Here is a 115,343-nt window from a genome sequence, read left to right as displayed (position 1 = left end):
AAGACGACGTTCCTCTCGCGCCTGACGGTGCAGCTCCTCGTGAACGGGCTCCACCCGGTGGGTTTGTCGCTGGACGACTACTACGTCGACCGGGAGAAGACCGCGCGGGATGCACGAGGCGAGTACGACTACGAGTCGCTCGATGCGATCGACGTCGGCGCGCTGCGGGATCACCTCGGGCGCATCTTCGCCGGGGAGACGGTGAAGACGGCGCGTTACGACTTCGTGACGGGCAAGAGCCACCCGGACGGCGGGCGCGAGGTGACGCTACGCAGCTCGGACGTGCTCCTGATCGAGGGCATCCACGGGCTGAACCCGAAGCTCATCGACGGGCTCCTCCCGCGGGACAAGGTCTTCTGCATCTTCCTCCAGCCGATGACGGCGCTGCCGTTCGACCGGGTGAACCGCGTCAGCGTGTCCGACGTGCGACTGCTGCGGCGCATCGTGCGCGACCGGCACGGGCGCGGGACGAACGCAGCGGCGAACATCCAGCGCTGGCCTTCGGTGCGCGCGGGCGAACGCGCGAACATCTTCCCGTTCCTCGCGCAGGCCGACGCGATCTTCGACTCGTCGCTCGTCTACGAGCTCGGCGTGATCAAGGTGTTCGCCGATCGCTACCTGCTCGAAGTGCCGCAGGAGCATCCGGCCTTCGTGACGGCGTTCCGGCTGCGGCAGCTCATCGACAAGGTGGTGACGATCTACCCGGATCACGTGCCGCCGACGTCGATCCTGCGGGAGTTCATCGGCGGGAGCGGGTTCGAGTATTAGAGCTTGTCGGGATCGACGCCGAGGGCGCGGAGCTTCTCGGCGAGGCGAGCGGCGCGCGCGTGTTCGGCTTCTGCGCGCTCGTGCTCGGATTCTGCTCGCTCGCGACCGGTCGGGACGAGCGCGCCTTCCTTCGTGAAGAAACGAAGCTTGTCCGCGTGAACGCCGAGGAAGAGGCCGAGCTGCGCGCTCCACAGGCGCCCGGATGCGTCGGGCTCGAGTGGCGTGTACCGGCCTTTCACGAGCTCGAAGCCGGCGAACTCCTTGGTCTCCGGGTCGAACCAGAAGTACTCGGGCGTGCGGAAGACGTCCTGGTAGACCTGCTTCTTGAGGCCTTGATCGAGCTTCCGGGTGCTCGGGGAGAGCACCTCGACGATCACGTTCGGGTAGAGGCCGCCCTCGTGCCAGACGGTCCAGCTCCTGCGCGGCTTGCGCTCGGCACCGAGCACGACGAAGAAGTCGGGGCCGTTGAACTTCTCGTTTTTGAGCTGCTTCGGGCTGAAGTAGATCGTCAGGTCGCCCGCGGCGAAGAAGTCCGTCCGATCCTTCCAGAAGAGCTCGATGCTCTCCAGGAGGAGCGTGATCTGTGCGAGGTGCTCGGTGGACTCCATGGGCGCCTGGTCACTCCAGAGGTCGTCCGGCGGCAGGTCGTCCGGCAGCTCCTCGGCTTTGGGCTCCGTGGAAATGGCCAGGGACGTCATGCCAAGGACCCTGCATGACGATGCACCCCGTGGCAAGCGGACGTATTCAGGGCGTCGTGCTTCCGACCGAGGCGTCTGCGTCGGCTTCGACCGTGTCCTCGGGCTCGGGCATTCCCGCGCGTCGGCGCGCCGTGGGGCGCACGCGCTCGGCCAGGGCGGGGCGGCCAGCGAGGAGGAAAAAGGCAGCGGCTGCGTCGGCCACCCCCGAATACGACGTTCCCCAGGCGGTCATGGCCTCATTCTTGGCGGTCTGCGTGAGCTGCGCCTCGCGCTTTTCACGGTCCACATCGCCCAGGGCCGTCTTCAATGCCGAGGCGCTGGCCTTCAGGTCGTCGGCGGCCGCGATAGGGTCGATCTTCAGGCTCTTGTTTTTCGGCGGCTCGGTGAGCGGGCGATTGCGGAGCAGATTCTCGACGTTGTCGGCGAGCACGAGGACGGTGTGCGGATCCTCGGGAATGGGGGCGCCGAGGCCATAAGCACCGGCGACGACCTGGCCATAGTTGCGCCCGAGGCCGGAGCGAAGCGTGCCGAGGAAGTCCCTCGTTTCCACGGTGCAATCGTCGCGCTTCGCGCGGTAGCCGTCGTCGTCGGCGAGCTCGATCATATGGGTGCGGTCGGCGGTGACGAGCTGGTCGGCGCGCGCGCGAAGGTGGTCGCCGCACGCGGCGAGGACCTTGGCAAGGGTGAGGTGCTGCGGGACGCCGCCGGGGAAAAGGATCATCTCCAGCGTGGGCGCGATTTCGGGGCCATGGATGTCGATTGCAGCGACCACGGTGTTGGTGATCGAGACGCGGTCGGAGACCATGCGGGAGGCTTTGGCTTCGCTCATGGGATATGGATACCCGAAGAACGGAGGAAGCTTGGGAAGGGGGATTGCGGAGGTGGCCGGGGTGGGAGTTTCAAGATGAAGATGGGGCTCCAGGGACGAACGGGACGCGGCGATCGGGGGGGCGGAGGGCGGAGGGGGCGGCGGGAGGCGAGGTTCAGCGGCGGGGAGGGCGGGGGAGGAGGGCGGGGTGGGGGTTCGAGCGGCGAGGGGTGAGGCGAGGGCGTCGAGGTGGGTCTTCGATTCGGGAGAGGCGCGGCGGGGGCGGCGGCGAGCGGGTTCGGGGCTGAAGAGGGGCACGGGAGGCGGGCGGGGTGAGGCGCGAAAGCGAAGATGGGGAAGCGGAGGGCTCGACGGCCTGCGCGACGTGGTAGGTTGCCCACCATGTCAGCGGCTTGGCCGAAGATGTACAGGACGATGGTGCCGGAGGATCCGTCGGTGTCGCCTGCGGTTCCGAAAGTGGGGACGGCGGCGAACATGCTGGGGGCGTGCGTACCTCCGTCTGTGCCCACAGATGTGCATCCGGACGGTGAGGGGAAGGTCGGACCCTGCAGCGAGGGGCTTTCGGTGGCGCCGCGCCTGACGGCCCTGCCTCCGAGTCGAGTCCCCGAGCGACTCGGTCATCTTCGGCACGGCGCGCGAGGAAACAACGCGCACCGCGTGTTTCGCATCGGGGAAGCGAACTTCGAGCGGGCACCCTTGGGCGATTCCCTGGAGCTTATACCAACGTCCAGCAAACACGGAGTGATCCAGCCGCTCCAACGAATGTCGATCGGTAATTACCAACGAGAGCTCGCCGCCACGCAACGGCTGTGGGTTGTGGATGAGGGGGGCTGACATGCGGTCGTCTGCGTGCTCGAGGTACGAAGAGTTGCTCGTCGAGCTGCACCGAGAAATGCGAGCAGGACGCAGCGATGGGGAGCGGGCGGACCGGCTTCGCGACGAGATGGATGCGCCCTACCTCGCTGCGAGCGAGGAGGAGCAAGCGCTCCTCGACGATCTTTCCGAGGACCTTTACATCATCGAAGGGAAGCGTCGAGTCGAGCCGCTCGTCGAGGGGGAGACCCTCGAAAACGTACAGAAGCAGCTTGCGTCTGCATTCAGGGCCGATGAGAACCGCCGAACGCTGGAGCTTTTGAGGAAGTTGCCAACGCTCGAAGCACACCATATCGATGCCATTGGGATGTGCTGGGAACGACAGGGGTTCTACATCGCCGCGAGTTGCTTCTACGATTTTGCGAATGAGATAGAGCCTAACGATACGCATGAGGTGCTCGCGTTTCATGCACTCGCTAGAGCCGGCCTGACCGATGAGACTTCCCGGCGCGCAGCGGAGATCGAACTGCGAGACCATCCATCGGCGAGGCTCATGCTCGAAGCGGCTTGCATCCTCGAACGAGCAGCGGTGGGAGCCGCCGAGGAAGCGGCTCGCAAGCATACCCACGAGCTCGTCGTCCGGCTCGTGGAGCGTGCGTGGAGCGATGATGCCGCGCTTCCCCTATCTCGCGCGGCTGGTCTGGTTGCTGCTGGAATCGCTTACGACCGGCTAGGCGATAAGGAGCGTGCCCTGCAATCCTTTGAGCGCGCCGTGGCGGCTCACCACTACCATGAGACGTTGGTCGCACGCGGACTCGCGCTGTTGCACGTCGACCGAACGCGGGCAATGTGGGACTTTACGGAAGCCGCCAAACAGGGCACGAGACACGAGTGGCCTTACTTGTATGCCGCGCTCTTCGCGCTCGAATCCGGGCGCATTGCGGATGCGGAGCGCTTCTGCGAAGCCGGCCTTTCGATCACGCGGCAGGCACAGCCACGCGGTTTGCTCCTGGAGTGCTGGGCGATCGCCGCGGCCGGGCTCCGGCGGCCAGCAAGACAGGTGAACGCCCTGTTTGATCAGGCGATGGCAGAGCTGCCGCTGGACATGAGAATCCGTCGGAACGCAAGGCGATACAGGGAAGCGCTTCAGGCCGAGCGCGTGCTGCCCGTTAACGAGTACGAGCGTGCCGAAGACATCGACGAAGCGCAGGCGTGGGAATCCCTGCGGCAGCTGGCCGCCTGATCCCCTCTACTTCGGCTGATCGTCGTCCGTCATGATCCGGAACCCCGGATCCTCCTCCGTCGGCCCCTTCGGCTTTTGCCCCGGCGGGTAGCGCGGCGGATCACGATCGTCTTTGCGCTCGTCCCCCGGCTCGGGCTCGCGCTTCTTGTCCTTGTCCTTGTCCTTCGACCCGAACAGGATCTCCGTCCCCAGCCGGCTCACCACGTTGTTCGCGGCGCGGTAGATCTCGCGACCTGCGACCTCGACTTGCTTGCCCACGTCCGACCGATCGAGCTCCTTCTTGATCCCGGTCGCCGCCATCGTGGCTGCGCGGAACAAGTGGCCGAGGCCCTGCACCAGGTGCGTCTTCGCCCGTTCGGACTGCTCGTTGCGGTCGTCCCGATCGTCGTTCGCGCTCATGCCTAGAGTGTATGGGTCGTGTCAGCGCGCTCGCAAGCCACCATCAAGCCGCGTGTTGCGCTTTCGAGCCCGCGGCCCGAGGCAGGGCCGCGTGGGCGGTGACGCGGTTCCGGCCGCCGCGCTTCGAGGCGTAGAGGGCCTCGTCCGCCGCCTTGAAGAGGTCTTCCCAGGTCTCGCCGGCCTCGGGGAAGCTCGCCACGCCGATCGAGCAGGTCACGCGGATCGTCACGGGCTGACCGTCCGGGCCGGGCTTCGGCGCGTGGAAGATCGTCTTGCCGAGCTCCTCGCGCACCCGCTCGGCCAGCAGCATCGCGCCGCGCGCGTCCGTCTCCTCGCAGATCACCACGAACTCCTCGCCGCCGAAGCGCGCCGTGGCGTCGGTCGCGCGCCGTTCGCGACGGAGGATCTCGCCGAGGCCCTTGATGATCACGTCGCCCGCGTCGTGCCCGTAGGTGTCGTTGACCTTCTTGAAGTGGTCGATGTCCGTCACGAGCACGCTGAGCTTGCGGCCGAAGCGCTTGGCCGCCTTGATCTTCTGGTCGGCGATCTCCAGCATCGCGCGCTTGTTGTAGAGGCCCGTCATGCTGTCGAGCGTGGCCATCTCTTCGAGCCTGCGCATCATGCGCGCGTTCGCGAGCGAGACCGCGACGTGGCTCGTGAGCACTTCGAGCGTGCTGCGCGCGGCGTCGCCGAACGCGGCGCGGCGGCGTGAGCCGAGGACGAGCGTGCCGAGGGGCTTGTCGTGCACCAGCATCGGCAGGACGATCATCGAGGGCATGCTCGGCGGCGCGAGCTTCTTCGTGAAGACGATCTGGCGCTTCTCGTCGTACTCGCCGCGGTAGGGCAGCGGGTGCTTGTTTTCGAGCGCCATCGAGACGAGGCCAGCGTTCTGCTTGTAGCGCTGGCCGACGAGGTTCGCCTCGTCGCCGCCGCTGACGGCGCGGATCTCGTGGGCCTTCTGCGACTCGTCGTAGAGCGTGACCGCGGCGAAGTCGACACTCGTGATCTCGCGCGCCGTGCGCAGGCCCGACTCCACGACCTCGGCCTCGGTCGTCGCAGCGTTGAGGCTCTCGACCGCGCGGTAGAGCCGGCCCTGCTCCACCTTGGCGCGCTCGAGCTGCACGAACACACGCTCGTTCTGGATGGCCCGCACCGCGTAGCGGCAGGCCTCCATGGCGAGCTCCTGTTCTTTGAGGCCAAAGGGCTCGTCGGTGAGGCGGTCGAGGACGAGCACGCCGCGGATGGAGCCGTGTTCGAAGACCGGGAGCGCGAGCGCGGCGCGCACGGGGCAGGGGCCCGTGTAGTAGGGGAGCTTGTGGCGCGGCTCGAGGCCCCGGAGCGCGACGGCCTCGCGTTGCGTGATCGCCGCGCCGAAGATGCCGTCACCCGCGAGGAAGGGGCCCTCGGCGACGTTCGGATCGTCGGTCGACAGCTCGCTGATGCGCAGGTGCGTCCCGGCGTCGTTTTGCCAGAGCAGGACGGCCGTGTGCAGGTTCATCGCCTGCCGGAGCAGCCGCAGCGCGAAGAGCACGGACTGGTGGATCTCCTCCACGCCCGAGCGCACGAGCCGCTCTTCATCGTTCGCCCGCGACGCGTTGCGCCCGCCGGCCGGCGCGCCGAGCAGCCGATAGCTCCGCGCGTCGTCGCGAAGTTTTTCCACCTCGGCCTGGATGCGCTCCTTCAGCGCGCTCCTCGCGCGGGCGATCTCGGCGCGCAGGAGCAGCGCGTTGAACGAGGCGAACACGACCATGAACGCGCCCGCGTAGGCGAGCCGGTCGAAGCTCGACGCGAGCATGGCCCAGTGCCGCACGGAGGCGTCGAGCCCGAGCGCGAAGGCGAGGAGGAGGACCGTGGCGATCGGGCGCGCGAACGCGCTCACGAGGCCCACGCACACGTAGACGAGCGGGTAGAGGCGCCCGTCGAGCGCGCCGTCGCTGCGCGTCACGATCGCGTAGACGAGCACGGTGAAGAGCGCGCCGACCTCGAGGTCGAGGCGGAGCGTGCCCTCGATCGCCCGGGAACGTCGCGACGCGCGCGCCGCGAGCATGCCGAGCAGGAGCGCCGAGGCAGGCGCTTCGATCCAGAGCGAGAGCGGGCTCGCCGTGGACGCAACGACGATCGCGCCGAGGCCGATCGCAGAGAGGAGCGGCAAGGCCGCGCGGCCAAGGCGCCGAAGCTTGAGCACGAGGACCACGAGCGGAGCCATTTGGGTGCGACCGGTCCCGTATCAGAGGGCAGAGGAGCGGGCCTAGTTTTGGGACATCGGTCCCCCCCCGGCGGAGGCGGGGGGGGTGGATGGGGGCGCGCAGCGGTCTGGGTGAAGACGAATGCGAGGACGGTGGTCAACGGGCATTGCCACACGCGCTCGAACGTGTTGCCCGGTTGCGAAATGAAAACGCGAAAAGTTTGATCCCGAAAGTTGTTTGATTTTTCCGTCGAGGCGTACCGTTTGCAGAGTCGTCGGTGCTCGCGTGCCGAGAACCACCCCTCCGAGAAAAGAACGGTACATACCTCGATGAGACTCGACCGGCTCCGGTCCGCGCTGCTGCTTCTCGCCCCGCTCGTCGCCGCGTGTATCGGCGCGCCCGACGTATACGAGGACGAGGAGTTCACGGACGAGGCGCAGCTCGCTTTCACGATCACCAAGGACATGCTGACGGTGAACGAGACCCCGTCGGGCGTGAATACGTGGCCGAAGACCGTGACGTGGTGCCTCGGCTCTGGACACGCGACGCATGTCCCCACCACCTCGAATCCTACCTCCGTCCAATGGCAGGTCTCCTGGTCCACGAGCCAAGTGCCGTCCAGCGGTCCCTGCATCAGCCGCACCTTGTCCGAGGAGACCTGCACCCTGAACGCGATGGTCGTCCACGATTCGGACTTCCACACCGGCAATACCGCCGACCCGAAGGCGCACATCGTTTACGATCACCGCGCATCCTTCACGATCAGCCCGTCCTCGCACACGGTCCCGGTGAATCAGGCCGTGTCCCTCGTCGCCCCGGGGCCGCACGGCACGCGGCACTGCGACGGATCCGGGAGCTTCGCCTGGCAGGTCAAGCTCGGGAATGGCAGCTGGCAGAACGTGAGCAGCAATGTGCAAACGTATACCGCGAACAACTCGACGCCCGGCACGGAGACGTATCGAGTCCGCTCGACGCACCAAAACTTCGTGTCCACCAGCAACGAGATCGTGGTGACGTGGGTCCAGCCAGCGGCGACCTGCACGATCGGCGGCGCGACCTACGCGAACGGCGTGGTCAATTTGAGCAACAAGTGCCAGGTGTGCAACACGTCGATCAGCACCACGTCGTGGTCGAACAACGATGGTTTCACCACGACCGGAGTTTGCAAGGCCAAGTGCACCGGCCTCAGTTCGTTATGCGCGGGCTCACCGTGTTTGTCGTCGTACGACTGCACGTCCTCCTGCGTGGATGGCGCGCCGGTGTGCGGGTTGTCGCCCGAGTGAGCGGAGCGCTCGACCCCTCGCGGCCTGCTCCCTGCTGCATCACGCGGGGAGAGACGCGCGCAGGTCCGGCGATTTTCCGGATCGTGAAAGATCGCTCTGGTCGGCCCGACCGGAGCCCCGCACCGTAACGAGGTGCGCCCCGGCATCCGCCTTCAGCTCCTCGTCGCGCTCGGCACGCTGCTCGTCCTCGCCTTCCTGCCGCTCTTCTTCGCCGTCGTCAGCTTGCACCGCGCCAGCATGGCCGGCGTCATCCCCACGGCGCCTCTCGTCCGGCTCCTTGCGCTCTACATGGGCATCTTCGCCCTCGCGCTCCTCGTCTTCATGTACCTCGCGATGACGCGGCTCGTGGTCGATCCGATCGAGCGCCTCTCACGCGCTGCAGGCCGCGTGGCGGAGGGCGCGCGGCGGCTCGAGTTGCCTCGCGCGGGCGCGCGGGAGTTCACCGAGCTTGCCGACAGCGTGGCGCGCATGACCGAGCGCCTGCGCGCCGACGAGGAGAGCCTGCGCGTGAAGATCGACGAGGCCACGCGGTATGCGAAGGAGCTCGAACGCGCGCAGGAGCGGCTCGTGCGTTCGGAGCGCCTCGCCTCCGTGGGACGACTCGCGGCCGGGCTCGCGCACGAGATCGGAAACCCCATCGCCGCGCTGCTCGGCTTCGAAGAGCTGCTCCTCGCCGGCGACCTCGACGAGGGCGATCAGCGCGACTTCCTGCAACGCATGAAGCGCGAGACCGAGCGCATCCACAGCATCCTGCGCGATCTGCTCGACTTCGCGCGTCCCGCGACGAGCGTGCGCGGCGGTCGAGCCCCCGAGATCGGCGGATCACTCGCGCAAGCGCTCGACGCCGCGCTCGCCCTCGTCAAACCGCAGAAGGCGCTCCGCGACGTGGCCATCACGCTCGACGTCGACAAGCATCTCCCGCTCGTCGCGCTCTCCGAGGAGCGCCTCGTGCAGGTCCTCTTGAACCTGCTCCTCAATGCGGCCGATGCCGTTCCGAAGCCCGGAGGACGTATCGATCTCGTCGCCCGCCGCGCGCCCGAGGGCGTGCGCGTCGAGGTCCACGACAACGGCCCCGGCGTCGCGCCGGCCATCCGCGATCACCTCTTCGAACCCTTCACCACGACGAAGGAGGTCGGCAAAGGGACGGGCCTCGGGCTCGCGGTTTGCCGGGGCTTGCTCGAATCCGTGGGCGGATCGATCGGCGTCGAGCACGGCGAGGAGGGCGCGGGCGGGCGCTTCTCCTTCACGGTCCCGCTCGCCGCGAAGGACCTCAGTTGAACGAGCGGTTCGGGGTGGGCCGGGCGAGGATCGCGCGGCTGCCGCCGAGCCGATCGAGCTCGCGGGAGAGCTCCGGCGACGGCGCAATCGCGACGAGGTGTTCGAGCACGTTGCGCAGCCGTTCGTCGTCGTTGCGCGACGCGTGGATGCTGCGGAGGTTCGAGAGCATGCGGGCGAGGATCTGGCGCTTGCTGCAAGGTTCGAGCAGGCGTGGATCGACCCGCGGCCCCGCGCCCGTCACGCGCGCGTGCAGGGCTTCGAGCTCCTGCCCGGCGAGGATCCGCCCGTGGAACGGATCGATCACAAGGTTGACGCTCGGGGCTCCGGGTCGCCTGACGGTGCCCTCCGCTCCGAACCCCGGTCGCGATGCTTCCTTCTGCCGCTCCCCCGCGCCGACCAGAAAATGCCCCGGGAACGAGATCCCCTTCGCGTCGATCCCCGCGCGTGTCGCCACGTCGAGCAGCACGACGGCGAGCGTGATCGGGATGCCCTTCTTCCGATCGAGCACCTCGTTCAGGTAGCTGTTGCGCGGGTCGTAGTACTCCTCGGCGTTGCCGCGGAAGCCTTGCGAGCCGTAGAGCCATTCGAGCACCACGCGCACGCGCTCCTCCGTCGTCCCGTGCGGCGCGGCCTGGGCGATGCGCCGAGCCGCCGCGCGGCCGAGCGCTTCGAGCGTCGCCACGTACCGCGCGACGTCGAGCGACGGGTACTCGCTCTCCGCGAAGACGAGCGAGGCTTGCACGAGATCGATCTCCGACTCGGGGCGCGAGACGAGGTGGGCGAAGAGGGTCAGGCTCGGGCGAGAAGGCACCATGTCGATCTGTCTTCGTTCGTAGCGCTCTTCGGGGCCCTAGGCCGCACCTTCCTCGCGGCTTCCTTCCACGAAATCCGTGACCGCCACGCCCGCGAGGTTCCTCGCCCGCATGCCTTCGAGGATCTTCGGCAACGCGGCGAGGCTCGCCGGCACGTGATCATCGCGCTCGGCCGCGTCGTGCAGGAGCACGATCGCCCCGTCTTCGAGGCCGCGCATGACGCGCGCCGTCACCTGCGTCGCGTCCGCGGAGGCGAGCCCGTCGATCGCCCGAACCGACCAGCCGACCACGGTCAGATCGAGCTCGTCCACGACCTTCGCGATGCGCGGGTTCGTGTGCCCGATCGGCGGCCGGAACAGGGTCGGCCGGTGGCCCGTGATCTTTTCCAGCACCACGAGGGATCGCTCGACGTCCGCACGCACGGCGGACGTGGGCAACATGGCGAACGTCCGCGGGTGCGCGTAGCCGTGCGAGGCGAGCGTGTGCCCTCGCGCCACGATGTCGCGCACGAGCTCCGGGTGCGCCTCGGCCTTCTCGCCGATCACGAAAAACGTCGCCTTGACCTTCGCCTGGTCGAGCAGGTCGAGCACCTTCGGTGTGTGCGTGGGGTTCGGCCCGTCGTCGAAGGTCAGGGCCACGCCGCGCGCGTCGTCGGGCCCGCGGCAAACGGCGTCGACGAACATGCGGAGGCGCAGGATGAACACGCCGGAGAGGACGATCGCCGTGTACGCGGCGAGCGTGGCGAGCGTGATCCACGTGGGCACGGGCCCGATCAAGAGCGAACGCGCGACGAGCGCGAGGGCCCCGAACGTCGCCGCGTAGAACAGGATCCGCGCGGGCGGCACCGCTCTACTTCTTCGCCTTTTTTTCGTCCGCCGACGTGTCGTCGAAATCCTCGTCGAGCTCATCCGCGGCCGGCTGCGCGATGCGTTTCTGTGACCCGGCCTTCGCGGGCGGGGCCTTGGCCTCTTCTTTCGCCTCGCCCTCGGGCTCGGGCGTGTTGTCCGCGTCGTAGAAGCCGCCGAGCACCGCGGCGATCGCGGCGAGCGAGGTGATCGGAAAGTAGCCGAGCTGGATCGTCTCGCTCTTCGCCATCACGCCGACCTGGCTCAGCAGATCGGTTGGGAGGTACATCGTCAGCCACTTGCGCGCGGCGAACATGAGCCCGGCGCCGAGCAGCGCGCCGACGCCGGCCTTCATCCCGGCCTCGATCTTCGCGTCCTTCGCCCAGATGGGTTTGCCTGCGATGAGGCCGATCACGACGCCGGTCACCGCGGCGGCGATGTACGCGAGCCACGCAGGAAGGACGGCAAATCCGAGCTGCAAAAGCCCGAACCCGATGAGCCCGCCTACGACGAGGCCTTTGAGGATCCCTACGATCAGGCGCCCGAGCATCACCGTAATCCTTGGCACGGCAGCCCGCGCCGTTCAACATGCGGCCCGCTCGTGAACTTCATCAGCATCGAGTACGCGGTTTTCTTCGCTGTTGCGTTCGTCGGTTGGTGGGGCCTTTCGGCCCTCCGCCCCTCGTTTGCGACGGACGGCGGGCGCCTCCTCGCCTCGTGGCCGCGCATCATCTTCCTCCTTGTGATGAGTTACGGCTTCTACGCCGCCTGGGACTGGCGGTATCTGCCGCTCATCTTCGGCTCGTCGACCGTCGACTTCTTCCTCGCCCGCATCATCGCGAACGAGCCGAGCGCCTCGCGCCGCAAGGCGCTCCTGACGATCACCGTCGTCCTCAACCTCGGCTTCCTCGGCTTCTTCAAGTACTGGAACTTCGGCGTCGAGAACGTCGAGCTCCTCCGCGCGTGGTTCACGGGCACGACGCCGCAGACGCGCGACGCGATGCGCGTCCTGCTCCCGCCCGTCGGCATCTCGTTCTTCACGTTCGAGTCGATGAGCTATGTCATCGACGTCTACCGCGGCGATCTCCCGGCCCACCGCAGCTACCTCCGGTACCTGCTCTTCGTCTCGTTTTTCCCGCACCTCGTCGCCGGTCCGATCGTTCGCCCGCGGGATCTTTTGCCGCAGCTCGAAGCCGTCCCCTCCCTGCCGAGCCACGTCGGCGCCGAGGCCCTGTTCCTCATCGCGGTCGGGCTCCTGAAGAAGGTCGTCTTCGCCGATCAGCTCGCAATCCACCTCGTCGATCGTGTCTTCGAGCGCCCGGAGAACTACTCCGCGGTCGAGGTGCTCGCGGGCGTCTACGGCTACGCCGTCCAGATCTACTGCGACTTCTCGGGCTACAGCGACATCGCCATCGGCTCGGCCCTCCTGCTCGGCGTGCGCTTCCCGCCGAACTTCGACGCGCCCTACACCTCGTCGAACCTTGCCGAGTTCTGGCGCCGCTGGCACATCTCGCTGTCGAGCTGGCTGCGCGACTACCTCTACATCCCGCTCGGCGGCAACCGCGGTTCGAACCTCGCCACGTACCGCAACCTCATGCTCACGATGCTGCTCGGCGGCCTCTGGCACGGCGCGTCGTGGACGTTCGTCTTCTGGGGTTTCTTGCACGGGCTCGGTCTCGCCGTGACGCGCGCCGTCGAGCGTGCCGGCGGCAAGAGCGCGGGCAAGCCGAAGCGCCTCCTGCCGAAGCCTCTCGGCGTGATCCTTACGTTCCACTACGTCTGCCTCGCGTGGATCTTCTTCCGCGCCCCGACCTTCGACATCGGCACGCGTGTCCTCAAGCAGATCTCGACCGCGACGACCTTCCATCCGAACCTGCCGCCCATCGTCGCAGCCCTGCTCGCGCTCGGGATCGCCGTGCATCACACGCCGCGCGTGATCTACGATCGGCTGCGCGCCGCGTTTGCGGCCCTGCCGGCCCCCGCGCAGGGTGCCATGCTCTTCCTCGTCGCCGTCGTGCTGCACGAGGCGGCGAGCGTGAAGGCCGTTCCGTTCGTGTACTTCCAGTTCTGACCATGCGCCCCCTCGCCCTGCTCCTCCTCGTTGGCCTCGTCGGTTGCGGCAACACGCTCAACGGACGCGGCGCGGCCGCACCGCTCGTGCGCGTGCACGCGGCCAAGGACCTCGATTGTCCCGACGAGGAGGTTCGCGTGATGGAGGAGTACGGCGGGGTCTACAAGGCCGTCGGCTGCGGCAGGAAGGCGTACTATCGCACCCTCTGCGAGGGCCTCACCTGCGACGTGAAGGGCGAGGGCGACGGGCCCGTCGGCTGGCGTGATCGGGCCGATCCGGTCCCCCCCGTCCTCCCGAGATAGACATCGCGCGAGCGCTTTGCGACAGGACCGAACGATGAGCGAGACGAAAGAGGGCGCGGATCCGCAGGGCGAGGCCGAAGAGCCGAGCGAGGCCGCGCGCCCCAAGAAGAAGCGCAAGAAGAAGGCGAAGGCGCCGCGCGAAGGCGTGCCCTCGTTCGCGCAGCGTTTCCCGCGGGACGAGAGCCTCGATGCGCTGCTCGCCGCCTTCGACCGCGGCGACTACGGCCGTGTCCGTGAGGACGGCGCGCGCCTCGTGAAGAGCACCGACGACCCGGCCGTGCGCCGCGCCGCCGAGGAGCTGCTCCGTCGCATCGAGCCCGATCCGCTCGCGAAGTACATGCTCTTCGCCGCGTGTTTGCTCCTCGCCTTTTTTACGGTCTGGTACTTCTCCCACCGGCTCTCGCCCACCCCATGACGCCGAGGCAGAGCGCCCTCGCCCTCGTCCTTTCGGGCCTCGCGCTCGCCGCGTGCGGGCCGGCCACGCCCGAGCCGCGCCCTTCGTTCACCGCGCCCGGCGAGGGCGTCGTCGATGTCTCCTCCGGCACGCCGATCGAGCGGTATTTTCCGATCGTTCACGGAAACCTCTGGCACTACGAGACGACGAGCGACCACGGCGGGCGTGGCCTTTTGCTCGTCCGCGCCCGCCGCACGAGCGCGTTCGAGGGCGAGCTCGTCACGCCCACGGGCGCGCGCCGCGTCGCGTTCACGAGCGAGGGCGTCGCGCTGCTCGGCCGTGCGGTTTACGTGCTCCGGGCGCCGGTCGCCGTTGGCATGAGCTGGACCGGCGAGCACGGCGGCGGGACGAGGATCGTGGCGGTTGGCCAGAGCGTGACCGTGCCGGCGGGCCGCTTCGAGGGATGTGTCGTCACGGTCGAAGAGCGCGGCGGCGATGTACCCGTCCGGTACACGACCACGTTTTGTCCCGATGTCGGCATCACCGTTCTCGACGTCGAGGCGCGCGCGGCCCACGAGCGAGCGGAACTCCGGAGTTACGGGCCACCCGTGAACATCGGACCCGAAGGCACGAGCGTCACCACGACGCCCTGATCACGGGGCAGACGTTACGTTAGCGGCGGCCGCGGGCGCTCTTCGGGCGCGCTGCTCGTGGCTTCCGTTTTCGCCCGTCGGAAGTAGACTCGCCTCGCGACGAGGAGCCGAGGCATGCGCAACTACTGGGACTACATCAAGGTCGAAGAGCTCCTTTCGCTACAGGGAGGCTTCGACAACGACGAGAGCAAGCTCTCGAACGACGAGGTCGTCTTCATCGTCGTCCACCAGGTCTACGAGCTCTGGTTCAAGCTCATCCTGCGCGAGCTCGAGACGGCCCGCGATCTCTTCTGCCAGAACCCCGTGCCCGACATGAAGCTCGCGAACGCGGCGACCTCGCTCCGCCGCGTGGTCGCGCTCTTCGAGCAGGCCGTGCCGCACTTCCGCGTGATGGAGACGCTCACCACGCGCGACTACCTCGACTTCCGGGATCGCCTGATCCCGGCGAGCGGCTTCCAGTCGGCGCAGATGCGCGAGATCGAGATCCTGCTCGGGCTCGATGACAACCTGCGCATCCCGCTCGGCCGCGAGGGCAGCTACATGGCGGCGCTCCGCTCCTCGGACGGCTCTGCTTCGCCGGCGCTCGCCCGCGTCGAGCAGCGCAGGGAGAGCGGACCGAGCTTCAAGGCCGTGCTCTACGAGTGGCTCGCGCGCACGCCGATCGACGGCCCTGCGACGCAGGAGTCGGCCGAGCGTTTCGCGCGGGCGTTCATCGCGGGGCACGAGAAGGAGATCGAGAACCGCATCCGGCTCGCCAAGCAGAACGCGCTCACGCCCGACGACATCGCGCGGCTCGAGCAGCGGTACCGGGCCGAGATCAAGTTCGCCGAGCGGTTCCTCCAGGCCGAGGACGAGGAGGGGCTCGACGACGAGGCGCGCGCCTTCCGCCGCCGCCTGCGCGCGGCGATCGTGTTCCTGGAGAGCTACCGCGAGCTGCCGCGGCTCGCGTGGCCGCGCGAGGTCATCGACCTCGTGATCGCGGTCGAGCAGCAGATGATCATCTGGCGCCAGCGCCACGCGCGTATGGTCGAGCGTGTGATCGGCCGCCGCACGGGCACGGGCGGCTCCGCGGGCGTCGATTACCTCGATCAGACGGCGCTTCGATATCGCATTTTCAACGACCTCTGGGCCGTGCGGACCATCTTGCTCCGCAAGCCGAGCGTCCCCTTGCTCTCGCACGAGGACGAGTACCGATTCCGGGTCGAGGATTGACGTGGGCAAACGAATTCTGTCGAGCTTCCTTACCATCGACGCTCGCTCCCTTGGGCTCTTCCGCATCACGATGGCCCTCGTCCTCTGCGGCGACCTCTTCCGCCGCTGGCCCTGGGTGCGCGCGTTTTATTCGAACGAGGGCGTCCTCTCGAACCACAACCACATCTTCAACCTGCGCGACAAAGGCCAGGTCTGGAGCTTCCTCCACGCCTTTTCGAGCGTCGGCGAGAATCACGTCGCGTTCGCCCTGATCCTCCTCGTCTATCTCGGCTTTCTCCTCGGCTGGAAGACGCGCGTCTTCCACGCGCTCTCCCTCCTTGGCCTCGTCAGCCTCGGCTCGCGGAACATCCTGCTCGAAAACCAGGGCAACTACGCGGCCGTCGCGCTCCTCTTCTTCACGCTCTTCTTGCCGCTCGGCAGCCGCTTCTCCGTCGACGCCCTCGTCCGCTCGTATGCGGATCGCGACGAGAAGACCGACGCTGATCTGAACGATCGCACGCGGCCCACGGAGGCCGATCTCGCGGCCACGCGCGGCCCCGGCTGGTCGCCCCTCTCGTTCGCGGCGCTCGCCGTCACGCTGCAAATCGTGATCATCCTGATCGCGTCCGCGGCCTGGCATTTCGCGGGGCCGTGGCGGGACGGCAGCGGGCTTTATTATGCGCTCCAGGTCGAGCGCTGGGTGAGCGACCTCGGCGTGCGGTTTCAGCATGCGCCGGTGGGCGTGTTGAAGGGCCTCTCGTTCCTGCTCCTCGCCACGGAATGCGCCGTGCCGCTCCTCGTGCTCGTCCCCGTGGCGCGCCGGCCCTTGCGTGGGATCGCGGTCGGGCTCCTCGTCGTGTATTCGCTCGCGCTCGGCGCCCTGTTCTCGCTCGGCCTTTATGCCTGGACGCTCCTCGCCGCCGCGGCGCTGCTCCTGCCCGCGGAGAGCTGGGACGCCTTCGAGCGCCGCTTCTCCCCCGAGCGCGCGCGCAGCGTCGTGTACGACGAGGATTGCGGCGTTTGCTTGTGGCTCGCGCGCCTCGCCAGACGCCTCGATGCACACCACCACCTCACGTTCCAGGGCAATGGCGACCTCTCGGGCCTGCTCCGCGGCAAGGCCGACGGATCGGTCGAGAAGGCCGATCTGCCGGCGGGCATCACCGAAGAGCTCGTGCAGAACACCATCGTCGTCGTGGACGCGAAGGGCACGGTCTTCACGCGGAGCCGCGGCATCGCGGAGATCGTGCGGGCCTTGCCGTTCGGGCAGCCGCTCGCCTTCGTCATGCGCCTGCCGGGCCTCTCGAACCTGCTCGACGTCTTCTACGACGCCTTCGCCAAGCGACGCGCGAACATCAGCGTGCTCGTCGGCATGGACGCGTGTGGCCTCCCCGCGCCGAAAGACGAATCCGATTCCGAGGCCGCCGAGGCCCTCGACGTCCCGTCCGCCGTGCGCGCGAAGCGTCTCTTGACGGGCGGCCTCCGCGACGCGTTTGCGCTCGTGCTTTTCGTCGCGGCGCTCGCCCAGGCGGCCAAGGAAAACCCGCTCCCGTTCTCGATTCCCCAAGGCAAGGTGCTCGCGGCGGCCGTCGCTTGGCCGCGCATGCTGGAGCGCTGGGACGTGCTCGTCGTGAACGTGGACGAGGACGGCGTCTTCGTGATCGACGGCCAGAACCGCAAGGGCGCGAGCATCGACCCGCTCACGGGCGCGCCGCCTGCGATCGACCCTGCGGCGTTCAACACGCGCAAGCTCGGCCAGCTCTGGAACGATTACTTGAACCGCGTCCGCCAGCGCGAGTACGAGCCGTACCAGAAGGCCCTGCGTGATTACCTCGGCAAGGGCGGCCCCGCGCTCGAAGGCCGCAGCCCGGACGAGCAGCTCTCGGGCTACGACGCGTACTGGGTGAAGTATGCGATCGCGAAGCCCGGCGAGAGCCCGGCGCGGGTCGAGAAGGGTCGCGAAAAACTCTTCACGCATTCGCGCGGCGGACGCCTGGCGATCGACAGGCTCCCGATCATCAAGCCCGACGTCCGCCGGCAGGAGTAGGCGCCGTGGCCGATGTAGCCGCCGAGGGCGAGGTCACGGCCGACACGCCGGAGGAGAAGCCGCGGAAGGACAACCCCGCAGCCCCGTGGTTTTCCCCGCTCCGCGCCGCGTTCGTGTGGCTGCGCGACCATTACATGACGATGGATCCGCGCACGCTCGGGTTTTTCCGGCTCGTGATCGGGTTCCTGGTCACGGCCGATTGCATCCGGCACTGGATGGATGCGCGCTTGTTCTACTCGAACGAGGGCATCCTCACGAACCATTACCACCTCTTCCGACCGAGCAGCGGCTTCAATTTCAGCATCTTCCACGCGTTCTCCACGGTCGAAGAGGTCCACGTCGCTTTTGCGATCGCGACGTTCTGCCATTTTTGTTTTTTCCTCGGCTGGCATACTCGCATCTTCTCGGTCCTCTCGTTCTTCTTCGTGACGAGCCTCGACAACCGGCTCGTCATGGTCGAGAACGGCGGGTACGTCGTGGAAAACCTGCTCATCGGCTGGGCGATGTTCATGCCCACCGGCCAGCGATTCTCGGTCGACGCGCTCTTGCGCTCGTTCCGCGAGCGCAAGGAGCGTTCGTCCGCGGAGCTCAACGCCCGCGCGCCGTTCGCGTGGGCCACGAAGCCCTACGTCTCGCTCATCGGGCTCGTCACGACCCTGAACATCGCTGTCATTTATTATTTCAACGTCGTCAACAAATCGGGCCACATCTGGCGCAAGGGCGACACGGTCCATTACGTGCTCCACCTCGATCGCATGATCACGGGGTTCGCCGTGCCGTTTCGCGAGTACATGCCGCTCTGGATGATGCGGCCCGTCGCCTGGAGCGTGCTCGTCGTCGAGGCGCTCCTCGTGCCGCTCATCCTCGCCCCCGCCGGCCGCCGCATCACGCGGCCGCTCGCGATGCTCCTGATGACCGGCCTGCACGGGAGCTTCGGCGTGATGATGCGCCTCGGCCCGTTCTCCTGGTTCATGATCGCCTGGAGCTTCCTGTTCCCGCAGCCCGTGCACTGGGAGATCCTCGGCCGCTGGTACACGAAGAAGGCCCGTGCGTGGGTCGTGGTCTACGATCGGCGCTCCTCGCTCGCGTTTTTCATGTGCCGGCTCCTCGCGCGCTTCGATCCCTGTGAGCGCCTCACGTTCGAGGAGAGCCCCGAGGAAGAAACCACGCCGGCGCTCCTCCGCGTCCGCGATCCTGCGACGAACGAGGTCCACGACGAACACGTGGCGCTCGCTGCCATCGCGCGATCGCTCCCGGCGGGCCGCTTTTTCTGGCCGCTCTTCCGTGTCCTGACGCTCGGCCTGTCCGCGCCGCTCTTCGGCTACGTCGCGCGCCGTCGCGACGCCGTCGCCCGCGCCTTTGGCCTCGGCATGAAGCCCCGCGGCCGTGAGGTGAGTGCTTCCCCGTCCCCGCTTGCCGCGCGCGCAGGACGCGTGCGCGTGGGCTTGCGCGAGGCGCTCGTGGCCTGGGTCTTCGTCTGCGCGGTGAGCCAGACGCTGAACGAGAACAAGTCGGTTCCTTCGCCCTTCAAGCACCAGCAGCCGTGGCTCATGCAGGCGACGCTCGGCTATCCGCGCATGTACCAGGGCTGGGGTATGTTCGCGCCGAACCCGATCAGCGACGACGGCTCGATCTCGGTCGACGCTGTCACGCTCGGCGGTCGTCGCGTCGATCCGTTCACTGGCGAAGAGCCGGACCTCAATCTCTCGGACGCGCGTGGCCTCGGCTTGAACCAGATCTGGCAGGACTACTTCAACCGCATCCGGCTCGATCGGAACAAGGTGTTCCGTCATGGGCTCAAGGAGTACCTCCTGCGCTGGCACGAAGAGACGGGCCGACCCGAGGACGAACTCGTCGCGTTCGATGTGTACTGGCTCCGGGATCAGTGCCCTCTGCCTGGACAAACACAACCCTACAAGCATGAAAAGATTGCGATCCTGACATATCGAAAGCCTGGATACAGGTCTCCGCCGGGCAATCCACCGCTCCCGCCGGAGCCAAAGGTCGAGAGCGCGGGCAACTAACAAGCGTGCCGCGTCACGTCGGCGCAGCGCGTGATTCTGTCGTGCGACAATGTGGGCCGTCCGGAGCGCTCTTTCTTTCCGGTGTGGCCGTGCGGGCTGGCTTGCATCGCAGCGTCGAGCCCCGAACGTGCGATGGGCAAACGGTTCGGGTTCGTTTAGGATTCTCGGGACTGTATGCACGACGTCCTCCCTGCTTCGATCGATCTTCGGCGGGGAACCGAGGGCCACATGTGCCGACGCCCTCGCGGTGGGGAGGTTCGTCGTCGTGAGGCTCGAGGTGCGTCCTCGCCGGGGTGGGCGAGAAACACGCCATGCGGGCTACCTGGTGCGTCGCTTCGCCTCCTCGGGGTATATGCTGCGTCCCGGAGCGCGCCGCGCGGCGCGCTTCGAACGTTCGAGGAAGGTTCGAGGCTTTTCGCGGCACGTGAGGACAATGGACCGCGACGAGGCCGATGGGCGGTCCCCAGGAGACGAGGTCGGGTTACGCGTCGATGACTCCACCCAACGCAGAGAACCTCTCGGCCTGGCTGGTCTCCCGCCTCGCCGAGCTTCGGGGGATCGATCCGCGGACCATCGACCCACGCGAGCGGTTCCATCGCTACGGGCTCGACTCCCTCGGCGCGACGAAGCTCATCGCGGATCTGGGCAAGCACCTCGGCCGTAGCCTCTCGCCAACCCTCGTATGGGAGCACGCGACCCCCGCGTCGCTGGCGAAGTTCTTGACGAGCTCCGCGGGTTCGTCCGTGGCGCCGACGCTGTCCGCGCGCCCGCCGCCGATGCCGTCGCCGCGATCCGGGTCGCCGGAGAACGAGCCCATCGCCATCGTGGGCATGGCGTGTCGGTTCCCCAAGGCGCCGGACCTCGACGCGTTCTGGCGCCTCTTGCACGACGGCATCGACGCGATCACCGAGGTGCCGCGGGATCGCTGGGACGCCGCAGAGCTCTACGATCCGGACACCGCCGTCACGGGCAAGCTCAACACGCGCTGGGGCGGCTTCCTCGACCACGTCGACACCTTCGACCCGCAGTTCTTCGGCATCTCGCCGCGTGAGGCGGTGCAGATGGATCCGCAGCAGAGGCTCGCGCTCGAGCTCGCGCTGGAGGCGCTCGAAGACGCCGGGATCCCGCCGCCCACGCTGAAGGGCAGCCGCACGGGCGTCTTCGTCGGCGCGCTTTTCCTCGACCACGCGCTCCTCCAGGATCGCGCGGGGCGCGAGTCGATCACGGCGCACACGAGCACGGGCGGCGCCTCGTGCATCATCGCGAACCGCATCTCGTACGCGTTTGGCCTCCAGGGGCCGAGCATGACCGTGGACACGGCGTGCTCGTCGTCGATCGTCGCCATCCACCTCGCCTCGCAGAGCTTGCGCAGCGGCGAGACGGGCATCGCGATCGCGGGCGGCGTGAGCTTGATGCTCGTGCCCGAGACGACGATGGGCTTCACGCGGCTCAACGCGATGAGCCCCGACGGCCGCTGCCGCGCCTTCGATGCGCGCAGCAACGGCTACGTGCGCAGCGAGGGCGCCGGGCTCGTGATCCTGAAGCGCCTCTCGGACGCGCTGCGCGACGGCGACCGCATCTACGCGGTCGTGCGCGGCAGCGCCGTGAACAACGACGGCGCGAGCAACGGCCTCACCGCGCCGAACCCGATCGCCCAGCAGTCGATGCTGCGGGACGCGTGCCGCGCGGCCGGCATTGCGCCGGCAGACATCCAGTACGTCGAGGCGCACGGCACCGGCACGCCGCTCGGCGATCCGATCGAGGCGGGCGCGCTCGGGGCGGTGATCGGCGTCGAGCACCCGCCCGATCAGCCGCTCCGCATTGGGTCCGTCAAGACGAACGTCGGGCACCTCGAAGCGGCCGCGGGGATGGCGGGGCTCATGAAGGTGGCGCTCGCGATGCAGCACGACGCGCTGCCCCCGAGCCTGCATTACCAGTCGCCGAACCCGAACATCGACTTCCCTCGGCTGAACTTGCGTGTCGTCACGAAGGTCGAGCCCTGGCCTGCGCCCGAGGGCACGCTGCGCCGCGCGGGCGTGAGCTCGTTCGGGTATGGCGGCACGAACGCGCACGTGATCCTGGAGAGCATGGCCCGCTCGACGGCGAGCGTCGCGCTGATCGAGGCGGGCGCGCCGGAGGCGATGGGCGCCTCGATCGGGCTCGCGCTCGAATCGATCCGAGGCGAGGAGGTGATCGCCGGGCGGGTCTTGCGAGGCCCTCCGGCCGGCCTCGGCCAGAGGCTCGCGGTCGTGGCGAGCACGAAGAGCGGCCTCGAAGCGCGGCTCGTCGAGGCGCGCGGCGGCGCCGAAGGACGCGGGATCTTCCGCGGCGCGGCCCGCGGATCACGCCGCGTCGTGTGGGTGTTCTCGGGGCAGGGATCGCAGTGGGCGGGGATGGGCCGATCGCTCGTGCTCTCGGAGCCGAGCTTCCGCGCGGCGCTCACGCGGTGTGATCGCGTCCTCGGCCCGCTGCTCGGCTGGTCGGTGCTCGACGAGATCATGGCCGGCTCGACGCGCGTCGCTGCCGATCGCCTCGACATCATGTGGCCCGTGCTCTTCGCGTTCCAGGTCGCGCTCGCGGAGCTCTTGCACGACCTCGGCCTCGAACCGGGCGCGGTGATCGGCCACAGCATCGGCGAGGTCGCGGCGGCCCACGTTGCGGGCGTGCTCTCGCTCGAGGACGCGGCGCGGGTCATCGCGCATCAGGCGACGCTGGTGCAGCGCTCGGCCGGTCAGGGGATGATGCTCCTCGCGGGCGTCGGCTGGGACGAGGCGCAGTCGATCGCCGCGTCTTCGGGAGGCCGCATTCACAGGGCCATCGCCGCGAGCCCGACCTCCACGGTTTTTTCCGGGGATGGCGGCGCGCTCGCCGGCATCGCGGCGTCGTTCGCTTCACGCGGCGTCTTCGCCCGCCCGGTCAGCACCGGCGCCGCCGTGCATGGGCCGCAGATGGCCTACCTGATGGACGAGCTGCCGCCTTTGCTCACCGGCCTGCACCCGATGAGCGCGCGGGTCCCTGTCGTCTCAAGCCTCACGGGCGAGCGCATCCGCGGCGAGGACCTCGACGTCGCGTACTGGTCGCGGCAGCTCGGCGAGCCGGTTCTGTTCGCGAACGGCATTCAGCGCCTCCTCGACGACGGGCTCGCGGTCTTCCTCGAAATTGCGCCGCACCCCATCGTCAAGCACTCAATCGACGAGTGCATTCGCCACGTGGACAAGCAAGCCACGGCTGCTGCGGTGGCGGCGCTCTGGCGCAACGAGGACGAGGGCCGCTCGATCCGCGAGGCTGTCGGTCAGCTCTTCGTGCACGGCGCGAGCGTGCTGGATCGTCGCGCGGAGACCGAGGCGACCGAGACGGGCCACGTGCATCTCGTGCCGGTCTCGGGCCAGACCGAGACGGCGATGCGCGACGCTGCGCGGCGCCTCTTCCAGCACATCGACAAGGCGAACGGGATCGTGCTGCGGGACGTCTGCTACACGATGAGCGTTCGCCGCGCGCACCACCGCACGCGCGGCGTCGTCGCGGCGCGTACGCGGGCGGAGGTCCTCGACGGGCTGCGCGCGGTCGCCGAGGGGCGTGATCATCCCCTCGCGCGCGCGGGCTCGGTGCCGATCGGCGGCCGGCGCGGCCTGGTCTTCGTGTTTCCTGGGCAGGGCTCGCAGTGGGTCGGCATGGGCCGCTCGCTCTTCGTGCAGAAGCCCGTCTTCCGCGAGGCGATCGAGGATTGCGACGCGGTGATCCGGCGCGAGGCGGGTTTCTCCGTCATTGAGGAGCTCCTCGCGGACGAGACGCGCTCGCAGCTCGGGCGCATTGATGTCGTGCAGCCCATGCTCTTCGCGATCGAGGTCGCGCTCGCCGCGCTCTGGCGCGCGTGGGGCGTCGAGCCCGACGCCGTGATTGGCCACAGCATGGGCGAGATCGCGGCGGCGCACGTCGCGGGCGTGCTTTCCCTCGAGGACGCGGCGAAGGTCATTTGCCGGCGGAGCAAGCTCCTTCGCCGTGTCGCGGGGCTCGGCGCGATGGCGCTCGTCGAGCTCGCGATGGACGAGGCCGAGCGCGCGCTCGTGGGGTACGAGGACCGGCTCAGCGTCGCGGTGAGCAATGGCCCGCGCTCCACCGTGATTTCGGGCGAGCCGGCGGCGCTCGAAGAGATCGTCGCGAAGCTCGAGGGGAGCGGCGTGTTTTGCCGCCGGGTGAAGGTCGACGTCGCCTCGCACAGCCCGCAGATGGACGTGCTGAAGCAGGACCTCTCGGCCGCGCTCGCCGAGCTCCGGCCGCGAATGGCGAGCGTCGCCATGCGCTCGACCGTCACGGGCGAGCTCGTCTCGGGCGTGGAGCTCGATGGGTCATACTGGGTGAAAAACCTCCGCGCGCCCGTCCTCTTCGGCAGGGCCGTCGCGAAATCCGCCGAGGAGGGACAAACTCTCTTCGTGGAGCTCAGCCCGCACCCGATCCTCTTGCATTCGATCGAGGAGACGCTGCGTATGCTCTCGAAAGAGGGGGCGGCCATTGCGTCGCTCCGGCGCAACGAGGACGAGCGCCATTGCCTCGTCGACGCGCTCGGCGCGCTCCACGTGAAGGGCCACGAGCTCGCGTGGGGCAGGCTCTTTCCGCGCGGCGGCCGGTGCATCTCGCTGCCCGCTTATCCTTGGCAGCGTGACCGGTACTGGCTCGCGGACGAGGTGAAATCGCGGATGCCGTCGTCGCGGCCGTGGCTCGTACATGCCGCTTCGCCCGATCCCGCGGCGCACCCGCTGCTTGGCGCGCCGGTGCACCTCTCGGTCGAGCCCACGCTGCATTTTTGGGAGCAATCGCTGAGCATCGCGGCGCTGCCCTACCTCGCGCATCACCGCGTGCAGAACGAGCCGATTTTCCCAGGCGCGGGCTACGTGGAGATGGCCCTCTCCGCCGTTGTCGAGGTGCACGGCAAGGTCTCCGTCGCGCTCGAAGAGGTCGCCTTCGAGCGCATGCTCCCGGTCGGCAAAGACCCGGATCGCCGCGTCCAGCTCGTCCTCGTGGACGAGGAGCCGGGACGCGCGTCGTTTCAGGTTTCGAGCCGCGAGGCGGGGGCAAAAACGTGGACGCGGCACGCGTCGGGCAAGGTGCGCACGGGCGTGGGCGCGCCGGGCGCGCGCATCTCGCGCGAGCGTCCTCGCGTGCTCCAGGCGCGTTGTCCGACGGTGGTCGACGCGGAGGCGTTCTATCGCCGCATGGAGGAAGGCGGGCTCTTTTATGGCCGGAGCTTCCGCGGCCTCGAGCAGATGTGGCTCGGCTCCGAGGAGGGGCTCGCCCGCGTGTTCTTGCCGGCCGACGTGGCGGTGAACGCGGATCAATATCAGGTTCACCCGGCGCTGCTCGACGCGTGTTTCCAGACCCTCGTGGGCGTCCACGTCGCCGCGGAGACGGAGCCGCTCGGCACGTACGTGCTGTCGGGCATCGATCGAATCCGCCTGCACCGCTCGCTCGGGCAGGAGGCGTGGGTCCACGCGCAACTCCACGCGAGCGACGACAAGGCGAACCCCGTGGGCGACGTCTACGTGATCGACGCGGATGGTCGGGTGCAGGCCGAGGTGCAGGGGCTGCGCATCAAGCGCCTGGAGAGCGGGAAATCGGCGTCCGCGAATGCGCTCGACGACGCCATTTACACGATCGAGTGGCGCAAGAAGGACCTCGACGGCGAATCCGTGCGGATCAAGCACACGGGCAACCCGGGCGCGTGGCTCTGCTTCGTGGACGAGGGCGGGACGGCCGCGTCGATGGCGTTTCTCCTGCTCGCGCGCGGCGAGACATGCGTGCGCGTGCGCTCCGGGTCGAGGTTTTCCCGCCTCGAAGCCGGGCTCTTCGAGATCGACCCGGCGAACCCGGAGCATTACCAGCGCGTCCTGCGTGAGGCGTTTGGCCGCGAGGTCCATTGCCGTGGGATCCTGCATCTCTTCGCGCTCGACGCGACCCCGTGGGAGCGGACCACGACCGACACGATCGAGCGCGACGTCGCGCACGGCTGTCTGAGCGCGCTTTACCTCGTCCAGGCCGTGCTTCGGCAGGGGTGGCGCGACATGCCGCGCCTCTGGCTGGTCACGCGCGGCGCCCAGGCCGTGCTTTCGAACGGCACGCCGCTCTCCGTCGCGCAATCGACGTTATGGGGGCTCGGCCGTACGATCGCGCTGGAGCACCCCGAGCTCGAATGCACACGCATCGACGTCGATCCGTGCCGCAGCGCGGATGAGGCCTCGCTCCTGATCCGCGAGATCTCGGTGCGGGATCGCGAGGATCAGATCGCGTATCGCAAGGAGGGCCGGTTCGTCGCGCGGCTCGTGCACAGCTCGTTCGACGCGGCCGAGGCGGCTGGCGGCAATGCGCCGCCCGAGCCCGCGAATGGCCGGGCCTTCCAGCTCGAGAGCCAGGAGCTCGGCGTCCTCGACCGGCTCGTCCTGCGCGAAATTGCGCGTCGTCCTCCGGGCCCTGGCGAGGTGGAAATCGAGGTCGAGGCGGCGGGCCTCAATTTCATCGACGTCATGAAGGCCATGGGCGTCTACCCCGGCATGTCGCCTGGGCCTTTGCAGCTCGGCCTCGAATGCGCCGGCCGCGTGGTCGCCGTCGGCAGCGGCGTCGAGCAGTTCAAGGTCGGGCAGGAGGTCGTCGCCTTTGCTGCGGGCTCGTTCAGCTCGCACGTCACGACGCTCGCGGAGTTCGTCGCGCCAAAACCCTCGAAGCTCAGCTTCGCCGAGGCCGCCTCCGTGCCCGTCGTCTTCATGACCGTGTATTACGCGCTGAACAAGCTCGCGCGCCTCGGCCATGACGAGCGGGTCTTGATCCACACCGCGACGGGCGGCACCGGGCTCGCGGCCATTCAGCTCGCGCGTTTCCTCGGCGCGCAGATTTTCGCGACGGCGGGCAGCGAGGACAAACGCGCGTACCTGCGCTCGCTCGGCGTCGAGCACGCCATGGATTCCCGATCGCTCGATTTCGCGGGGCAGGTCCTGGAGCAGACCAGCGGCCAGGGCGTCGACGTCGTCCTCAATACCCTCACCGGGGATGGACGCACGCGCAGCCTGGAGATCCTCGCGCCTTATGGCCGATTCGTCGAGCTCAGCAAGCGCGACATCTACGACAACGGCCAGCTCGCGATGACGCCGTTCCGCAAGAGCCTCTCCTATGCGGCCGTGGACCTCGCCGGCATGTCGGTCGAGCGACCGGCCTTGCTCGGCGCGCTACTCCAGGAGGTGATGCAGCTCTTCGACATGGGCGTCTTCCAGCCGCTCCCGGTGAAGGAGTTCCGCGTGGACGAGGCCCGCGACGCCTACCGCCTCATGGCCCAGGCCAAGCACGTCGGGAAGATCGTCGTTTTGATGAACGATCCCGCCGTCCCCATCCTGCCCGTGGAGGACCCGAAGCCGACCATTCTCGCGAATGCGACATATTTGATCACGGGCGGCCTCGGGGGCCTGGGTTTGTCCCTCGCCCGGTGGATGGTCGAGCGCGGCGCGCGGCATGTCGCGCTCGTCTCGCGCGGCGACCCCTCCGAGGCGGCGCGCGAGGCCATTGCGGCCATGGGAAAGGCCGGGGCCGAGGTGAACGTCGTCGCGGCGGACGTGACGCGCGAGGACCAGGTCGATGCCATGCTCGCGGACATCAAGAAGCACATGCCGCCGCTCCGCGGCATCGTCCACGCCGCGGGTCTCCTCGACGATCGGACGCTCCTCGAAATGGACGAGGAGCGCTTCACGCGGGTGATGGCGCCGAAGGTCCGCGGGGCGTTCCATTTGCACGCGCGCACGCTCGATCAGAAGCTCGATTTCTTCGTCCTGTATTCCTCCTCGGCCTCGCTCCTCGGCGCGCCAGGGCAGGGCAACTATGCGGCGGCCAACGCGTTCCTCGACGCGCTCTCCCACGCGCGGAGGCGCACGGGCCGCCCGGCCACGAGCATCCATTGGGGCCCATTCGCCGAGGTCGGCCTCGCGGCGGTCCAGGACAACCGCGGCAAACGCCTCTCGCACCGCGGGATCGAGAGCCTCTCGCCCGCGCAGGGGCTGCTCGCGTTCAGCAAGCTCCTCGAACATCCGCGCGCCGAGATTGGCGTCTTGCGCCTCTCCGTGCGCCAATGGGTCGAGTATTACCCGCAGGTCGGCGACATCCCCTTCTGGTCGGAGCTCCAGCGGGATCAAAAGGCGACGGATCGGCCGCCTTCGAGCCGGGTCTCGTTCCGCAGCCTGCTCGAACGCAGGCCGGCGCAGGAGCGCCTCCCCATGCTGGAGAAGCACATCCTGGAGCACGTGGGCCAGGTGCTCCGGCTCGACATCACGCGGATCGACCGGCTGGCCTCGTTCACGAGCCTCGGCATGGATTCTCTCTTGAGCTTGGAGCTTCGAAACCGACTCGAATCGAGCCTTGGCGTGCGCCTCTCGGCGACGCTCCTCTTCACTTATCCGAACCCCGCGTCGCTTGCCGATCACCTGCTCGATCGAATGAGCCTCGCGCCTGGCCGGCGCCCGGACACGTCGCCCCCGTCCATGGCGGTGCCGCGGGCGGAGCGCTCGTCGGCCCTGCCCGCGAGGCCGAGTGAACCGATAAGGGTGCAGTCGCCCAGGCACATTACGCAGTCGGAGGCCGAGATCCTGCTCGAGCTCGAGGAGGAGCTGGCCCGCTCGGAGGACTACCTGTCGTGAGCACGAGACGTCCCGATCCTGCCGCGAGCATGACCACGCAGCACGACGACGATGCCCCGCCTGCATCAGGGCTCTCGTCGATGCAGCGCGCGATCATGACGATCCAGAAGATGCGCGCGAAGATCGAGAACCTCGAGCGCGCGCGCGTCGAGCCCATTGCCATCATCGGCATGGGTTGTCGGTTTCCGGGCGGTGCGAATACACCGGAGGCGTTTTTCCGGCTGATCGAGAATGGCGTCGACACGATTCGCGAGGTCCCGCCCGAACGCTGGCGCCTGGAGCAGGAGGGCCCCGACACGGACGGCGAGGCGCGCGCGCTCCGATGGGGTTCGTTTCTCGACGACGTCGATCGGTTCGACGCGGCGTTTTTTGGCATCTCACCGCGCGAAGCGGAGAGCCTCGACCCGCAGCAGCGCCTCCTGCTCGAAGTCTCGTGGGAGGCCCTCGAACGCGCAGGGCAGATGCCCGAGCGGCTCGCCGGCAGCCGGACGGGCGTGTTCGTCGGCATCTGGGCGCTCGATTACCAGCAGCGTGTCCTCGCCTTGAGCCCCGACAAACTGGACGCATACAGCTTCACCGGCAACGTTCTCAGCACGGCGGCCGGCCGGCTCTCGTACGTCCTCGGCCTCCAGGGGCCGGCCATGTCCGTGGAGACGGCGTGCTCCTCGTCGCTCACCGCGATTCACCTCGCCTGCCAGAGCTTGCGGAGCGGCGAGAGCAACCTGGCGCTCGCGGGCGGCGTCAATTTGATGCTCTCGCCGGCGACGACGAAGCTCCTCAGCAAGACGCAGGCGCTCTCGCCGGACGGCCGTTGCAAGACGTTCGACGCCCGTGCGAATGGGTTTGTCCGGGGCGAGGGGTGCGGCGTCGTCGTGCTGAAGCGCCTCTCGGACGCCGAGCGCGACGGCGACCCGATCATCGCGGTGATCCGCGGCTCCGCCGTGAACCAGGACGGCCGATCGACGGGCCTCACGGCGCCGAACGTGCTCTCGCAGCAGGCCTTGCTCCGGCAGGCCCTGGAGAATGCGCGTGTCGCGCCCTCCGACGTCGGGTATGTCGAGGCACACGGGACGGGGACCTCGCTCGGCGATCCGATCGAGGTCGAGGCGCTGAAGGCCGTCCTCGGCGGGCCTCGTGAGCGGGGGTCGAGTTGCCTGCTCGGCGCGGTCAAGACGAACATCGGGCACCTCGAGGCCGCGGCGGGCGTCGCGGGGCTCATGAAGGTCGCCCTCTCGATGCAGAATGAGCGTATCCCGGGCAATCTGCATTTTCGTTCCCTGAACCCGCGAATCGACCTCCGCGGGACGACGCTTGAAATCGTGCAGAATGCAGTGCCGTGGAAGCCGGGCGTGCGCCCGCGCATCGGCGGCGTGAGCTCGTTCGGCATCAGCGGGACGAACGCGCACGTCGTGCTGGAGGAGGCGCCGCGGAACCTCGAAGAGCCGATTGCGGCCGGAAAGGAGCCGAGCGCGTATCTCTTGCCGCTCTCGGCGAAGACCCCCGAGGCGCTCCACGACCTCGCCCGTTCGTACCAGCGCCTCCTCGACGGCCCGGACGCGCCGCGCCTGCTCGACATGGCGTATACAGCCAGCGCGCGGCGCAGCCATTTCGAGCATCGTGTCTCCGTCGTGAGCGACACGAAAACGAACCTCTCCCGGGCGCTCGACGCGTTCCTGCGCGGCGAGGCGCCTGCCGGCGTGGTGCGAGGCAAAGCGACGCCCGCGCGGGCGAAGGTCGTCTTCGTGTTTTCGGGGCAGGGATCGCAGTGGCTCGGGATGGGGCGCAAACTCTACGACGAGGAATCGGCGTTTCGATCGGTGATCGACTCGTGTGATGCGCTGCTCACCGGCAGGCTTGGGTGGAGCCTGCTCGACGAGTTCGACGCGACTGAGTCGATGTCGCGCCTCGCGGAGACGCAGGTGGCGCAGCCGATGCTGTTCGCCATTCAGATCGCGCTCGTGGAGCTGCTCCGGTCGTGGGGGATCGCGCCGGACGCCGTGATCGGACACAGCGTCGGCGAGATTGCGGCTGCGCACGTCGCCGGCATTCTCTCGCTGGACGAGGCTGTTCGTCTGGTCGCGATTCGAGGGCGGATCATGAACAAGGCGACCGGGGCCGGCAAGATGGTGTCGGTCGCGGCGTCGCCGGAGGAGGCGCGGAAGTTCATCGAGGGATACGAGGACCGTGTCTCCATCGCCGCGGTGAACGACCCTGAGACCATCGTTTTGGCCGGTCAAACCCAGGCCCTCGACGAGATCACGGGGCGGCTCGAGCGGAGCGGGATCGCTTGCCGGCCGTTGCGGGTCAACTACGCGTTTCACAGCCCGCAAATGGACCCGCTCGCGGCGGAGCTCGTGGAGCGGCTGGTGCGCATCGACGCGCGGCGCGCCACCCTGGCGATGTACAGCACGGTGCTGTCGGAGTGCGTCGAGGGCAAAGAGCTCGACGCCCGTTACTGGGGGCGGAACGTGCGGGAGACCGTGAATCTCTCGGGCGCCGTGGGTGCGGCCATTCACGACGGATATCAGCTCTTCCTGGAGGTCGGCCCGCACCCGGTCTTGGCGACCAACGTGGAGCAATGTCTTTCGTCCCGGAAGGCCGACGGGCTCGTGGCTTATTGCATGCGGCGGAGCCAGGATGAACGGCGCACGTTGCTCGAGGCGATCGGCGGGCTGTACACGCGAGGTTGCTTTCCGGAGTGGACGCGGCTCGCGCCGAGCGGGGGACGGTGCGTGCCTCTGCCGACGTATCCGTGGCAGAAGAAGCCTTATTGGATCCCGGAGCCGGGCCGCCGCGCTCCGGCCCCTGCGCGAGCGGAGACCCGTCCGAGCTGCGCATACGAGGTGCAATGGCAGAACAAGGCGCGAGCCCGGGCGCTTGGCGGCGATTCGCGGCAGCGCGCTGCGGGCGCGTGGCTCGTGTTCTCGGACCAGCTCGGCGTCGGCGCTGCCCTCTATGAGGCGCTCCGCGCGCGTGGAGAGGCGTGCGTCCGCGTCGTCGCGGGGGACCGTTACGAGCGCGTGAGTCCCGAACTTCATCGGATCGATCCAGCCCTGCGTAGCCATTACACCGAGGTCCTGGCCACGGCGTGCCCCTCGGGGATGGAGTGGGCCGGGATCGTGCATCTGCATTGCGTGGACGATCCCGCATGGGGTGGGGAGCTCGATGCATCCGCCTTGTCGCGACGGACCGGGGCCGAGTGCCTCCTCCACCTCACGGAGGCGCTCGCCAAGCAGGCGTTCCGGACGAACCCTCGCGTATGGGTGGTGACGCGTGGCGCGCAGGCCGTCGGCGCGCAGCAGGCGGCCATTGCGCCCGTGCAGGCGGCTGCCTGGGGGTTGTCTCGTACACTGGTGTTGGAGTATCCCGAAGTCGAGGTCTTCAATGTGGATCTTGAGCCCGGCTCCGCCGTGGAGGACGTCGAGGAGCTGATCGAGGAGCTCGGCGCGGGAGAGGAGGAGGATCGGGTCGCGTTGCGGAAGGAGGGGCGATTCGTCGCGCGCCTCGTCGGGAGCGTATTCGAGAAGGCACCGAGCCGCGGGGAGCAGGTGCGCGCGGACGCGAGTTATCTCGTGACCGGCGGACTCGACGGGTTGGGTCTTTTGACCGCGCAATCGCTGGTCGGCTGGGGCGCGCGTCACCTCGTCCTCATCGGACGCCGCGAGCCCTCGGAGGGGACGAGAGCGGCCCTCCAGGCCATGCAGGACGCCGGGGTCGACGTCCTGGTGTCAGTCGCCGACCTCCGGCAGCGCGCGGGCCTGGAGAGGGTCGCGGCCCAGGTGAAGGAGCGGAAGGCCCCGCCGATTCGAGGGGTCTTTCATGCGGCGATGGTGGCCGAGGAGGCCACGCGCGCCGCGGATGCCGAGGGCGATCGGTTCGGTGTCGAGTTGTCGTCGGCGCTCGTCGAGGCCCGGCATGTCCTCGAACTCTCGCAGGGCGCGACGCTCGATATGCTGGCGCTTTACTCCTCGGTATCGTCGATCCTCGGGTACGTAGGCAGGGCCAGCTACTCCGCGACGAGCGCCATTCTCGATTCGCTCGCGTGCCTGCTACGGGCCCAGGACCTGCCGGCGATTGCGGTCGAGTGGGGAGCGATCGCCGGGATCGGGCTCGCCGCGGGGGCGAGAAAGAGCGCTGCTGCTGGGCTCGACGGGCTGCCGCCCGAGGAGGGGATGGCAGCGCTCGCGGCATTGCTCGGCGAACCTCGCGGGGTGGCTGCTCTCATGCGGCTCGACGTTCGGCAATGGCTTTCCATCTTCCCCCAGCTCGCGTCGAGCCCGTTCTGGGGTGCCTTGCGTCAAGCCCGGGCGGCGTCGAAGAGCGCTGGGACCGAGAGCGGGGAGCTTCGGCAGACGCTCGTGGGCGTGCCCGTCGCCAGGCGTCTCGGGATGCTCGAAGCGCACGTCGCGGAGCGCGTGGCGCGGGCGCTGCGCATGGAGCCCGCCCAGATCGGCCGCGCGGAGCCGTTCCGTTCGCTCGGCGTGGATTCGCTCATGAGCATCGAGGTGCGGAACGCGCTCGAGCGCGATATCGGCAAGAGATTGCCGGCGACGCTGCTCTTCACGTATGCCCACGTCGCGGCGCTCGCGGAGTATCTCCTTCGCGAGTTCGACTTCCCGACCGCGCCCGAGCGATCGATCGAGCCGGCGCCGCCGACGCCGCGCACGGGGGAGCTTCCCCCGAGCCTCGCCGCCGTCGAGGGCGACGAGCTGCTCGCGATGCTCGATGAAGAGCTGGCCCAGGCGCGGAAGGGATCTGGATGAGCGGCGGAGCACCTGATTATCTCGCGAAGCTCCGGGAAACCCTCGTCGTTCTGAAGACGGTGCGCGCCGAGCGCGACGCGCTGCTTCGCGAAAAGACCGAACCGATCGCCATCGTCGGCGTCGGCTGCCGGTTCCCGTCAGGCGGCCAGGGACCGGACGCGTTTTTCGAGGGATTGCGTGCAGGTGTCGACGCCGTCCAGGAGATCCCGTCGTCGCGCTGGCCGAAGGACGCGATTCCGGGGAATCGTCCCGACGTGCGCTGGGCCGCGCTCCTGTCCGACGTTCATGGGTTCGACGCGGGCTTCTTCAGGATCTCGCCGCGCGAGGCCATGAGCCTCGATCCGCAGCAGCGGATGTTGCTGGAGGTCACGTGGGAGGCGCTGGAGGACGGCGGCCAGGACGCCGATCGGCTCGTCGGTACGCGGACGGGCGTCTTCGTCGGGATCGCAATCATCGATTACGAGCACCAGCTTGTCTCGTGTGGCATCGACGCGGTGGACGCATATTCGGCGACGGGGAACGTCGGCAGCACCGCGGCGGGCCGGCTTTCCTACGTGTTCGGGTTCCAAGGCCCGGCCGTCACGGTCGACACGGCGTGCTCGTCCTCGCTCGTTTCGATTCACCTCGCGTGCCAGAGCCTGCGCAGCGGAGAGAGCGATCTCGCTGTCGCCGGCGGCGCGAGCGCGATCGTCTCGCCGTTCACCATGCAGATGATGGCCCAGACAAACGCTCTTTCGCCGGATGGTCGATGCAAGACGTTCGACGCGCGGGCCAACGGATACGTTCGCGGCGAGGGTTGTGGCATCCTGATACTCAAGCGACTCTCCGATGCCGAGCGCGATGGGGACCGAATTCGGGGGCTGATCCGCGGCTCCGCGGTGAACCAGGATGGCCGATCCACGGGTCTGACGACGCCGAACGTGCTTTCGCAAAAAGCGGTGTTGCGGCAGGCTTTGGCGAGCGCGCGCGTCAGGCCGGAGCAGATCGGATACATCGAGGCGCACGGGACGGGCACCCCGCTCGGGGATCCGATCGAAATGGACGCGCTGAAGGCGGTCCTGGGTGCGCCGCGCGAGGATGGGGCTCCGTGCGTCGTCGGCGCCGTCAAGACGAACATCGGGCACCTCGAAGGGGCCGCCGGCGTCTCGGGTGTGATCAAGTCCCTGCTCGCGCTGGAGCGCGAGGAGATCCCGCGGACCCTCCATTTTCGAGCGCTGAACCCGCGCATCGAGATCGAGGGGACGCCCTTCGTGATCCCCCGACAGAACATGCCCTGGCCGCGAGGAGCGACGCCTCGCTTCGCGGGCGTGAGCTCATTTGGTATTAGCGGAACAAACGCGCACGTAATTCTGGAGGAGGCGCCACCCGGAGGGACGAAGGCACAGGGGAAGCCGGTTTCGAGTTATCTGCTTCCGCTCTCGGCGCGGAGCACGGGGGCGCTCGGCGCGCTTGCGCGCTCTTATGCGGAATGGTTGTCGGCGAAGAAGGACGTGTCGCTGGGCGATGTCGTGTACACGGCGAGCGCGCGCCGGACGCACCTCGATCGACGGCTGATGGCCGTGGCCGGGACGCGGGAGGAGCTCGCGGAGCTCCTGGCGTCGTACGGACGAGGTGAGCAGCCTTCGGGGGTGGTCGAGGGAAAGGCCTCGGGTCGTCCGAGGGTCGTCTTCGTTTTTCCTGGGCAAGGATCGCAATGGCGCGGGATGGGGCGGCAGCTCCTGGCGGAGGAGGCGGTCTTCAGGGCTGCGATCACCACGACCAGCGAGGCGATCGCCCGCGAGGCCGGCTTTTCGGTGCTCGACGAGCTCGGCGCGGAGGAGGGGCGCTCGCGGCTCGCGGAGATCGACGTCGTGCAGCCCGTTTTGTTTGCTATCGAGGTCGCGCTCGCGGCCTTGTGGCGGTCGTGGGGCGTCGAGCCCGATTGTGTGGTCGGGCATAGCATGGGCGAGGTCGCCGCGGCGTACGTGGCGGGGATGCTCGGCCTTGAGGACGCGGTCAGGATCATCTGCCATCGGAGTCGGCTTCTGCGGCGCATCAGCGGCAAGGGAGCGATGGGGCTCGTCGAGCTGCCGATGGCGGAGGCGGAGCAGTTCATCGCGGGTCGCGAGGATCGCCTGAGCGTTGCCGTGAGCAATGGTCCGCGGTCGACGGTGCTGTCGGGGGATCCTGCGGCGGTCGAGGAGGTGCTCGCGGCGCTGGAGACGAAGGGCGTGTTTTGTCGTCGCGTCAAGGTGGACGTGGCGTCGCACAGCCCGCAGGTCGATGGGCTCCAGGGCGATTTGCTAGCCCTGCTGGACGACGTCCGTCCCTCGTCGGGCGCGCTTCCCATGCGCTCGACGGTGACCGGGCAATTGCTCCGAGGCGACGAACTCGGATCATTGTATTGGTGGGACAACCTTCGGCAGTCCGTACGGTTTTCGGAGGTGACGCAGGCGCTCATGAAGGAGGGGCACGGCCTGTTCGTGGAGATGAGCCCTCACCCGATCTTGTTGCCTGCCATCGAGGAGAACCTCGAAGCGGCGAAGATCGAGGGGGCCGCGATTGCGTCGATGCGGCGGCACGCGGACGAGCGTCGCTCGATGCTGGAGGCGCTCGGGAGCTTGTACGTGCACGGGGCTTTCGTCGCTTGGGACAAACTGTACCCCGAGCCGAGGCCCCTCGTCACGTTGCCCGCGTATCCGTGGCAGCGGGAGCGATATTGGCTCCAGGCCGGCACGCGCAAGCCTCGGGCGACCCAGGCGGAAGGCGGCCATCCGCTGCTCGGCGCCGGGTTTGTACCAGCGGCCGAGCCAAAGCTGCACGTGTGGGAGCGATGGGTGAGCGTGGAGGCATTCCCTTACCTCGCAGACCATCGCGTGCAGGGGGAGGTCGTATTTCCGGGCGCGGGATACGTGGAGCTCGGGCTCGCGGCGGCGGTCGAGGTCCACGGTGCGGGCGCGGCGCGCCTCGACGAGATGTCGTTCGATCGAATGCTCGCCTTGCCTGAGGGCGGAGAACGGCTCGTGCAGGTCTCGCTCCGGGAGGAGTCCGGCGGAGGCGCGTCGGTGGTGATCGCCAGCCGCGAGGCGAGCGCAAAAGAATGGGTGACGCACGCGCAGGGCAGGTTGCGCTTGGTCGCGACCCCCGCCGCGGCGCGTGCGGGCGACGCCCTCGGAGCGGTGGAGGCGCGTTGCCCCGAGGTCGTCGAGGCCCGCGCGCAGTATGCGCGAATGGAGGCGCGAGGCCTGTCGTACGGCGCGCATTTTCAGGGCATCCAGAGCCTTCGGCTCGGCGAGGGTGAGGCCCTGGCGCGCGTCCATTTGCCCGACGAGCTCCAAAGCGAGGCGTCGGCGCATCACGTGCATCCGGTCTTGATGGATGCCTGTTTTCAGGTGGGCGGCGCGTCGTTGCAATCGTTGATTGGGGAAGGCACGTACGTCCCCGTCGAGGTGAAAGGCTTGCGCGTCTTCGGTCGGCCTGGTCCGACCGCGTGGGTTCACGCGCGGGTCGTGAGGACGGAGGCACGCGTCGAGCCCGCCGTTTCGCTGAGGATTCTCGACGATGCGGGTCATGCATGGGTCGAGATCGACGAGCTTCGTGTGCAGAGGCTCGCGGAGGCCGAGCGGCCGGCCGCCGGTGATCCGTTCGGCGATTGCGTGTTCGAGGTCGCGTGGCAGCGCAAGGAGCTCGTGCCGCTGCCCGAGACCGCGGGCGACGCGGGAGCGTGGCTCGTGCTTGTGGACGAGCGAGGGCTCGGCGCCGCGCTCGCCGATCGAATCCGCGCCCATGGTGGGACGTGCATCGAGGTCATGGCAGGCGAGGGGCATGCGCGCCTCGGCGAGGGGCGATTCCGGGTGGACGTGATGAACCCGGCGCACTGGGACGCGGTCCTGCGCGAAGCATTCGGCAAGCTCGGCTGCCGCGGCGTGATTCATTGCGGGGCGCTCGACGGCGCGGGATTCCGAGAGACGACGGACCTGACGCTCGCCGCGGATTTGCGGCGAGGCATTGCGAGCGTGATGCGCCTGTCCCAAGCATTGCTGCGCCAGGGTTGGCGGGACGTACCGCGGTTGTACATCCTGACCCGCGGAGCGCAGGCGACGGGCATGGACGCGGGGCCGCTCGCGGTCGCGCAAACGACCCTGTGGGGCTTCGGACGAGCGGTCGCGACCGAGCAACCCGACCTCGGCTGCGTCCGGATCGACCTTGCGTCGGAGGCAAGCCCGGACGAACCGGATCGGCTGCTCGGCGAGATCCTCTCCGGGGACGACGAGGATCAGGTCGCTCTGCGGTCGGAAGGCAGGTACGTGGCGCGCCTCGTGCGAGGGCATCTCGGGGGTGCGGCGGAGCGGTTCGAGGCTGCGTCGGGACGTCCCTTCCGGCTGGAGAATCGCGCGCCCGGGGTGCTCGAAAAGCTCGCGTTGCGACCGATGGCCCGCAGGGCCCCGGGGCCCGGCGAGGTCGAGATCGAGGTCGAGGCGGCAGGATTGAATTTCCTCGACGTGCTCCTGGCGCTCGGCGTGATGCCGGACGACGTGGAAGGAGCCGATCAGAAGGGTCCTCGATTGGGGGGCGAATGCGCCGGTCGTATCGTCGCCCTGGGACCCGGGGTCGAGGATCTGACGATTGGGCAAGAGGTCCTCGCGCTGACGCCGATGGCAATGGCCTCGCACGTGACAGCGCCCCGCGCGCTGGTCGTTGCAAAGCCGGCCGAGCTCGAATGGCACGAGGCCGCCGCGACGCCGGTCGTGTTCCTGACCGCGTATTATGCGTTGGCGCACGTCGCGAAGCTGCAAAAGGGCGAGCGCGTCCTCGTTCATGCGGGCACCGGGGGTGTCGGCATGGCGGCGATCCAGTGGGCTCAGCACGTGGGCGCAGAGATTTTCGCCACGGCGGGGAGCGAAGAGAAGCGGCAACTTCTCCGCTCCATGGGCGTCGCGCACGTGATGGACTCGCGGTCCCTCTCGTTTGTCGGAGACGTCGAGCGGATCACGAACGGCGAGGGCGTCGATGTCGTCTTGAACTCGCTCTCCGGGGAGTTGCTCGAAGCGAGCTTCGGATTGCTGCGCGACCACGGCAGGTTCGTGGAAATAGGCAAGCGCGATTATTACGAGAATCGCCGGCTCGGGCTAAAGCCCTTCCTGAAGAATCTGTCGTTCTCGCTCGTGGATCTGCGCGGCATGATGCTGCACCGTCCGGCGTACGTGAGGTCGCTGCTCGAAGAGGTCATTGGCTGGCTGCGCGCGGGGGTGCTGCGGCCGCTTCCGTGCCAGGTGTTTCCGGTGTCGAGCGCGCTGGATGCATTCGTGCGGATGGCGCAGGGCAAGCACACGGGAAAGCTCGTCTTGTCCATGCGGGATCCGGCGGCGCGCGTGGCAATCGCGGGGCAGGGGGCGGGCGCCGAGGTGCGGCCGGACGGGACGTATCTCATGACGGGTGGGCTCGGCGGCCTCGGTTTGTCCCTGGCGCGGTGGCTCGTCGGGCAGGGGGCGCGGCACCTCGCGCTCATGGGTCGAAGCGCGCCCAGCGAGGTGGCCCAGGCTGCGATCCAGGCCATGGAGGCCGAGGGTGCGAGCGTGCGGGTTTTGTCAGGTGACGTCGCCAGGCGTGACGATGTCGATCGGGTGATTCAAGAGATCGACCGCGCGATGCCGGCGCTCCGCGGGGTCGTGCACGCGGCGGGCCTCCTCGACGACGGGACGCTGGAGAACATGAGCGAAGCGCAGCTCCTGCGACCGATGCAGCCCAAGGTGCTCGGGGGATGGAACTTGCACGCGGCGACGCGAGGACACGTCCTCGATTTCTTCGTGGCGTACTCCTCGGCTGCGGGGTTGCTCGGTTCGCCGGGACAATCGAATTATGCGGCCGCGAATACGTTCCTCGACGGTCTTTGTCAGTCTCGCGCGGCGGAGGGCCTGCCCGGGGTGAGCATTCAATGGGGGGCCTTTGCGGATGTGGGGCTCGCGGCGGCCTCGGATCTGCGGGGCACGCGGGTCGCGTCGCGCGGCGCCGAGACGTTCGTGTCCGAGGAGGGGAATGTTCTCTTCGACAGGGTCCTCCAGCGCCCGCAGGCGGTGGTGGGGCTCGTGCGTTTCGATGCGCGGCAATGGGTGGAGTTCTATCCCCACCTCGCAGGCGCGCCGTTCTTCGCTGCGCTGATCGACGAGAAGTCTCGCACGGTCGAGGCCGGCGCCGGCGCGGGCGGGATCCGAGAAACGCTGGAGCGGGCAGCGCCCTCGGAGCGGGCGAAGATGATCGAGGCCCACCTGACGGAGCAGCTTGGGCGTGTGTTGCGGCAGGACCCTGGGAGGATCGACACGTCCGCGCCATTTTCGAGCATCGGGATCGATTCCTTGATGAGCTTGGAGCTCCGGAACAGGCTGGAGGCAAGCCTCGGGATCAAGCTCTCGGCGGCGCTCCTTTTCACGTATGCCACGACGCGGGCGCTCGCGACCCATCTCTACGAGCGGATGTTTCCCGCGCAGGCGCAGGGCGACGAGCCGCGGGGCGAGGCCCCTGGGGCCCTCGTCGATGATATGAGCATCGTCGCATTCGATGCCGGTGACGTCAGCGCAGTCGCCGAGGACGAGGCCGGGCTCGTGGACAAACTCGAAGCCTTCGAGGAGTATCTCGGATGAGCAATGCCGGTGGCCCCGGAAACCCGGCCCGGCGCGAGCCGGCGGCGAGCGAGGCAACGCCGCTGCAACGCGCCATCGCCGCGCTGGAGAAAATGAAGGCACGCCTCGACGCCGTGGAACGCGCGTCGAACGAGCCGATCGCCATCATCGGGATGGGCTGCCGGTTCCCTGTCGGCGACGATGGGTACGAAGCATTCTGGCAGGCGCTCGACCGTGGCGTCGATGCCGTGCGCGAGATTCCGGAGGAGAGGTGGCCCGCGAACGCGATTCCCGGCCAGAGGCCGGAGGCACGTTGGGCCGCGCTCCTCGATGACGTGGCCGGGTTCGACGCGGCGTTCTTCGGCATTTCGCCCCGAGAGGCGGCGACGCTCGATCCGCAGCAACGAATGCTGCTCGAAGTGGCCTCCTGGGCGCTCGAGGACGCCGGACTGCCGCCGGATACGCTGATCGGGAGCCGAACGGGCACGTTCGTGGGCTCGTGCAGCTACGACTATCAGCATATCGTGGCGCAGGCGCGGGCCGGGCGTTATGACGTCTATTGCGCGACGGGGACCGCGCCAAACGCCGCGGCAGGGCGGATCGCCTTCGTGCTCGGGCTCCAAGGGCCCGCCATTGCGCTGGACACGGCCTGCTCCTCGTCGCTCGTCGCGGTGGCGACGGCGTGCCAAAGCCTGCGCGCGGGCGAGAGCGATCTCGCGCTCGCGGGCGGCGTGAACGCCATTCTGTCGCCGATCCAGATGTCGCTGCTGCTCGAGACGCAGGCCATGTCGCCGGACGGGCGGAGCAAGGCGCTCGACGCGCGCGCCAACGGCTTCGTTCGAGGCGAGGGGTGCGGCGTCGTGGTGCTGAAGCGGCTGTCGGACGCCCTGCGCGACGGCGATCGAGTTCACGCCCTCGTGCGCGGCTGGGCCGTCAATCAGGATGGTCGGTCCACAGGCTTGACGACGCCGAACGTGCTCTCTCAGCAGGCAATGCTCCGGCAAGCCCTGGAGCGTGCACGCCTCACGCCGTCTGATATCGGGTATGTCGAGTTGCACGGGACAGGGACGTCGCTCGGGGATCCCATCGAGGCGGAGGCGCTGCGAGAGGTGCTCGGGCAGCCGCGCGCGGATGGCTCGTCGTGTGTTCTCGGCGCGGTGAAGACGAACATCGGGCACCTCGAGGGCGCCGCCGGAATCGCGGGGCTCATCAAGGCGGTCCTCGCGATGAAGCGCGAGAGGATCCCGAAGAACCTGCATTTCCGTCGGCTGAACCCTCGTATCGTGCTGGAAGGTACGCCGTTCGTCGTTCCAGTGGAGGCCGTGCCGTGGCCGCGCGGGAGCAAGCCCCGCCGGGCGGGGGTGAGCTCGTTCGGGATCAGCGGCACGAATGCGCACGTCATTCTGGAGGAGGCGCCGGCCAGCGAGGAGCCGCGGTCGCCGACGAAGCAGCCGTCGACGTACTTGCTGCCGCTCTCGGCGAAGGGGGCCGATGCGCTCGTGATGCTCGCGCGTTCGTACGCCGCGTGGTTGGCCCAGGCGAGCGACGTCTCGCTGCGCGACGTCGTGCACACGGCGAGCCTGCGGCGGACGCACTACGATCACCGCCTCGTGGTGGTGGGTGAGACGCGAGAAGAGATGCAGCGACTCTTGTCGTCGTATGGCGCGGGGGATTCGAGCGAGGTGATTCATGGCCGTGCATCCGGCCAGGCGCGTCCCAAGGTCGTGTTCGTCTTCGCTGGGCAAGGTTCGCAATGGGCGGGGATGGGGAGCCAGCTCTACGCGGAAGAGCCGGTTTTTCGTGCCAAGCTCGACGAGATCGATCGCGCCCTGCGCCGCCACGTGAGCTTTTCCCTGATCGAAGAGCTCTCGGCCGCGGACGAGCGATCGCGCCTCGGAGAGACCGAGATCGCGCAGCCCGCGCTTTTCGCGTTGGAAGTGGCGCTAGCGGAGCTGTTGCGGTCGTGGGGGGTGATTCCGGACGCTGTGATTGGGCATAGCGTCGGGGAGATCGCGGCCGCGCACGTGGCGGGGGCGATTGAGCTCGACGAGGCCGCGCGGCTCGTCGCGCTGCGCAGTCGCGCCATGCAAAAGGCGTCGGGGCACGGACGAATGGTTTGGGCGTCGCTTCCGGCGGAGGAAGCGCGAAAGGCGTTGGCCGGCCGGGAGCACGAGGTCGCCATTGCCGCCGTCAACGACCCAGGCTCCGTGGTCCTGTCGGGAGAGGCGAACGCCCTGGAGGCGGTGCTGCGGGAGATCGGCGCGCGGGGCGTGGTGACGCGCCCGCTCCGCGTGAATTACGCTTTCCACAGTCCGCAGATGGAGCCTTTTGCGCGGGAACTCGTGTCCGAGCTTGGCTCGATTGGTCGGAGAGCGGCCGTTCTGACGATGTACAGCACCGTGACCGGCGCGAGGGTGGACGGGGACGCTCTCGACGCGGGGTACTGGGGCCGAAACGTGCGCGAAGCCGTGGATTTCGCGGGCGCGGTGGGCACGGCGCTCGCCGATGGGCACGGCGCGTTCGTGGAGGTGGGGCCGCACCCGGTGCTCTCGTCGAACCTGGAGCAATGCTTCGAGGCGCAACGCGCGAATGCCCGAGCGATCGCGACGCTCCGGCGAAGCGGAGAGGAGCGGCGCGCGCTTTTAGGGGCGCTGGGCGCGCTTCACGTGGCCGGCGTGGAGATTGGCTGGAAAAACCTTTGCCCTGAGGCATATCGTGTTGTGGCTTTGCCCGCGTATCCCTGGCAGCGGTCGCGCTACTGGGTCGAGAACGTACGGCATGGTCGACCGACCGCGGGAGACGAAGAGGGCACGCCGCTCGACGAGGTCGTTTACGAGGTGCAATGGCGGCGCCTGGAGCCAGCGTCGGCCGCAGAGCACCGACGGCGGCGCGGGCGATGGCTGATCTTCGTCGATCGGCAGGGGCTCGGCAGCGCGCTGGCGAGGCTCCTTCGGGAGTGTGGGGACGATTGTGTGACGGTCGAGGCGGCCGCGTCGTACGCGCGTGCGAGCGACGGGAGCTTCCGGATCGATCCGGCCAGCCGCGACGACCATGAGCGGCTGGCCGCCGAGCTCCTGCGGACGGGAGAGCCATGGACCGGCGTGATTCACCTCCTCAGCCTAGATTCCGCGCCGCTCGGGGCGACGACCTCGGCCACGCTGGAGCACGACCTCGGGCACGGGATGCTCTCGGCGCTTTACCTGGCGCAAGCGCTCCTTCTGGCGAAGCGCAGCGGCGCGCCGACGCGCGCGGTATGGGTCACGCGGGGCGCGCACGTGGTCGATGCGTCGGAAACAGAGGGGTCCCCCGTGCAGGCGCCGCTATGGGGGTTCGCGCGTACGCTCGCGCTGGAGCACGCCGAGCTGGAGAACGTGTGCATTGATCTCGATCCGGCGGGCGGCGTGGACGAGGTGCGCGCGCTCTTGCACGAGATGCACGGAGGGGAAGGGGAGGATCGGATCGCGCTGCGTGGACAGGGACGTTATGGCGCGCGGCTCTGCAAGGGCACGCTGACGGCGCCTTCGAAGGCCACGAACCCCTTGCCGGCCGACGCGAGCTTCTTAATTACGGGCGGGCTCGGAGGGCTCGGTCTCGCGGCTGCGCGGCGGCTCGTGGAGCGAGGTGCCCGGCATATCGCGCTCGTCGGACGGCGAGCACCCACGAGCGAAGCCATGGAGGCGATTGCTGCCATGGGGGCAATGGGGGCTCGGCTGCAGGTGGTCTCGGCGGACGTGTCCCGGCCCAAGCAGGTGGACACAATGCTGGCGGAGGTCGGTGGTTCCATGCCCCCGCTGCGCGGCATCTTGCACGTAGCCGGCGTCACGGGTGAACTCACGCCGACCGTTCACGTCGGGCGAGACGCATTCCTGGAGGTCATGGCCCCCAAGGTCGTGGGCACCTGGAACCTGTACACGAAGACCCGATCGCTGAACCTCGATTTCTTCTTCATGTATTCGTCCGTGTCCGTCGTGCTCGGGCTCGCCGGGGCCGCCGCCTACACGGCGGCGAACGCCTTCCTCGACGCGATGGCGCAGCGAATGTCGGCCCTGAAGCTGCCGGGGACGAGCGTGCAATGGGGGCCGATCGCGGGCGTGGGCATGGCGGCGCGCCACGACACGAGCGGCAAAGGCAACCCATTCCTGCGCGCTCTTTCTCCACGTGTCGCCGCTCAGGCGCTTGAAGGGCTGCTCGCGATGCCCCGCCCGGGGGTCGTCGTGGCCGACCTCTCGATCGACAACTTCGTGCAATACTTTCCCGAGCAGGGAAAATCGGCTTTCTGGGCAGAGCTATCTGGTGGAGGCGGAGGAAAAGGAGCCGGCGAGCCTGCGGGTTTGGCGGAGGGCATCCGAGGGATGCTCGAATCGGCACCCTCCGCGGAGCGGGCGCGGCTGTTGGAGGAGCGTGTCCTTGAGCAGCTCGGGAAGGTGTTGCACATGGACGGGGCGCGAATCGACCGTCAGGCGACGTTCTCCAGCCTCGGAATGGACTCCTTGACGGGCGTGGAGCTGCGAAAATCGCTGGAGCCCATCTTTGGATTGAAGTTGCCCGCGACGTTGATCTTTTCCCATCCGACCCCCGCGGCGCTCGCGGAGCATCTCCTCGAGCGGCTCGGGATAACCGAAGGCAAGGCCGCCACGCAGGCGCCGACCCCGCCGGCGACGCCCGAGCCCACACCCGCCCCGGAATCGCCGGAACTGCCGGAGGACGACATCGAGGCTCGTCTCGCGGCCAAGCTCGCGGCCCTCGACAAACTGCTGGATTGACCGGAAAGGCCCGTTTCACCGGGCGAGAGGGTGTGGTTCAGCCGACTTCGGGACCGTCGAGCACCTGGCGGAGCTGACGGGCGGTCTCTACGACGCACGGCGTGAGGAACATCGTGTAATGGTCGCCAGGGACGTCGAGGACACGCACCGGCTGTCGGCAGAGGGATTGCCAGCCATACGACGCCTCGTCCGCCGGGAGATCGGCGCGCGTCAGGTTGCGGATGCTTTGCTCGGCGCGCAGCAGCGTGACGGGTCCGTCGTACGGCGTGGGCGCGAACGTCGCGATCGCGCTCAAATGGGCGCGGTAGAGGCGCCGATGCCGCTCGGATTCCGCCACGTTCGAGGGCAAGATGATCCGCTCCCCCACGGCCGCGGCCATATGCGTGAGGAACTCGTCGCGCGAGAGGGAGCCTGCCTCGTTGGCGTCGAGCGACAGGTCAAAGAGCCGCGCCAGCTCGAAGAGCGAAGCAAGCCCGTCGTCCCGGCGGCGCGGCGCAGGCATATCCCCGAGCACGAGGATGTCGACGCGTTCGCCCGCGCGTGTCAGCACATGCGCCATCTCGAATGCAGCGAACGCGCCGAACGAATACCCGCCGAGCCGGTATGGGCCGCGAGGCTGGACCTTGCGTAGATCTTCGAGGTACCGGGCGGCGAGCACCTCGATCCGATCGCACGGAGGCTCGGCCGTATCGACGCCGGGTGCATTGAAGCCATAAAAGGGCTGATCAGGGCCGAGCTCTTTGGCGAGCGACTGGAAGACGAGCGCCGAGCCCGTGGACGGCGGGGCCATGAAAAACGGGGGCTTCGTCCCTTCGCGGGCGAGCTCGACGAGCAGCCCGCGGCGGCTCGCAGTCCTTGTCGCCGCCGCGTCGTCGCCAGGACGCAGGGCGCCGAGGATGCGCCTCGACAAACCCTCGATCGTGGTCCGCCCGAGGAGCGCGCTCGTCGGCAGGTGGACGCCGAAGGCAGCGCCGATGCCCGTGAGGAGCTGGACCCCCATGATGGAATCCATCCCGAGCGCCGGCAAATCCCGGTCCGCAGGCGGCAGCTCCGTCGGGCTCAGGTCGAGCACACGCGCGACCTCGCTCCGAACGATGTTCTCCACGAGCCACCGCGCCTTCCCGATTTCGGCGCCCGCGACCCGCCTTCGCAGCGTCGCCGTGCCCGCGCTCGCGCGGCGCGCCTCGCCCAAGGTTTGGAGCAGGGGACGGTCGGTGCGCGCGTGGTGCGATTGCTCGAACAGGTCCCAATCCGCCCACGCCACGATGGCCGAAGCGGGGGCCCCCGCCGCCAGGAGTTCGGCGGCCTGCAGGGCAAGGGAGGGAGGCATTCCGGGCAGGCCCGCCGCGAGGAGCGCGTCCTCGTAATCCGTTTGTCGGGTACGCGTCTCGTCGGGCAACGAAAGATGCACGATCGTCGCCGGCAGACCGAGCCGGCCGCGGAGCCGCGCGAGGGCGCTCCCATATTCGGCGGCCACCGCGTCCGCGCCGAGCCCCTCCCAGCCGAGCGCGGCCGGCGCTGGAGAGAAAACAATGAAACAGTCGAGCGGCAGGGTCGCCGTGAGCGCGTGGAGCGCGAAAAGCGCGCGCGATCTTTGCTGCAGCGCAACCCGCAGCGCGTCCAGGGCATCGCGGCTCGTCATTCGGTGGAGGCCAGCTTCGCGGGCGTGCGCTGCATGGACGACGCCGCCAAGGGGAAGGGGCGTGAGCGACATGGCCTCACGCATCACCCCCGCGCTTTCGACGTCTGCCCTGACAAACAGGACCTTGGCCCCGCGCGCTTCGAGCGTTTGTCGCAGGGCAGCGTGCTCCGGCCTGTCCTCAGCGGTGTCCGAATCTACGAGGAGCAACGACCGCGCGCCACGCGTGACGAGCCAGTCCGCGGCCTCGACGCCGAGTTTGGACGCTCCGCCTGTCACGAGATAGGTTCGATCCGAGCGGACCACGAGGGGCTCGTGCACGGGCGTGGCGGCGCGTACGAGCCGCGCGGCATGACGTTTGTCCCCTCGGAGCGCGATGTGATCCTCGGACCCAGCGCAAAGAAGCGCCTGGGCGAGCCGCGATGCGTCCTCGGGGCTCGGCGCGGGATCGAGGTCGATCATGCCGCCCCACATGTCCTCGCGTTCGAGCGACAGGACGCGCCCGAGGCCCCAGGATCCCGCCTGCGCGAAGCTGCCCGCCGCGTCCCCGGCGGCCTGCGCCCCGCGCGTGACGATAAAGAGGCGCGGGACCTGAACCTGCGCAGCGAGGACATCCACGATGGAGAGGAGCGCGCAAGGGCCTCGTCGCAGCGCATCGTCGAGCGACGCGACGGAGAGCGTGTCGTCCGGGGGGACGTCGAGCGCACCCAGGTAAATGACGCCGAAGAAGGGGCCGGACACCGCGAGCACCAGCGCGAGGTCATCGATACGCGTGTCGATGTCCTCGGCCGGCAGCGTGACCACGATGTCCCCGGCGGCATCGAGCCGTCGCGCGAGGGAAGCGCCCATGCCACCCGCGTCCGCAATGACGACCCACCGTCGCGTCGCCGGGGGCGGCGTGATGGGCGGGGGCATTTCGCGCCAAACGAGCTCGACGAAGGCGCCTTCGAGCGGCTCCTTCCCTGCGGCGCGAAGCGCGGCGGCCGGATCCTCCGCGCGGACGCTGATTCGCCGCGCCACGCCCGAGAGCTCGCCGCTTTCCCCGACGAGCTCCATGCTCAGCCGCGCCGCAAAGCCGTCGTTCGCCGTCCAATTGAGGCGCAGCCACGCGCGGCCTTCGAGCGACGTGGGCCGCACGTGGACGCCCTCGACGGCTTCGATCATCCATGCGCGACCATGCGCCGCGGGGTGCGTGATCGATGCAATCGCGGTCGCCGCGCGAAAGATCGATGGCGCCGTGCTGCCACGGGCGAGCGTCACGCGTGCCAATGTCTCGTGGCCGTTGCGCCAGAGCTGGTCGATACGAAAAGCCTCGGTATCGACGCCGAAGGCCTCGAATCGCCGCTCCCATAGCGCCGCGGGTACGCCCTGCCGTCGCCCGGGCCGCATGCTCGGCGGCGCGCTTTCGTCGTCGAGCTCGGGCGCGGGCGCGATGTGACCATTGGCGATGCGCCTCCAGGGGCTCCCCGCGCGTTCCCGGGAGAAAACGCTCATGGCAGCCTTGCCCGGGCCCTCGGGCGTGGCGATGACCTGGAGCATTCCCGGCTCGTGGTCGTGGAGCACGGGCGGGTCGGCGAGCGAGAGCTCGACCTCCCACGCGGCGTCCCCGAACAATTCGCGGGCCACCGCGCATCCGATCTCGACGAGCCCGCCGGCGGCGAGCCTCGTCGTCCCGGCGACGCGCTGCAAGCCAATGCTTCGCCGGCTTGGTTCGTCGAGGACGACCTGCCATGTGCGGGTCTCGGGCCGGTCCGCGCGTGGTTCGAGCGCACGGCCGAGGAGCGGATGGCCCTCTGTTGGCGCCTGCTGCGCTGCGATCGGCGCTGTCTTGCCAAACCAGTAACGTTGTCGCTGAAATGGATAGGTGGGCAGCGCGATCCGACGGTACGGGTGCGGCGCGTCGACGCTGTCGAAGCGGACGTCCAAACCGTCGACATAAAGGGCGGCGAGCGTTTCGAGGAGCACGCGAATGGGGGGACGCGAGGCCCACAGCGAGGGGAGGATCAGCGGCGACGAATTCTCCGCGGCAGGGCGCGCCGCGAGCACAGGCGCCGGGCCGATCTCGACGAAAGCGGTGGTTCCCTGCGACGCGAGCGTTTCTACGGACGGGCCGACGCGGACTGCTACGCGGATCTGCTGCTCCCAGTACGTCGCCGTCCCGAGCGAGCTTGTCGTGAACGCACCACCGAGGCTCAGCGCAAAAGTCCGCTTCGGAGCGGCCAGCTTGATCTTCGCGAGCGCTCGCGCCATCGCCTCGACGTCGCTGCATTCGCTCTCAAGGAGGCGCGCTCGCGCGACGGCGAGGCAGACCGCGTCGTCGAGGTCGAGCACGCCCGCGGCCCACGCCGCGACGCATTCGCCGGAGCCCTCGCCGAGGATCACCGAGGGCTCGATTCCCCACGCGTTCCACAGCTCGACGAGCGCATATTGCAGGACGAACAGCGCGAGCTCCGCGTCCACCACGGAGGCGGGCCCTCGCGCGGCGTCGTCGTGCAGGAGGCCGAGCACCCGGCGCCCGAGCTGCGCGTGCACGGCGTCGTCTGCGCGCTCCAGCGCGGCCCTCAGCGTCGGTGGCGTCCCGTCCCGCGCGCCGAGCGCGGAGGCCGCGTGCGCCGCGAGCCCGGTTAAGACGAACCCCACGCGTTTGCGCGCGGAGTACCCCTCCACGCGCCCATGCAGGTAGGCGCTCGGGGCGCCTTCAACGAAATCCGCGAGCTGCCCCGAGAGTTCGGCGACCGTGCCGACGACGGCCGCGAAGCGGTGCTCGAAATGTGACCGCCCGGCGCCGAGCGTGTGGCATACGTCGCCGAGCGCCTGGTCGGGATGGGCTCCGACGTGGTGAAGCATCTGCCGCGCCCGTTCCCGCAGCGCTTCCGGCGTCTTCGCGGAGAGGACGAAGAGGTGCAGCGGCCGCTCCGGCCGGTCTTCGGCGCGTCGTGCCGGGGGGGGCTCCTCGAGCACGGCGTGAGCGTTGGCTCCGCTGAGCCCTGTCGAGCTGACACCCGCGATTCGGGGCGTCGCGCCGCGCTTCCATCGGAGCTCCGACGTCGGCAGGACGAACGGCGTGTCTTCGAGCGACGCATTCGGATTCAAGCGCTCGAAGTGGAGGTTCATCGGGATCGTCTCGTGGTTCAGCACGAGCACGGCCTTGATGAGCGAGGCCATCCCGGACGCAGCCTCGGCGTGCCCGATGCGGGTCTTGATCGAGCCGAGTACGCATTTCGAGCCGTCGGAGCGCGGCTTCCCCAGCGCTTCGCGAAGCGCATCGAGCTCGACGGGGTCTCCGAGCGGGGAGCCATTGCTATGGACCTCGACGTATCCGACCCGCTCCGGCCCGACCCGGGCATCGTCGAGCGCGGCGCGGATGACGGCCGCCTGCATTTGCACGTTCGGCGCCGTCAGGCTCGTCGCGCGGCCATTCTGGTTCATCGCGGTGCCGCGGACGAGGGACCAGATCCGGCGCGCGTGGCGCTGCGCGTCGGCGAGGCGCTCGAGTACGACGACCCCCACACCCTCGGCGCGAACATATCCATTCGCACGCGCGTCGAACGTGCGACAACGCCCGTCCGGAGAGAGGATCTGGAGCGCCGCGAGCAGGTTCGACGTATTCGCGGAGAGCAGCAGGTTCACGCCGCCGACGAGGGCCATGTCGCATTCCCCGCGACGCAGGCTCTGGCAGGCCATGTGCAGGCCGACGAGCGCGGATGTGCAGGCTGCGTCGATGACGGTGGTGGGGCCCCGGAGCCCGAGCATGTGCGCAATGCGGCCTGCCGCGAAGGACCCGCCGATCCCTGTGGGGATGTGCGCGCGCGGCTCGGACCATTTCGAGGTGACGAGATCTGCGTAATCGTGCGTGGTCATTCCGACGAACACGCCCGTCTTGGTGCCGAGGAGACGCTCCGGAGGGATCCCGGCGTCTTCGAGGGCCTCCCAGGTCACTTCGAGCAAGAGGCGGTGCTGCGGATCCATGTCCGCGGCCTCGCTACGGCCAATGCCGAAGAATGCGGCGTCGAAATGGTCTACGTTGTCGAGGAGGCCGGCCCATTGGGCGGGCGATTGTGGGGAGACCGTCGAGGGATCCCAGCGGTCCGGCGGGACCTCGGTCACGGCGTCGACGCCGGCGCGCAGCATTTGCCACAGCGTCGAGGTCCCCTGGATGCCCCCGGGGAGACGGCAACCGATCCCGACGATCGCGAGCGGCTCGGTCTTGGCGCGCTCCGCCGCGAGGAGCTTCGCCTCCATCTTCTCGAGCGCTAGGAGGGCCCGCTCGAGCGTGGAACCACCTGTGGGCTGCCGGGTGGTCACGACGTCACGACGACGCGCAGCGCTTTGGGAAGATGGAGGGGCTCAACGCGGGTCGACGAATGCTTCATCGACCCTCGGATGCGGCCTGCACGGAGGCCGCGTGATGCGCGCTCGACCTGAGCGACGTGCCTCAGGGCTTCCCGCCCTGCTCGATGCCAAGCCTCACGGAATCCATGCAGATCTTGCAGTAGAAGTTCCGGAAGAACGTGGCGGCCTTTTCAGCGTTTTCTGCGCTCATGGCCGGGATGAGGACCGATTGCAGCAGCATTGCATTGATGACGACCTGACCTGCGAGCGCGCCGATCGGCTGGCCTCCGGCGAACATCGAGGGGAGCACGGTGTCCATGTACATCTCGCGCAGCTCGGTGCTCTGGCCGACGAGCGCCTCCTCGGCCATCGCGCGGACGCCGTCAAAGATCTGCATGACATCCTCCCGGGTGTACTTCACCGGAAGGTGCGGGTTGTCGGCGATCGCTCGGCATCGTGTCCGCGATGCGATCACGGTTTGCCTGCCACACGTCGAGGAACTCACGGGCCCACGCTTCCATGAAGCCCTGGTACCATGGCACTTGTCTGTCCACAAGAGGCAGCAGGGGCGGCGCCTGTGCGTCCGCGCGTGCCGTGACGGAACAGATCCCCGTCGCCGCTCGACCCTGCAGACGCGGAGCTGTATTGCAGCGCAGGTGGACGGTACGTCGTCTCACCGACGTCGCGGTTTGCATTAGGAGGTGCGTGGGCAAAGTTTCCGCTTGACGCGCACATCAAGTCGTGGGGTGGATCGCAAGGCGCGGTTGCTGATGGATTGCGAGGCGCGGGGCGCGAGGCATGCGCCGCGGGCCTGACGCGGCCAATTCCTCTGACAAACGCTTTTCTCGTGCAACGCTCTCGCCGTCGCGAAGAACGCGAGAGAGCAGACGTGACCGCGACCGATCGCACCATCCCGCACATTTGTGTCTCATGTGAGATGGATCGCGTTGGCTGTTCCAGATGCCCCGCTGCCGCCGGCGAACGCCGTATTACCCTGCGCGGACGTTGTGGTAGCATGCCACCATGCTCACCGAAGGCGATCGCCTGCAGCTCGCTCGGTTCATCCAAGCGAACGTCGAGAAGTACACGGACGCGCTCGTCCGTGCCGTCGAGCTCACCCAGGCGAAGGATTACCAGCGGCAGGATCTGCGGCAGATCATCGCTGGGTACGTCGCGATCATGTCCGAGGCCCTGGTCGAGAAGAGCAACGAGAAGCGAACGTTCTACCTCGAGACGGTCATCCCCGGCCTCGTCACGAACGGAGAGGCGCTGCCCAAGCTTCTTTACGGCGCCGCGAGCGTCAGCCTGATCATCTCGATGGATGTGATGCACGGATTCCCCTCCGCCTCGCCGAGCGACATTTCCGACTGGGTTGCCGATTATTTTGCGTCGTTCTTGCGCGACATGATGGGCTCCGCCCTCACGACCGCGATGCAAACCCCGGCGATCCTCGCGCAGATGGCGAGCAGCTAGCCCGACGATCCTTCGTCTCGCGAGACGGCGACCTTGGGCGGCAAGGTGGGAGATACTTGATACCGCCCGTTTTCGTAGGCCCAATCGAGATGGCCACGCAGCAGATGCCCGAGCGCGGTGACGAAGCGGCGCGTGCCCTCGTCCGGCTCGTCGTGGCGTAGACGCTCCGCGAGCTGGAACCATTGGCGCATGCGCTCGTTGTGCATGCCGACCACCAGCTCCTCGGCTTGCGCGGCGCCGATTTCTTTCTCCCGCATGAGCACGAGGACGAGGTTGTGGTAATCGCCCTCGTCGAGCTCCCGCGCATACGTGAACAGGTCGTTCGCCATTCCCACGAGCGAGCAAGCCTGGCCTTCGAGCCGCGCGACGTCCGGCCGCATTCGGGCCGCCGACCCCGCGGGCCGCGCACGGTCCGCGTCGGCGAGCTCGATCAGCGGAGAAAGGCCAATCGTGGTCTTTCGCGCCTCCAAATAAAGCTCCGTGTGCGGGACGAACCGGTTTTTTCGATTGATCGCCTCCCACGCAAAACCGGCGAACAGATCCGCCACCTTGTCGACGAAACGTGCGAACCAGGCCTCCGAGAACATGCGCGTCATCCGGAGCCGAAGATCCTCGAACGCGCTCCCCATCGGGATATCGCTTTGCGGCGTTTCGGTTCCACGCAGGACGTTCACCTGCCGACCCAGCAATAGCGCGGTATCGATCGGGTGCACCTCCGGCCGCTCGCTCAGGTCGTCCGTCAGGAAAAACAGCACGAGCCAATCCGTCGCGATTCGTAGGGCATCGGCGCTCGCGTCAGGGAAGAATCGCGCGCCGAGCGTTCCGAGCTGAATTTTTGCGAGCCGCGTGTAGAGGGCTTCCGTTGGAAGAAGCTCGTGGTGCCGCGCCCATCCGAGGCTCGCGGCCTGCGCCTCGGCACCGTTGGGATTGAGCGCCGAAGGTAGCGGACAATATAAGGCAGAACTCATGAGAGTCATGAGGCCCTCCTGGCGCGTGGGCGTTATGCCAATGATTCCAGCATCGAGTAGACCCGAGAAAAACCTCGAAGTCAAGGGTGTGACGCGGTACGGAAGCTCAGCACGGCGCCGCGCGTATCTTGGGGCTCGTACGCAAGCAAAAATTGGACGAGCCAGAATTTCAAAGGGAAAGCTTCATTTAACTGAAATGGCGGGCTCTCCATTGGCACCATTGCAACCACGTCGTGGAGGCCTGCGCTTCGCGCGTTTCGGTTCGTGGCCGCACCTCGACGGCGGGCACACCACGCGCGAGACGTCCGTGATCCCACGCCATCCATTGCCCTCCCCCCTCGTTCGGTGTCACAACCACGCCCCCGATGGCCCGCCCCCAGCTCCTCTCCATCCCCGAGCGCCTCGACGCCAACCCCCGCTTCACCGGCCGCGGCATCGTCATCGCCCTCGTCGACAGCGGCTTCTATCCGCACCCCGACCTCATGCGTCCGAAGCGCCGCATCAAGGCGTACGCCGACGCGACGCGTGACGAGGCCGTCGCCGACGACTTCTTCACCCCGCGCGCCGCGTCGTGGCACGGCACCATGACCGCCTGTACCGCCGCAGGGAACGGCTACGTTTCGGGCGGCCGGTACCGCGGGCTCGCCTCGGAAGCCGAGGTCGTGCTCGTCAAGGCGATGAGCAGCGAGGGCAAGATCACGGGCAAGAACGTCGCGCACGCGATCCGTCTCCCCCTGCGTTACCCGCACCTCGGCATCCGCGTGCTCAACGTGTCGCTCGCCGCGCCGTCGAGTGATCCCGACCTCGCCGAGGTCGAGGCCGCCGTCGCCGAGGTCGTCGCCGCGGGGATCACGGTCTTCGCCGCCGCAGGCAACACGCCCGGCAGGCCCTCGCGTCCGCCCGCGTCCGCGCCCGAGGCGATCACCGTCGGCGGCCTCGACGACAAGGGCGAGCGCGAAGGCGACGCGTCCCTCTGGCCGTCGAGCTACGGCACGATCCGCGAGGGGCTCGACAAGCCGGACCTCGTGGCCCCCGCGATCTGGGTGCCCGCGCCGATGCTGCCCGGCACGCTCGTCGCACGGGAAGCGGTCGCGCTCTTCCAGCTCCTCTCGGTGCTCGAAGAGCTCTCCGTCGAGCAGGGGTTCTCCGAGCAGAAGCAACGCGCGGGCCACGACGAGCGCAGCAGCGTGAACGGGCTCATCGACGCGGTCAGCGCGCGGATCAACCGGCAGAAGTACATCGGCGTCGACTACCAGCACGTCGACGGGACGTCGTTCGCCGCGCCAATCGCCGCGAGCGTGGCGGCGCAGATGCTCGAAGCGAACCCGCAACTCACGCCCGCGCAGATCCGCGAGGGCCTGCTCGCGACGGCGGCGCCCATGCCGCAGTACCCGAAGATCCAGCAAGGCGCGGGGTTCATCCGGCCGCGTCAGGCCGTGATGTGGGCGCAGCAGAAGAAGCAGGACAAGTCCGTCGCCGTGGTGGAAGAAGGCGCGCTCGAATAACGCTCAAGGCGTCGCGTACACGGTCTCCCAGGTGCGCGGAAAGACGCCTTCCTTGCCGAAGAGCTTGGGCACGACCTCGTCCCAGCCGCCGAGCGCGTCGATGCGCACAGGCGCTTGGACCTCGGGGAACGCGTCGGCGTGCGCGGCGCGTACCTCGGGGTCGTCGCTGCGGAAGCCGTACTTCGCGAGGATGTGCTGCGCCTCGTTGGAGCTCAAATAGTCGACGAAGGCCTCGGCCTCGGGCAGGAGGGCGTGCTTCGTGGCGTTCACGTCGACGACGGCGGCCATGACCTCGACGACCATCGTCGACGCGGGGATCACCATGTCGTAGCTGCGGCCCGCGGCGCGGCCCGCGAAGACCTCGCTCTCGTAGGTGACGGCCACGTCGCCGACGCCCTTCTCGAACGTGATGAGGCTCTCGCGCGCCCCCTTGTCCATGATGGCGACGTTCTTCAGGACGTCGCGGAGATATCCCTGCGCGGCGCCCTCGTTGTTCGCGGCGACGCCCGCATGGCCGCGGAGCGCCGAGACCCAGAGCGCGCTGACGTTCCACATCGCGCCGCCGCTCGTCTTCGGGTTCGGCATGAGCACGTCGAGGCTTGGGCGCGCGAGGTCGGAAAAGCCCGTGACGCCCTTCGGATTGCCCTGACGCACCGCGAGGGCCACGACCGAGGTGGTGAAAGAGCCGCGCCGGCCCCGCCTGCGCCAGTCGTGCGTGATGAGCTTTTCCTTCTCCAGGCGCGTGACGTCGGGGGCAAGCGCGAGCACGACGACGTCGGCGGGGAAGCCGGAGGCGACGGCGCGAGACTGCGCGCCGCTCGCGAGGTACGAGGCGCGCACGCGGATGCGCTTGCCGGTGCGAGCCTCGTGCTGCGCTTGAAAGGCAGGGAGGATGCCGCGTTCGAAGGCGTCACGAGGCGCCGAGTACGAGGCGAGGACGAGCGTGACGTCCGCGTCGGGTTCGCGTCGCTCGTTTGCGCACGACGCGAGCCCGAGGAAAGCGAGCGCGAGGGCGAAGCGCGCCCAGCTCATCAATCAGGGGAGGAGCGACGGATCGAGGATGCCGCCGGTGTTCGTGACGCCGCCGCCGGGCGTGACGCCGCCCCAGACGACCATCTTGCTGCCCGTGCTGATGGCCGTGTGATGCGCGCGGCCGAGGGGCGCCGTCGGGATGGGCTTCGCGCTCCAGGTGTTCGTCGCCGGGTTGTAGAGTGAGCCCGTGTTGAGGTAGCTGCCGTCGACGTTCTGGCCGCCCCACACGATGAGACGCGGCGCGATCCACACGGCCGTGTGGAACTGCCGCAGCTCGGGCGCGGCCTCCGTCGTCATGAAGCTCCACTCGATCTTCGGCTTGTACCGTGCGCCGATCGACGCCGGCCCGAGCAGATCGTAGCCGCCCCAAACGATCATCTCGGTGCCCGTCCACTCGGCCGCATGACGCGCGCGCGCCGGCGGCTGGCCGTCCTTGACCGCGCTCCAGACGCCCGTGCCCGGATCGAACTCGGCCCCGTCGCCGAGGTAGGTGACCTCGACGCCGTTGAAGCCGTAGCCGCCGAACACGATCATGTCCGAGCCGGTCCACACGGCCGAGTGATCCGAGCGCGGGCTCGGCGGCGTGCCGCCCCCGGGGATCGCGTCCCAGCGGTCCTCGGTCACGTCGTACGCGCCGCCGTCGCCGAGGTAGTTCGTCCCGTCAAACCCGCCCCACACGATGACCTTCGAGCCGGTCCACACCATCGTGTGGCCGGAGCGCGGCGAGGGCGCGCCGGCCGTGGTCATCGTCGACCACGTGTTCGAGATCGGGTTGAACACGCCGCCCGTTTTGACCGGGGTGCCGTTCTCGCCGCCCCAGGCGACCATGTGCGTGCCGGTCCAGACGGCGCGGGCGCGCGATCGCGGCGCCGGGACGTTCGCCGTGCTCGTCGGCGTCCACGTGCCCGTGTCGAGGTCGAGCATGCCGCCCGTGTTCGTGTTGCCGCTGGGGGTGTTGCCGCTCCAGACGATCATCGTCGCGCCGGTCCACACGCCGACGTGATGGGAGCGCGCGGCGGGCGCGTCCTGCGTCGGCGTCGGCTCCCAGGCGTCCGCGCACTTGCCCTCGGTGCACGCGCCGAAGCACGCGTGGCCGCACTTGCCGCAGTCCTGGCTGCTCGTCTGCCGATCGACGCAACGGGCGGGAGCGCCGCAGAACGATTCCCCCTCGCCCGGACAGACGCACGCGCCCTCGGAGCAGATCGTGCCCGGCCGGAACGAGCAGTCCACGATCTCCAGGCACTCGACGCACGTCGACTTCTTCGTGTCGCAGACCGCGGTGGGCGCGGGGCAATCGGAGTTCGAGATGCAGCTCGTCGGAGCGCCGCCTTCGCCGCCGCCGCCCGGTCCTCCTCCGCCGGGGCCCGCGCCGCCCGAGGCGCCGGTCGGGTCCCCGGTTCCCAGGGTCAACGCATCCGGGCATCCCCCGAGCAGCATCACGAGCGCTGCCGAGACGGACACCCACGAGCCCCCACGGCCTTTGGCGAGTAGCACCCATCTCGAACCTTCCCATTCTCACGGCCTCCAAGGCGCGCGCCGCGCGCGCGGCGATGGATTCGAGACGTTACCAGAACGCTCGATTTTCGTCGCGGTCGTCCGGCCGGCCCGACGGATCAGGGGTTCGTCGCCCGCCGGAGCCCGTCGACGAGCCGCTCGATGTCTCGCTCGGGGACCGAGCAAAGGCCAACGCGGAGCGCGCCCTGGACCGGCACCACGAAGATGCCGTCCTCGCGCAGACGCGCGGCGGCACGCGGCGCATCCTCGCAAAACACCGTGGTGAAGAAGCCGCCGTCGTAACGCGGATAGCCGAGGCCCGCGGCGGTCGCGAGGGCGTTCCAGCGCTCGACGCGGCGGTCGAGGAGGTCCTTCCACGCGGCGCGTTCCTGATCGACGCGGGCGCGGAGATCGGGATCGGCGAGGACCCGGGCGATGGCGTTCATGCCGGCCGCGTTGCAGTTCGACCACGTGCCGCGGCTCGCGTACGTGAGCGCATTCTGGACGCGCGCGCGCTCGCCGGCGTCGGGACAGAGCGCGACGAGCGCGCCGACGCGCAGACCGTACTGCGTGAACGATTTCGACGCGGACCAGGCGAAGAGGACCATGGCCTTCTCCGCGAGGCGCAGCGCCGGCGCGAACGTCTCGCCGAGCTTCTCCTTCGCGTAACGACCGTAGGCGACGTCGAGCAGCACGGTGATGGGCCCGCGCCCGGCGGCGCGCCCGACGACGTCGACGATGCCGTTCCAGTCTTTTTCGTCGAGCGAATACCCCGTGGGGTTGTGGCAAGGCGTGTTCAGGAAGACGAGCGCGCGGCCCTGTGCGTCGAGGACGCCGGCGAGCTTGCGCTCGAAGTCGGCGACGTCGAGGCGGCCCTTGTCGTCGAACATGCGGAACGTGGCGAGGGTGCGATCCGCCTCGTCCGCGAGGGTCTTGTACGGGCTCCAGTAAAAGCCCGTCGTGAGCAGCATTTGCTGCGGTTCGAGGAACGTGGTGATCGCGTGGCGCAGCGCGCCGGAGCCGCCGGGCGTGGCGACAGCGGTCGCGAGGGAGGCCTCGGGGCGGCCGGCGAGGAGGTCGTCGATCACGCCCTGCAAGAAGGCCGGCGGGCCAGCGATCGGCGCGTACGCAGCGCCGACCTCGGGCGGAACCGAGCGCAGCGCCTCGACCACGGCGCCGATCACCGCGAGCTTGCCGTCGTCGTCGAGCAGCGCGCCGACGGTCGCGTTGATGACCGGCTCACCGGACTTCTTTCTCGCCTGCGCTTCCGCATTCAGCGCGAAGATGGGATCGTCGGCGGGGCGCGCGGTTCGCGAGGGAATCAAGAACTCCATGGAAGCGGCCGCTACCACGACTTCGGTAGGGCTGCCAAGCCGCGACACGCGCCGCGATGCGTCCAAGGTCGTCCCGCTCGCCGGCTCGATGCGCACGGGACCCGGCTTCTGCGCTGCGCTAGGATAACGTCATGCGAACGCCTGCCGCTCTCCCGACCGCGCTCGTCGCGACCGCGCTCGTCGCTGCCGTAAGCGCCGCGAGCGCCCAAGGTACCGAGCGCTCGCTCGTGGATCCTTCGCGAGCGAGTGGCGCCCCTTCGACGTACGCTGATCGGCTCGGTCCGCTCTACGAGCCCGTCGCCATCGCGACGGAAGGGTTCCTGTCGACGCCTTCCGATCTCGGCGAGACGAGCTGGGACGTGCAGGGGCAGATCGTGGTGGACGCTCGGGACGACCTCGACGCGCCCTCGCTGCTCTCGCTCGCCGCGGACTTCGGGCTCTCGTTCACGCCGACGCAGCTCGAACCAACAACGAAGATCCAGATCGCGACGGTGACCACAGGCGACATGGCGAACGTGCTGGACCGGCTCTCGCGCGATCCGCGTGTGGAGTTCGCCGAGCCGCTCGCACGCGTGCGTGCGTCGTTCGTCCCGAACGACCCGCTCGCAGGCGAGCAGTGGCACATGGAGCGCATCGGCGCGCAGCGGGCGTGGGATTTTTCGGTCGGCCGCGGCGTTACCGTCGCCGTCGTCGACACGGGCATCGCCTGCGAGGACCACGGCCCGTTCATGAAGGGCACCGACCTCGCCGCGACCGAGTGCGTCGAGGGCTGGAACTTCGTGACGGGCAACGAACACGCGAACGACGATCAGGGCCACGGCACGCACGTGGCTGGCACGATCGCGCAGTCGACGAACAACGGGATCGGCGCGTCGGGCGTGGCGTTCGGCGCGCGGCTCATGCCCGTGAAGGTGCTGAACGAGAACGGCTGGGGCACGACGGCGGACGTGGCCGACGGCATCCGCTGGGCGGCCGATCACGGCGCGCACGTGATCAACCTGAGCCTCGGCGGCCCGCGCAACGCGAAGGTGCTGCAGAAGGCGATCGACCACGCGACGAGCATGGGCGCGGTGGTCGTCGCGGCCGCGGGCAACACCGGCGGCAGCGTGCAGTTCCCCGGCGCGTCCGACGGCGTCATCGGCGTGAGCGCGACCGATCCGAGCGACAAACTCGCGTCGTTCTCGTCGCGCGGCGAGGGCGTGGACCTCGCCGCGCCGGGCGTGAAGGTCGTGCAGCAGACGGTGTGCAACAAGGGCCGCAACAAGTGCGAGCAGTTCCCCGGCTGGAACGGCACGTCGATGGCCTCGCCCCACGTCGCCGGCGCAGCCGCGCTCGTGATGGGCCTCGGCGTGACCGATCCGGCCGCGGTCGAGGACGCGCTGCGGAAGAGCGCGCGCGTGGTCGACAACTCCGACGGCGGAAAGCGCCTCTACGGCGCGGGCGTGCTCGACGCGGCCGAGGCGGCCGTGTCCGTGACGAAGCAACATGCGTTCACGCGCCTCGTCGCGCTCGTGCTCATGACGGCCTTCGTCGCGCGCGCGGCGCGCAAGAAGAACAAGGACGCGAAGAGCCCGCTGCGCCTCGACTTCCTCCTGCCTGCGCTCGCCGCGGGCCCGGGCCTGCTCTTCTTCGCGCCGTGGCTCCTGCCGCGCGCGGACTTCTGGGTCGACGTCGCTGCGCGCCCGATCGCGGACCTCGATCTGCTCGTCGGCGTCTCGCTCCATCGCTTCCTGCCGCTCGCGAACGCGCTCGTCCCCTTCGCGCTCACGGCGGTGGGCTTCGGCATCAAGCGCCTGCGCCCGGCGATCGCGGGGTTCTCCGTGGGCACGGGGGCGTACCTGCTCTCGCTCGTCGCGCTCGGCGACGCGGGCGGGCCCTTCGGCCGCGTGGCGCTCGTCGCGTGGTGTGTCCTGAACGCGGCGATCTGCGCCTGGATCGCGCGTACGAACCTCGCCGAAACGCGCTAGCGTCCCCGCCGGCCGGGCTCCCTCGGCTCGGTTATAGTCCGCGCATGCGTTCGCGATCCCTCCTCGTCCTCTGCGTCCTCTCGCTCTTCGGCTGCGGCGGCTCTTCCAGTGAGACGCCGTGGCCCGCGGAGCCCGAAGGGCCTGCGCTCGGTCCCGCCGGCGAGACGTCGCCCGGCGAGCTCGACGACATCCGCAGCGCCTCGCCCGACGCCGGGCCGGGCGTCGAGCCGTGACCGAGCCCCGGCGCGCCTGGTCGTTCGCGCTCGCGACCTTCGTCGCGCTGCTGGTCGTGCCGCTCCTCGTGTGGCTCGTGCTGCCGAGCCCCGGCGCGCCGCCCGCGAGACCGCCGCGCCCGCGCGCCACCGCTGCGACCCTCGCGCCGACCGTGGAGACGACGGAGGCGAGTGCGCCGCCACGCGCGCCGTCGAAGCCTGCGATCGCCAAGCAGGACGAGCCGCCGGCCGACGACGACGTGACCGGGACCGTGCTCGACGCGGAGGGACAACCCGTCCCGCGCGCGGCCGTCGGCTGCGACGATCGAAGCGCGCAGCTCACGACGACGACCGACATGGAAGGTCATTTCCGGCTGCCTGCGGAGGCCGCGGGGTGCATGGTCGTCGCGCATCACTCGCAGCATCCGTCGTCCGAGCGCGTCCGTGTCGAGGCGGGCAAGGACAACATCGTGAAGCTCGGCCAGGGCGGCGCGATCGAGGGCGTGGTCGTCGATGAGCAAGGCGCGGCGGTGACTTCGTATCGCCTCACGATCGAGCTCTTCTTGCCGAACACCGAGGGCGTCGACATCGGCGTGCGAGGCCGGCCGAAGAAGGTGGAGGATCCGGCAGGCGCGTTTCGTTTGGAAAAACTGCCGCCGGGGAAGTACGTGCTCGGCGCGAGCGCGGAGGGGCATCCGCCGGGCAAGAGCGAGACCGTAGAGGTCGAGGTTGGTCAAACGGCGCGCAACGTGCGGATCGCGCTGCCGCGCACGGCCACGCTCTCGGGCACGGTGCGCGACGAGGAGACACGGAGCCCCATCGCGGGGGCGACGGTGCGGCTCGACGGGGTGGCGGGCGGCGGAGGCTTCGACATCGCGACGCCCGTCACGACGGACGCGGAGGGCGCGTTCTCGCTCGTGGGTGTGCCGCCGGGGCCGTTCTCGGTGCGCGTGGAGCGCGACGGCTACAAGAGCCGGATCGTGCCGGGTTTGACCACGCGCGGCGCATCGGTCATCCGCGAGGACATCACGCTCCGATCGCGCGGCGACGGCGGCAGCGAGAGCGAGTTCGAGGGCATCGGCGCGATCCTCGTGCCCACGCCGACCGGGATCGTGATCTCGTCGCTCGTCGAGAACGGGCCGGGCACGAGAGCAGGGCTTCGGCGCGGGGATCGACTCCTGCGCATCGACGGTGTGTCGGCCCTGGAGATGACGCTCCCCGATGCGATCCAGAGGCTCCGCGGGCCCTCCGGATCACGCGTCACGGTGTCGGTCGCGCGCGAGGGCGAGGGCAACGCTGATGTGACGGTGACGCGCGAGCGCATCGAGCGGTAGCGCTCGGCTGCTCGACCAATCCGCCTCGCGGCCGTGCTACATGCTCGCCCCATGGTCACCCGCAAGGCCGAGCTGCCGCCGCCGGGCGCGTCCGATGTCCTCTACATCATCGACCTGTCGGGGTACGTCTTCCGCGCGTATCACGCGATCCAGACGCCCCTGACGAGCCCCACGGGCGAGCCCACGCATGCCACCTACGGCACCGTGAGCATGTTGTCGAAGCTCGTCGACGAGCGCAAACCGGCGTTCCTCGCGGTCGCGATGGACTCGCCCGGGCGCACGTTCCGCGACGATCTCGACGAGAACTACAAGGCGCATCGCCCCCCGGCGCCGCCCGACCTTCACGTGCAGATGGCGCGCTGCAAGGAGATCGTCGAGGCGTACCGCATCCCGATCTACATCGCCGAAGGCCTCGAGGCCGACGATCTGCTCGCGGTCGCGGTCGCGCGCGCGAAGGAACGGGGCCTGCGGGTCGTGATCGTGAGCAGCGACAAGGACCTGATGCAGCTCGTCGACGCGGACCGCGTGGTGCTCTGGGACGGCCGCGACAAGGTCTACGGCCCGACCGAGGTCGAGGAGAAGTTCGGCGTGCCGCCCACGCAGCTCCGCGACCTGCTCGCGCTTGTGGGCGACACGAGCGACAACGTGCCCGGCGTGCCCGGCGTCGGCGTGAAGACCGCCGCGGACCTTTTGAAGGAGTTCGCCACGCTCGACGGGATCTATGCGGGTCTCGACCGCGTCAAGCGCCAGAAGATCCGCGACAACCTGCGCGAGCACGAGGCGGACGCGCGTCTGTCGCAGAAGCTCGTCAGCTTGCATATGGAGGCGCCGGTCGACTTCGACTTCGAGGCGCTCCGGTACGGCGGCGCGGACGTCGCGCGGCTCCGAGCTCTCTTCACGGAGCTCGGCTTTACGCGCTTCATCAAGGCCGTGCCCGCCGCGGCGCCCGTGGGCGGCAGCAGGCGCGCGATCGCCACGCGCGACGAGCTCGCTGCGTTCGCCGCAGAGGTGCAGAAGGCCGGCAAGCTCGCGATCGAGGTCCACGCGACCTCACGCGAGGCCATGCGCGCGCACGTCTGCGGCCTCGCGCTCGCCTACGAGCGTGGCCAGAGCATCTACGTGCCGATCGGCCACCGCTACCTCGGCGTGCCCGCGCAGCTCGGCATGGCCGACGTCGCCGCGGTGCTCGGACCGATCCTGAGCGACCCTGCGATCACGAAGCTCGGCCACGATCTGAAGTTCGTCGACGTCCTTTTGCGCCGCCAAGGCCTCTCGCTCCGCGGCGTCACGTTCGACACGATGCTCGCGAGTTACTTGCTCGACTCGGAAGCGTCGCACGAGCTCGGCGACGTGGCCGAGCGCGACGCGGGCGTGAAGATGCAGCCGTTCGAGGAGCTCGCGCCGAAGAAGCGCGGGCAAGCGCAGCGCGCGCTCGACGACGTCGAGATCGAGCAGGCGACGGGGTACGCCGCGGCTTTCCCGGAGGTCGTTCTCACACTCGCCGAGCAGCAGACGCCGCGCCTCGAAGCCGCGCACCTCGGCGACCTCTTCACGAAGATCGAGCTGCCCCTCGCGTCGGTGCTCGCGCAGATGGAGTACACGGGCGTGCTCGTCGATCCGAAGGCGCTCGCTTCGCTCGGCGAGGAGATGGCGAAAGAGCTCGCGGTCCTCGAAAAACGCGCGCACGACGCCGCCGGCAAGGAGTGGAACCTCGCGTCGCCGCGGCAGCTCGAGACGATCCTCTTCGACGAGCTGAAACTCCGCAGCCTGCGCAAGACGAAGACCGGCCGCTCGACGGACGCGGACGTGCTCGAGCAGCTCTCCGAGGATCACCCGCTGCCGGGCATCGTGCTTGAACATCGCGCGATCGCGAAGCTCAAGGGCACGTACGTCGACGCGCTGCCGAAGCTCGTGCACCCGGAGACCGGGCGCATCCATACGCGCTGGAGCCAGGCGGTCGCGGCCACGGGCCGCCTCTCGTCGCAGGATCCGAACCTGCAGAACATCCCGATCCGGACCGAGCTCGGCCGCCTCATCCGGCGCGCGTTCGTTGCGCCGCCGGGGTTCGTCGTGCTCTCCGCCGACTACTCGCAGATCGAGCTACGCGTGCTCGCGCATCTGTCGAAGGATCCGGTGCTCGTCGACGCCTTCCGCACGGGGCAGGACGTGCACACGCGCACGGCGATGGAGATCTTCGGCGTCGAGGCCGCGGAGGTGACGGTCGAAATGCGTCGGCGCAGCAAGACCATCAACTTCGGCGTGATCTACGGCATGGGCGAGGCCGCGCTCGCGAGGAGGCTCGACATCCCGCGTGTCGAGGCCGCGCGCTTCATCAACGCGTACTTCCAGCGCTACCGCGGCGTGCACGAGTTCATGGAGCGCACGATGACGGAGGCGCGGCATACGCAGGTCGTGCAGACGATGCTCGGTCGTCGACGCATGGTCCCGGACGTACACAGCTCCGATCGCGGTCGCCGCGCGTACGCCGAGCGGATCGCGCAGAACACGCCGATCCAGGGTTCGAGCGCGGATCTCTTGAAGCTCGCGATGGTTCGTCTCGGCGAACCCGTCGTGCCGGGCGCGCGCATGGTGCTGACGGTGCACGACGAGCTCACGTTTGAGGTGCCGGCGGAGCGCGTGGAGGAGGCGAAGGCGAAGGTGCGCGAGGTGATGGAGACGGTGTTCCCGCTCGATGTGCCGCTCGTGGTGGACGCAGGCGCGGGGCCGACCTGGGCCGACGCGCATTAACGAAGCCCCTCACCCCCGACCCCGCGCTCATCGTTTGGGGGCGATGCTCGGACAAGCCGAGCTACGCCCCTAAAATCCCCTGCTGGGAGAGGGAAGGGGAGCCGGATTCCGGAGACAAAATGCAACAAACCGCCGCACGCCTCGAATCTTCGAGGTGTGTAGCGGTCCGATGCGTACTCGGCCGAGGCCGAGATCAGCTACGCGGCCTTGCTGGCCTTGTGCAACGCGCGGGCGAGGCGGCCCTGCAGGCGCGAGGCGCGCTTGCGGGGGATCGTGCCCTTGTGCGCCGCGCCGTCGAGCGCGCCGATGGCCTCACGAACGGTCTTGGCGGCGTCCGCGGGGGTGGCCGTGATGCTCGCGCGCGCCTTCTTCAGCTCGGTGCGGAGGGCGGACTTGGCGGCCCGGTTACGAGCCGTCCTCTTGATGCGCTGGCGGTTGCGCTTGTCGGCAGATGCGTGATTGGCCATGGAGCAAATCCCTACTTCTTCGCTGCCGCGCTCGCCGCCGTGCGGGGGGCATCGGGCGCGTTCGGGTCGTAACCCTCGAGGTGGATCGGAAACTTCGGCGTGCCGTGGGCGCGGAGCTCGCGCTTGCGGGCCGTGCCTTCGCGCCGCGCCTTCCGCTTGCGGATGCGGCTGCTTTGCTGCGTTGCGGAGACCATGGGGGGGCGGAGTCTATTCGGAGGGTCCCGCCTGTCAAGGCAAGACACACGCTTTCCGCACGATCCGTCGCGCCAGCCGAACCTCGAAGCCTGGGCCCGGCCGGCGCGGTACGGCCGTTCAGGGTCGGATCGTCACGCCGACTGTAAAGGAGGGCTTCGAGAAGGCGCCGACGTTCGCGCCCTTCAGCGCAGCCTTGACGCACCCGCTCTGCCCGTTGCTCGCGGCCCAGCCCGTCACGCTGACGTTCGTCACGGTGCCGCCCGACGAGAACGTAATCTGCGCGCGAGACACGTCGTCTGCGCCCGCGACGCACGCCTTCGCGCCCGGCATCACCGCGCCGACCGCGCTCGCGACCGAGCCCTGCGACGGCTGCTCCGGGATCGTCTGGTTGCCGCCCTTGTTGCCGCCGGCCGCCGGGACCATCTCGCCGGTCGCGTCGTTTTTCTCGTTCGAACCACCCACGGCCTGCGCCATCGCGCCTGCAAGATCGCCGGGCTTCGCGCCGATCGTCGGGGCCGGACCGGCAGGCGCCGTCGCCGCCGGCGGCGTGTCCGTGCCGCCCACAGGAGGCGCGACCGCGGCGACCTTCGAATCGGCCGCAGCGCCGCCGCCCGTCGGTTGCGCGGGCTTCTGCGCGTCCGCCGAGGGCTCCGTCGGCAAGGAGTCCAGCGACAAACCCGTCGACGCCGGCGGCGGCGCCTCGGCGATCTTCTGCTCGACAGCCTTCGGCGCCTCGGCTGCGACCTGGGGTTTGTCCTGCCCGACGTTCGCCGTGGTCGTGTCCTGCTTCGCCGGCTGACCACGCATGACGATCGCGACGCCCGCGGCGATGCCGACGACCGCGACGAGGATGCCCCACGTCGCGCCGCCGCCCTTCTTTTCGGCCTTCTTCTCGCGCGCCTCGCCGAGGTTCGTCACGTTGCCCGGGCGTGCCGCAGCGACCTTCTCGTCGCCCTCGAACGCGAGGTCGTGTGTCGCGGGCTTGGCCTTTTCCGCCGCTGCGATCTGCTCGGCCGTGGCCGTCTTGTTGATGAGGTTCAGGTCGACGACGCCCGAATCTTCCTTGCCCACTTCCGAGGGCCTCGGAGGCGGTGCGGAGGGCAGCGGCGTGCGCGAGACGGGCGCAGGCGGCACCTCCGACGGCGGCCTGCTGATGGCTGCCGGCGGGATCGAGCTCGGGCCCGGGATGCTCGGGCGGGACGCACCCGCTTGACTGGCCCGCGCGGCGAGCTCCTTGAGCGAAGGACGCTTCGAGGTCGCGGCGCTCGTCGGCATGCTCTCCGGGGGCTTGACCGACGACGACCCGGGGTTCGAATCCTGCTGAGACATCGTTCTTTCTCCTGAAAGGACAGGCCGCGCGGGGCCCTCCAAAGCAACCAAGCGTTCTGCCTCTCCCGCCTCGGGCGAGAGCGATGGCGGCGCGAGCAGCGCCGTGAGCGCCGCGTCGTCCGCGCGGGGAGCGGCTTGCGCAGCCGCGACGATCGAAGCCGCTCGTTCTTCCCAGGCCGCGTCGTCGAGAGGCGGCGCAGGCCAGGTACCGAGGAGCTTGTCGACCTTGGCACCGAGATCGGTCTTGTCGGTCTTGTCTTGGGGGCTCATGCCGCGTCCCCTCCAAACCCTTGCTTTTCAAGGTGCTCGCGCAGCTTGCGCCGCGCTTCGTGCACGCGCCACGCGACCGTGCCCTCGGGACAATCGAGCACCCGCGCGGCCTCTTCGTGGCCCATGCCGTCGATGCACACGAGGACCAGCGTGGTCCGGAGCGTGTCCGACAGCTTGTCGATGCCCTCGCACAGCGCCTTCGTGAGCTGACGATCCTGCGCGATCCGCGCCGGATCCGAGCCGTGCGACGAGCGGTGCTCCGCGAGGAGCGGCTCGATGCGCGGGTCGTCCGCGGGCACCGCGTCGCGCTTCGTCTTGCGAGCGCGGATGGTGTTGAGCGAGAGGTTGACGGCGATGCGGTAGAGCCAGGTGAAGGGCTCACTGCGGCCGTCGAAGCGGTCGAGCGCCTGGTAGGCTCGGACGAACGTCTCTTGCGTCACGTCCTCCGCCTCCGCGCCTGTACGCACGAGGTGGAACGCGAGGCGGAAGATGCGCCGCTGGTAACGCTGCACGAGCGTCCCGAACGCTTGCGCGTTCCCGGCGCGTGCCTGCTCCACGAGCTCACGATCCGTCGGTTTGCCCATCTTGGCTGGCTCGCTGGTGCGTGAAACGAAGGGAGGGCGCCCTGGGCGGGTCCCGCCACGGTCGGACTACGCACGACATCCGTGAGTCCGACGAGGAGCGCGAAGGTGTGATGTGCCCGAGGCCCGTGGCCGGGAGCGAGGGATCGCCGAGAGGAAGGCCCCACGCCAGGCGCGGGCCGTGCCCTCGACGGTCTCCCCGATGAGCGCCCCGAGCCACGTTCAGGCGCGCGAACATAACCGAACATGGCCGGTTGGACAAAGCAACGCGCCGTTGCTTGGGACGAGCTTCTCCCTGGCACGCCAGGATTTTGCTTACTCAGGCGGGGGCGCGCCACGAACGGGGGCCCCTCGCCCGGCTTCTGGCTCCGTCTGCCAGGCCCGTGATCCAGGCCGCGGGCTGCTATGGTCGGAGCATGCGCATGTCCGCTCCCCGATGGCTCCGGACCGCCGGCCTCGTGCTTGCCGCCTTCGCCGGCGGCGCGGTGACGAGCCAGGCCGTACACGCGAGGAACCAGTCGAGTAGCCCGTACGACCCCTTCGACCAGCTCTCCTGGGTCCTCGTGCTCGTCGAGAACCACTACGTCGATCCAGCCCAGCGAAATAAAATCGTCGAGGGTGCGATCAAGGGGATGGTAGCCGAGCTCGATCCCCACTCGGCGTACATGACCCCGCAGGAGTACGCGCTCTTCCAGAGCGACACCGAGGGGAAATTCGGCGGCATCGGCGTCGAGGTCGACTTCCGCGACGAGCGCGTGATGGTGCTCGCGCCGATGGAAGGCTCGCCCGCTGCACGCGCCGGCATGAAGCCAGGCGACGAGATCGTGGCGATCGAGGGCAAGCCCGTGCGCGGCGAGCGGCTCGAGAAGATCATCGGGCTGATGCGTGGTCCCGCAGGATCACGCGTGCGCATCACGCTGCGTCGGCAAGGTGTCTCGGAGGCGATCCAGCTCGACCTCGCGCGCGAGGAGATCCACGTGGCGAGCGTGGTGGGCAAGCGGCTCGACAGCGACGTGGCGTATCTGAAGCTGCGGCAATTTCAGGCCGGGACGCACGAGGAGCTCTTGCGCGTGACGGCGAAGCTCCGCGCGGAGAGTACGCGGCCGCTGCGCGGCGTGCTGCTCGACATGCGCAACAACCCCGGCGGGCTCGTCGACGAGGCCGAGGCCATCGCCGACGAGATGCTCGACACGGGCGTCATCTACACGACGCGGCATCGAGGCAAGGTGATCGACGAGGTGAAGGCAAACGGCGGCGGCGCGCTCGCGAACTTGCCGATCGTGACGCTCGTGAACGAGTACTCCGCGAGCTCGTCGGAGCTCGTCGCAGGCGCGCTCCAGGACAACCGGCGCGCGTCGGTGATCGGGTCGTCGACGTTCGGCAAAGGGAGCGTGCAGACGATTTTCGATCTGCCGGGCGGCGCAGGGATGCGGCTGACAACGATGCGGTACTACACGCCGAGCGGTCGATCGATCCAGGCGCAAGGGATCCAGCCCGATGTGCGCGTCGAGGCGAACCGGCCGCTGCAACCGGGCGAGTTGGTGCGCGAGAGCGATCTCGACGGGCATCTGCCCGCCGAAGCAGGAGGCGGGACGGCGAACACGAACGTGGCGCGCGGGCCGATCGTGCGGGCCACCGCGGACGATACGGGGCCGGCGCGTGACGTGCCGGCGGATCCGACGAAGGGGTCCGATTTCGTGCTGGCGACGGGCTACAAGATGCTGATCGAGAAGCTCGGCGCGGCGCCGCGTTAGGCCGGTCGAGCAGCGGCGTGGCCCGCGCGCAGGCCCGAGGCGACGGCTTCGAGCAGGGTGCGCGGGCGAGCCGCGAGGACGTCGCCCGCGGCGAAGAGGAAAGGCGCGGCGCGGCCGCCGGGCGCGTGGATGCCGACGGCCTCGAGCGTGGAGGGCGCGGCGTCCTTGGGCCACGCGGTTTGATCGAGCTCGGGGCCGTGCATGGAGGCGACGACGTCGAGCGGGCCTCGCGCGAGCGCGAGCACGACGGGCGCGTCGATCGAGAGCGCGAAGGGGATGGCTCCACGCGCAGGGAGATCCTCGCCGGCTCCATGCTCGGGCGGCTCGTAGACGATGCCGCCGCCCGCGACGCCGCCCATCGCGATCACAGCGGCATCCGCGACGATCTTCGTGGTGTCGCGCGCACGCGTGAGGTGGAGCCGATCGCCGTCGCGGACGATCGACACAGCGCGATCGACGATGCGCTGTACGCCGAGCGTGTCGAGGAACTTGCGTTGCACGGCATCGAAGCGCAGGCCCGCAGCGGAGCCCACGCCGACGAGCGCTTCGCCGACGGAGACACCAACACGCTCGGAGAGCTCGTCCGCGCGGGCCGCGCGTGCGCCGAGCCAGGAACCGAGCAGCACGGCGGAGGCGGGTTCGTCCGGGTGAAGCCGCGCGTCAGACGTGAGCGCTTCGCGCAGGCGCTCGGCGAGCCAGCCGAGCCGCGCGGGATCGTCGTGCCGCGCCGCGAGGTCGCCGTCGGAGATGCGCGCCTCGTCTGCGAAGCGCAGGATCGACGCGTCGATGGCCTCGAAGCGAAGGCCCGTGCGGCGCGCGAGCGGGTCGTCGGAGAGCGTCGCGGCGATGGCGTCGGCGTCCCAGCCGGCGCGCGGGGCGCGAGGTAGAAGCACACGTTTGCCACGGAGCGCGCCGAGATCGAGCAGGCCCTTGTCGCGGCCGCGCGCGGGGCGCAGCCGGCCCGCGATTGTCGCGACGAACGGCGGCGGCGCCCGATCCGGGAGGTCCCAGATGCCGAGCGCGTTTGAGAAGGCGACGACCTCCGGAGGCAACGTGTGGAGCTCGATGGGGCTGCCGAGCACGCGTGCGGCGTGGATGCGTTCTTCCCAGGGGACGTCGTCGACGGCGCCTCCGCCGAGCGAGCTCGCGCCCGCGCCGGCCGAGACGAGGACGACGTCGGCGCCGCTGTTTCGCGCAGCAAACGCAGCCGAGAGGCCGGCGGCGCCCGCGCCGAGGACGAGGACCCGGCGGCTCACGCGGCCTCGCCTTCGTCGAGGTCGCGCACGTCGACGCCGAGCTCGGCGCGGACCGCCGCGATCGCCAGCGCTTCCTGCTGCGCCTGCTCGGGCCCGAGCGCGACCGAGCGTGTCTGCGCCTGGCGCGCGAGGAAACGCGCCGCTTGCTGGAGGCCCTCGCGCGGCGGGAGGTCAAGCTCCTGCGCCACGATCTGCCCGCACCGCGCGGCGCATCGCATGCCGCCGCACGCGCCCATGCCGAGCCGCGTCCGGCGCGCGACGTCGGAGACCGAGCGGGCCCATTCGGTCCGCACGACGTGCCGCACCTCGGCCTCGATCACCGGCTCGCATGCGCAGACCATCGCCGCCTCGCGCGGCCGCTCTTGCACACGCTCAGCGATGTGGAGCGAGCGGGAGCCGTGACGGAAGACGAGGCGACGTGCCGCGACCGGATCGATCTCCATGCGCGCGGCGAGCTCGATCGCGTCGACGGGCTTGTCGCCGCCGGGCAGCGGGCGCTCGTGCGTGGCGCAGCGCGCGCCGATATCGAAGCGCGCCGCGAGAACGTCGGTCATCTCCTCGGCGAAGATGCGGTAGCTCGCGAGCTTACCGCCGATCATCGAGTAGACGCCCGGCGCGTCGTGCGCCGCGTGGTCGATGATCTGGTGCTCGCGCGAGAGACGATCCTCGTGCGGGCCGTAGGCGTAGAGCGTGGGGCGCACGCCGGCGTAGGTGCCGATCGCGCGCGCCGTGTGGATCTGCGGGAAGACACGCGCGACGCCTTGCACGAGGTAGCGGACCTCCTCGCTTGTCGCGCGGACCTCGTCGAGGTCGCCGTAAAAGTCGTCGTCGGTCGTGCCGACGATCGTCATGTTCTGCCAGGGCGCGACGAAGATCTGTCGGTCGTCGATGGTCTGCGCGGCGACGGCGTAGTTCAAGAGCCGCCGGTCGTAGACGATGTGGATGCCCTTGCCGGGGCGGACGCGCGCGCGCGTCGGCGCGATGCGGCCGAGCGAGGCGGTGATCGGGGCCCACGCGCCCGTCGCGTTGATGACCGTGCCCGTGCGGAGCTTGCCCGTGCCGCCCCTGCGCCGATCGCGGTAGTGGACGGCGACGACCTCGCCCGTGTCCTCGCGCCGCTCGATGCGCTCGACCGTGCAGCCAACGAGGATGCGCGCGCCGCGCTCGCCCGCGTCCACGGCGTTCGCCGCGCAGAGCCGCGCGCCGTCGATGCCCCATTCGTCGAAGCTGATGCCGCCGACGATGTTGCCGCGCAGCCCCGGTTCGAGCTGCTGCATCTCCTCGGCCGTGAGCACCGCGTGCTTTTTGCCGCGCTTGAGCGGCTGGTAGCGGTCGTACGCCTCGAAGAAGGCGTCGATGAGGGCGAACATGATCTTCGCGCGGCCCTTGTTCTCGACGGGCATCAAGAACGGGACGCGGTGCAGCATGTGCGGCGCGATGCGCTGGATGTAGCCCGAGTCGCGGCACGAGGTCGCCGTCACGTTCGGGTCGTTCAGCATGTACCGCGGGCCGCCGTGAATGAGGCCGCTGTTGTTGCCGCTCGCGCCGAAGGCGAGGTCGTTGCGTTCGATCAGCGCGACCCGGAGGCCGCGCATCGACGCGTCGCGGGCGACGCCGGTCCCGTTCACGCCGCCGCCGATGACGACGAGGTCGACGTCGTGGTCGGATCGTCGAGGCTCTACCTTTGCGGAACTGTTGACGGGACGCGGCATGGTGCGCGTCATAGCACGCCGCGTCGCGGGTCGCAGAGGCGCGCGAGGGGCTCGGGCGGCCCAGGGACTAGCCCTTGATCCGGATCGCCCAGGTGAGCTTCGCGAGGCTCTTCAGCACGTTCGGCACGCGCTTGACGAGGTTGATCGAGGGTGGACGCTTTTCCTTCACGCGGACGGGGATCTCCTCGATCGAGAGGCCCGCGCGGTAGGCGCGGATCACGAACTCGCTCGCGAAGACGTCCTTCTCGACGACACACGCGCGCGCGATCGGCAGGAGCGTTCGCCGCGTGAACGCCTTGAGTCCATGTGTGTCCGTGCCCTGGAAGCCGAGCGTCACGCGGAGCAGGCCGTTGTAGAAAATGCTGGCCGCGTGGCGGGCGAGAGGGCGCTCGTCTGCCGAGCCGTCGAGGAGTTTGGAGCCGATCACCATGTCGACGGAGCCGGCGTCGAGGCGCTCGACGGCGCGGCGGTGGAAATCAGCGTCGCAGAGGTCGATTTCGTCGCAGATGATGATCTCGCCGCGCGCTTCCTCGACGATGCCGCGCCGGAGGGCGCCGCCGTAGTTCGGCTCGCCGAACGAGAAGAAGCGGACCTCGGGGTATTTCGCGGCGAGCTCGGCAGCGATCTCGACCGTGCGGTCGCGCGAGCCATTCTCGGCGAGGACGATCTCGTAGGACCAATCGAAGGGGCGCAGCCGCTCGCGCAGGTCGACGACCGCGGCGTGCAGGATGGCCTCCTCGTTGTAGACCGGGATGACGATCGATATCCGGGGATCCATCGGGCTCAGGGCTCCTTCGCCGCCCCTCCGCCGAGGGAGGAAATCACCTTCGTTGCGGCGTCACGGCCGAAACGCAGAGCGTCCTCCATCGACGAGTAATTCCATCCGCCGTAGCGGCCCGCGGTCACGATGCCGTTTTCTTCGAGGAACGGCAAGACGACCTCGAGTGATTCGAAATACGCGTGGTCGAAGATCACGTACGCGTGGTCGATGCGGCGGACCCGGGCGAAGCGGATCTGCTTCGGCGAATCGATGAGCCGCATCTCGGTGAGGCCCTCGGCGACGCGGGGCAAGAGCGCCGGGAGGTCCGGCTCGCTTCGGTCCGCGAGCTCCACGTAAAGACTCGCTTTGCCGGGCGGGGCCATGGCATCGGAAAAGTTCGAGTAACAGCCGACCCGGTAAAACGGATATTTTTCCTCGGGCACGTACACCCAGTGGAGAGGCTCTCCGCAAGGGCCGTCGAGCGCGACGTCGAGGTAATACAGGTGCGTGCAGCGCAGGCGCCGCGCCGCTTCCACGACGTTCGCCGGCGCGCCGGCGAGGCGCTCGACGAGCACGGGCAAGGGCGCTGTAGAGACGAGCACGTCGTACGGGACGGTCTCGTCTTCGAAATGGAGTTCGCGCGCCTGAAAATCGATCGACGCGGGCGCCCGGCCAAGCTCGATTCGCGTGGGCAGGCTCTTCGCCATGCCTTCGGCGAGCTTGCCGATGCCGAGCCGCGGATAGACGAACCGCGTGTTGTACCCGAGCTCCCGGTCGTTCAGGCCCACCGCGCCCGCGAGCACGTCTTCGAGCTTCGGCAGAGGCACGAACCGCGAGCACCACGCGGCCGTGATCTCTCGCGGCGAGACGCCCCAAAGCCGCGTGTTGTAGGGGATCATGAAATGCTTGCTGATCCCCTCGCCGAAATGCTGGAGGCAAAATTCCTCGAAGTTCTTCGGCGCGGGTTTGTCGGGGTTGTGGTGCGCCCGGACGAACCCGTGCAGGCACTCGTAGGCGATCTCGGGCGGGAGGCCAAAGGTGTTCGCCTGGAAGGGATAGCGGGTGTAGGTGCCGTGCGACCAGATGCGCGAGCGGCGCTCGACCTCGATCCAGTCGTCGCCGATCCAGTCGAGCGCGAGCGCGCGCAGATCCGGGTCGCGCAGGTGCAGGAGGTGGCCCGTTCGATCGAAGCGGTACCCCTCGTCCTCCAGGGTGATCGCATGCCCGCCCGGCCGGCCGAGCCGCTCGAAGAGGCGATGCGGCGCGCCCGCGCGGCCGAGGTGGAACGACGCCGACATGCCAGTCAAGCCAGCGCCCAGGATCGCGACGGGGGTGCGGGGAGAACGAATCATCCGGTCGAGTCGGAAATCCCCGCCGCCAAGCCGCAGGGAGCGCCGGACTCTAGCAGGCCTTCGTCGGACCGGGAGAGGCGTTCCGCACGATCCACTAGCGCCGGCGCAAGACGCGACCGCGCGGCCGGTCGAGCCGCGTCGCGCCACGATCCACGACGACGTGGCCGCCAAGGACGACCTTGTCGATGCCGACGGGCACCGCGTTCGGGCCCCCTTCACCGACGCGGAGAGGATCGAAGAGCACGAGATCGGCCGCATACCCAGGCGCGAGGCGGCCGATGCCCGGCAGGCCCACGCGCTCGGCCGGGAAGGAGGTCATGCGGCGGACGGCCTCTTCGAGCGAGAAGAGGCCGAGATCGCGGCTGTAACGGCCGAGGACGCGGGGGAAGGTGCCGAAGGAGGCGGGGTTGTGGAAGCGGCCGCGGCGCGTGAGGATCGCGTCGGTTTCGAAGGCGCAGAGCCGATGCGAGAGGACGGCGCGGAGTGGTTCTTCGTCGCTGTCGTCGCCCGAGTAGGTGCCGATGAGCACGCGCGCCGCGCCCGAGCTCTCGCGCGAGACGTGGACGTACGCGTCGAAGGGCGAGACGCCGAGGCGGCGCGCGATCGCGGCGATGTCGAGGCCTTCGAGCGGTTCGAGCGAGGCTTTGCCGCCGCCCCAGGTGACGGTGATGTCGGACCAGTCGAGGCCGAGCGCGAGGCGGAACATCGCGAACTCGCGACGGAGGCGCGCGAGGACCTTGGGATCACGGATGCGCTCCTCGAAATGGTCGAGCACCCACGCGGGCAGGATCGCGTTGATGGTCGTGTTGCCGACGGTGTAGGGGAACGCGTCGAAGGCGACGTCGACGCCGGAAGCGACGGCCTCCTCGATGCGCCGGAGCACGGTGGGATAGGTGCGCCAGGTGCGGCGGCCGATGAAGATCTGGTGCGAGAGCTGGAGGCGCGCGCCGCCGCGCTTCGCCGCGGTGACGAGCTCGTCGACGGAGCGCACGTTGTGCGGCGCGCCGAGGAGCATCGGCTTGTAGAAAGGCGAGATCCACACGTAGGCGCGGCCGTGCACCGTGAAGATCGCGCCTTCCTCGGCGACGACGTTGCAGAGCGAGGCGAGCTCGTCCGATTTCGCGAAGACGCCCGGCTTGTAGGCGAGGCCCGCGGAGAGGCCGAAGGCGCCTTCCCGCAAGGCGTCGCGCGTGGCGCGCCGGAGCGCGCCGAGCTCGCCCGGCGCGGGCGCGCGGGGCGCGTTGCCCATGACCGATTGACGGATCGTCCCGTGGCCCGCGAGGAACGCCACGTTGAAGGCGACGCCGCGGCCCTCGATCGCGTCGAGCATCTCGGCCGTCGAGCGCCACGTGTAGGGGAATGCGCGGTCGCGCAGGATCTCCGAGGAAACGTCGGCGAGGCGCGTGGAATCTTTCGTGACCGGCGCGAGCGAGTGGCCGCAGTTGCCCACGACGAGCGAGGTCACGCCCTGACGCAGCATCGGCGCGAGGATCTCGCCGTGATCGTCGAGCGGCAGCAGCCAATCCGCATGCGAGTGGATGTCGACGAAGCCGGGCGCGACCACGAAACCGCGGGCGTCGAGCGTCTCCTTGCCCGCGATCACGCCGGGGACTGTCAGCGCCGCGACGCGGCCTTCCTTGATGCCGACGTCGGCCGCGAAGCGTGGCCTGCCCGTGCCGTCGATGACGTCGCCGCCGCGCACCACGAGGTCGAATTCGTCGGTCATCTCGGGCAGGTTACCACGCTAGGATAGGCCTCGTGCTTGCCGTTGCCCTTGTCGTTTGCCTCTGCCTCGCGGCCGTCCTCGTGCTTGTTTTGCTGGGGCTCGGGCGCAAGCAGGATGCGGAGCGTGCCGAGCTCGATCGACGTTTCCTCGCGCTCGGCCAGGCCCTCGGCGCGGAGAGCGAAGGCGGCGCGTTGCGCGTGACGGCGCATGGACAGCCGTTCGTGTTGCGGCTTCGCCATGGGCGTGGGGGAAGGGCGGAGCTCGAGGTCGAGGCCACGGGGAGCGGCGCCGCGGCGCGGCTGCCGATCGTGATCCGGCGCGAAACTTCGGTCGACATGCTCGGCAAGAAGCTCCGGATCAACCGCGAGGTGCAGACGGGCGACGCCACCTTCGATGCCGCGGTGTACGTAGAGTCGGACGCGCCGGATGGAGACGTCCAGCGCGTGCTTGGCGAGGCGCGCGTACGGCAACGTGTCCTCGCGCTGCTCGACGCCGGCTTCTCGTCCGTCGCGATCCACGACGGCGGCGGCAAGCTGCTCGCCGTACGGGACGCGGGCGAGCGCTTCGATGACGGCGCCCTGCGTGCGGCGTGTGGCGAGATCGGCGCGATCACTGAGGCCTTGCCGGTGCCGAGCGCGAGGCCCGGTTCGCCGGCGCTCTGGCTCGCCGGGCCGGTCGCGGCCGTGGTGTCCGTTGTGCTCGCGTTCGTCGGGTTTTACCTGCTGTCGTGGGCGCGCGGCGCGTATTACCCGCTCGGCAGCAGCGCGACGATCGTGGGCGTGGCGCTCGGGCTCGTCGCGTGGCTCTGCGCGCTTCCGCTCGTGGGTGTGCTCGTGCGCGGTCGCTCCGTGAGCTTCCGCCTCTTCGGCGCGTGCTTTTGCTTTCTGCTTCTCGCCATGCCGCTCTCCGGCGCGGGCACCGCGATCGCCATGAACGGCCGCATGGACGCGGATCCGCCGACGTGCCGCAAGGCGCGCGTCTCCTCGAAGGGATCACGCACGTACAAGACGAGCACCTCGTACTTCGTGCACCTCGACGGCCTGCCGAGGGAGGCGGCGCCTGTCGAGCTGCCGGTGCAGCGCGAGCTCTACGCGTCGCTGCACGAGGGGCAAGACGTGTTCGTGGAGGTCGGTCGCGGCCGCTTCGGCTGGGAGTGGCTGAAGGGGATCCGGCTCGACGACATCGATTGCGGCGGGTGGTAGAGCCTGGCGTGCCACGACGCGTCAAGGCGCGCGAAAAATTTGCGGAAAGACCGCATTGGATCCCGCCTCGGGATCGGGATAAATCACCGGGACGGCGCTGCAGTTCCCGTTCTTTCGCCGAGTGAGGGTCGAGAGGAACATGCCCATCCCCCGTCGCACATCGGTCCGCCCGAGCGGACGCATCCTGTACCTGACCGAGGATCCCGAGACGCTGCGCGCGCAGCTCGGCGGAGGCTCGATCGAGTTCGACCCCGAGCGCCACGCCCTCGTGAACAACATCTCGACCGACGAGCTCACGCCCGGCTGGGTTTGTTACTACTACGACGAGACGCTCGCCCGGTACTGCCTGGTCGGCCTGCGCGGCGGGCTCATCGAGCGCGACTCCATCAAGAACGGCGGCTTCGGCGTGATCGTCAGCGGCCGCTCGAAGGGCTGCGGCTCGTCACGCGAGACGGCGCCGTACTCCGAGCGCGAGGCGGGCATCCAGATCGTCGTCGCCAAGAGCATCGAGAAGATCTACGGGCAGAACTGCCAGAACATCGGCCTGCTCACGACCACGGATTTCAGCGTGCTCGACCGCGTCCAGCGCGGCGAGGAGATCCCGATCTCCGAGTTCACGCGCGGGCTCGACCCGATCAGCCGTGACGTCGTCGAGTACGGGGGCCTGTTCACGTACAACAAGGCGCGCCTCGCCGGTGAGGTCTCGCCGCCGACGCTCGACACCCCGGCGCGGCCGATGACGCTCTGCGAGAAGATCCTCGCCTCGCGCGCGATCATCGACGCGAAGACGGGCGCGATCGGCGTGAAAGCGGTCAAGCCCGGCGACTCGCTCTTCGTGCGCACCGACGTCCGCTTCTCGCACGAGTACGTCACGCCGATGGCGGAGTCGCTCTTCCGCGCCGGCTTCGGCCCCGACGCGAAGGTCGAGGCGCCGGAGAGCGTCTTCGCGTTCCGCGATCACCTCACGTTCCTCGACCTCGTGATGTCCGATGCGCACAAGAAGATGGGCCTCAAGGAGCAGGCCGCCTCGCTCGCCACGGTGCAGGAGACGTTTACCCAAAAGCACCGCGTCAAGCTCTACGGCGAGGTCGTGCGCGACGGAAAGACCGTCGGATCCGAGGCGATCTGCCACAACAAGGTGATCGAGGAGATCGCCCTGCCCGGGCAGGTCGTGGCGGGCACGGACTCGCACACGTGCATGGCCGGCGCGCTCGGTTGCTTCGCGTTCGGCGTCGGCTCGACCGACATGGCGAACGCCTGGCTCACGCGTGACATCCGCGTCGCCGTGCCCGAGTCGGCGCGCTTCAACCTGCACGGGAAGCTCCGGCCCGGCGTCACCGCCAAGGACGTGATGCTCTACCTGCTCTCGCAGCCGTTCTGGAAGAGCGGCGAGGGCATCGGCAAGGTGCTGGAGTTCGCGGGTGATGGCGTGCGCGCGATGGGGCTCGACGAGCGCGCGACGCTCACGAACATGGCCGTCGAGGCCGGCGGCTTCACGGGCATCATCGAGGCCGACGAGGTCGTGGTCGAGTACCTGGTCAAGCAACGTGGCCTCGACGCGGACGCCGTGCGCGCGCAGATCGTGCGGGCCGACGAAGGCGCGACGTACATGGCGGTCTTCGACGTCGACCTCGGCGCGATCGAGCCGATGGTCGCGACCCCGGGCGACCCGCGCAACGGCGTGCCTCTGCGCTCGCTTGCCGAGGTCGCGGGCGGCGACGTGAAGATCAACGTGGCGTACGGCGGCTCGTGCACGGGCGGCAAGAAGGCGGACATGGACATGTACGCCGAGGTGCTCCGGGCCGCGGTCGCGCAAGGGAAGCGCGTCGCCGACGGCGTGCACCTCTACATCCAGTTCGGCTCGCAGGACATCCGCCGCTATGCCGAGCAGAAGGGCTACATCGAGATCTTCCAGCGCGCGGGCGCCGAGCTCGTCGACCCTTCGTGCGGCGCGTGCATCAAGGCCGGGCCGGGTGTCTCGTTCACTGCGGACGAAGTCACGGTCTCCGCGATCAACCGCAACTTCCCCGGGCGATCGGGCCCTGGAAAGGTCTACCTCGCGAGCCCGCTCGTGGTCGCCGCGAGCGCGATCGCCGGGCGAATCGTCGAGCCTGCGGCGATCGCCTAGCTCCCGCCTCGTGACGACTTGATCACCTGCTCGACCTCGAGCCCGCGGAGGGTGCCTCGCATGGCCGCCTTCTCGGCGGAGAGGTCGGGCTTCGGGGTGGTGCGCATGCGCGTGGACGACCGCTCGGACGGGGGCTGCGTCGGCGTGGGCGTCGTGCGTTGATCGAAGCTCGTCAGCGTGCTCGTGAGCTCGGCGGTCGTCGGCGTCGTCAGCGTCGGCGCGGGCGCGACCTTGCCGCTCGTCGTGGTGCCCATGCGGATCCCGGCCGCCGTGTCCGCGGGCTTGAGCCCCGCGACCGACTCCGCGAGCCGCGCCCCCGCGATCGTGCTCCCGAGCCGCAGCCCCGCTGCCGTGTCGCGCAGGAACCTCCGCCCCGCCGCCGTATCTTCGAGCCGGAGCCCCGACGCCGTCTCGCCGAACCGGAGGCTCGCCGCCGCGCGCAGCCCCGCGATCGACTCCGTCAGCTTCAGGCTCGCCGCCGTCTCGCTGAAGAGCCGCTGGCTTGCCTCGATCTCGTGCGCCAGCCGATCGCTCGGCTCGGTCTCGTTGAACGCTGCGATGAGCAGCGCCCCGAGCTGCTGCGCGCCTGCCGGCGCCGGCATCAACTCCCGCGGCACGAAGCCAAACTGTGTCCCTGACCACGTGAGCGCCGCCTTGAGGGCTTCGAGCGGGGAGATGCTCGCCTGATCGAGCGTCCCGCCGATGATCACGCCGGAGGCGATGGACATGGCGAGGCGGCTCGGGCTCGTCGTGCTGGAGAAGCGCAGCTCGCCGCTCCGTTGTTCCAGCTCGAGGGCGCCGAGCACGCTGGCGATCGACATTTTCGTCGGGTCGCCGAGGACCGCGAAGGACTCGCCGTCGCTCGCGGGGGGCAGGATCGACTGGCCGCGTTCGAGCTCGCGGATTCGCTCGCCCATGGCGATCATGGCGTTCACCTGGGCGACGAGCTCGGCGGGATCGATGGGGGCGGAGAGCACGACGTCGGCGCCGCTGGCAAGCACGGCGAGGCGCGTGGATTCGTCGTCCGACGTGGTCAGGACGACGAGCGGCGTGTAGGCGACGCGCGTATCGTGGCCGCGGATCACCGAGGCGAGCTCCAGCGCGTCGGCGTCGGGTAGATCCAGCGAGGCCACGATCACGTGGGGTTCGAGGGCGCAGGCCACGTTGAATCCGGCCCGCGCCGTGGCGGCCGAGACGACGTCATACGTATCGGACGGCAGCCCCTCGACGAGCGCCCGGTAAGCGGAGAGATCCGCATCCACGACGAGCACGAAATCGCCCGACATGAAGCGAACCTACCATGCCGGCTGACGCGAGCGGAGCGTCCGTGCGTGGACGGACGCAGGGTTCGGCGGAAGGTAAGATTTCAACGTTTTTGATGTGGGGAAGGCTACTGGCAGAGCGTGAGCTTGCTCCCGCGGCGCTTCCTCGTGCATCCCGCGTGCGCTAAGGTATTCCCTTGTAGCTCTAGCTCACGCCTTCGGGGAGCCATGAACGACAAAGACACGCTGGCGAAGAACAACGAGGCGTCGAAGACCGACAAAAGGAAGCAAAGTCTCTACTTTCCGGAGTCGATGCTCCAGGAGATCAAGGAAGAAGCGGCGCGGCTCGATCGGTCTTTGTCGTGGGTGGTCCAGCGCGCTTGGAAGCTCGCCCGGCTTGAAATCAAAAAGCTTCCGAGCGTGAACGAGGTCGGCGAAGGCGAAGAGGATCTCGGCGATTGACGACGAGCAGTTTGCCCCCTCCTTCGAGCGGGAGCGCCCCCCAGACCGCCTCGTTCGCCACCGCCCCCGACACGACACGCCTCTTCGTGCGGCGAAGGCGGGGCCCCTCGGATCTCACGGTTCTGCTCTCCGACGGGATCGCCTGCGACGGCTTCATCTGGAAGTACCTGTGGGACGACCTCTCCTCCGTATCCAGCGTCGCCCACTGGAACTACCGCGGCCACGGCCGTAGCAGCCTGCCCGCCGACCCCAAGCGCATCGAGCTCGTCGACCACGCGCGCGACCTCGACACGGTTCGGTGCGCCGTTGCCGACCCCGAGGTCGTGCTCGTGGGCCATTCGATGGGCTGCCAGGTCTCGCTCGAGGCCTACCGGCTCCGGCCCGAGAAGGTGCGCGCGCTCGTCCTGATTTGCGGCGCCCCGGGGCGGATCACCCACACGTTCAAGGGCACCGACGTGCTCGCGCAGATGCTGCCGAAGCTCATCGCGCGCGTCGACGCCCACCCCGAGATCGTGCGGGCGTTGTGGGGAAGGGTGCCGGCCGAGGCGGCCCTGCGCCTGGCGATGCTCACGGGCGAGATCGATCGGTCCATCCGTCCCGAGGACGTGATGCCGTACCTCAAGCACATGGTCGACATCGACGTGTCCATGTTCCTGCGGATGCTCCGGTCCGCCGGGGATCATTCGGCCGCGGACCTTTTGCCGAAGGTGACCGTGCCCGTGCTCGTGATCGCGGGGGATCGCGATACCTTCACGCCGCCCCGGTACGCCGAGGAGATGGCCGCCACGCTGCCGCATGGAGAGCTGCTCATGGTGAACGGCGGCTCCCACGCCGTGCCCATCGAGCGCCCCGATCTCGTGCGCGACCGGATCCAGCGCTTTTTGCGCGAACGCGTGCTCGCGTGAATCCCCGTCCCCTTGGGGGCGCGCTCTCGCGGATCGCCGCGGCGGCGCTCGTCCTCGGGGCTTGTGCGCGGGAAGGACCACCGCAGCCCACGGAGGGGGATCCGCAGGCGCCTGCGAAGGCCACGCCGTCCGCCATGACCGCCACGAGCGTGACGCCCGCTGCGAGCGCGGCTCCAAGGCCTCCGCCGAATGCGCTCGACGTCGAGGCCGATCCCGTGCGCCGCGAGCTCGTGCACGCCCCGATCACCTCGATCTCGCTCGTCGGCTGGCACCGGCCGGGGATGTTTCGCGTCACGATCGAACGGCAAACCCCGCCTGGATCGGCGCCCGCGATGCTCCTGCTCGCGCTCGCCGAGAGCCCCGTCGCGTATCGGCGCAGCCTCGCGTTCGAGCGGCTCGCGCGGGCGCTCGGCATGCGCGTGGTCCCGGCCGCCGTGCTCCGGCGGATCGGCACGGGCGAACTCGGCGCGCTCTTCGCGGGCCAGCGTGATCTCCGCGACTACCTCGCGCTCCACGCCGCCGTGCAGAACGACGGCACCGTCGACGCCTTGATGTTCGCGCCTGGCCGCGGCGACGGCCCGGCCGCGTGGGCCGCTCCGGCGGGCCACGACGTCACGCTCGACCACTCCCTCGAAGCCGAGACGTGGGCCCGCTGGGCCGCCTCGCCCGATCCGCTCCCCGGCGAACGTCCCGCGCTCCTCGCCGATTACGTCGAGACCCTCGTCCTCGACTACCTCGCCGGCCACGTCTTGCGCCGCGCGGTCCACTTCGACGACGTTGCCGGGGCGATTCACCTTACCGACAATGCCGCCGCGTTCCCGTCGAAGGTCGATGCCCGCGCGCTCGACGTCTTGCTCTCGCGCCTCCGCCCCGTCGCGCGTTTCCCGCGCGGCTTGCAGAAGGCCCTCCTCACGCTCGACCGGGACCACGCGCGGGATTTGCTCGCATCGGGCCCCTTCGAGACCTGGCTCGTCTCGCCGCGCACCCTCGTGGACCTCGACGAACGCAGAAAGAGCCTCCTCACGCTGATCTCGGCCCGCGTCGCCGAGCGTGGAGAGCCCGTGGTCCTCTCCTTGTAAGATTTTTCCGGGATCTTTCTCCGTTTTCGTGCCAGGCGCGAGTATTCGCGGTATCCTGGCCGACCATGTCCGACCCGGGCGGTGATGCATCTCTCGAGGAGTTGATGGCCGTGATGGCCCACGACCTCAACAACCCCATCGCCGCGCTGATCACGAACCTGAGTTTCGTTGAAAGCTCGCTCGCGCCGGGGACGGGCACGGAGGCGGCCGAGGCGCTGGCCGACGCGCAGATGCTCTGCGACGTCTTGCGGCGCCTCACCGGCAACCTCGACCTCGTGGCGCGGCGAGGCGGGCCTCCCTCGGGCGCGGCCTCGGCGTGTGATCTCGTCCTGTTCGGGCGGGAGGCGATCGGCCGGCTCGGCAAGCAGGCTGCGGCGGCGGAGGTCGATCTCCTCCTGGATTCGGCGCTCCGGCACGGCGAGGTGATGGTGCGGTGTGATCGCGGGCTCTGCGCGCGGGCGATCGACAACCTCATCGCGTTCGGGATCGAGCGTGCGGCGCCGCGGACGGCCCTCGTCCTTTCGGCGGCGCGGGACGGGGCCGAGGCGCGCGTCGAGGTCCGTTACACGCCGCGGTCGTACCACACGGTGGATCCGCCGCCCACGGGCGCGCCGCCGGCGCAACGTCGGAGGTACATCCAGGCGGCGTACGGCCGGGGGCTCTCGCTCTACTGCGTCCGTGTCGCGGCGACGTTGCTCGGCGGTCGGGTCGACACGACGCACGAGGAGGATGGCCGGGCGCGGCTCTGTCTCGTCGCATCTTGCCCGGAAGAACGCTAGGCTCCGTCGCGATGGACGTCGAGACGGTCCGCGGTTGGCTCGAGAGGCTCGATTACGAGGTCAAGGACGAAGGTCCGAAGACGCTGCGCGTCTTCCCGCGGCGGCCCGGCAACGAGTCGCTCCCCCCCTACTTCATTCAGTGCAGCGAGCACTGGCTCATGCTCTCGCTCCTGCCCGTGCTCTCCTCGCGCATCCAGCCCTCGCCGGAGCTGCCGCGCCGGCTCCTGCTCCTGAACCGCGACATGCGCATCGCGAAGTTCGCCCAAGGCAACCAGGGCGAAGTGGTGCTTTGCGCGGAGCTACCGACCGAATCGCTCGACTTTCCGGAGTTCGCCGACGCGACCGAGCGGCTGGTGAAGTATTTTCACCACTATCACGATTACCTCGCGTCGCCCTGACGCGGGCTCACTTCTGCGTGATCACGACGCGCCCGTCGTCGCGATAGGTCACGTTTCCTGATTCGCCGCGACAATCCCAGCACGTCGCCCAGAACAAACGTTTGCGCACATATCCATTGAAGCCGAGCGCGATCGGGCCTTTTTCGTCTTTCAGCACGAGCGTCGAGGCGATGCGGTATCGATCCCCCGGCAATCGATAAAAGGCCACGACGAACGAATCCTTCGCGGCGCGGCCCGCGAGGACCACGATCTGCTCGCCGGGCACCGGGTTCCAGAGCAGCGGCGACGTCGTGAGCACCGTGTTCTGCGGCGGCGCGCCCGCGTCGCCCCGGGCGAGCACCACGTTCACGTCGTCGGGCTCCTTGAAGTACGTGATCTCCCGGTCGAGCGTCGAGAGCGCCGGCACCGAGGCGAACATCTCCGCGAGCTCCTTCGCCGGCAGCTCCACGCGCCGGTAGGTCTGCTCCCATTGCGGCGACGGGATCGTGGCCGCGTTCGGGGCGCCGCGGCAGCAACGGAAAGCCAGGTCCTCCCCGCTCGCGCCCGGATCGATCGCGGTCCGATGCGCGCACCGATGATCCGGCCCGACGGCGCTCCCCCGCGCCCCGCGCACGGCCGCCGCGCGTGGCTGCATGTCCTCGATCGGCAGCACCTCGCTCGCCGTCCATTCCCGGTGCGCCGCGCCCATGCCGAGCACGCCGAAGCCTGACGCGCACGAGGCCGGCTCCTTCGCGCATTTCGGATCCCACGAGGCGCTCCCTGCGTACGTCGTCCCCTCGGGCCCCTTGCAGGCGCGCTCCCATTCGAGCTCCGTGCAGAGCCGCCCGCCCGTTTGCTCGCAGAGCTCGGCCGCCTTCGCGCGCGACACGCCTGTGAGCGGCGGCTTCGTCGGGTCGTTCGGGTAGAGGTACCGATCGATCGCGTAGTCGCCGAGCTTCACCTCCAGCTCGGCGGGTTCGAGCACGGGATCACGCCCCTTGTCGCCTGGGGTCGAGCCGGCGACGAGGGCGCCGCCGGGGATGTCGACGCGTTCGCTCTTCGCGGCCTCGGCCTTCGAGGCGCCGGCGTCCGGATCGGCCTGGTTCTCGGCGGCTTCGAGCACCTTGCCCTTCGGCGAGAGCACGACGGGCGGCCCGCCGTCCGCGCTGCCCGTGGAGGAGCCGCCTCCGCCCGAGGTGCAGCCCGCGAGCGCGGCGAGGGCGCAGAGGAGCGCGAAGGAGGTCTCGTTTCCCGGGAATTTCATGCGAGGACGGCGGTTTATGCCAGACCCGGCGCGCCACGGCAAAGCCTCGCGCTATGCTGCGCCTCCCGTGCTGATGCTCGGCGACCTGCCCCTCTCGTTCCTGTACGGCTTCGCGCTGGTCTTCGGCCTGCTCTGGGGCAGCTTCCTGAACGTCGTGATTTACCGCGTTCCACGCGGGATGAGCGTCGTAAGGCCCGCCTCACGCTGCCCCGCGTGCGAGACCCCGATCCGCCCGTGGGACAACATCCCCGTCCTCGGATGGCTCTTCCTGCGCGGCAAGGCGCGCTGCTGCGGCGCTCCGGTCTCGCCGCGCTACCCGCTCGTCGAGGCGATCGGGGGCCTGCTCTCCGTGGCGATCGTGCACGTGATCCTCGCGCCGCTCGACCCCACGACCTCGATCGCGCGCGCCGGGGCCATCTACATCGCCGACCTCGCGCTCGCGCTTGGCCTCGTGGCGGCGGCGTTCATCGACCTCGAACACATGATCCTGCCCGACGAGATCACGCTCGGCGGCGCGGTGCTCGGCCTCGCGACGGCCTCGCTGCGTGACCTCTCGTTCGTCGACGCGCTCCTCGGCGCGGCTGTCGGGTTTGCCGTCGTGTGGCTGCCGTTCATCGTGATCTACCCGCGTTTGCGCGGCGGGGCGGGGATGGGGCTCGGCGACGCGAAGCTCTTGCTGCTTTCGGGCGCGTGGTTCGGCTGGGGCGGCGCGCTCGTGGTGCTCTGCGCGGGCGCGGTGCAGGGGACGTTCGCGGCGATCGGCGTGCTCGCGGTGCGTGGCAAGATCGAAGAGCCGGAGGCGGTGCGGCTCGAGCGCGAGGAGATCCGGAAGGAGCTCGCGGCGATGACGCCGGAGGAGCGCGCCGAGGCCGAAAAAGAGCTCGCCGAGGACCCGCTCGCGGAGGAAGCGGGCGAGGGACTGGGGCAGGCGCGCGTCGCGTTCGGGCCGTTCTTGGCGCTCGCGACGCTGGAGTACCTTTTCTTCGGCCGCGCGGCCGTCGAGGCGTTTTTCGGATGGGCCGGGGGCTGATCCTCGTTGCTCTCGTGGCGCTCGCGGGATGCGGCGGCTCGCCGATCCCGCTGCCCGAGATCGGCCCACACGTGCGCGAGGCGCCGGTGCTCGTGCCGTACCCGCCGCCGGCGGCGCGCGTGGAGATCGTGCCGGCGCGTCCGGGCAAAAAGGAAGTCTGGATCGACGGAGAGTGGACGTGGGAGCGGCGGCGCTGGGTATGGCGGCGTGGTCACTGGGAGGTGCCGCCGCCGAACAGTTATTGGGCGCCGCCGGTGACGGTGCGACAAGCGGACGGGTCGCTCGGGTTTTTCGGGGGCGGGTGGCGGACGAAAGGCAGTGGCGTGCCGATCGGGGCGCAGGCGTCGGGTCAACCCGCGCCCGCTGCGTCTGCTGCGCCAGCCGCGTCCGCCGCGCCAGCCGTGCCCGTTGCGCCAGCCGCGGGCGGCGCGACGTCGAGCGCCCAGCAATAAAAGCTCAATTCGTCCACGTCCTGCTCGATGAGCGCCGTCAGCGTGGTGCCGCCGCCGTGGCCCGAGGCCCGGAGCGGCAACAAAAAGTACGGCCCGCCGAGCGTGGTTTCCGCCTGCAGCCGCGCGACCATTTTGAGCGGATCGTATGGCGGCGCGATCCGGTCGTTGAGCGCCGGGACGAACGTGATCACGGGGTAACGGCGATCGGATCGCACGTTGTGGTACGGCGAATACCCGGCGAGATAGGCGCCCTCGACGGGATCGTCGGGCGAGCCGTATTCGACGGTCGCCGAGCTCATGAAACCGAACTTGGGAAATTGCAGCATGTCGAGCGTGGGCGCGCGGCAGAACACGGCGCCGAAGGCCTCGGGGGCTTGCAGGGCGGTGACGGCGACGAGCACCCCGCCGTTGCTGTTGCCGCGCGAGGCGAGCCGGGAAGGCGTCGTATAGCCTTCCGACACGAGGAACCGGGCCGCGGCGATGTAATCGTCGAAGGCGTTTTGCCGCCGCGTCTTGACGGCGGCCTCGTGCCAGGCGCGACCGTATTCGCCGCCGCCTCGGATGTTGGCGAACGCGAGCACGCCGCCGAGCTTCAGCCAGGCGGCGGTGACCGCTGTGAAGCGCGGCTGGAGCGAGACGTTGAAGCCCCCGTACGCGCTCAACCGCACCGGCATTTGCCCGTCGCGCGGCAGGTCCTTGCGGTGGATCACGAACATCGAGACCCGCGTGCCGTCGGGCGACGTATACCACACCTGGTTCGTCACATACGCCGACGGATCGAGCCCGACGTCGGGCACGTGGTACGGCGTCAAACGGTCGGCCGCATAATCGTACCGATAATGCGAGGGTGGCTGCACGTACGACTCGAAGCTCACCCACACCTCGTCGCCGCCCCAGGCGCCACTCACGCCGCTGACGACGCCGTCTCCCTCGTTGCGATTGACCGAGCCGAGCGCCGGCAGCACGAGCTCGCGGAGGTAGGTGCCGTCTTCGGCGTGGATACGAACGCGATGGGAGGCCGCATGGCAATAGACGGCGTAAAGCCGACCGCCCACGCCGGCGACGGTTTGCAGCGTGTCCTCGTTTTCGGGGAGGATCGTCCGCCACTCCGTCGGCGCCGCGAGCGACGCGATGCACGCTCGTCCGCGCGGCGCGTCGAGGTCGGTATGAATGAGCAGCGAATCGCCGAGCACCTGCACTTGATGGATCGACCGCATCACGGGAGCCACGGGCAAGAGCACATCATCCGCGAGGCGCAGCAGCGAGACGACGTTGGCATGCACGAAGTCCCACTTGGAGAGCACGGCAAAACGGCCGCACTCGCTGACCTTGACGGAGCACCAGTACTCCTTGTTGTGGTCGTCCCCGAAGACCCGGCGTGCCGGCGTGCTCGACCCGATCCGGTGCTCGTAAATGGCGTTCCAGTGCGCCTCCTCGCCCGCGGGCACCTCGCCCGGCGCGGGGCATGCCGAATAAAAGAAGCCGGATCCATCGGGGCGCCACGCCAGCGACGTGGGGTCCGTGCCGCGGGGCCGATCGGGCAGCAGGCGCCTCGTCTCGACGTCGAGCACGTGAATCACCGCGCCGTGCGTGCTCCCCACGGCCTTCCCGAACGCGACCCGCGTGCCGTCGGGCGAGGGAACCGCAAAGACCAGCGCCTCGTCGTTTGCCCACGTATTCGGATCGAGCACGGTTTCGAGCGGCGCGCCCTTTTCACGCCGCATCCGGAGCTTGAGCTTTTCGTCCTCCGCGTCCGCTTGCCAGAGAAACTCGCGTCCGTTTGGCCCTGTACGAATCGGCGGCGACAGCCGCGCATACCGTGCGGAGCGTGTCACGGCAGCCCGTAGCCAGTCGCGCCCCGGCACCCCGTCGAGCACGCCGCGCGTGACCGCCTCCTGCGCGGCGATGAAGCCTTGGGTCTCGGCGTCGTCGAGCCGCTCGAACCACGCGTACGGATCGTCGAAGCGCCTTCCGTGCAGCGTGAAGCCGCTCTCGGGATCACGTCGCGCCGGGGGAAAGGGCAGCGGTCCGTTCAACTCTTTCATGCAGGTGGCCGCTTCATATCATCCAGCGGTGATCGTAGAGATGACGAAGGCACAAATACCCACGAATCGCGCTCCGCCGGTGCAGCAGCCGTTTCTGGGACCAGCGCGAGAGTGCTAGGGGTGGGCGAGTGAAACCTCATCCTGTATCCGTGCTGGGAGTTTTCCTCGTCGCGTGTGGCGGTTCGGAGCCGAGCCCCGTGGCCGCCCCGACCCCCGCGCCCACCTCGGCCTCGACAAGCATGCCCATCGAGGAGGCGCGCCCGGCGCCGGTGAGCCCCGAGCCTGTCGCCGCGTGCACGATGACGAAGAGCCTGTCCGAGTCCTGTGCTCCGTGCGTCAAGTCTCGTTGCTGTTCTCCGCCTGTGGCCTTCACCCCCAGCACGGCCCAGGCGCTCGGGTGCCGCATGGGATGCCGCAAGCCGCTTCCCGCCGGGATGCCCGTGCTCGAAGACAGCGACCGTGCTGCGATGATCAAGACCTGCCTCGCCAGGTGCGGCGAGCTCTTCGAGCCCTCCGACGAGGCCACTCGACTCGACGGTTGCATCGCCGAGCGCTGCAATCCCGAGTGCCTCGCCGGTGGGTGAGGCGCGGGCCTCCCGCTCGATCCCGGATCGGGGCTCTGACAGAGCGGGTCAGGCCGGGTCCGGGAGGATGGAACCGACCTCGGAGGTCGGTGCGGAGCTCGGCTCGGAGCTCGAAGGTGACCTCGGAGGTCGGTGCGGAGCTCCGCGCAGGGCTCGAAGGGAACCTCCGAGGTCGGATCGGAGCTCGGCGAGGAGCTCGAAGGTGACCTCGGAGGCTGGCTCGGAGCTCCGCGCAGGGCTCGAAGGTGACCTCCGAGGTCGGATCGGAGCTCGGCGAGGAGCTCGAAGGTGACCTCGGAGGTTGCCTTCACGCTCGGCGCGGACCTCGACTCCTACCTCCGAGGTTCCCTTCGAACTCGGCGCAGACCATCCAGAGCACCGCACGGCCGGTCCTCGTCTCCTTGCTCAGCGAAACCCGGCGGGGTCGCTCCACGGCTTGCCGAACCGAACCGCCCCGTCTAGGGTCGCCGCGCGATGTCGGCGCAGCGTATTCCGAAGTGGTTCCGGGCGGTCGCGGGAGCAACAGCGAGCCTCTGGATCATCGTCAGCATCTACTACTGGCTCGGCGCCGGAGGCGTGCGCTCCTATGGCGCGTCGATGTCGTTCGAGCGTCAGCACGACTTCGCGCTCCTGCGGATCGACGATGGTCGCGCCTTCCGTGTCGACAAGTACGGCGTCAGCATCACGAAGTACCGACGGGGCACGTTTCCCTTCTGCCCTCTTTGCGGCGTGAACGAGTCGGCCGGAACGGTCATGAACCTCGCGCAGTACCGCAAAGGCGACTGGGTCTATACGGATTACACGCAGCCGTTCCAAGAGGCGGTGAACCTCAAGACCGGCGAGGTGATCGATATCCCGGAGGGCGAAGGCAAGCTCGAAAAGCTGCCGCCCGAGCTCGCCGCGCGCGGGCTCGACTTCGAGAGCGCCAACAAGCTCGACGCGGGCCGCGTCCTCGCCGAGTTCACGCCGCTCTCGACGATCAACGAGAGCTGCATCGTGTTCAACATGGCGTTCCTCTCGATCTTCGCGGTGCTCCTCGTGGTGGGGGTCGTGCTCGCGATCCGTCGGCCGAAGGAAGCTTGAGGGCCGACGCCGCCTGAGCAGCCCCACGAGCGACCTCCGGATCATCGCGAAGGGTTCTCCGGCTGGAGCCGGTGCTGGCGCTCCTGAACACGCTGGAAGGAAGAGGTGAGACGGTGACGAAAAACGTGACGGGATGCTCGTGCAACGCCTTTGCCGACGCACGCAACTACAGATTCGTGCGCGAAGATGCAAAGGGCTTCTGGCTCGCCGATCTCGAGCAGGGCTCGTCCGGCATGGCGGGTTATCAGCGGATGTATGGCCCCGCGATCGCGTTCTGCCCGTTCTGCGGCACGAAGCTCGTGACGGCGCCACGCGATTAACACCGGCCTGCCGCCGGGCGTGATCACACGCGGCGGCGCCGAACCGAAGGGCCCCTGCGCCAGGCGCCAGAGCCCCCGGCAGACCGCACGACACCGGGGAAACGAACCCAGCGAGGGATCAGCCGCCGCCGCTTCGACGCCCCACCTTGTGCGGCAAGAACCAATCCGATCGATACCGCTCCATCGCCGTCCGCACCAGCCGCTCCACCAGCCCCTCGAACGTCATCCCCGCGGCATACGCTGATTTCGTGAAGCACGAAATATACTCGAGCTCCGGGTAAATCCCCGGCAGCGGATTGACCTCCAGCACGTACGGTTTGCCCGCGCCGTCGAGCCGCAGGTCCACCCGCGCCCAGTCGCGAATCCCGAGCGCCTCGCACGTGCCGATGACCAGGGACTCGATCTCCCGCTGCAGCCCGCTGTCGACCTTCGCCGGGCAGAGCATGTGCTTCGTGCTGTGCCACGTGAACTTCGCCTCGTAGCCGTAGACCCGCCGAGGGCTCCGCGGAATGGCGGTGAAATCGATCTCCACGAGCGGCAGCACCTCGAACGAGCCCCGATTGCCGATCACCGCGGCCGTGAACTCCCGACCCGGCAAGAACTCCTCGACGAGCAGCGGCTGGCGATAGCGATCGAGGTACGTGCTCACGAGGGCCGCGAGCGCCGCGTCGTCGTCGACCACGTTGGCATCGTAAATCCCCTTCCCCGCCCCTTCCGCCACCGGCTTCGCGATCACCGGATACGCGAGGCCGAGCGCGCGATCGAGCGGCCGATGAATCACCGCCGCGCGGGGCGTGGGAATGCCTGCGCGGTCGAGGATACATTTCGTGTACCCCTTGTCGTGCGTGATCCCGAGCGTCACCGGGTCGCTGCCCACGTACGGCCATTGCAGCCATTCGAAGAGGGCAGGGGCCTGGGCTTCCCGGCCGGTGCCGTAGATTCCCTCGGAGAGGTTGAAGATCAGGTCCGGCCGGCGCTCCGCGGCGATTTCCTTCGGCGAGAGGGTCGTGGTGTCCCATACGCGCACGGTGCCGAGCGGTTCGAGCGCCCGGACGACCGCGTCCCGAAGCTCCGGGCTGTCGAGCTCGGCCAGGTCCTCGTCACCGAGGTGCGAGGTGTCCTTCGGGGTGAGCGAGATGCAAAGGGCGAGGTCCATGGAGGGCCGCACTCATATCATCGCGCGCCTCGCTCCTGCTCGTCCGCGTCCTGCGCTATCTTCCGCGCCGTGAACCGGAAGGCCTTCGAGACGAACCCACGCCTGCTCCTCGTGCTCCCGCTCGTCCTCTTGCTCCTCGCCGGCTGCAAGCGCGGCGTCGAGTGCACGACCGAGATCACCGCCGGCACCGGGACGTTCAAGGGCACGGCGCGCGGCGAGGGCGACGAGAAGGGGCCGGTCATGAAGGCCGCCCTCCGCGACGCCTGCCAGCGCATGTGCGTCGACACGAAGGCCGCCATGATCGACGCGTGCGTCACGCGCTGCACCGTCGACGTCGGCGCGACGAAGATCGGCGCCCGTACCTCCTGCAACGACTGAAGCCGAAAGCCCCATGATGCTCGCCTGGTCCTTCTCCGCGCGCACGCTCGAAGAGATCGAGCGCCTCCTCCGCGCCCTCGGCAAACACCGCTACGTCCGCGAGGTCGATCATCGCATCCACTGGACCGTCGATCGCGCCCTCGCCGACCTGCCCGCCTTCGCCCCGCACGCACAGGCCTTCGCCGCGCGACGCAGCCGCGAGAAGGGGCTCGAGGTCGCATCGCGTGATCCCTCGCTCTGGCGATCGGCCACCGCCGACGACGTCTGCGCTGTCTTCCGCGCGTTCTGGACCCCGGGCGAGTCCGCTGAGCGGTACAAACAAGCCCTCCGCGCGGCCCTCGCCGAGACGGGCTTGCCGCCCGCGAACCATGAGCCCTTCGAGGCCTCCGCCGACGAGCCTCCGCACCCCGAGCTCGTCCTGCTCGACTGGGAACTCTTCCCCGTCGACGAGCTCGACGCCGATCGGCATCGCGGCGCGCTCGAAGCGATGGAAGAAGCGGGCGAGGAGGTCGATGCCTCCGCGCCCGTCTTCCAGGAAGGCCCGATCCTCGCCGCGCCGGAGCTCTTCGACGGCGCCCCGGGCGGCGAGCTTCGCGAGGATTTTTTCGTGTGGTCCGACGGGCCCTACAGCTACTCGGACTACGTCTTCCGCGGCGCTGCGAAGGTCGCGAAGCTCGCCGAGCCGCCGGTCGGGTACAACGACATCGAGTAGGACGACGCGACTACGGCCCTACCATCGGCCGGGATCGGCCCGGCTCGCCCGGGAGCGTCACGCCGGGCAGCTCCGCCTTGTGCACGCCCTCGTCGACCGCCGACTCCGTCGCGCTGATCGACATGGTCGCGCTCGCCCGCGCCGAGCGCATCGCGCGCACCGCGCCGAAGAAGGCGACCACGAACAGCACACCCGCGAGGATCGCCAGCCTGCCCGCGACCGAGGGGATGATCGCTCCGAGCCCGATCATCACCGCGATCACCGCGATCACGGTGGCCGCGGCCCCGCAGGTGAAGGCCACGACGCCCCACACCACGCGCGGCACCATCTCGCTCACGGCGCGCTGCGCTTCGAGCTTCCCGAGCGCGATGCCGTCCCGCACGAGCTCCGTCGCCACGTCGATCGTGTCCCGCGCGACGGCGGCGATCGCCTCTCCGGTCGACAAACCTTCGCCGGCCGGCCGCCGCGCGATCGGCGGCAGCGCGCGCTCCGTGATGCTGGGCGGCATCCTCGCCGAGCCGCGCACGAGCGCGTGCCCGTTCCCGTTTGATGGTCGCTCCTGGTTCATGGCTCGCTCTCCTTCACAGCGAGCGCCACGCGAGGCGCCGACGCCGACGCACCACGGCCGTCACGATCCCGAGCAGCAAGAGCCCACCGATCGTGACTGCGGCGCGCACGATGTTCTTGCGCATCGAACCGGCGCTCGATTTCAGCATCGACGAGACACGACTGAGATCCGCGACGAGGCGCTCCTTCGCCAGCTCCAGCCTGTGCTCGAGCGCTCGCCGCTGTTGATCCACGGGCATCATCGTCGTGCCCGTCGCCCTCAGATCCTGGTCGCTGAGACGGTTCACGCCCGGCCGAACGTGCAATCCGCGTTCCCCACACGTGCCGCGGTTGTGCGCAGCGAGCGGCCCCGGCCACAGGCGAACTTTGGGGTTTCGTTCCCTCGCCCGACGTGCCAAATCGGCCGGCGAGTAGGCATCCTCATGAAGATCCCGCGCCACATCTTCCGCGAGTACGACATCCGCGGCGTCGCCGAGCGAGACCTCTCCGATGACCTCGCCCGCGAGCTCGGCCGCGCCTTCGCGTTCGTCCTTCGCAAGGACGTTGTCAGCGCTCGGGGCTCCGGATCGCCTTCGGCGTCCTCTGCCCCGAACCCCGCGCCCCGCGTCGCCGTCGCGCGTGACGGCCGCCTTTCGAGCGATCGCCTCTTCGCGGCTCTCTCCGAAGGCCTGCTCGCGGGCGGCGCCGACGTCGTGTTCGTCGGCGTGGGCCCGACGCCGATGCTCTACTTCGCCGCGCATCACCTGGAGACGCACGGCGCGATCATGATCACCGCGAGCCACAACCCCGCGCCCGACAACGGCTTCAAGATGATGCGCGGCAAGAGCTCGTTCTACGGCGCCGACATCCAGGCCCTCGCCGACCTCATCGAGCAGGGCGTCGCCTTCGCCGAGCCGCCCGCTGCGCGCGGCAAGCTCAGCGAGACCAGCGTCGTGGCCCCGTACATCGAGTCCGTTCGTCGATCGAGCCGCCTCGCCCGCACCGACGTCCGCTTCGTCATCGACGCCGGCAACGGCGCGGCGGGGCCGCTCGGCGTCGAGACGCTCTCTGCGCTCGGGCTCTCGCCTGAAGCCCTCTATTGCGACATCGACGGGACCTTCCCGAACCACCACCCCGACCCCACGGTACCGGCGAACCTCGCCGCGCTGCGCGAGCGCGTGCTCGCCACGGGCGCCACGTTTGGCGTCGCGTGGGACGGCGACGGCGATCGCGTCGGCGCGATCGACGAGACGGGCGAGGTGATCTGGGGGGACAAACTGCTCCTGCTCTACGCCCGCGCCCTGCTCCGCGAACATCCCGGCGCCACCATCCTCGGCGAGGTGAAGTGCTCCGAGACGCTCTACGCCGACATCAAGAAGCACGGCGGGCGGCCGCTCGTGTGGAAGACGGGGCACTCGCTGATCAAGACGAAGATGAAGGAAGAACACGCGCTCCTCGCCGGCGAGATGAGCGGCCACATGTTCTTCGCGGACCGCTGGCCGGGCTTCGACGACGCGGTCTACGCGACGGTGCGCCTCGTGGAGATCGTCGCCTCCGAGGGCAAGACGCTGCGCGAGTTGCTCGCCGACGTGCCGTCCACCTTCGCCACGCCGGAGATCCGCGTCGATTGCCCCGATGCGCTCAAGTTCGGCGTCGTCGCGGACGTCGTCGCGCACTACCGCGGCAAGCGGCCCGTGCTCGACATCGACGGCGGGCGCTTCGACTTCGGCGACGGCGCGTGGGGCCTCTGCCGCGCGTCGAACACGCAGCCCGTGCTCGTGCTCCGCTTCGAGGCGGCCACGCCCGAGCGGCGCGACGAGATCCGACGTGAGGTCGAGGGCGTGGTCGAAGGCGCGATCCGCCGCGTGGCCGAGGCAGGCGGCCGCCCGTGACGACGACGCGGAGCGAGGCGCCGGGCGAGGCGTGGACGATCCGTCGCGTGCTCGCGTGGGCGGTGGACGACCTCAAGAAGCGAGGTTTTTCCTCGGCGCGCCTCGATGCCGAGCTCTTGCTCTGCCACGTCCTCCGTATCGATCGCATCAAGCTCCTCGTCGACGCCGAGCGCCCGCTCGACAAGGCCGAGCTCACGCGGTACCGCGAGCTCTTCGTGCGCCGCCGCAACGGCGAGCCGATCGCGTACCTGCTCGGCGTGCGCGAGTTCTACGGCAGGCCCTTCCGCGTCGATCGACGTGTCCTCGTCCCGCGCCCCGACACCGAGACGCTCGTCGAGGTCGCGCTCGCGCGCACGCGGCACCTCGACCTCGCGGCGCGCGTGCTCGATCTCTGCACGGGCTCTGGCTGCGTCGCGATCTCGCTCGCGCGCGAGCGCCCGACCACGTGCGTGCTCGGCCTCGACCTCTCGCCCGACGCGGCCACGGTCGCGCGGGAAAACGTCGTTCGCCTCGGCGCCACGAACTGCGCGATCGGCGTCTCGGACCTCTTCTCCGCGCTCGAAGGCCGCGGCGCTGTGTTCGACCTCATCACGGCGAACCCGCCGTACATCCCGGAGGCCGAGATCGACACGCTCATGGTGGACGTGCGCGGGTTCGAGCCGCGGCTCGCGCTCTCGGGCGGCGCGGATGGGCTCGTGATCCTTCGGCGCATCGCTGCGGAGGCGCCGCGTTACCTCGCCCCGGGCGGCGTGCTCGCGGTCGAGGTCATGGCCGGCCAGGCGCCCGACGTGAGCGCGCTCTTCGCCGCGCAGGGTTTCTCCGCGATCGAAATCCAAAAAGACCTCGGCGGGCACGAGCGTATTGTCTCCGCGGTTTGGGCGGGGAAACCATGAAGGCGCCGGGGGGCCGCGCGTCGGGGGATTTGCCCGTGGATGGCGAGGCGCTGCGCATGATCCGCCAGCGCTCGCTCTTCATGGCGCGGCGGCTCGGGTATCCGGTCGACGTGAGCTTGCCGCTGCTCACGGACCGCGGGGTTTTACGGGACAAGGACGAGGTCGTCGACCGCATGCTCGCGCTCGACGCGGTGATCGCGTGCGCCTCCGGCATGCCGCCCGAAATCGCCTCCGATTGGGTCTCCGAAATCGGCATCACGGGCTCGCTCTCGCCCTCGGAGGCGCGTGTCCTCGAAGGACGCGCCGAGGATGTGCCTGCGGGCCTGCTCGACCGCATGGAGGCGTTATGGGCACTCGGCTGGGCGTCCTCGCTCTTCCGGGCCCTCGATTATTCGCGCATTTGTGGCCCCGAGCTCGCCATGATCTTCGGCGAGCTCGACGACGCCCGCGACGTGCGCGCCTTGCGCAAGCGCAGCCGATTGCGCCGCCACGAGGAGGTCCTCTCCGCTTGCGACCTCGCCCGCTGCTTGCACCGCGGCCTCGAGATCGCCGCGCGCAAGCGAATGGGCTTGCCGGGCAAGGTCCAGCCGAACGTCATCCTGGAGCGACGCAAGGCGCTCGAATGGCTGCTCGGCGAGGAGGAGTGGGACGAGGTGTTCGTGGGGGTTTGAATCCGCGCCGGCGGGATCACTTGTGCCGCGGATAAAGCGCCGTCCGCCACCCGAGCACGAAGGCCCCGCCGCGGATCGACGTTCCGTACATGTAATCGTACGCCAGATACGGCCCCATTCCGACCTTCGATCCGAGCCGGAATCCCTCGTAAAACACCCCGAGCCCGAGCGCCGAGGTCAAACCTCCGTCGACGAGCAGCGTGTCCTGATCGTCGGCCGGCGTCACGATCGCCGTCCCTACGCCCGTCTCCACCATCAGCCCGAGATCACGCAGCGACCCGCCGAGCGTGTAGAGCGGGAAGATCTCCGTGTGAAACCCGACCATCCCGCTGAAGAACACCTTGTCGCCCGCGTCGAGCCCGACCGCTCCGAACGTCAGGCCGAACGACAAGAAATCCCGCAGCGCCGCGCCCGCCCACGCGCGCGCGCCGAAGCCCGCGCCGATGCCGGTGTCCGTGTAGTACCGCAGGAGCCCGATCTTCGTCGGGTCGTTCGGGAACCCCGAGGCGCTGCCGAGCGACGCGCCGATCGCGAGCCCGAACGTGAAGCTGCTCCGCCGCTCCGACGTCACTGCGCGTAACGTCGGGTCTTTCTCGTCTTCGAGGCCGCTCGTCCCGAGCGTCCGCACCCCGGCCTCTTCCTTCTTCGCCTCGGCTTGCGCCTCCGTCGTGCTCCGGCCGCCGCGCGGCCCTTGCTGCGCGCTCGACGGCGAGGCCCACGACGTGATCGCGCAGGTGAGGGCGACGGACAGAGCGGCCACTTTTTTCGGGGAAACAACCTTCGCCATGCGGAGCCCTTCCCTTATACGATACGGCGGATGTCTCGCATCGCGATCGTCTTCCCTCCGATCCGCGTCTCGCGCGACTTCATCGACTACCCGTACTTCGCGGACCTCGGCGCCCTCCAGGCGGCCGCTGTCCTCTGCGCGTCGGGCTTCGAGGTCGACCTCGTCGACGCGCTCGCGATGGAGGGCGCGACGCTCGCGAGCCACGACGACGACGCGGGTTACGTGCGGCTCGGCGCGCCGCTCGACAAGGTCCTCGCGCGTGTTTCTGCCGAGGCCGACGCCGTCCTCGTCGCGTACACGCCGTTTCATCGGCCGCCCTCGCGCGACGATCTGCTTGGGAAGCTCCTCGCTGGTCTCGCCGCGCATCGTCCGGATCGTCCCATGGTCTTGGCAGACCTCTACCAGAGCGGCCAGCACGTCGTCGACGTCCCGTCGAGCGAGATCCTCGCCGCCTACCCCGAGGTCTCCGTCTTGATCCGCTACGAGGCCGAAGACGTACTCGCGCGGGTTTTTTCCGATCTCGAACGACAAGGCCGGCCGCGTGAGCCCTTCGCCCTCGTCCCCGAGGAGCCGCCGCGCCTCGACGACCTGCCCTTGCCCGCGTGGGACCTCGTCGATCTGCCGGCCTACTTCGCCTTCCACGAGGCCACGATCCGCGGCCTCGGCCGGCCCCACTGGGCCTTCCCGATCGACGGAAAGAGCGCGCCGATCCTCACGAGCCGCGGCTGCCCCTACCGCTGCGTCCACTGCTCCTCGAACCCCACGGCCCGCAAAGACGGCGAGCTCGTGCGGCCAAAGACCCAGCGCCGTTACGCCCCCGCCTACCTCGACCGCCTCCTCGGCGACCTCGCCGCGCGTGGCGTGCGTCGCGTGCACCTGCTCGACGAGCTCGTCAACGTGAACGAGCGGCACTTCGACGCCGTGCTCGACCTGCTCGAAAAGCACGACCTGCGCTTCGAGATCCCGAACGGCGTGCGCGCCGACTACGTCCTTCCGCGCCACGTCGAGGCCATGAAGGGCCGGATGACCACGCTCAGCGTGAGCGCCGAGAGCGGCGTGCAGCGCGTCGTCGATGAGGTCGTCGACAAGCAGCTCGACCTCGGCGCCATCAAAGAAGCGGCGAAGCTCGCGCACGCGGCCGCGCTCCCGATGCTCGTGCACTTCATGATCGGCCTGCCCGGCGAGACGAAGCGCGACATCAACGGCACGCTCGCCTTCGCGCTCGACCTCTTCGAGGAGACGGGCGCGTTCCCGAGCGTCCAGTTCGCCACGCCCCTGCCTGGCACGCGCCTCGGCGCCGAGGCCAAGAAGAAGGGCCGCGCGCTGCCCGTCGTGAACGACTGGGGCCCGCGCTTCCAGCAAGCGCCGACGATCGAGACCGACGCCTTCACCGAGGACGACCTTCGCCGCTTCAAGTGGACGTTTGATCAACGCATCGGCGCCTCGCAGGGCCCGAAGAAGGTGATCATGAACGTCACCTACAAGTGCAACAACCGCTGCACCTTCTGCGCGACCGGCACGCGCACGCAGTTCGACGGCGACCTCGACCGGCAGCGCGAGCTGCTCGTGAAGTACCGCAAGCTCGGCGTCACGCTCCTCGACTTCGACGGCGGCGAACCCACGCTCAACCCGAACCTCGTCCGCCTCGTCGGCTTCGCCCGCCGCATCGGCTACGAGCGCGTCAACGTCACCACGAACGCGCGCATGTCGAGCTACGAGGACTACGCGCAGAAGCTCGTCACCTCCGGCGTCACCTCGATCCTCACGAGCATCCACGGCCCCGACGCGCAGACCCACGCGCAGAACGTGGGCGTCGCCGAGGCCTTCGATCAGACCCTCGCCGGCGTGAAAAACTTCGTCCGCCTCGCGCCGCCCGGCGTCGAGCTCGGGGCCAACATCACGCTCACGAAGTCGAACCACAAGAAGCTCCACGACGTCGCCGCGCTCGTCTTCGAGCTCGGCCTGCGCTGGTTCAACATCCAGTTCCTCACGCCCTTCGGCCGCGCCACGAGCTCGGTCTGCCCCGACACGAGCGTTGCCGCGAAGGAGACGATGCGCGTCATCGACGACTTCCGCGATCGCATGAAGATCCAGGTCATCAACCTGCCCTTCTGCTTCATGCCCGGCTACGAGGCGTTCCTCCTCGGCGACATGCTCAAGCTCGAACGGCACATGCTCTTCGTGAACAACGAGGAGGTGAACCTCTTCGAGTACCTGCGCGAGCGCCGCGTGAAAAAGGCCGTCTGCGAGACGTGCCCGCACGAGGTCTTTTGCGGCGGCTTCTACGAGATCGAAGATGTCCCCGAGCCGACGTGGCTCATCCGGCCCGAGGATCTCGTCCGTCCGATCGCAGCGGATGTTCCGCGACCGTTCGCGCGCCCGTGACGAGCCCCTTCGCGACGACCGCGGCGACGAGCACCACGAGGCCGAGGACCCGCAAGGGCCAGCCGAGGTAGAGCACCCAGCCGTCGTGCTCCAGGCTCACGAGCGCGAGCGAGAGCCCCACGAGCCCCGCCACGATCTCCGTCACCCGGCTCCGCGCGCCCTCCTCGCTCATCTTCGGCGCGTGCGAGAGCGCGTGCAGGAGCAGCCCCGCCACCGCGGCCACGAGCCACGGCCGGATCGACGCGATCCGCGCCGCGCCCACGAGGTCGAGCGACATGGCACCACCCACGGTCGAGAGCGCGCAGCCGATGAGCGAGAGCGCCGCGACGACCTTGCTCTTCGGCCCCGCCACGTGTTCGAGCGCCTGGATCGCCACCACCATCGCGAGCGGCACCGTGTGCCCCGCGATCGCGAGCACGATCGTCGGATGGAGCTCGCCCGCGCGTGAGAGCGAGGCGACGGCCGTGCCCTCGCCAGCCTGATGCAGGAGCACCGCGACGTACCCCATCACGAGCGTGGGACCGTCCGCGTGCGCGTTCCGCTGGGGCACGAGCCGTTCGATCAAAAACGGCACGAGGAAGCCGGCCGCCGCAGCTCCGAGCGCCAGCCAGCCGGCCTCGGCGATGGCCTCGGGCAAGAGGTGCAGGAGCGCGACCGCGGCCGACGCGACCATCGCGAACGTCCCGAGCCCCGGCATGACGCGTTGCCCGTGGTCACGCCAGATCGCGGCGATGCCGCCGAGCAGGACGGCGAGCGCGAGGACGGCGAGCCCGGCAGGGAGGGACACGGCGCGCGTCGTAGCATGAAATTCGTGCCGGTCCGATCGAGAGCCTTCGCCCTCGCGGTGTGTCTCGGACGCGTGTACTGTCGGGCCCGTTCGTCGAAGGAGCGCCAAACGGCGTGAGGGAGGATGGGATGGACCCGGCAGAACGCGGTCTTTTGTCAGTGATCGGGGGCCTCGCCACGGGGGTGCATGTCCTCGTGGCCATCGCGGTGCTCGTGCTGGGGCTCGTCGTCGTGCGGCCGGTGAACCAGAATGCAGGGTTCGTCTTTGCGGGCGCCGGGGGCGTGCGGCTCTTTGGCCTCGTGCTCGACTTCATCGTCGACGCGATGATGGCGAACGCCGGATTCGACGCGATCATGATCTGGAGCGCGATCAGCAGCGTGATCTCGATCGGCACGAGCGCGGTGTTTTTCGGCGGGATCGCGTTCGGGGCGTACACGCTCGCGGGGACGCGGCCGCAGCAGAAGGGCGGTGGGGCATGGGCGGGGTGAGCGGAATCGGAGCGGGCCTGCTCGGCCTGTTGAGCGTCGGCGTGTTGACGCTGCTCGGGGTTGGCCTCGTCGCCGTGGGGCTCGGCACCGTGAAGAAGGTGCATGCCCCCGCGGGGTTCTGCCTCGCGGGCGCGGGGGCGCTCATCGCCTTCGCCTCGATCTTGCGGCAGCTCTTGAACTTCGCGTTCCGCTTCTCCGGCATGGGGCTCGGGACGATGTTCACGCTCACGCAGGTCCTCACGACGGGCATGCACGTCCTCGCGGCCGTGCTCCTGCCGGTATCGATCTTCCTGCTCGCGACGGCAATCAAGCAGGGGGCCGGGCAGATCCAGGCGCAGGGGCCGCGCATTCACTACTGATCTCCGGCCGCGCTCGCCTGCGCGGCCTTCGCCCTCGACACTCCGCAACTCGCGCCCGGCTTCGGCATCCGAAGGGCATGGGCAGCGAGACCTATCACGAGCCGTACGACGTCTTGTCCCCTGCGGCTCGGGACATGCACCGAGCGATCTGGTCCCTCATCGAGGAGCTCGAGGCCATCGATTGGTACGCGCAGCGCGCCGAGGTCACGAACGACGCGGAGCTCAAGGCCGTCCTCTTGCACAACCGTGCCGAGGAGATCGAGCACGCGATGATGAACCTCGAATGGATCCGCCGGCAGGATTCGTTATTTGACAAAAATATCCGCACCCATTTGCTGAAGGACGTCCCGATCACCGAGATCGAGGCGAGCGAGGAAAGAAAACAAGCGGGTGAAGCCGAGGGGGCGAGCGCGGGGGCGTCGTCATCGCCGCCGCATTCTCCGCCGCCGCGCACCGGTTCGGGTCGTGGGCTCGGCATTGCCAGCTTGAAGGGGAGGTGAATCGTGGCTCTGGACCTGCTTCGTCGTGACCTCGCTCCGATCCTGCCCGAGGCCTTCGCGCTCATCGACGCGGAGGCGCGGCGCGTGCTCCAGTTGAGCCTCGCGGCGCGCAAGCTCGTCGATTTCCGCGGGCCGTTCGGCTGGGGATACGCCTCCGTCAATACGGGCCGGCTCCGCCCGCTCGGCGAGGGCCCCGTGCCCGGCGTGTCCATCGGGCAACGCACATCGCAACCGCTCCTCGAATTGCGCACGCCCATCGCGCTCGACCTCGCGGACCTCGACGCGGCGGCGCGTGGCGCTGTCGACCTCGACATGTCCGCGGTGGTGCAGGCGGCCGAGCGGATCGCGCGGGTCGAGGACGGCGCCGTTTTTCATGGATATGCCGAGGGGGACATCCACGGCATCGTGCAGAAGAGCCCGCACGCGCCCGTACGTGTCCCGAATGTCACGGCATTCCCGGCTGCGGTCGTGCAGGCGCAAGAGGTCCTCCGGTCGGCCGGCGTCACGGGTCCTTATGTGCTCGTGGCCGGCTCGCGTGAATACGACGAGCTCGCGGCGGGCTCGGACGACGGGTATCCGATCTTGAAGCGCATCGAGCGACAGATCATCGATCACCCGGTCGTGTGGGCGCCTGCGCTCTCGGGCGCGGTGCTGCTCTCCGTGCGCGGCGGCGATTTCGAGCTCACGGTCGGGCAGGATCTCTCGATCGGATACGCGTACCACGAAAAACAGCGGGTCGAGCTCTTCCTGACCGAGTCGTTCACGTTCCGCGTGCTCGAACCGCAGGCGGCCGTGGTTCTCCGCCGCGGCTAGATCCCGCCGGCCCTTCCGTTCGCCCTCGCCCTCGTGTACGGTGCGCCGCCGCCCGAACGGCAGGACCACCGGCCCTCATGAAAAACCCCTCCTTGCGCGCCCTCGCCGCGCTCGTCCTCGTCTTGCCCATGCTCGCCTTCGGGTGCTCGAAGGAAGCGGTGGCCAAAAAGACGCTCGAAAAGTACGAGACGGTGTTCCGGGTCTGCAAGGAGGAGACGGAGAAGGCGAAGCTCTCGCCCGGGGAGCATCGATGCTCGCTCGTGGCGAGCATCGCCGTGGATCTCGGCCTCGAAGAATCGGAGCTCGAAGAGCCGAAGCGACGCGCGTTGCTCGCGGCCTGGCTCGAAAAAAAGGGCTTCGTGGCCCATTACGTGCCGCCGGAAAAGCGGCCTCAGGAAGAGCGCTGAAGGCGCGAGAAAGGTTTGTCATGTCCGAGGAAGGGATCGACGATCCGCGCAGCGTCCTGTCGCTCGCCGCGAACGAGCTCGGCGCGGGGCAATTCGAGGACGCGCTCGCGCGCGTGAAGGCGCTCCAGCCCTCGCTTGCAGGCACGCCCGACCTGCTCGCGCCCTCGCGCGCGCTCGAAGCGCGGGCACTGGCGAGCCTCGGGCGGGAGGAGGAGGCGCTCGCGGTGCTGGAGCAGGCGCAGAAGGACGCCGAGGCGGCGAATCTGCCCGCGCACGTCGAGGGCCTCGGGCGGCTGCGGGCCGGGCTCGCGCAGGCGTTCGAGATGGAGCGGCTCGCGGCGATGTCGGCGGAGGATCTGGAGCGACAAGCCGAGGATCCGGCCCAGCGTGCCGTGCTTTATTCGAACAAGATCGTCGCGGCGCTCGCCGTGGGCGACATCGAAGGGGCGCGCGAGCTTTTGCCGCGCGCCCGCGTGGCCGCCGAGCAGGCCGAGGATCCGGCCGCGCTCCTGCCCGTCCTGCTTGCGACGACGCAGCTCTGCGTGGCGACGGACGACGTGGCGACGGCGAAACGCGCGCTCGAAGCGGCCCGCAAGGTCGCCGAGACGCACGAGCCGGACGCGATCCCGCTGATCGACGAAATGGCGGGGTATCTCCTGCGCGATCCCGAGGCCTGAGGCGCCCGGGATCCCGCAGAACACCCGATTCTGCCCCTCACTTCGATTCCAGCACCATCGCGCTCCCGCCATTGCGGCGCACCGGCTCTGCGACGGCTGTCATCGTGCCATCCTCGTTCAAACGAATCGCCGTCGCCGCGCCGATGAGGCCCGCATCCGAAAACGCGTGGCCCTTGGCCTGGAGCGCCGTCGCATCGGGCGAGCTCATGAACAGCGGCTCGGCGCTGCTCGTGGCGTTCGGTGCATTTCGCTGCGACACACGCGGCGCGGCCAGCGCCTCATCGATCGGCATCTTGAAATCGAGGTGATTCACGAGGATCTGCATCACCGTCGTGATGATCGTCGCGCCGCCGGGCGAGCCAAGCGACAGCACGGGCACGCCGTTCGCCAGGACGATCGTCGGGCTCATGCTGCTGCGCGGCCGTTTGCCCGGTTCGAGCACGTTCGGGTGCGGCGTGTCCGGCGTGGCGGGGATGTTGAAATCGGTCAGCTCGTTGTTCAGCAAGAACCCGCGCCCCGGTACCACCATGCCATTGCCGCCCTCGTATTCGATGGTGCAGGTGTAGGAGACCAGGTTCCCGAACGAATCCGCCACCGTGATGTGCGTGGTCTCCGGATCGAGCTCGGCGGGCGACTCCCCCGCATGGAACCCGACGGGCGGCTTCGGCATCGCGCCGCTCGGATCCACCTGATGCGCGAACGGATTGCCCGCGGGCTTTGCCTCGATCGACGCCATCGTCGGGTCGATGAGGGGCCGCCGCTCGGCCGTGTACGCCGCCGAGAGCATTCCCTCCACGGGCACGTTCACGAACTCGGGATCCCCCATGAACGTGTTGCGATCCGCATACGCGAGCCGGGAGGCTTCGAGCCAGTGGTGCAAAAAGTCCGATTTGCTCATCGAGGCCGGATCGAATCCGTCGAGCAGGTTCAGCGTGATGCCCGTGGTGAGTCCCCCGCTCGAAGGCAAACCGACGCCGAGGATCGTGAGCCCGCGATAGGTCGTTTGCACGGCGGGGCGCACGCGCGCCTCGTAGGCCGAGAGGTCCGAGAGGGCCATGAAACCCGGGCGCGGCACGATCGTCGCGTCGGCCGTGAACGGCGGGCTCGTCACGGTCGCGACGATGTCCTTGCCGATGTCGCCATCATAAAAGACCGCCGGGCCGTTCTTCGCGATGAGCTCGTACGTCGCGGCGAGGTCCGGGTTCGTGAAGATCGAGCCGACGGGGAAGGGGTCGCCGGCCGCGTTCAGGAAGAGCGCGCGTGTGCTCTGGATCTGCCGGAATCGATCGAGGTTGCGCGTCGTCTGATCGAAGAACGTCGGGTCGACATCAAACCCCTTCTTCGCCACGAAAATGGCGAGCTTCAGCGCGTCGGTGAGCGACCGTTTTCCATAACGACGCAGCGCCTCGTCCCAGCCGCGCAGCGTGCCGGGCACGCCAACGGAGAGGCCGCTCGTGAGCAGATCGTTGAATGCAATGGGCGCGCCGTTCTGGTAATACGCCGTGTGCTTCATTCCCTGCGGCGTCGTCTCGCGGTGATCGATCACCACGGCTTGCTTCTTGTCGGCGAGCCATACGAGCATGAACCCACCGCCGCCGACGCCGCACGAGAACGGATCCGTCACGCCGAGCATGGCGGCCGCGGCGACGGCCGCGTCGATCGCATTGCCGCCGGCCTTCAGCGCCTCGATCGCGGCCCACGTCCCGCGGTGATCCACCGTCGCCGCGGCGCCGCCCTTCCCGGCGGCGGTTGGCACGAACATCGTGGGCGGCACCGGATCGGGCGGGGGCTCCGCGTCGGCCGGGCTATCGGTCCCCGCGTCCATCGGCTCGTGCCCCGCGTCGCCACCGGCGCCGCCGCCGCCCGCGTCCGGATTCGTGGTGGGAGGGGCCGGCTGTGAATCGAGCGAGCAGCCGAGGAGCGTGGCCACAAGGAGAAGAGCGAGATTCGTGTGACGCATGGCGTCGAGGAGAACACGGCCGCGAGCACGAATCCATCGGGAAAGGATGAATTCGCGGGGCCGCCCTGGACGCGAGGCTCGGTCACCCCCCTTCCGTGAGCCGCTGCGAAAGCCGCACGTGCAGCGCGTGTCCCGCCTTGAACGCGAGGTAATGCGCCCGCGGCAGCGGATCCACGAGCGCTAGATCGCCCATGAAGTCCAGGAGCTTATGGCGCGCGGGCTCGTCCGGGAAGCGCAGCGGCCCGTTCAGCCATTTCGTTCCATCACAAACGATCGCCGCGTCGAGGCTCCCGCCCGCGAGCAGCCCCCGCGCTTGCATCGCCTCCACGTCCGCGAGGACGCCGAACGTTCGCGCCGGCGCCACCTCCGCGAGGAATCGCTCGGGCGAGGCCAGGAGCGAGGCCCATTGCTCGCCGATCGGCGCCGCGTCGAACACGATTCCACAGGAAAACCTCAATTCCGGCGCGGGGAGCGCCGCGACGAACGCGCCGCCGTTCGAAGGCACCCAGATCGGCGCTTCGAGCACCGTTTCGAGCCGCGGCGCGTACGCCGCCGAGAGCCCCACCCGCGCGATCGCTTCGGCCCACGGCAGCGCCGAGCCGTCGAGGATCGGCACCTCGGGCCCCGTGATCTCGATGCGCGCGTCGTCCACGCCCATCCTCGCGAGCGCTGCCAGCAAATGCTCCGGCGTCCGCACGGACGCCCCTTCATTCGCGAGCGTGGTCGATCGTGTCGTATCGGTGACGAACGCCGCGCGGGCCCGGATCACGGGCTCGCCCGGCAGATCCATCCGCACGAAGAAGCGCCCGTCGCCCGCCCCGACGGGGCGGATTCGCACCTCGACGGGTTTTCCCGTGTGCAGGCCCCGCCCCGTGAACTGCACGTCGTCGGCTAGTGTTTTTCGCGGGTCGACCATTGTTCGTTCGGCGGGCTCGTGTCTTCGGCTCGTCCTTCGCCACCGGGCGGCAGGCGCGAAAAACATTTCGCGGCGCGCATGAGAGTGGAGAACGAGGCCGGTTCGATCTTGTGGCGCGCGGTCATGTCATGGCAAGGGTTAGGTCGATGAAGCCGCTTCTCATCGTGAACCCCCAGTCGGCGGGAGGAAAGACGGGCGCGCTCTTCGAGAAGATGCGCGGGCCGGTCGAGCGTCACCTCGGGCACGTCGACGTCGTGTTCACCGAGCGCGCCCGGCACGCGGTCGACATCGCGCGCGAGGCGGCGAACGAGGGGCGGGGGATGGTGATCTCGGTCGGCGGCGACGGCTCGATCCACGAGGTCGTCTGCGGGCTCATGGAGGCGCGCGACGCCGGCAAGAAGCTCCCCAAGTTCGGCATCATCGGCGCCGGCACCGGCGGCGACTACCGGCGCACGCTCGGCTTCGAGAACCGCCTCGACCGTTATTGCGAGGCCATCGCCGAGGGCAAGACGCGCGCGGTGGACATCGGCCGATTCTCGTACGCGACGCATACGGGCGAGCGGAAAAGTTCTTACTTCGTGAACATCCTCTCCGTCGGCATGAGCGGCCTCGTCGATCAGCTCGTGGCCGAGTCGACGCGCACGCTCGGCGGCACGATGGCGTATTTCACGTCCTCGGTGAAAGGCCTCGCGCGGAGCGTCGTCGGCCGCGTCAAATGCACGATATGGCGGGAGGACAGCTCCCGCGAAGAGACGATCGAGACACGCTGCTTCGCGATCTGCAACGGCCGGTACTTCGGCAGCGGCATGCAGGTCGCGCCGATGGCGCACCCCGACGACGGGCTCTTCGACGTCGTCGACCTCGGCGCCGCCTCGCGCCTGCGGTTTTTTATGGTGTCCTCGCGCATGTACACCGGCACGCACGTGCACTCGCTCGACGTGAAGCACTACCGCTGCGAGCGCATCCAATTGGAACTTTTGAACGAGGACGTCGCGGATCGTTTCCTTCTCGACGTCGATGGCGAGCCGCTCGGCCGCTTGCCGCTGGAGGTCGAGATGGTGCCTGGCGCCATCGAGGTCCTCGTCCCGAAACAATAATGCGTTGCGGCATTGCGGAATTGGCTCGCGCGGTCCCGCAATCGATGTAGAATCGAAAGTCCCATGAGCCAAGACGGCGTCTCGAGCGGCGCGCGATCCTCCGGACCGCGCTTTCTTGTCGTTGGATGCGGCGGAATTGGTGGTCTCGTGGCCGCGCACCTGTTCGCAGGTGGGCACGACGTCACGGCGCTGACCACGAATGCACGGATCGCAGACGCGATCAATACGAAGGGCCTGCGCGTCCTCGGTGAAAACAGCCCCGGCGTCGTGCGCGGGCGGGCGGTCACCGAGCTCGGGCCGGGCACCGAGCCGTTTGATTACATCCTGCTCGCCACGCAGCCGCCGCAGGTGGAAGAGGCCGCGCGCGGCGTGCTGCAGCACCTCGCGGAGACGGGCGCGATGGTGACGTTCCAGAACGGCCTTTGCGAGCCGCGGCTCGCGCGGATCGCGGGCCCGGAGCGCGTGCTCGGCGGCGTCGTCGCGTGGGGCGCGTCCATGCCCGAGCCCGGCGTGTACGAACGCACGTCGCCCGGGGGATTTGTGCTCGGCCGCATGGATGGGCAGCCGGACGACCGGCTCTTCCCGCTGGCAAAGGCGCTCGGATCGATCGGCGAGACGATCCTCACGGACAACCTGGCCGGGGCGCGCTGGTCGAAGCTCGCGATCAATTGCTCGATCTCCTCGCTCGGCGCGCTCGGCGGCGACCGGCTCGGCGTGCTTTTGCGCCATCGCTTCATTCGTCGCCTCACGCTGGAGATCATGACCGAGGTCGTGCTCGTGGCGCGCGCCTCGGGCGTGAAGCTGCAAAAGGTCTCGGGCACGCTCGATCTCGACTGGATCGCGCTCTCCGACGCCGACCGTGTGGCCGTCGCGTCGCCCTCGCTCTTCGCCAAGCACGCCATTTTGCTCGCGGTCGGTACGCGCTTCCGCAAGATGCGCTCGTCGATGCTCGCCGCGATGGAGCGCGGCCGCCCGCCCGCCGTGGATTTCTTGAACGGCGAAATCACGAGCCGTGGCCTCTCGCTCGGCATCGCGACACCCATCAATGCAGCCATCCAGGCCGAGGTGCACGCGCTCGCCGCGAGCCGGACGCCGCCCTCGCTCGCGGTTTGCCGCGCGCTTTACGAGCGCACGCGTTCGCTCGTGAATGCGCCGTTCTCCATCCCGCCGCCCCCCGCGGAGGCGGATCCGGCCGCGCTCGACCCGGAAATCCCGCCTCCGCCGCGCAAGGCAACGCCCCGCGCCTCGTCCTCTTCGCTCGAACTATGACGTGACGCCGAGCAGCCGCTCGGCCGCCGGATAGATCGGACGGATGTCCACGGGGATATCGCCGAGCTTGCCGAGCGCGCGCGCGAGCGGCTCGCTCATCACGCCGTATTTCGACAACATGGCCCGCGCGCCTTCCTTGTCGCCGTGGGCTTGCACGAGGAGGATTTCGCGCAGCAGCTCCCGGATCGCGCCGGGCACCTTTTCGTGATCGATCGAAAAGAGCCCGCTCGTGGTGTCCTCGCGGATCACGCCTTTCTCCATCAGCCAGTGAAGCTGCAGCGCCGTTCCTTTGCCGTGCGCCTCCTCGATACCGAAGCGGGTCGCGCGGAACATACCGGCGAGGAACGTCGAGAAGAGCGCGGAGCGCCCCTCGGCCGGCAGCACGCCGCGATCCATCAAAAAGAGGAGGTTGTAGATCCCCATCACGTCCGCCTTCGCCTCCTCGAACGGCGAATGCAGCTCCTCCAGCCGGAGCCGCACCTCGGTCGAGGCGCCGTCCACGACGATCCGGCCGGGACCGAGCCCGTGCGAGAGCTCGTGCAAGAGCGTGTGATGGAAGAATGCATCGGCCGAGAGACGCGAAAGCTCCTCGGGCGCGAGGACACGCGCTGCGATGGGCTTCAAGATCCCCTCGAATTTCGCCTTCATCACGTTGCGGAGCAGGACGTTTTTGCTCCCTTTCGCCTCGCGGACGCGCTCGTCGTTCGGCAGGTTGAACGCGAGCGTTTGCACGCCGGCCCTCGTGTCGCCGGCCGAATAGACGAGGTCGGCCACGCGGATCGGCGAATCGGTGCCGCGGTTCGGATTCTTGTGCTCGTCCGGGATCGGCAGGTTCTGCTCCATCGCGGGCAGCTCCGACTTCAATCGCGCGAGCGTGCCGCTCGCCGAGGGGTCGATCACGGTCACGAACGAGGTGAACGCGGCCTTGTACCCGAAGAGCCGGTCCTCGTAGGTCTCGTACGGGCCGATCGTGACCTCCACACGGCTCTCCATGTCCATCCAGGCGAGGTCACTCTCATAATACTCGTCCGCCCCGAGCGCCTTCACCACGGCGCCGAGGTACCGCGCGAGCCCGCCGTCCTTCGTCGCCGCCGCGGCCTTTTCGAGCTCCGCGACGAGGGGCTCGAGGAACGACCGGAACGCCGTCGAATACGGAATCGTGACGAGCCCATGTTCTCCGCGCCGAACGAGCGTGTAGAGGCTCCGCAGCGCGTCCGCCTCGGCCGGATGCGCGGCGATCCACGCCTCGAACTCGTCCTTCGTCATGTCGACCGGGTAATACCCTGCGCCGGGCGGCCTCGGCATGTCGCCCACGAACGGCTCCTGATCGAGCCGATCCCAGGGCCCGGCCGATAGATCGAAATACGCGAGCGCGTCCTTTGCGAGCGGCGACGTCTCGCGGGCCAGCGCCGCGCGCATCTCCGGCGCATCCGCGAACGATTGCCGCAGGAAAATCGCGTCGATCGGCAGGGACGCGCGGACGAGGTGCAGGAGGACCTCGCGCTCGTCCGGCGTGAGCACGTCGAGGTCGGCGTCGATGGGCGTGGGCACGAAGCGCGCGAGGCGCGCCGAGACGTCGGGCAGAATGTGCATGGCTCCGGCGGTGTAGCCGAATCCCGCGACGGGTGCTCATCCCCCATCGAACCCCGACATCGTCGTCGCCCCAGGCCGATGCGCCGCCGCGCCGCGCTCGATTCAGCGCGTCAAAATGGGCGACGGCGCGGCGCATGCAGCCATGGGTCCCTAGCGCGACGGCGGCGGGTTTTGCCGTGCCGCGCAGCCGCAGCCCGGATCGGCCGCGGGGGGCGGCGCCCGGTGCGAGCAGCCGGCGAGGAGGGCCGAGAGCGCGACGAGAGCGACGAGGAAGTGACGCATGGATGCATCGTTTCCGAGCCGGTGCGGCAGGTCAAGCGCCCGCGCTTTTCTCGGGGTGCGCTTCGGCGATAGCCTGCGCTTCGCATGGGACGAAACCTTGGGCCCCGCATCCGCCGCGTGGTCCTCTCCAAGGAGGGCCTCGCCCACGTCGAGCGGCGCGGCAGTGCAGACGGCAGCTTCGAACTGCCCTTTGGCCGCGCCGAGCTCGGCGAGGTGCTCCGGTCGCTCGTCGTCTGGGTCGAGCGTGGCGAGGGTCGAACGACCGCGCTCGCCTTCGACGCGCCCGAAGACCCGGACGCCGTGCTTGCCGAAAAGAAGCTTCGCTTCGAACCGGGCACGACGCTGCGCGGCATCGTGCACGCCGCGCGAGGTCGGCGCGTGCGGGTCGCGGGCAGCGACGGGCCGATCGAGGGCGAGGTGCTCGGCTTCGAGGAGACGACGGGCGGGCAAGGCCCACGCAGGTGGCTGCTCCTGCGCACGGGCGCGGGGCAGATCGAGGTCGTCGACATGGCGTCCGTGCGCCAGATCGAGCTCGCGGATCCCGCGCTGCAAGGCAGCCTCGACGTACTCGTGAACCGCGGTCGCACGTCCGCGGGCGGAGACGGTCGCGCCGTGCGTGTGGTCCTCGCGGGCCGCGTGGAGGACGTGCGTGTGCTCTACGTCGTGCCCGCGGCGCCGTTCCAGCTCTCGTATCGGCTCGCGCTCGCGGGCGCGGAGGCGCGGCTCTTCGCGTTCGCGCTCGTGCAGAACCCGCTCGAAGAAGACCTCGAAGACGTGGAGCTCGTGCTCTCGTCCGCGCAAGCCGCCGCGGCGTCGAGCGACTCGTACGGGCGTGGCGATCGGCAACGCGACGACGAGACCGAGAACGCCACGAAGCTCGAGCGCACGCGCAGGGCGCACGGCCAGCCGGCCACGATTCGCGCCGCCGCGCCGCTCGGCACCCTCGTCGCGCTCGCTGGACGCGCGCCGGAGCGCATCGACGAAGCCGACACGATGGACACCGAGCAGGCCGCGGCCGAGCTCGCCGCCGCGGCCGCCGCCGAGCCGAGGGAGTGGGTCGCCGAGGGCCCCGTCTCCATCCCGCGCCGCGGCGCCGCGATGGTCCCCGTGCTCGCCGCGAGCGTGCGCGTGCGCAAGGAGCGCATCTTCCGCGAGGGCGCAGGGCCGAGCCCCGACCTCGTCCTCTGCTTCGACAACGACACCGGCGTGCGCCTCGAAGAGGGCCGATGCGCGGTCTACGACGAGGGCCGCTACGTCGGCGAGTCCGCGCTCGGCGCTGCGGCGCGCGGCGCGCCCGTGCGCGTCTCGTTCACGAAAGACCCCGGCGTTCGTTGCCACCGCACGAGCCGCAAGGACACGACCTTCGCGGGCCTCGTCTTCGAGGCGGGCGGCCTCATCGAGCAGCGGCGCGTCGAGGAGCGCCACGTGTTCTGCGTGCGCAGCGATCACCCGACCGTCGTGGACGTCGTGGTCGAAGTCCCGCGCAAAGACGGCCGCACGCTTGCCGGCGAGGGCATCATGCCGATCGTGGAGACGCCGCGCGCCACGCGCTTCCGCGTCGAGGTCGCGCCGCGCGGCGAGGCGAAGATCGAGGTGCGCGAGGCGTGGACCGAGACGACACGCCTCGCCTACGAGTCGATCGAGCCCGGGCAGATCGAGACCTGGCGTGCGTCCGGGCGGGTCGACGCCGCGCAGATCGACGTGCTCTCCGAGCTTTCCCGCAATGTCGAGGAAGCGCGACAGTTCGAGTCCGAGCGGGTGCGGCTCGATCGCGACCTCGTCGACATCTTCACCCGGCACGGAAAGATCGCCGAACAGCTCGCCGTGTTGCGTGACGCGGGCCCGGAGGGGGCGCTGCGGGCGCGGTACGTCAGCGAGCTCGACGCCATGCAGCAACGCATCAACCCGATGGAAGCGGAGATGCGGCGGCTCCGGGACGAGGCCGATACGCGCCGCCGTGCCGCGGAGCGAGCGCTCGCGAGCCTCGCGCGAAGCTCGTAACGCGCGCATCGACCTGCGCGGCGTGGCCTTATACTCGCCGCGTGCTGCCCCTGCTCGCGCTCGGCGTCATCGTCGTCCTCACCGTCGGCTACTTCTCCTACGGCCGCCTCATCGCGAGGAACTACACGCTCGACGACGCCTCCGAGACGCCGGCGGTGCGGCGCGCGGACGGCGAGGACTTCGTGCCGACGAAGCCCTTCTACCTGCTCGGACAGCACTTCAGCGCCATCGCCGCGGCCGGCCCCATCGCGGGCCCGATCCTCGCCGCGCAGATGTTCGGCTGGGTGCCGTGCGTGCTCTGGATTGGCTTCGGCGTGATCTTCATCGGCGCCGTACACGACTTCTCCGCGCTCGTGGCGAGCGTGCGCCACGACGGCGAAAGCGTGGCCGAGATCGTCCGGCGGCAGCTCGGCCGCCGCGCGTGGCTGCTCATCCTCACGTTCATCTGGCTCGCGCTCATCTATGTGATCGTCGCCTTCGCCGACATCACGGCGAGCACGTTCGTGGGCAAGACCGAGGAGTTCGAGGGCGGCACCTTCAGCTTCAACCCGGGCGGCGCCGTCGCCGCGGCGAGCACGATGTACCTCGGCCTCTCCATCGTGATGGGCCTCGTCGACCGGCGCTGGAAACCCCCGCTCTGGCTCACCACGCTCATCTTCGTGCCCGCGACGCTCGGCGTCGTCTGGCTCGGGACGAAGGTCTCCACCTCGTTCGTGCTCCCCTTCGAGAACCCGCAGCGCGCGTGGGGCCTCGGCATCCTCGTCTACTGCTTCATCGCCTCGCTCCTGCCCGTGTGGCTGCTCCTGCAACCGCGGGGCTACCTCGGCGGATTCGTCCTCTACCTCGCGCTCGCCGCCGGCATGATCGGCCTCTTCTTCGGCGGCCTGCGGTATCCCGGCGAGTTCGACATCCGCATGCCGGCGTTCAAGACCTTCGACGCCGGCGGCCCCTTCGGCGGGCTCTTCCCGTTCCTCTTCGTGACCATCGCGTGTGGCGCCTGCTCGGGCTTTCACGGCCTCGTCTGCTCGGGCACGACCTCGAAGCAGATCGCCAAGGAGTCGCACACGCACCCCGTCGGCTACGGCGCGATGCTGCTCGAAGCCTTCGTCGCCATCATCGCGCTGACCACGGTCATCACCCTCGCGCCGGAAGGAAAGCTCCCGGGCCCCGGCAAGATCTACGGCGACGGCGTCGGCCGCTTCATGACCGTGATCCTCGGCAAGGAGCACTTCCTCTTCGCCGCCACGTTCGGCGCGATGGCCTTCTCCACCTTCGTCTTCGACACGCTCGACGTCTCCACGCGCCTCGGCCGTTACGTCCTCGAGGAGCTCTTCGGCTGGAGCAAGAAGCGCAAGGCCGGCGCGATCGCCGCGGCGCTCACCTTGCTCCCGCCCGCGTACTTCGTCGCCACGGCGCGCCCGCCCGCGCCCGGCGTGCGCCCCGCCTACCTCGATTTCTGGACGCTCTTCGGCACGAGCAACCAGCTCCTCGCCGCGCTCACGCTCCTCGCGATCACCGTGTGGCTCCACCGCGAGAAGCGCCGCATCTGGTACACGGCCGTGCCCATGGTCTTCGTCATGACCGTGACCTTGTGGGCGCTCATCGCCCAGATCCGCCACGCCTTCGGAGCCATCCGCGAAGGTGGCTTTTCGTTGAATACGGCGACCATGAACGGCGTCGTCGGCGTCCTGCTCGTTGGCCTCGCGATCGCGCTCCTCATCGAGTCGTCCCGGGCGCTCCT

General features: G+C 69.1%; 84 protein-coding genes (2 of these 84 only partly in view). 50 read left to right on the top strand and 34 right to left on the bottom strand.

Translation table 11 applies throughout. The features are described 5' to 3' along the window. Positions 1–768: the end of a cyclic nucleotide-binding domain-containing protein gene (locus POL67_RS49955; protein WP_271929532.1), read on the top strand. It extends 1,419 nt beyond the left edge of the window; 768 of the gene's 2,187 nt are visible here — the last part of the coding sequence; its start codon lies beyond the left edge, outside the window; its stop codon occupies positions 766–768. Here POL67_RS49955 and POL67_RS49950 read toward each other — a convergent pair. Then, complete coding sequence (locus tag POL67_RS49950; protein ID WP_271929530.1) at positions 765–1,466, bottom strand: Uma2 family endonuclease; 702 nt, start codon at positions 1,464–1,466, stop codon at positions 765–767. The two genes, POL67_RS49955 and POL67_RS49950, sit on opposite strands and share 4 nt — an antisense overlap. Positions 1,467–1,512: 46 nt before the next feature. Further along, entirely contained in the window at positions 1,513–2,295 is a 783-nt protein-coding gene (locus tag POL67_RS49945) for a hypothetical protein (protein ID WP_271929529.1), read from the bottom strand. Between the two features lie 868 nt (positions 2,296–3,163). Here POL67_RS49945 and POL67_RS49940 point away from each other — a divergent pair. Next, on the top strand, positions 3,164–4,351 hold the full coding sequence (locus tag POL67_RS49940) for a tetratricopeptide repeat protein (protein ID WP_271929528.1): 1,188 nt from the start codon (positions 3,164–3,166) through the stop codon (positions 4,349–4,351). A gap of 6 nt (positions 4,352–4,357) precedes the next feature. Here the strand turns inward: POL67_RS49940 and POL67_RS49935 are convergent, their stop codons facing one another. Both POL67_RS49935 and POL67_RS49930 read right to left on the bottom strand, forming a co-directional pair. Further along, complete coding sequence (locus tag POL67_RS49935; RefSeq protein WP_271929527.1) at positions 4,358–4,750, bottom strand: hypothetical protein; 393 nt, start codon at positions 4,748–4,750, stop codon at positions 4,358–4,360. A 43-nt stretch (positions 4,751–4,793) separates the two neighbouring features. Continuing rightward, entirely contained in the window at positions 4,794–6,956 is a 2,163-nt protein-coding gene (locus tag POL67_RS49930; RefSeq protein WP_271929525.1) for a sensor domain-containing diguanylate cyclase, read from the bottom strand. 309 nt (positions 6,957–7,265) lie between these two features. On the opposite strand from POL67_RS49930, the gene POL67_RS49925 reads away from it, so the two are divergent. Both POL67_RS49925 and POL67_RS49920 read left to right on the top strand, forming a co-directional pair. Then, the gene (locus POL67_RS49925) at positions 7,266–8,219 is read left to right on the top strand and encodes a hypothetical protein (RefSeq protein ID WP_271929523.1); all 954 of its coding nucleotides are present in this window, start codon (positions 7,266–7,268) and stop codon (positions 8,217–8,219) included. Positions 8,220–8,351: 132 nt separating this feature from the next. Beyond that, positions 8,352–9,497 carry a sensor histidine kinase gene (locus POL67_RS49920; protein WP_271929522.1) on the top strand — a complete coding sequence of 382 codons (1,146 nt, stop codon included), beginning with the start codon at positions 8,352–8,354 and terminating at the stop codon, positions 9,495–9,497. On the opposite strand, the gene POL67_RS49915 is transcribed toward POL67_RS49920, so the two are convergent. The 3 genes from POL67_RS49915 to POL67_RS49905 are packed head-to-tail and all read right to left on the bottom strand — an operon-like array spanning position 9,490 to position 11,704. Further along, positions 9,490–10,311, bottom strand: coding sequence for a SirB1 family protein (locus POL67_RS49915; RefSeq protein WP_271929521.1), 822 nt, complete (start codon positions 10,309–10,311; stop codon positions 9,490–9,492). The genes POL67_RS49920 and POL67_RS49915 overlap by 8 nt on opposite strands. A 36-nt stretch (positions 10,312–10,347) precedes the next feature. After that, positions 10,348–11,154, bottom strand: coding sequence for a polysaccharide deacetylase family protein (locus tag POL67_RS49910; RefSeq protein ID WP_271929519.1), 807 nt, complete (start codon positions 11,152–11,154; stop codon positions 10,348–10,350). A gap of 4 nt (positions 11,155–11,158) precedes the next feature. After that, positions 11,159–11,704, bottom strand: a complete 546-nt coding sequence (locus POL67_RS49905; RefSeq protein ID WP_271929517.1) for a hypothetical protein — start codon at positions 11,702–11,704, stop codon at positions 11,159–11,161. Positions 11,705–11,755: 51 nt separating this feature from the next. Between POL67_RS49905 and POL67_RS49900 the strand changes: the two genes are divergently transcribed. From POL67_RS49900 to POL67_RS49850, 11 genes are all read left to right on the top strand, one after another. Then, positions 11,756–13,225, top strand: coding sequence for an MBOAT family O-acyltransferase (locus POL67_RS49900; RefSeq protein WP_271929514.1), 1,470 nt, complete (start codon positions 11,756–11,758; stop codon positions 13,223–13,225). A 2-nt stretch (positions 13,226–13,227) separates the two neighbouring features. Continuing rightward, a complete protein-coding gene (locus POL67_RS49895; protein WP_271929512.1) occupies positions 13,228–13,527 on the top strand; it encodes a hypothetical protein in 300 nt (99 codons plus the stop codon). A 34-nt stretch (positions 13,528–13,561) separates the two neighbouring features. After that, positions 13,562–13,942 (top strand): hypothetical protein, encoded by a 381-nt coding sequence (locus POL67_RS49890; protein WP_271929509.1) that lies wholly within the window; start codon positions 13,562–13,564, stop codon positions 13,940–13,942. Next, positions 13,939–14,574, top strand: coding sequence for a hypothetical protein (locus tag POL67_RS49885; RefSeq protein ID WP_271929507.1), 636 nt, complete (start codon positions 13,939–13,941; stop codon positions 14,572–14,574). Before POL67_RS49890 ends, POL67_RS49885 begins: the two co-directional genes overlap by 4 nt. A gap of 114 nt (positions 14,575–14,688) precedes the next feature. Then, the gene (locus POL67_RS49880) at positions 14,689–15,786 is read left to right on the top strand and encodes a tryptophan 2,3-dioxygenase family protein (protein WP_271929505.1); all 1,098 of its coding nucleotides are present in this window, start codon (positions 14,689–14,691) and stop codon (positions 15,784–15,786) included. A 1-nt stretch (position 15,787) separates the two neighbouring features. Further along, positions 15,788–17,809 carry a DCC1-like thiol-disulfide oxidoreductase family protein gene (locus POL67_RS49875; protein ID WP_271929502.1) on the top strand — a complete coding sequence of 674 codons (2,022 nt, stop codon included), beginning with the start codon at positions 15,788–15,790 and terminating at the stop codon, positions 17,807–17,809. Positions 17,810–17,814: 5 nt separating this feature from the next. Next, entirely contained in the window at positions 17,815–19,833 is a 2,019-nt protein-coding gene (locus POL67_RS49870) for an HTTM domain-containing protein (protein ID WP_271929499.1), read from the top strand. Positions 19,834–20,324: 491 nt separating this feature from the next. Next, on the top strand, positions 20,325–28,499 hold the full coding sequence (locus POL67_RS49865) for a type I polyketide synthase (RefSeq protein WP_271929497.1): 8,175 nt from the start codon (positions 20,325–20,327) through the stop codon (positions 28,497–28,499). Continuing rightward, positions 28,496–33,262, top strand: a complete 4,767-nt coding sequence (locus POL67_RS49860; RefSeq protein ID WP_271929495.1) for a type I polyketide synthase — start codon at positions 28,496–28,498, stop codon at positions 33,260–33,262. The genes POL67_RS49865 and POL67_RS49860 overlap by 4 nt, the downstream gene beginning before the upstream one ends. Further along, on the top strand, positions 33,259–39,879 hold the full coding sequence (locus POL67_RS49855; RefSeq protein WP_271929493.1) for a type I polyketide synthase: 6,621 nt from the start codon (positions 33,259–33,261) through the stop codon (positions 39,877–39,879). Before POL67_RS49860 ends, POL67_RS49855 begins: the two co-directional genes overlap by 4 nt. Further along, complete coding sequence (locus POL67_RS49850; protein WP_271929490.1) at positions 39,876–44,621, top strand: type I polyketide synthase; 4,746 nt, start codon at positions 39,876–39,878, stop codon at positions 44,619–44,621. Before POL67_RS49855 ends, POL67_RS49850 begins: the two co-directional genes overlap by 4 nt. 37 nt (positions 44,622–44,658) lie before the next feature. On the opposite strand, the gene POL67_RS49845 is transcribed toward POL67_RS49850, so the two are convergent. Further along, on the bottom strand, positions 44,659–50,502 hold the full coding sequence (locus POL67_RS49845; protein WP_271929489.1) for a type I polyketide synthase: 5,844 nt from the start codon (positions 50,500–50,502) through the stop codon (positions 44,659–44,661). A gap of 193 nt (positions 50,503–50,695) precedes the next feature. Then, a complete protein-coding gene (locus tag POL67_RS49840; protein ID WP_271929487.1) occupies positions 50,696–50,989 on the bottom strand; it encodes a hypothetical protein in 294 nt (97 codons plus the stop codon). A gap of 626 nt (positions 50,990–51,615) precedes the next feature. Here POL67_RS49840 and POL67_RS49835 point away from each other — a divergent pair. Beyond that, complete coding sequence (locus POL67_RS49835) at positions 51,616–52,065, top strand: hypothetical protein (protein WP_271929485.1); 450 nt, start codon at positions 51,616–51,618, stop codon at positions 52,063–52,065. Here POL67_RS49835 and POL67_RS49830 read toward each other — a convergent pair. Beyond that, a complete protein-coding gene (locus tag POL67_RS49830; RefSeq protein ID WP_271929483.1) occupies positions 52,062–53,033 on the bottom strand; it encodes a terpene synthase family protein in 972 nt (323 codons plus the stop codon). The two genes, POL67_RS49835 and POL67_RS49830, sit on opposite strands and share 4 nt — an antisense overlap. Before the next feature lie 365 nt (positions 53,034–53,398). Here POL67_RS49830 and POL67_RS49825 point away from each other — a divergent pair, with 365 nt between their 5' ends. After that, positions 53,399–54,538, top strand: a complete 1,140-nt coding sequence (locus POL67_RS49825) for a S8 family serine peptidase (protein WP_271929481.1) — start codon at positions 53,399–53,401, stop codon at positions 54,536–54,538. 3 nt (positions 54,539–54,541) lie between these two features. Here the strand turns inward: POL67_RS49825 and POL67_RS49820 are convergent, their stop codons facing one another. The 3 genes from POL67_RS49820 to POL67_RS49810 all read right to left on the bottom strand — a co-directional run bounded on the left by POL67_RS49820 (position 54,542) and on the right by POL67_RS49810 (position 58,398). Beyond that, a complete protein-coding gene (locus tag POL67_RS49820; RefSeq protein ID WP_271929478.1) occupies positions 54,542–55,570 on the bottom strand; it encodes a sulfate ABC transporter substrate-binding protein in 1,029 nt (342 codons plus the stop codon). Between the two features lie 3 nt (positions 55,571–55,573). Beyond that, positions 55,574–57,064: a Kelch repeat-containing protein gene (locus POL67_RS54035; protein ID WP_271929476.1), complete on the bottom strand. Its 1,491-nt coding sequence runs from the start codon at positions 57,062–57,064 to the stop codon at positions 55,574–55,576. A 119-nt stretch (positions 57,065–57,183) separates the two neighbouring features. Beyond that, the gene (locus POL67_RS49810; RefSeq protein ID WP_271929474.1) at positions 57,184–58,398 is read right to left on the bottom strand and encodes an aminotransferase class I/II-fold pyridoxal phosphate-dependent enzyme; all 1,215 of its coding nucleotides are present in this window, start codon (positions 58,396–58,398) and stop codon (positions 57,184–57,186) included. A 131-nt stretch (positions 58,399–58,529) separates the two neighbouring features. On the opposite strand from POL67_RS49810, the gene POL67_RS49805 reads away from it, so the two are divergent. Genes POL67_RS49805 through polA form a run of 4 tightly spaced genes read left to right on the top strand, consistent with a single transcriptional unit; the run spans position 58,530 to position 64,659 of the window. After that, on the top strand, positions 58,530–60,365 hold the full coding sequence (locus tag POL67_RS49805; RefSeq protein WP_271929472.1) for a S8 family peptidase: 1,836 nt from the start codon (positions 58,530–58,532) through the stop codon (positions 60,363–60,365). Between the two features lie 44 nt (positions 60,366–60,409). Continuing rightward, positions 60,410–60,598, top strand: coding sequence for a hypothetical protein (locus tag POL67_RS49800; RefSeq protein WP_271929470.1), 189 nt, complete (start codon positions 60,410–60,412; stop codon positions 60,596–60,598). Continuing rightward, a complete protein-coding gene (locus POL67_RS49795) occupies positions 60,595–61,911 on the top strand; it encodes a carboxypeptidase regulatory-like domain-containing protein (protein WP_271929468.1) in 1,317 nt (438 codons plus the stop codon). The genes POL67_RS49800 and POL67_RS49795 overlap by 4 nt, the downstream gene beginning before the upstream one ends. 51 nt (positions 61,912–61,962) lie before the next feature. Continuing rightward, positions 61,963–64,659 carry a DNA polymerase I gene (gene polA / locus POL67_RS49790; protein WP_271929465.1) on the top strand — a complete coding sequence of 899 codons (2,697 nt, stop codon included), beginning with the start codon at positions 61,963–61,965 and terminating at the stop codon, positions 64,657–64,659. A gap of 197 nt (positions 64,660–64,856) precedes the next feature. Here the strand turns inward: polA and rpsT are convergent, their stop codons facing one another. The 4 genes from rpsT to POL67_RS49770 form a co-directional block, all read right to left on the bottom strand. Continuing rightward, positions 64,857–65,126, bottom strand: a complete 270-nt coding sequence (rpsT, locus tag POL67_RS49785) for a 30S ribosomal protein S20 (protein ID WP_271929464.1) — start codon at positions 65,124–65,126, stop codon at positions 64,857–64,859. An 11-nt stretch (positions 65,127–65,137) separates the two neighbouring features. Further along, positions 65,138–65,320, bottom strand: a complete 183-nt coding sequence (locus POL67_RS49780) for a hypothetical protein (protein WP_136926983.1) — start codon at positions 65,318–65,320, stop codon at positions 65,138–65,140. 118 nt (positions 65,321–65,438) lie between these two features. Continuing rightward, complete coding sequence (locus tag POL67_RS49775; protein WP_271929462.1) at positions 65,439–66,920, bottom strand: hypothetical protein; 1,482 nt, start codon at positions 66,918–66,920, stop codon at positions 65,439–65,441. Beyond that, positions 66,917–67,504 carry an RNA polymerase sigma factor gene (locus tag POL67_RS49770; RefSeq protein ID WP_271929459.1) on the bottom strand — a complete coding sequence of 196 codons (588 nt, stop codon included), beginning with the start codon at positions 67,502–67,504 and terminating at the stop codon, positions 66,917–66,919. Before POL67_RS49770 ends, POL67_RS49775 begins: the two co-directional genes overlap by 4 nt. A gap of 419 nt (positions 67,505–67,923) precedes the next feature. Between POL67_RS49770 and POL67_RS49765 the strand changes: the two genes are divergently transcribed. After that, the gene (locus POL67_RS49765; RefSeq protein WP_271929456.1) at positions 67,924–69,255 is read left to right on the top strand and encodes a S41 family peptidase; all 1,332 of its coding nucleotides are present in this window, start codon (positions 67,924–67,926) and stop codon (positions 69,253–69,255) included. Here POL67_RS49765 and POL67_RS49760 read toward each other — a convergent pair. The 5 genes from POL67_RS49760 to POL67_RS49740 form a co-directional block, all read right to left on the bottom strand. Next, positions 69,252–70,511 carry an FAD-binding protein gene (locus tag POL67_RS49760; RefSeq protein WP_271929453.1) on the bottom strand — a complete coding sequence of 420 codons (1,260 nt, stop codon included), beginning with the start codon at positions 70,509–70,511 and terminating at the stop codon, positions 69,252–69,254. The genes POL67_RS49765 and POL67_RS49760 overlap by 4 nt on opposite strands. Next, positions 70,508–72,223, bottom strand: a complete 1,716-nt coding sequence (locus POL67_RS49755) for a glycerol-3-phosphate dehydrogenase/oxidase (protein WP_271929451.1) — start codon at positions 72,221–72,223, stop codon at positions 70,508–70,510. Before POL67_RS49755 ends, POL67_RS49760 begins: the two co-directional genes overlap by 4 nt. 67 nt (positions 72,224–72,290) lie before the next feature. Then, complete coding sequence (locus POL67_RS49750; protein ID WP_271929449.1) at positions 72,291–73,001, bottom strand: glycosyltransferase family 2 protein; 711 nt, start codon at positions 72,999–73,001, stop codon at positions 72,291–72,293. Positions 73,002–73,006: 5 nt separating this feature from the next. Continuing rightward, entirely contained in the window at positions 73,007–74,335 is a 1,329-nt protein-coding gene (locus POL67_RS49745) for a protoporphyrinogen/coproporphyrinogen oxidase (RefSeq protein ID WP_271929448.1), read from the bottom strand. A 94-nt stretch (positions 74,336–74,429) separates the two neighbouring features. Next, positions 74,430–76,061, bottom strand: a complete 1,632-nt coding sequence (locus POL67_RS49740) for an N-acyl-D-amino-acid deacylase family protein (RefSeq protein WP_271929446.1) — start codon at positions 76,059–76,061, stop codon at positions 74,430–74,432. 32 nt (positions 76,062–76,093) lie between these two features. On the opposite strand from POL67_RS49740, the gene POL67_RS49735 reads away from it, so the two are divergent. After that, positions 76,094–77,263 (top strand): hypothetical protein, encoded by a 1,170-nt coding sequence (locus tag POL67_RS49735; protein WP_271929444.1) that lies wholly within the window; start codon positions 76,094–76,096, stop codon positions 77,261–77,263. 139 nt (positions 77,264–77,402) lie between these two features. Then, complete coding sequence (locus POL67_RS49730) at positions 77,403–79,391, top strand: aconitase family protein (RefSeq protein WP_271929443.1); 1,989 nt, start codon at positions 77,403–77,405, stop codon at positions 79,389–79,391. On the opposite strand, the gene POL67_RS49725 is transcribed toward POL67_RS49730, so the two are convergent. Next, positions 79,388–80,677, bottom strand: a complete 1,290-nt coding sequence (locus tag POL67_RS49725; protein ID WP_271929442.1) for a response regulator — start codon at positions 80,675–80,677, stop codon at positions 79,388–79,390. The two genes, POL67_RS49730 and POL67_RS49725, sit on opposite strands and share 4 nt — an antisense overlap. Before the next feature lie 204 nt (positions 80,678–80,881). Between POL67_RS49725 and POL67_RS49720 the strand changes: the two genes are divergently transcribed. From POL67_RS49720 to POL67_RS49700, 5 genes are all read left to right on the top strand, one after another. After that, positions 80,882–81,115, top strand: a complete 234-nt coding sequence (locus POL67_RS49720) for a TIGR04563 family protein (RefSeq protein WP_136926995.1) — start codon at positions 80,882–80,884, stop codon at positions 81,113–81,115. Then, positions 81,112–82,020 (top strand): alpha/beta fold hydrolase, encoded by a 909-nt coding sequence (locus POL67_RS49715; protein ID WP_271929441.1) that lies wholly within the window; start codon positions 81,112–81,114, stop codon positions 82,018–82,020. Before POL67_RS49720 ends, POL67_RS49715 begins: the two co-directional genes overlap by 4 nt. Beyond that, positions 82,017–83,099, top strand: a complete 1,083-nt coding sequence (locus POL67_RS49710; protein WP_271929440.1) for a hypothetical protein — start codon at positions 82,017–82,019, stop codon at positions 83,097–83,099. Before POL67_RS49715 ends, POL67_RS49710 begins: the two co-directional genes overlap by 4 nt. 65 nt (positions 83,100–83,164) lie before the next feature. Next, a complete protein-coding gene (locus POL67_RS49705; protein ID WP_271929439.1) occupies positions 83,165–83,878 on the top strand; it encodes a sensor histidine kinase in 714 nt (237 codons plus the stop codon). A gap of 11 nt (positions 83,879–83,889) precedes the next feature. Beyond that, positions 83,890–84,276: a YbjN domain-containing protein gene (locus tag POL67_RS49700; RefSeq protein WP_136926999.1), complete on the top strand. Its 387-nt coding sequence runs from the start codon at positions 83,890–83,892 to the stop codon at positions 84,274–84,276. 7 nt (positions 84,277–84,283) lie between these two features. Here POL67_RS49700 and POL67_RS49695 read toward each other — a convergent pair whose 3' ends face one another. After that, a complete protein-coding gene (locus POL67_RS49695) occupies positions 84,284–85,519 on the bottom strand; it encodes a formylglycine-generating enzyme family protein (protein ID WP_271929437.1) in 1,236 nt (411 codons plus the stop codon). 73 nt (positions 85,520–85,592) lie between these two features. Here POL67_RS49695 and POL67_RS49690 point away from each other — a divergent pair, with 73 nt between their 5' ends. Both POL67_RS49690 and POL67_RS49685 read left to right on the top strand, forming a co-directional pair. Next, positions 85,593–86,549: a prepilin peptidase gene (locus POL67_RS49690; protein WP_271931037.1), complete on the top strand. Its 957-nt coding sequence runs from the start codon at positions 85,593–85,595 to the stop codon at positions 86,547–86,549. Continuing rightward, positions 86,534–87,001 (top strand): hypothetical protein, encoded by a 468-nt coding sequence (locus tag POL67_RS49685; RefSeq protein WP_271929436.1) that lies wholly within the window; start codon positions 86,534–86,536, stop codon positions 86,999–87,001. The genes POL67_RS49690 and POL67_RS49685 overlap by 16 nt, the downstream gene beginning before the upstream one ends. Here POL67_RS49685 and POL67_RS49680 read toward each other — a convergent pair. Continuing rightward, positions 86,899–89,046, bottom strand: coding sequence for a prolyl oligopeptidase family serine peptidase (locus POL67_RS49680; RefSeq protein ID WP_271929435.1), 2,148 nt, complete (start codon positions 89,044–89,046; stop codon positions 86,899–86,901). The genes POL67_RS49685 and POL67_RS49680 overlap by 103 nt on opposite strands. 128 nt (positions 89,047–89,174) lie before the next feature. Here POL67_RS49680 and POL67_RS49675 point away from each other — a divergent pair, with 128 nt between their 5' ends. The 3 genes from POL67_RS49675 to POL67_RS49665 all read left to right on the top strand — a co-directional run bounded on the left by POL67_RS49675 (position 89,175) and on the right by POL67_RS49665 (position 91,033). Further along, a complete protein-coding gene (locus POL67_RS49675; RefSeq protein ID WP_271929434.1) occupies positions 89,175–89,630 on the top strand; it encodes a hypothetical protein in 456 nt (151 codons plus the stop codon). A gap of 474 nt (positions 89,631–90,104) precedes the next feature. Next, positions 90,105–90,713 carry a hypothetical protein gene (locus tag POL67_RS49670; protein WP_271929433.1) on the top strand — a complete coding sequence of 203 codons (609 nt, stop codon included), beginning with the start codon at positions 90,105–90,107 and terminating at the stop codon, positions 90,711–90,713. Positions 90,714–90,826: 113 nt separating this feature from the next. After that, positions 90,827–91,033, top strand: coding sequence for a hypothetical protein (locus POL67_RS49665; protein WP_271929431.1), 207 nt, complete (start codon positions 90,827–90,829; stop codon positions 91,031–91,033). A 118-nt stretch (positions 91,034–91,151) separates the two neighbouring features. Here the strand turns inward: POL67_RS49665 and POL67_RS49660 are convergent, their stop codons facing one another. Next, positions 91,152–92,189, bottom strand: coding sequence for a D-alanine--D-alanine ligase family protein (locus POL67_RS49660; RefSeq protein ID WP_271929428.1), 1,038 nt, complete (start codon positions 92,187–92,189; stop codon positions 91,152–91,154). Between the two features lie 69 nt (positions 92,190–92,258). Between POL67_RS49660 and POL67_RS49655 the strand changes: the two genes are divergently transcribed. Both POL67_RS49655 and POL67_RS49650 read left to right on the top strand, forming a co-directional pair. Continuing rightward, positions 92,259–92,567 (top strand): hypothetical protein, encoded by a 309-nt coding sequence (locus POL67_RS49655; RefSeq protein ID WP_271929426.1) that lies wholly within the window; start codon positions 92,259–92,261, stop codon positions 92,565–92,567. Positions 92,568–92,580: 13 nt separating this feature from the next. Continuing rightward, positions 92,581–93,279, top strand: coding sequence for a hypothetical protein (locus POL67_RS49650; protein WP_271929424.1), 699 nt, complete (start codon positions 92,581–92,583; stop codon positions 93,277–93,279). Between the two features lie 10 nt (positions 93,280–93,289). Here the strand turns inward: POL67_RS49650 and POL67_RS49645 are convergent, their stop codons facing one another. Both POL67_RS49645 and POL67_RS49640 read right to left on the bottom strand, forming a co-directional pair. Continuing rightward, positions 93,290–93,847: a phage holin family protein gene (locus POL67_RS49645; protein WP_271929421.1), complete on the bottom strand. Its 558-nt coding sequence runs from the start codon at positions 93,845–93,847 to the stop codon at positions 93,290–93,292. Between the two features lie 13 nt (positions 93,848–93,860). Beyond that, complete coding sequence (locus POL67_RS49640) at positions 93,861–94,133, bottom strand: hypothetical protein (RefSeq protein WP_271929420.1); 273 nt, start codon at positions 94,131–94,133, stop codon at positions 93,861–93,863. Positions 94,134–94,268: 135 nt separating this feature from the next. Here POL67_RS49640 and POL67_RS49635 point away from each other — a divergent pair, with 135 nt between their 5' ends. The 3 genes from POL67_RS49635 to POL67_RS49625 are packed head-to-tail and all read left to right on the top strand — an operon-like array spanning position 94,269 to position 97,281. Beyond that, positions 94,269–95,717 (top strand): phosphomannomutase/phosphoglucomutase, encoded by a 1,449-nt coding sequence (locus POL67_RS49635; RefSeq protein ID WP_271929417.1) that lies wholly within the window; start codon positions 94,269–94,271, stop codon positions 95,715–95,717. Then, on the top strand, positions 95,714–96,610 hold the full coding sequence (gene prmC / locus POL67_RS49630; RefSeq protein ID WP_271929414.1) for a peptide chain release factor N(5)-glutamine methyltransferase: 897 nt from the start codon (positions 95,714–95,716) through the stop codon (positions 96,608–96,610). The genes POL67_RS49635 and prmC overlap by 4 nt, the downstream gene beginning before the upstream one ends. After that, entirely contained in the window at positions 96,607–97,281 is a 675-nt protein-coding gene (locus POL67_RS49625; protein WP_271929411.1) for a DUF4272 domain-containing protein, read from the top strand. The genes prmC and POL67_RS49625 overlap by 4 nt, the downstream gene beginning before the upstream one ends. Before the next feature lie 16 nt (positions 97,282–97,297). On the opposite strand, the gene POL67_RS49620 is transcribed toward POL67_RS49625, so the two are convergent. After that, positions 97,298–98,068 carry a hypothetical protein gene (locus tag POL67_RS49620; protein ID WP_271929409.1) on the bottom strand — a complete coding sequence of 257 codons (771 nt, stop codon included), beginning with the start codon at positions 98,066–98,068 and terminating at the stop codon, positions 97,298–97,300. A 30-nt stretch (positions 98,069–98,098) separates the two neighbouring features. Here POL67_RS49620 and POL67_RS49615 point away from each other — a divergent pair, with 30 nt between their 5' ends. Continuing rightward, a complete protein-coding gene (locus POL67_RS49615) occupies positions 98,099–100,453 on the top strand; it encodes a radical SAM protein (RefSeq protein ID WP_271929407.1) in 2,355 nt (784 codons plus the stop codon). Here POL67_RS49615 and POL67_RS49610 read toward each other — a convergent pair. Then, a complete protein-coding gene (locus POL67_RS49610) occupies positions 100,386–101,240 on the bottom strand; it encodes a ZIP family metal transporter (RefSeq protein ID WP_271929405.1) in 855 nt (284 codons plus the stop codon). The two genes, POL67_RS49615 and POL67_RS49610, sit on opposite strands and share 68 nt — an antisense overlap. A 128-nt stretch (positions 101,241–101,368) precedes the next feature. On the opposite strand from POL67_RS49610, the gene POL67_RS49605 reads away from it, so the two are divergent. The 6 genes from POL67_RS49605 (at position 101,369) to POL67_RS49580 (ending at position 104,484) form a co-directional block, all read left to right on the top strand. Further along, positions 101,369–101,728: a hypothetical protein gene (locus POL67_RS49605; protein WP_271929403.1), complete on the top strand. Its 360-nt coding sequence runs from the start codon at positions 101,369–101,371 to the stop codon at positions 101,726–101,728. Then, positions 101,725–102,087, top strand: coding sequence for a hypothetical protein (locus POL67_RS49600; RefSeq protein WP_271929401.1), 363 nt, complete (start codon positions 101,725–101,727; stop codon positions 102,085–102,087). The genes POL67_RS49605 and POL67_RS49600 overlap by 4 nt, the downstream gene beginning before the upstream one ends. Before the next feature lie 77 nt (positions 102,088–102,164). Continuing rightward, positions 102,165–102,587, top strand: coding sequence for an encapsulin-associated ferritin-like protein (locus POL67_RS49595; protein WP_271929398.1), 423 nt, complete (start codon positions 102,165–102,167; stop codon positions 102,585–102,587). A 3-nt stretch (positions 102,588–102,590) separates the two neighbouring features. After that, positions 102,591–103,400: a family 1 encapsulin nanocompartment shell protein gene (locus POL67_RS49590; protein ID WP_271929395.1), complete on the top strand. Its 810-nt coding sequence runs from the start codon at positions 102,591–102,593 to the stop codon at positions 103,398–103,400. A 77-nt stretch (positions 103,401–103,477) separates the two neighbouring features. Further along, the gene (locus POL67_RS49585) at positions 103,478–103,807 is read left to right on the top strand and encodes a hypothetical protein (protein WP_271929394.1); all 330 of its coding nucleotides are present in this window, start codon (positions 103,478–103,480) and stop codon (positions 103,805–103,807) included. Between the two features lie 20 nt (positions 103,808–103,827). Further along, positions 103,828–104,484: a hypothetical protein gene (locus POL67_RS49580; protein WP_271929393.1), complete on the top strand. Its 657-nt coding sequence runs from the start codon at positions 103,828–103,830 to the stop codon at positions 104,482–104,484. A gap of 37 nt (positions 104,485–104,521) precedes the next feature. Here the strand turns inward: POL67_RS49580 and ggt are convergent, their stop codons facing one another. Continuing rightward, positions 104,522–106,444 (bottom strand): gamma-glutamyltransferase, encoded by a 1,923-nt coding sequence (gene ggt / locus POL67_RS49575; RefSeq protein ID WP_271929391.1) that lies wholly within the window; start codon positions 106,442–106,444, stop codon positions 104,522–104,524. An 82-nt stretch (positions 106,445–106,526) separates the two neighbouring features. Then, complete coding sequence (lpxC, locus tag POL67_RS49570; RefSeq protein WP_271929387.1) at positions 106,527–107,360, bottom strand: UDP-3-O-acyl-N-acetylglucosamine deacetylase; 834 nt, start codon at positions 107,358–107,360, stop codon at positions 106,527–106,529. Between the two features lie 146 nt (positions 107,361–107,506). On the opposite strand from lpxC, the gene POL67_RS49565 reads away from it, so the two are divergent. Next, a complete protein-coding gene (locus POL67_RS49565) occupies positions 107,507–108,457 on the top strand; it encodes a diacylglycerol/lipid kinase family protein (protein WP_271929385.1) in 951 nt (316 codons plus the stop codon). 63 nt (positions 108,458–108,520) lie between these two features. Next, positions 108,521–109,726 carry a ketopantoate reductase family protein gene (locus POL67_RS49560; RefSeq protein ID WP_271929383.1) on the top strand — a complete coding sequence of 402 codons (1,206 nt, stop codon included), beginning with the start codon at positions 108,521–108,523 and terminating at the stop codon, positions 109,724–109,726. Here POL67_RS49560 and POL67_RS49555 read toward each other — a convergent pair. Together POL67_RS49555 and POL67_RS49550 are read right to left on the bottom strand one after the other, a co-directional pair. Then, positions 109,721–111,319, bottom strand: a complete 1,599-nt coding sequence (locus POL67_RS49555) for a DUF8614 domain-containing protein (RefSeq protein ID WP_271929381.1) — start codon at positions 111,317–111,319, stop codon at positions 109,721–109,723. The genes POL67_RS49560 and POL67_RS49555 overlap by 6 nt on opposite strands. Before the next feature lie 150 nt (positions 111,320–111,469). Further along, positions 111,470–111,601, bottom strand: a complete 132-nt coding sequence (locus tag POL67_RS49550) for a hypothetical protein (RefSeq protein WP_271929379.1) — start codon at positions 111,599–111,601, stop codon at positions 111,470–111,472. Positions 111,602–111,685: 84 nt separating this feature from the next. Between POL67_RS49550 and POL67_RS49545 the strand changes: the two genes are divergently transcribed. Together POL67_RS49545 and POL67_RS49540 are read left to right on the top strand one after the other, a co-directional pair. Next, positions 111,686–113,602, top strand: a complete 1,917-nt coding sequence (locus tag POL67_RS49545; RefSeq protein WP_271929377.1) for a hypothetical protein — start codon at positions 111,686–111,688, stop codon at positions 113,600–113,602. A 41-nt stretch (positions 113,603–113,643) separates the two neighbouring features. After that, positions 113,644–115,343: the 5' portion of a carbon starvation CstA family protein gene (locus tag POL67_RS49540; protein WP_271929375.1), read on the top strand. 40 nt of this gene lie beyond the right edge of the window; only the first 1,700 of its 1,740 coding nucleotides appear in the window; its start codon is at positions 113,644–113,646; the stop codon falls past the right edge of the window.

Source organism: Polyangium mundeleinium (genome assembly GCF_028369105.1).
GTDB classification, from domain to species: Bacteria; Myxococcota_A; Polyangia; order Polyangiales; family Polyangiaceae; genus Polyangium; species Polyangium mundeleinium.
This window is presented reverse-complemented; position numbering and strand designations above follow the sequence as displayed.

Excerpts from the sequence above, each read along its gene's own strand:
- POL67_RS49950 (WP_271929530.1), bottom strand. The coding sequence starts at position 1,466 with ATGACGTCCCTGGCCATTTCCACGGAGCCCAAAGCCGAGGAGCTGCCG.
- POL67_RS49945 (WP_271929529.1), bottom strand. The coding sequence starts at position 2,295 with ATGAGCGAAGCCAAAGCCTCCCGCATGGTCTCCGACCGCGTCTCGATC.
- POL67_RS49935 (WP_271929527.1), bottom strand. The coding sequence starts at position 4,750 with ATGAGCGCGAACGACGATCGGGACGACCGCAACGAGCAGTCCGAACGG.
- POL67_RS49930 (WP_271929525.1), bottom strand. The coding sequence starts at position 6,956 with ATGGCTCCGCTCGTGGTCCTCGTGCTCAAGCTTCGGCGCCTTGGCCGC.
- POL67_RS49925 (WP_271929523.1), top strand. The coding sequence starts at position 7,266 with ATGAGACTCGACCGGCTCCGGTCCGCGCTGCTGCTTCTCGCCCCGCTC.
- POL67_RS49915 (WP_271929521.1), bottom strand. The coding sequence starts at position 10,311 with ATGGTGCCTTCTCGCCCGAGCCTGACCCTCTTCGCCCACCTCGTCTCG.
- POL67_RS49905 (WP_271929517.1), bottom strand. The coding sequence starts at position 11,704 with ATGCTCGGGCGCCTGATCGTAGGGATCCTCAAAGGCCTCGTCGTAGGC.
- POL67_RS49895 (WP_271929512.1), top strand. The coding sequence starts at position 13,228 with ATGCGCCCCCTCGCCCTGCTCCTCCTCGTTGGCCTCGTCGGTTGCGGC.
- POL67_RS49890 (WP_271929509.1), top strand. The coding sequence starts at position 13,562 with ATGAGCGAGACGAAAGAGGGCGCGGATCCGCAGGGCGAGGCCGAAGAG.
- POL67_RS49885 (WP_271929507.1), top strand. The coding sequence starts at position 13,939 with ATGACGCCGAGGCAGAGCGCCCTCGCCCTCGTCCTTTCGGGCCTCGCG.
- POL67_RS49880 (WP_271929505.1), top strand. The coding sequence starts at position 14,689 with ATGCGCAACTACTGGGACTACATCAAGGTCGAAGAGCTCCTTTCGCTA.
- POL67_RS49865 (WP_271929497.1), top strand. The coding sequence starts at position 20,325 with ATGACTCCACCCAACGCAGAGAACCTCTCGGCCTGGCTGGTCTCCCGC.
- POL67_RS49855 (WP_271929493.1), top strand. The coding sequence starts at position 33,259 with ATGAGCGGCGGAGCACCTGATTATCTCGCGAAGCTCCGGGAAACCCTC.
- POL67_RS49850 (WP_271929490.1), top strand. The coding sequence starts at position 39,876 with ATGAGCAATGCCGGTGGCCCCGGAAACCCGGCCCGGCGCGAGCCGGCG.
- POL67_RS49845 (WP_271929489.1), bottom strand. The coding sequence starts at position 50,502 with ATGGAGGCGAAGCTCCTCGCGGCGGAGCGCGCCAAGACCGAGCCGCTC.
- POL67_RS49840 (WP_271929487.1), bottom strand. The coding sequence starts at position 50,989 with ATGCAGATCTTTGACGGCGTCCGCGCGATGGCCGAGGAGGCGCTCGTC.
- POL67_RS49835 (WP_271929485.1), top strand. The coding sequence starts at position 51,616 with ATGCTCACCGAAGGCGATCGCCTGCAGCTCGCTCGGTTCATCCAAGCG.
- POL67_RS49830 (WP_271929483.1), bottom strand. The coding sequence starts at position 53,033 with ATGAGTTCTGCCTTATATTGTCCGCTACCTTCGGCGCTCAATCCCAAC.
- POL67_RS49825 (WP_271929481.1), top strand. The coding sequence starts at position 53,399 with ATGGCCCGCCCCCAGCTCCTCTCCATCCCCGAGCGCCTCGACGCCAAC.
- POL67_RS49820 (WP_271929478.1), bottom strand. The coding sequence starts at position 55,570 with ATGAGCTGGGCGCGCTTCGCCCTCGCGCTCGCTTTCCTCGGGCTCGCG.
- POL67_RS49810 (WP_271929474.1), bottom strand. The coding sequence starts at position 58,398 with ATGGAGTTCTTGATTCCCTCGCGAACCGCGCGCCCCGCCGACGATCCC.
- POL67_RS49805 (WP_271929472.1), top strand. The coding sequence starts at position 58,530 with ATGCGAACGCCTGCCGCTCTCCCGACCGCGCTCGTCGCGACCGCGCTC.
- POL67_RS49800 (WP_271929470.1), top strand. The coding sequence starts at position 60,410 with ATGCGTTCGCGATCCCTCCTCGTCCTCTGCGTCCTCTCGCTCTTCGGC.
- polA (WP_271929465.1), top strand. The coding sequence starts at position 61,963 with ATGGTCACCCGCAAGGCCGAGCTGCCGCCGCCGGGCGCGTCCGATGTC.
- rpsT (WP_271929464.1), bottom strand. The coding sequence starts at position 65,126 with ATGGCCAATCACGCATCTGCCGACAAGCGCAACCGCCAGCGCATCAAG.
- POL67_RS49780 (WP_136926983.1), bottom strand. The coding sequence starts at position 65,320 with ATGGTCTCCGCAACGCAGCAAAGCAGCCGCATCCGCAAGCGGAAGGCG.
- POL67_RS49775 (WP_271929462.1), bottom strand. The coding sequence starts at position 66,920 with ATGAGCCCCCAAGACAAGACCGACAAGACCGATCTCGGTGCCAAGGTC.
- POL67_RS49770 (WP_271929459.1), bottom strand. The coding sequence starts at position 67,504 with ATGGGCAAACCGACGGATCGTGAGCTCGTGGAGCAGGCACGCGCCGGG.
- POL67_RS49765 (WP_271929456.1), top strand. The coding sequence starts at position 67,924 with ATGTCCGCTCCCCGATGGCTCCGGACCGCCGGCCTCGTGCTTGCCGCC.
- POL67_RS49755 (WP_271929451.1), bottom strand. The coding sequence starts at position 72,223 with ATGCCGCGTCCCGTCAACAGTTCCGCAAAGGTAGAGCCTCGACGATCC.
- POL67_RS49750 (WP_271929449.1), bottom strand. The coding sequence starts at position 73,001 with ATGGATCCCCGGATATCGATCGTCATCCCGGTCTACAACGAGGAGGCC.
- POL67_RS49745 (WP_271929448.1), bottom strand. The coding sequence starts at position 74,335 with ATGATTCGTTCTCCCCGCACCCCCGTCGCGATCCTGGGCGCTGGCTTG.
- POL67_RS49740 (WP_271929446.1), bottom strand. The coding sequence starts at position 76,061 with ATGACCGACGAATTCGACCTCGTGGTGCGCGGCGGCGACGTCATCGAC.
- POL67_RS49730 (WP_271929443.1), top strand. The coding sequence starts at position 77,403 with ATGCCCATCCCCCGTCGCACATCGGTCCGCCCGAGCGGACGCATCCTG.
- POL67_RS49725 (WP_271929442.1), bottom strand. The coding sequence starts at position 80,677 with ATGTCGGGCGATTTCGTGCTCGTCGTGGATGCGGATCTCTCCGCTTAC.
- POL67_RS49720 (WP_136926995.1), top strand. The coding sequence starts at position 80,882 with ATGAACGACAAAGACACGCTGGCGAAGAACAACGAGGCGTCGAAGACC.
- POL67_RS49705 (WP_271929439.1), top strand. The coding sequence starts at position 83,165 with ATGTCCGACCCGGGCGGTGATGCATCTCTCGAGGAGTTGATGGCCGTG.
- POL67_RS49700 (WP_136926999.1), top strand. The coding sequence starts at position 83,890 with ATGGACGTCGAGACGGTCCGCGGTTGGCTCGAGAGGCTCGATTACGAG.
- POL67_RS49695 (WP_271929437.1), bottom strand. The coding sequence starts at position 85,519 with ATGAAATTCCCGGGAAACGAGACCTCCTTCGCGCTCCTCTGCGCCCTC.
- POL67_RS49690 (WP_271931037.1), top strand. The coding sequence starts at position 85,593 with ATGCTCGGCGACCTGCCCCTCTCGTTCCTGTACGGCTTCGCGCTGGTC.
- POL67_RS49685 (WP_271929436.1), top strand. The coding sequence starts at position 86,534 with ATGGGCCGGGGGCTGATCCTCGTTGCTCTCGTGGCGCTCGCGGGATGC.
- POL67_RS49680 (WP_271929435.1), bottom strand. The coding sequence starts at position 89,046 with ATGAAAGAGTTGAACGGACCGCTGCCCTTTCCCCCGGCGCGACGTGAT.
- POL67_RS49670 (WP_271929433.1), top strand. The coding sequence starts at position 90,105 with ATGTCGGCGCAGCGTATTCCGAAGTGGTTCCGGGCGGTCGCGGGAGCA.
- POL67_RS49660 (WP_271929428.1), bottom strand. The coding sequence starts at position 92,189 with ATGGACCTCGCCCTTTGCATCTCGCTCACCCCGAAGGACACCTCGCAC.
- POL67_RS49650 (WP_271929424.1), top strand. The coding sequence starts at position 92,581 with ATGATGCTCGCCTGGTCCTTCTCCGCGCGCACGCTCGAAGAGATCGAG.
- POL67_RS49645 (WP_271929421.1), bottom strand. The coding sequence starts at position 93,847 with ATGAACCAGGAGCGACCATCAAACGGGAACGGGCACGCGCTCGTGCGC.
- POL67_RS49635 (WP_271929417.1), top strand. The coding sequence starts at position 94,269 with ATGAAGATCCCGCGCCACATCTTCCGCGAGTACGACATCCGCGGCGTC.
- POL67_RS49625 (WP_271929411.1), top strand. The coding sequence starts at position 96,607 with ATGAAGGCGCCGGGGGGCCGCGCGTCGGGGGATTTGCCCGTGGATGGC.
- POL67_RS49620 (WP_271929409.1), bottom strand. The coding sequence starts at position 98,068 with ATGGCGAAGGTTGTTTCCCCGAAAAAAGTGGCCGCTCTGTCCGTCGCC.
- POL67_RS49615 (WP_271929407.1), top strand. The coding sequence starts at position 98,099 with ATGTCTCGCATCGCGATCGTCTTCCCTCCGATCCGCGTCTCGCGCGAC.
- POL67_RS49605 (WP_271929403.1), top strand. The coding sequence starts at position 101,369 with ATGGACCCGGCAGAACGCGGTCTTTTGTCAGTGATCGGGGGCCTCGCC.
- POL67_RS49595 (WP_271929398.1), top strand. The coding sequence starts at position 102,165 with ATGGGCAGCGAGACCTATCACGAGCCGTACGACGTCTTGTCCCCTGCG.
- POL67_RS49585 (WP_271929394.1), top strand. The coding sequence starts at position 103,478 with ATGAAAAACCCCTCCTTGCGCGCCCTCGCCGCGCTCGTCCTCGTCTTG.
- POL67_RS49580 (WP_271929393.1), top strand. The coding sequence starts at position 103,828 with ATGTCCGAGGAAGGGATCGACGATCCGCGCAGCGTCCTGTCGCTCGCC.
- ggt (WP_271929391.1), bottom strand. The coding sequence starts at position 106,444 with ATGCGTCACACGAATCTCGCTCTTCTCCTTGTGGCCACGCTCCTCGGC.
- lpxC (WP_271929387.1), bottom strand. The coding sequence starts at position 107,360 with ATGGTCGACCCGCGAAAAACACTAGCCGACGACGTGCAGTTCACGGGG.
- POL67_RS49565 (WP_271929385.1), top strand. The coding sequence starts at position 107,507 with ATGAAGCCGCTTCTCATCGTGAACCCCCAGTCGGCGGGAGGAAAGACG.
- POL67_RS49560 (WP_271929383.1), top strand. The coding sequence starts at position 108,521 with ATGAGCCAAGACGGCGTCTCGAGCGGCGCGCGATCCTCCGGACCGCGC.
- POL67_RS49555 (WP_271929381.1), bottom strand. The coding sequence starts at position 111,319 with ATGCACATTCTGCCCGACGTCTCGGCGCGCCTCGCGCGCTTCGTGCCC.
- POL67_RS49550 (WP_271929379.1), bottom strand. The coding sequence starts at position 111,601 with ATGCGTCACTTCCTCGTCGCTCTCGTCGCGCTCTCGGCCCTCCTCGCC.
- POL67_RS49545 (WP_271929377.1), top strand. The coding sequence starts at position 111,686 with ATGGGACGAAACCTTGGGCCCCGCATCCGCCGCGTGGTCCTCTCCAAG.